The sequence below is a fragment of the Nonomuraea sp. NPDC049607 genome (genome assembly GCF_040675375.1).
Lineage (GTDB): Bacteria > Actinomycetota > Actinomycetes > Streptosporangiales > Streptosporangiaceae > Nonomuraea.
In genome coordinates this window covers 164,285-274,126 of the sequence record NZ_JBFAOV010000011.1, presented here as the reverse complement: position 1 = coordinate 274,126, position 109,842 = coordinate 164,285, and the positions used below count along the sequence as shown (strand labels likewise).

Sequence of the window (109,842 nt, the reverse complement as noted above, 5' to 3'; positions counted from 1 at the left end):
CCCGCTCGTCGCCGAGCAGCCAGTGGAGCTGGGCCTGCCGCGCCCGCACGCCCACGACGTCCTCGGTCGCGCCCACCTCGGTCAGCGCCACGGCGCCCTCTGCGTAGCACTCGCAGGCGCGGGCGAAGTCCCCGCGCATGGCGAGCCGGTCGGCCAGGAACGTCAGCGCGAGGGAGGTGCCCATGCGGTCGCCCAGCGCGCGGAACTCGGCGAGCGCGGTCTCGGTGTCGGCGTCTACGTCGGTCTCGTCGGCGCCGAGCGTGAGCCGGAACCGCCCGCGGGCGAGCCTGGCCTGCGCCCGCACCCACGGATCGGCGTCGGCGATCAGCGGCTCGAACGCGGGCAGGAACGCCGCCGGGCCCTGCAGCGTACGCTCCAGCACCGCGGCGAACCCGAGCAGCGGCTGACGCGACCCGCTGCTCAAGGTCAGCCGGTGGGCCTCCTGGATCCACTCCCGCGCCTGGAACTGGTCGCCGCCGACACCTGAGGTCAGGAACATGGTCACCATGAGGGACGCCATCGCCCGCACCTCGTCGGGCACCTCGCCCTCCAGCGAGGCCGCGGCGACGCTCAGCTCGGCGCCCTCGGCCCGGTGGCCGCCGAGGAACCAGTAGTAGCCGGCGGCTCCGACCAGGCGCATCGCCTCGTGCGCCCACCCCTCGGCGATCGCCCCGCGCAGGGCCGTGATGATGTTGTCGTGCTCGGCGTCGAGCACGAGCAGCCACTCCAGCTGCTCGGCCCGGCGCAGGTGCGGGTCGGCGGTCGCGGCCAGCTCGGTGAAGTAGGCCAGGTGCGCCCGCCGGGCCCGTTCGGTCTCCCCCGCCTCGGCGAGCCGGTGGGCGGCGTACTCCCTGATGGTGTTGAGCAGCCGGTAGCGCGGGGCGCCCTCGTCGTCGGTGATCAGCAGCGACTTCTCGGTCAGCGCGGTGAGCACGTCGAAGACCTGCTCACCGGCGAAGGACTCGTCGCCGCAGACGCGTTCGGCCGCCTCCAGGTTCGCCCCGCCGGAGAACACCGACATCCGGCGCAGCACGCCGCGCTCGGCCTCGCTCAGCAGGTCCCAGCTCCAGTCGACGACCGCGCGCAGCGTCTTGTGCCGGGCGAGCGCCGTACGGCTGCCGCTGGTCAGCAGGCGGAAGCGGTCGTCGAGGCGGCGGGCGAGCTGGTCGACGGACATCGTGCGCAGCCGGGCCGCGGCCAGTTCGATGGCCAGCGGGTTGCCGTCGAGCGCCCGGCAGATGCGCGCCATGGCCGCCAGGGTGGGAGCGTCGGAGCCGATGTCCTTGCGCACCAGGTCAGCGCGGTCGCGCAGCAGCCGCACCGCGGGCGAGGCCCCGGTCTCGGCGGGCGCGGCCCCCTCGGTGGGCAGCGGGAGCGGCTCGACCTGCCACAACACCTCGCCGGTGATGCCGAGCGGCTCGCGGCTCGTGGCCAGGACGCGCAGGCCGCGGCACTCGCCCAGGAGCCGGTCGGCGAAGGCGGCGGCGGCCTCGACGACGTGCTCGCAGTTGTCCAGGATCAGCAGGATCGCGCGGTCGCGGATCGCGGCGATGAGCCGGTCCATCGGGTCGCCGCCCCGCGCGCCGCCGAGCAACCCCTGGTCACGCAGGCCGATCGTGGTGAGGGCGGCCTGCGCCAGCTCGCCGCCGGCCCGGACGGGGGCCAGCTCGACCAGCCAGGCGCCGTCGGGCAGCTCGGCGAGCATCGTACGGGCGGTCTCGGTGGCCAGCCGGGTCTTGCCGGAGCCGCCCGCCCCCGTCAGGGTGACCAGCCGGTATCTGGCGGCCAGACCGGCGACCGCGGCGACGTCGTCGTGCCGGCCGACGAAGCTCGTCAGCTCGGCGCGCAGGTTGGTCCTGCGGTTGTCGGCCCGCTCCCCGAGCTCGCCGCGGAGCAGCGCGGTGTGCAGCGCCGACAGCTCGGCCGACGGGTCGGCGCCCAGCTCCTCGGCCAGCCGCTCGCGGGTGCGCTGGTAGACGGTCAGCGCCTCGTTGCCGCGGCCCGCCTCGGCCAGCGCCCGCATCAGCGCCGCCACGAACCCCTCACGCAGCGGGTACGCGGCCACCAGCCCCGTCAGCTCGGAGACCAGCTCCGCGCCCCGGCCGAGCCGGAGGTCGGCCTCGACCCGGTCGCCGATCGCGTCGACGTGGAGGTCGTCGAGCCGCGTGACCACGGCGTCGAAGGTGTCGCTGTCCTGCATCACGATGTCGGACATGGGGGCGCCACGCCACAGCTCAAGGGCCGAGCGCAGCAGGTCGGCCCGGTCGGCGGGCTCGGCGGAGCGGGCCTGGACGATCAGCTGCTCGAACCGGCACACGTCGACCGCCTCGCGCGGCACGGCCAGCCGGTAGCCGCCGGAGTCGGCCTCGATCACGCCCTCGGGCAGCAACCTGCGCAACCTGGACACCAGCGCCTGAAGGGCGTTGACCTCGTCGGCGGGCGGCCGCGCCCCCCAGATCCAGTCGACCAGCCGCGCACGCGTCACGATCCGGCCGGGCTCCAGGGCGAGGGCGGCGAGCAACGCGCGCAGCCGGACGCCCGGAACCTCGACCGTGGCTCCTTCAGGGTTCCGGACCTCGAACGGCCCAAGCAATCCGACTCGCACACCCGCAATTGTGCCGGAACCACGACAAGCCCCGGCCCACTTCCGCCCCGCCCCGGCCTCCCGGTCGCCATCACCGCAGGTCAGAGGCGTGTCGCGGACCGCTTCCCAGAGGCGGGTCAGCCGTCGGCCTTGCGGCTGAGGTGCTCCCAGGCGCGGTACTCCGCGCCGCGGGCCTCGTCCATCTGCTGGACGAGGTCGTAGGAGCGGCTGCCGACGATCAGCCGGCGCGGCGGCTCGGGCAGGTCCACCAGCTCCATGACGACGGGCGCGGCGTTGGCCGCCGGCGGGCCGGCGTCCTCGCCCCACATGGCGGCCAGCTCGGCCCGCAGCCCGTCGTAGACCGGGTCGGGCTCGGTGGCCGTGGTGCCCAGCGTGAACAGGCCGGTGTCGTAGCCGCCCATCTGCAGGTTGGTGACCTTGACGCCGAACGGCTCGGCCTCCATGGCCAGCGCCTGCGTGATCGAGTCGAGCGCCGACTTGCCCCCCGCGTACAGGCCGACCGCGGCGACGCCACCGCCGGCGGCCATCGACGTCACCTGGAGGATGTGCCCGGACCTCTGGGCGCGCAGGTACGGCAGCACCGCCTGGGTGACCCAGATCGCCCCGAACAGGTTGACGTCGAAGTGGGCCCTGATCTGCTCCTCCGTGGCCTCCTCCAGCATGCCGAACAGCAGGCCGCCGGCGTTGTTGACCACGATGTCGAGCCGGCCGTACGCGGCCGCCGCCTTCTCCACGCCCGCCCGCACCGCCGCGCGGTCGGAGACGTCGAGCGGCAGGCGTACCAGAGCGCCCGGGTACCGGGTCTCCAGCTCGGCCAGCGGCCCGACGTCGCGGGCGGCGGCCACGACCCGGTCGCCCCTGTCCAGGGCGGCCTCCGTGAACGCCCGGCCCAGCCCCCGGGACGCGCCCGTGATGAACCAAACGCGCATGCGCTCTCGCCTCCTCATTCGTTCAAGACGAGACGGTTCGTCTCGCCGTAGGTCCGTCAGTGTGCCATCAAGGGCCACCGTCTTGTCAAGACGAACCGTATCGTCTCGTTGAGGGTGTATGATGACCGGCGTGAAGAAGCCCGATCCCGCGCGCCGCAGCGAGCGCTCCCGGCAGGCGATCCTCCAGGCCGCCAGGGAGCTGGTGTCCGAGGTGGGATACGCCAAGGTCTCCGTCGAGGCGATCGCCGCGCGGGCCGGCGTCGGCAAGCAGACGATCTACCGGTGGTGGCGTTCCAAGGGGGCCGTGGTCTTCGACTCCTTCCTCGCGCTGAGCGAGGGCGACCAGGGTGTGGTGCTGCCCGACACGGGCGACATCGAGGCCGACCTGAAGGCCGTCATGCGGGCCACCGTGGCGGAGTTCGCCGACCCAGGCTTCGAGGCGCCGATCAGGGCGCTCAACCTGGAGATCGTGGGCGACCCCGAGCTGGCCGCCCAATACCGGGAGAAACTGGCCGGCCCGGTCGACGAGGCCAAGAAGGCCCGCCTGCGCAGTGCCCAGCGGGCGGGCCAGATCGCCGCCGACGCCGACCTCGACCTGGCGCTCGAACTGCTCTACGCCCCCCTCTACCAGCGCTGGCTGCTGCGCTCCGGCCCGCTCACCCCGCAGTACGCCGACGCGCTGGTCGACCTGGCGCTCAAGGCGCTGCGGCCCTGAGCCTCACAGGGCCCGCAGCAGGTCGGCCAGGGCTTGGAGCACGGCGTCCCGCCGTTCCTCGTGCAGCCAGCCGTGCCCGGCGTCGTCCAGCACGCGGTGCTCGCCGCGCGGGAAGGAGGCCGCCACTTCGGCGTGCAGGGCGAGTTTGCCGGCGTTGATCTCGCGCAGCACGTCCTCGGGCCAGAGCTGGGACTGGGTGGCGTCCGCCCCCATGGCCGACAGTACGATCACCGGCACGTCGGGGTCCGGCGGCGCGGTCCTGAAGTCCTCGGAGACCTGGTCGTAGAGGTTGCGGCCCTCCAGCCAGCCGGTACGCCAGGCGGAGATGTGATGGTCGACCAGGGCCTCGCGCACGCCGTCCGGCCAGGCGGCCAGCAGCCGGGTGACGGCCGGTCGCGCGGCGTCGAGCTGCTCCGGCGTCGGCTCCGGGAGCGCCTGGTCCTTCATCTGGTCGAGCATCTCGCGCGCCTGTCGCGGCGCGCGGGCGGCCATGTCCTCGTGGAAGGGGTCGAGCAGCAGCAGCGCCGCGACGTCGCCGGGGAAGCGGCGGGCGTGGTGGCGCGCGTAGGCGCCGCCCATGGAGTGACCGGCCAGCACGTACGGGCCGGGCACGCCCGCCGCCGTCAGCGTCTCGCGCAGCTCGTCGGTGACCTCGGCCGCGGTGCGGGGCAGCTCGACCGGCTCGCTCCAGCCGGTGCCCGCCCGGTCGTAGAGCACGCTGGTCGTCAGCTCGGCGACGCGGTCGTGCACGTTGAGGTAGTCCAGGCCGACGGCTCCGGCTCCGGGCAGGAACACCACGGGTGGCCCGCCGGCGCCCGAGCGGTGCACCATGATCCGGCGGCCGGCGACGTCGTACAGGCGGCCCAGTGGCGGGGTGTCCAGGGCGTGGTTGGTCATGGTCTCTTCCTTTCTCAGGTTTGAGAAAGGTAGCAGGTGTGAGATCGTACGTCCATGGACACGGTGGACCTGCTTCTGCACCCCGTACGGCTGCGCATCGTGCACGCCATGTCGGGCGGCCGCACGCTGACCACCTCCGACCTGTGCGACCTGCTGCCCGACGTGTCCAAGGCCACCGTCTACCGGCACGTAGGCCTGCTGGCCGAGAGCGGGCTGCTCGACGTGGAGGGCGAGCAGCGCGTACGCGGGGCCGTCGAGCGCCGGTATCGGCTGCGCCCGGCGCGGGCGGCCGTCGACGCCGAGACCGCCGCCGCGGCCTCCCCGGACGACCACCGCCGCGCCTTCGCCGTGGCCATGGCGACGCTGCTGGCCGAGTTCAACGCCTACCTCGACCGCGACCAGGCCGATCCGGCCGCCGACCTGGTCGGCTACCGCCAGCACGCGATCTGGCTCAGCCCCGACGAGCGCGCGGCCCTGATCGCCGACCTGCGCGCGGCGCTCGTGCCCAGGATCGGCAACCCGCCCGCGCCCGAGCGCACCCGCCACCTGGTCAGCCCGATCCTGTTCCCGGCCGAGGAGCCGCCCGGCTGAGACGGGCCCGACCAAGGGTCCGGCCGTGGAGCCGCCCGGCCGAGGCCGGTCCGGCCGGAGGCCCGGCCGCGCGGGGCTGCGGGGGCCGGAGGGGCGCTTCTATCCTGGGCCGATGCAGATGGAATTCAGCGGCGAGGTGTGGTTCTGGAGAGGGCCCGCGCCCTGGCACTTCGTCACCGTCCCCGACGAGGAATGCCAGGACCTGGCGATGACGGCCGGCTCGGTGAGCTACGGCTGGGGCATGATCCCTGTCACCGCCCAGATCCGCGCGACGCGGTGGCGCACGTCGCTGTTCCCCAAGGACGGCCGCTACCTCGTGCCGGTCAAGGCGGGCGTGCGCACGGCCGAAGGGCTCGCCGTGGGGGACGTGGTGAGCGTCCGCCTGACCGTCGAGCCCTGAGAGCGTCCTGTCAGGTCATCGTCCGCCGGAGGCGATGAAACGTTCGTGGACGGCCCGCTCGCCCAGCCGGTCGAGGGCGGCCAGCCAGCACGCCCCGGCCGTGCCGTCGCGGGCGGTCGTCACCTGCCGCCCGGCCAGCCGGGCCAGGACGGCGGCGCGGACCGGGCCGTCCGTGGTCAGGACGCCGCCCGCCAGCACCAGCGGCCCGTCGCCGGGCAGCCGGGCAGCCGTGGCGGTCAGCCGCCGGGCGGCCTCGGCGACGATGCCGGCCGCGTCCTCGTCCCCGGCGGAGGCCGCCCGCGACACCAGCGGCGCGGCGGCGGCCACGAGCATCCGGTCGGCCTGCGCCAGCCGGACGATGCGGTCGGCCCGCCGCCGCGGCTCACCCGCCACGCCGAAGTGCGCGCTCACCAGCTCCACCAGCGGCCCGAACACCGGGCTCGGGCCCAGCCCGCGACCCAGCCCGCGGTCCTGCGGGCTGTCACGGAGCCTGGCCCGGACGCTGTCACGGACGCTGTCGCGGGTGCAGTCACGGACGCTGTCGCGGGCGCGTTCCTGAGAGCGGTCCAGGGTGTGGACGGCCGCGCGCACCCCCGCCCGGCCGATCCAGAAGCCGCCGCCCTCGTCGCCGAGCAGCCAGCCGAGCCCGTCGGCCACCGCCGTCACCGCCCGGCCGGAGAAGCGGGCCGCCGCGGCCCCCGTCCCGGCCAGCAGCAGCGTGCCGGACGGCGCTGCGGTCCCGGCCGCGTAGGCGACCTCGACGTCGCCCACCATGCGCGGCGGCGTGGCGAGGCCGCACTCGGCCCAGGTCCGGGCCAGCGTCGCGGCGAAGGCGTCGTCCCCGCCCGCGACGCCGGCCACCGAGGCGGCCACCGACCGCGGGTCCAGGCCGTCGAGCGCGCGCCGCAGGGCCTGGCCGACCGCCACGCAGGCCGCCGTGGGCCCGTGCGCGGCGGGGTTGCCGGGGCCGGCGGTGCCATGCCCCAGCCTGGTGCCGTCCGCCGCGTGGACGGCGGCGCGGGTCGTGGTGCCGCCCGCGTCCACGCCGGCGAAGAGCATCACCGGACCAGCCGCGCCGCGCCGGGCGCGAGCGTCAAGGTGGCGCCGCACGCCTGGTAGAAGCCGCTCGCCGGGTCGAACGCCTGCGTGATCCCGTCGAGCGTGACCTCCGTCGACCCGTCGAAGCGGGCGTTGCAGACGAACCGCCGCCCCTCGCCGTAGTGGCCCACCAGGACGTCGCCGGCGTGCTCGACCGACGTCCACCCGGTCAGCTCGGCCGCCACCGGGCGCAACCAGCGGGTGTTGAGGTCGCGCACGATGCCGTAACGCTCGGTCGGCACGCCGTCCCCGCCGATGAGCCCCGGCCGGAAGCCCTCGCCGCGCGCCGGGTCGGGCGTCCAGTAGGTGAAGTACTGGATGCCGGTGTACCCGTAGGCCAGGGCGGTGTTGACCTGCCAGGCCAGCTCGGCGGCCGACGGCTCGCGGTGGCCGTCGTAGGCCAGCGTCTGCACGTGCATCCAGGCGGGCAGCCCGGCCCTGCGGGCGTGCTCCCGTACGGTGGCCAGGTCGGCGAGGTAGCCCTCGTCGAACCCGTCGGCCAGGAACGGGTAACGGTCGAAGGAGAGCACGTCCGGGCGGACCAGCCGGGCGAAGTCCCCCACGTACGCGTCGTAGGGGCCGGTGGCGTGCCCCGGCAGCAGGTTGACGTAGGCGAACGCGCCGGCCGCCCGCACGGCGGCGACCCCGGCCGCCACCCGCGGGAACTGCTCGGCCACCGGCTCGTCCATGAGCCCGACGCCGCGGAAGGAGCGGAACGGGCGGTACTCCTCGACGACCCGGGCGATCAGCGGCGCCGGGTCGACGTCCAGGTCGCGCATGAGGACGTCCACGCGCGGGTCCGAGGCGACCAGCACGCCCAGCCCGGCCTCCTCGGCAAGGGCCAGGGCGTGCCGCAGGATGACCCGGTCGCCGAGGTAGTTGCCGGTGATGACCAGATCGAACCCGGCCTCGGCGATCTCCCGGTAGCGGGCGGCCGTCGTCTCGTGCGGCGGGGGCGGCCAGAAGGCGGCGATCGTCAGGCTCACAGCGCGCCCGTCCTGATCCGGCCGGCGTAGCGGGCCACGAGGGCGTCGTTGTGCGCGTCCGAGCCGGGGATGTTGGCCGACAGGTAGACCGGCGGGACCAGGCCGTCCGCCTGGAGCTCGCCGATCGCCTCGGCCACCATGAGCTGCACGATCAGCGCCGAGGTGATCGAGGAGATGCCGCAGACCGGGCCGTGCTCGGTCGGCAGGACGGCGTCGCCGTACGGGGCCAGGTTGTCGATCACGATGTCGGCCAGCTCGAACAGCCGCTCCCCCGACGGATGGCGCGAGGTGATCGCGGTCGAATGGGCCAGCGAGGTGATCGCGATCAGCGGCAGCCCGCGCTCCTTGACCAGCCGGGCCATCTCCACGGTCGAGCCGTTGCCGCCGGAGTTGGACGCGATCACGAACGCGTCGGCGTCCTCCACCGTGTGCAGGGCCAGGACCTGGCGCGCGGTCAGCGGGTCGCGCTCGGCCAGCGGGTCGAACTCGCCGGGATCGGCCGAGCCCAGCACCACCGGGTCGCGCAGGGTGAGCCGGTTGGTCGGGATCAGCCCGCCCGCGCGTCCGGCCACCTCCAGCGCCACTGCCTCCGAGTGCCCGGTGCCGTAGGCGTGCAGGACGCCCCCGGCGCGCACGGTCGCGGCGATCAGCGTGCCCGCGCGCCTGATGGCGGGCAACTGCTCGGCCGTCAGGCGGTCCAATCGGGAGCGTGCCTCGTCGGCGAAGGCCATCACAAGATCCATCAAAACTGTCCTCAACGGTTCATGCCGGCGGTCAGCCCGGCGACGATCTGGCGCGTGGCCAGGATGAAGAGCACGACCAGGGGGATCGTCGTCATCACCAGGCCGGCGAAGAGCGTGCCCCAGTCGTTCTGGAACTGGCCGAAGAAGTGGGTGAGGCCGACCGGCAGGGTCAGCTTGCTCTCGTCCCGCATCAGGACCAGGGGGTAGAAGAAGTCATTCCAGATCGGCACGAACTGGAAGACCACCACGGTCGCCAGCGCGGGCCGTACCAGCGGCAGCATCACGTGCCAGAAGGTGGCGAACGGCCCCGCGCCGTCCAGGGCGGCGGCCTCGTCCAGCTCGTGCGGGAGCTGGCGGAAGAACGCGGTCAGCACGAAGACGTTGAACGGCACCGACCCGGCCGCGTAGACCAGCACCAGTCCGGCCAGCGAGTCCACCAGGCCCATGCTCTCCAGCAGGTAGAACAGCGGGAGCACGCCCAGGTGGGCGGGCAGCGTCATGCCGGAGACGAAGTAGGCGGCGAACAGCCCGCGCCCCCGGAACTCCCGGCGCCCCAGTGGGTAGGCCGCCAGCAACGAGACCACGGCCCCCAGCAGCACCGAGCAGACCACGACGATCGCCGAGTTCACCACGTACGTGGAGAAGGAGGCGTCCGTCCACGCCTTGGCGTAGTTGCCGAGCCCGCTGGGCCAGCCGAGCGGCTGGTCGAAGATCTCGCTGGTCGGCCGGAGCGAGCTGAGCAGCATGACGAGCAGCGGCGACATGGAGAAGACGGCGTAGCCCCACAGCAGGACCCGGATCGCCAGAGCCCTCATGATGTCCTCCTCGGGACCCGTCCGGGCGGGGTCCTCATCGATTCCTCCTCAGGACCCGTTCGAGCAGGAGCGTCGAGCCGAAGATGAAGGTGAACATGAAGACCGCCAGTGCCGAGGAGGTCCCCAGCGCGTTGACGTCGCCCGAGGCGAAGGCGGTCCGGTAGAACAGCAGGCCGAGCACGTCGGTCGCGCCCGCCGGGGCGCCGTTGGAGCCGCCGAGGGCGTAGACCAGGGCGAAGGTGCCCATGCTGCCGATGAAGCTCAGGATGGTGACGGTGGCCATGGCGGGCCTGAGCAGCGGCAGCGTGACGCGCCAGAACACCTGCCAAGAGCCGGCGCCGTCGGTTCTGGCGGCCTCGGCGTACTCCTGCGGGATGCCGCCGAGCGCGGCGCTGAACAGCAGCATCGGGAAGCCCACCCACTGCCAGGTGGTGATCAGGATGACGGTCGGCAGCGCGGTGCCGGGGTCGCCCAGCCACGGCATCGCCAGGCCCATCGGCTTGAGCAGCGCGTTGACCGGGCCGAAGGCGGGGCTGAGCAGCAGGGTCCACAGGTAGCCGATGACCAGCGGGTTGACCAGGTACGGCAGCGCGAACATGGTCTGCAGGGCCCGCTTGCCGCGCCGTACGCGGAACAGCGCCAGCGCGAAGGCCAGGCCCAGCGTGTTCTGCACCACCATGCTGCCGGCGAAGAGCAGGACGTTGTGCCCCAGAGCCGGCAGGAGCTGGTCCAGGAAGGCGCCTGACAGCAGGTTCGCGTAGTTGCCCAGCCCGACCGGCTGGTCGCGCAGTGTGCCCTTCCAGGAGAAAAAGCTGTAGGTCAGCCCGGTGAACAGCGGATAGACCACGAAGGCCGAGTAGAGGAGGAAGGCGGGGATCAGGAAGACGTACGACGATCCCCGCCGCGTGGCTAGAGCCATGTGGACACGCTCTTGTCGAGTTGCTCGGCGGCCTCCTTGGCGCTGATGCGGCCCAGCAGCATCTCCTGCAGCGCCTTGGAGAACACGGTGGCCGAGGTCGGGTTGCCGTAGGCGAACTCGTTCATGAAGTAGGTGCCGCCGTGCTGGGCGAAGGTGGTGGAGACCTCGCCGAGCAGGGGGTCCTTGGGGGTGACGCCGGGCACGGCGGAGAAGATGCGCAGGGTGTCGGTGAAGAGCTGCCCGTAGTCCTTGGAGGCCAGCCAGGCGGCGAACTTCAGTGCCTCGGCCTTGTGCCTGGTCTTGACGTTGATGCCGTACGAGCCGTCGGTGAAGCCGGGCATGACGCCCTCGCCGTCGGGCACGGGTGGCGTGAAGACGCCCAGGTCGACGCCCTTGGCGTTCTCGCCGAAGAAGTTCAGCTCCCACAGGCCGCCGGGGAACATGGCGGCCTTGCCGGAGGAGAACAGGATCTGCGCGTCGGTGTAGGAGACGCCGGCCATGTCGTCGGGGAAGTACGGCTTGAGCTTGTTGAGCTGGTCGATGCCCTCGACGAAGCGCGGGTCGGCGAACTTCTTGCGCTTGGCCTTGACGTCGGCGAGGAACGTGTCGCCACCCCAGTGGGCGGTGCCGAAGATGGCGGCCACGACCGGCAGCATCCAGTCGTCCTTGCCGCCGAAGGCGAACGGCACGATGCCCTTGGCCTTGAGCTTGTCGGCGGCCGAGATCATCTCGGCGTACGTCTTCGGCGGGGTGAGGCCGTTGTCCGCGAAGATCTTCTTGTTGTAGATCACCTGGAGGGTCTGGACGGCGAACGGCACGCCGTACACCTTGCCGTCCTTGTCGCCCTTGGCGTAGCGCAGGACCTTCTCGTCGTAGGCGGCCAGGCCGGGCACGTCCTTGGTGTCGAGCGGCAGCAGCCGGCCGGCCTCGACCAGCGGTTGCAGGTTGGCGCCCGCGCGCAGCCAGGCCAGGTCGGGGCCGCTGTCGCCGGCCAGGCCGGTGGACAGGATGGTGTCGTACTCGGTGGCCGTGGTGAAGGAGCGGGCGTCGACGTCGATGCCGGGGTTCAGCTTCTCGTACTCGGCGAACATCTTGTCGTAGTTGGCCTCGGGGCCCCAGCCCCAGACCGAGAGGGTGATCTTGCCGGGGTCGGCACTCGTCGTGGCCGAAGGGGCACAGGCGGTGACCGCCATCGCCAAGGCGACAGCGGCGGCGGCAAGGCGCATGGGTGGCTCCTAGCGTGGGGGCAGGCGGTGCTTGCTGACCGCGTGGGTGGCGGCGGTGAGCAACTGGTTGCTGGTCTCGTGGGTGCGCTGGACGACGCCGATGTAGAGGCAGTCCAGGACGAGCATCTGGGTGTGGCGGGCGGCCACCCCACCGGCCCGGAAGGGGGTGTCCTGCGCGGCGGTGGTCAGCACGATGTCGGCCGCCTCGGCCAGCGGGCTGCGGGGGAAGTTGGTGAGCGCGATGGTGGTGGCGCCGCGTTCCCTGGCGATGGCCAGCGGTTCGACGACTTCGGCCGTGGTGCCCGAGTGCGAGATGCCGAGCGCCACGTCCTCGCGGTCGCGGGCGTTGGCGCTGCAGACGGCGCTGTGCACGTCGGTCCACAGCGCGCCGGGCCGGCCGATGGCGTGCAGTCGCAGGTGCAGGTCCATGGCCACGCCCGCGCTGCCGGCGACCGCGAAGAAGTCGATGAACCGGGCTCGCACCAGGGCGTCCACCGCCCGGTCCACGGCCGCCAGGTCGAGCTGGGCCGCCGTCTCCTCCATCGCGCGCATGTCGCTGGACAGGAGGCTGCGCAGCACCAGGCTCGCCGGGTCGTCCGGGGAGAAGGCGATCAGGCCCTGCTCGCGCGGGGTGGCGTCGTTGCGGCCCAGTTCGGCGGCGAGGGCCAGCCTGAGCTCGGGGTAGCCGGCCAGGCCGAGCTGCCGGCAGAAGCGGGTGACGGTGGTGAGCGAGGTTCCGCACCGCTCCGCCAGCTCACCGATGGTCGAGGCGGCCACGGTGGCGGGCTCGGCGAGGATCGTCTCGGCGATGCGCCGGTGGGTGGCCGTGAGGGTGGGCTCGATCCCTCGGATTCTGGCCAGGATCGGTGACATGGGAGGAACCCTCCCGCTTCCCGCAAGTTATGTCAATAGTTCACATTCGACATCCAATGTTAGAAAATTTCCCTCTTGTGTGACTCGTTGGGACTATGTCACTTTCATGGCCATGCGCAACCTCCTCCTGGCGCTGGTGCTCGGGAGCACCAGCCTGCTGCCCGCCCGCGCCGACGCCGTGGACATCCAGTTACTGGCCTTCAACGACTTCCACTCCGGCTTCCCGACCAGCTTCGCCATGACGCCGTCCGGGCCGGTCGAGGCGGGCGGGGCCGAGTACCTGGCCGCCCACATGGACCGCCTCCAGCGCGACAACCCCAACGGCACGCTGCGGCTCTCGGCCGGCGACAACTACTCCTCCAGCACCATGAACGCCACCGCCCTGCACGACGAACCGGGCATGCAGGCCCTCAACCTGATGCGCCTGGACGCCTCCGCCGTCGGCAACCACGAGTTCGACGAGGGCATCGACGAGTTCCGCCGGATGGAGAACGGCGGCTGCCACCCGATCGACGGGTGCGCGCTGCCGAACTTCAAAGGCGCCGAGTTCCCCTACCTGGGCGCCAACATCGTCGACACCACCACCGGCAAGCCCGCACTGACGCCGTACATCGTCAAGGAGGTCAAGGGCGTCAAGGTCGGCATCATCGGCGTCGACTTCAAGAACGCGCTGAACGAGGCCCCCGGCCCCACCAAGCCGCTGGAGGGCCGCGACGAGGCCGAGGCGGTCAACACCTACACGGCCGAGCTCAAGGCCAAGGGCGTGCGGACGATCGTGGTCCTGATCCACCAGGGCGGCGGGCAGACCGGCGGCGGCCTGCCCAACGAGTGCAACAACCTGGCCGGGCCGATCAAGGACATCGTGCAGAAGTTCGACCCCGAGGTCGACGCCGTGATCTCCGGGCACACGCACAACCCGTACAACTGCCTGGTCAACGGCATTCCGGTGACGCAGACGTCCGCCCACACGCGCGAGCTCACCAAGATCGTTCTCACCGTCGACCGGGCCACCGGCAACCCGACCTCCAGCAAGGCCGAGAACGTCACCGTCACCCACGACGTCAAGCCCGACGCCCGGATCGCCGCCCTGCGCCGCAAGACCGACGAGCAGGCGCAGAAGCTGCTGGACCGGCCGGTCGGCCTGCTCGCCCGCGACCTCACCGCCCAGCGCAACGCCGCCGGCGAGTCCACCGTCGGCCACGCCCTGGCCGACGCCCGCCTGTTCGCCACCTCCGCGGCCGAGAACGGCGGCGCCCAGATCGCCGTCCAGCCGCCCTACGGCGGCGGCATCGGCGGCGACCTGATCGTCAACCCCACCGGCAACGAGATGTCGAACCTGGTGACGCACGGCAAGGCCCTGCGCGTGCAGCCGTTCGGCAACATGCTCGTCACCATGACGCTCACCGGCGCCCAGCTCGAACGGCTGCTGGAGCAGCAGTGGTGCGGTCAGGGCACCGCCCGCGTGCTCGGCGTCTCACAGGGCCTCACCTACACCTACGACAACGCCAGGCCCGCCTGCGACAAGATCGACCCGGCCACCGTCAAGCTCAACGGGACCGTCGTCGACCCGGCCGCGAAGTACCGCCTGACCGCCAACTCCTTCATCGCCTCCGGCGGCGACGGTTTCTCGGTGCTGACCGAGGGCACCGAGCGGGTGGAGAAGGTGCGCGACATCGAGGCGTTCGAGTCCTACATCCGGGCCAAGAGCCCGCTGCCCGCTCCCGCCCTGAACCGGGTCACCCGCGTGAACTAGCCGCCTCGGCCCGCCCGGCACAGCTTGTCACACAGGCGGGCGATGCCGTCGGGGTCCTCGGCGAACAGCAGGGCGACCTCCGTCATCGGCGGCTGCCGGCCAGGTCGTCGTACGAACATATGCGTTTGGGTGGAAGGGATGTAACGGGTCGGAACGCCCATGGTCTGAGGCGCCGACGACGGCGCCCCGGACCATGAGGAGGTCACATGCAGCTCTCCATCCCGAGGAGGCTCGGCAGACGATCACGTTCCGTCCTGGTGGCGGCCGTGGCGGCCGTGGCGGTCGCCGCGCTCGTCGTCGCCGCGGGCTGCGCCTTCGGCCTGGCCCTGACCGGCGGCGACCACGGCCTGGCCATCCGCAGGACGGGCTGAACCGGCGGAATTCACGGGCCAGGCGATGACATTTGCATCTGTTCGCCGCCGGCCTCCGGGTGAAGGCTGATGCCTTCGACACCCCCCGGAGGAAGGCGGCGGCCTCGCCCGGCGAGCCGGCCGACCTTCACGAGCCGATCGGAGCCCGACCATGGCCAGACCCGTCGTGTCCGCGACCACGCGCGTCGACGGCTGAGCCGGGACGGGCTCCCCTCATGGCCCTCCCGCTCACCTCGGTGAGGCCCCGGCTGTCCGGCCGCGCCGCCGTCCGGCCCGGCCGCCTACGCTGGTCAGCCGGGGAACGTCGACGGGCGGTGGGCGAAGTGGCGGGATTCTGGCGGTCCGACCGGGTCGTCCGGCTTGCGCCGGTCGCCGCGGTCGTGTGCAGCTCCCTGCTGCCGCTGCTGCAGGTGACGTTGTCGTTCGGCTACGAGGGCAACGGCAGCCGCACCGGGCTGTGGAGCCTGGCCGCGACCGCCGCCTACCTCCCCCTGCACCTGCGCCACGTCTGGTACGCCGCCCACGCGCGCCGTCCGCCGGCCGGCCTGTGGACGTTCGCGGCCATGGCCGTCATCGTGCTCGGCGTGACGCCGCTTGCCGGGAACATGTGGCCGCGGGCGTACGCGGGGCTCGCGGTGTCGGCGGTGCTGGTGCTGCCGGGGCCGTGGTCGTACCTGTTCTTCGTGGGCCTGGTGGCGGTGGCCGCGCCGGTGGCGTCGCTGCTGGACCTGCCGTGGCGGGCGGCGGCGTGGCCGGCGTTCTCGGTGTTGTGCGGCGGCGGGGCGCTGCTGCTGCTCGTCTGGCTCGCCGCGGCGCTGACCCGGCTCCAGGCGGCGAGGGAGGAGCTGGCCCAGCAGGCGGTCGCGCAGGAGCGGCGGCGCATCGACGACGACCTGCGCCGTACGCTCGGCGGCGCGCTGGAGTCGATCGCCGCCCGCGGCGAACGCGCGGCGGCGGCCCTGGCCCCCGACCCCCTGAGACCACCGCCCGACTCCCCCACCCCGCCGCGTGAGACGGGCTCGGCTCCTGACACCGGGCCGGCTCGTGACGCAGGGCTGGCCGAGGAGTTGGGGCGGCTCGCCGACGACTCGAGGCGCACGCTGGCCGAGGCCAGGCGGCGGGTGCGCGGCTACCGGCAGCCGTCGCTGCGCGCCGAGCTGGAGACGGCCGCCACGCTGCTGTCGGCCGCGGGCGTGCCGACCCGCCTTGAGCTGCCCGGACAGGGCGTTCCCGAGACGATCCCGCCGCGCCCACGCGCCGCCCTGCGCGCCACGGTGACCCGCCTCCTGCGCGCCGACGGCGTGCGCGCCTGCACGATCGCCGCCACCGTCGAGGGCGGCCGGGTGCTGCTGGAGGTCCGCGCCGACGACGTGACCGAGACGATCGAGGTGCCGGCATGACCCCGCAGATCCCGCCGTCCTGGGTGCTGCGGCATCCGCACCGGCCGTTCATCGCGCTGCACCTCCCGCTGGCAGCCCAGGTCCCGGTCTACATCGGCATGGGGCTGGAGGGTCCGCCCGGCGACCCCGTGCTGGCGGGCGTGGGCGTCCTGGCGGCCCTGGCGCTCCAGCTCCGGCACAGCCTGGCGGCCTCCCGCGGCGCGCGCCCGGCGGGCTGGCCCTGGACACTGGCGGCGCTCCTGCTGCTGGCGAACCTGCCCCTGTGGTGGCTGGCCACGCAGTGGGAGGCCGTGGCCGTCTTCGCCCTGGCCTCGATCGTCATGCTGCTGCGCGGCCCGGCGCGGGCGGTGGCCGCCGTCGCGCAGGTCCTGCACCCCGCGGCGCTGGAGGTGACGCAGATGGTGCGGGACGGCTCCACCACCGTGCCGCACGCCCTCCTCCTGGCCGTCTACCCCGTGCTCGCCCTCACCGTGTTCGGCGGGGCGCTGGTCGCCGGCGCCCGCCTGGTCCTGCTGCTGGACGAGCTGGAGGCCACCCGGGCCGAGCTGGCCGCTGCGGCAGTCGGCGAGGAACGCGTCCGGGTCTCGCGCGACCTGCACGACCTGCTCGGCCAGAGCCTGTCGGCGATCTCCCTCAAGGGCGACCTGGCGCTGCGGCTGCTCGTCAAGGACGCCGGCGCGGCCCGTGCCGAGATCGAGAGCCTGACGGGCGTGGCCCGCGACGCCCTCAGGGACGTACGCGCGATCACCCGCGACGAGCTGGCCGTGTCGCTGCGCACCGAGATCGACGGCGCGGCGGCCCTGCTCGGCGCGGCCGGCGTCGACACCCGGCTGGACGTGGCCGCGCTGCCGCCCCTGTCCGGCCCCGCCCACGACGCGCTGGCCTGGGCCATCCGCGAGGGCACCACCAACCTGCTGCGCCACAGCGAGGCCGGCACCTGCGCCATCACCGTGGCCCGCGACGGCGGCGCGGTACGGTTGGAGATCGTCAACGACGGAGTGCGCGGCGTCGCGGGCCCGGGTTCGGGGCTCGCCGGGGTCGCCGAACGCGCCCGCGCGGCGTCCGGCTCGTCGTCCACCGCCGTCCACGACGGCCGTTTCCGGTTGTCGGTCGAGGTTCCCGAGGAAGGCCCGTGATCCGCGTACTGATCGCCGAGGACATGCACATGATCCGATCGGCCCTGGTCGCCCTGCTCTCGCTGGAGGACGACATGGAGGTCGTCGCCGAGATCGAGCGCGGCGACGAGGTGCTGGCCGCCGCCCTCCGGGTGCGCCCGGACGTCGCGGTGCTCGACATCGACATGCCGGGACTGGACGGCCTGTCGGCCGCCGAGCAGCTGTCGGAGCGGCTGCCGGGCTGCCGCACGCTCGTGCTCACCGGCCTCAGCCAGCCGGGCAACCTCCTGCGCGCGCTGAAGGTGCACGTGAGGGGGTTCATCGTCAAGGACGCCCCCGCCCAGACCCTGACCGACGGCATCCGGCGCATCGCCCGCGGCGAACGGGTGATCGACCCCGAGCTGGTCGCCGCCGCGCTGGAGACCGGCAGCAGCCCGCTCACCGCCCGGGAGACCGAGGTGCTGCGCGCCGCCGCGTCCGGCATCCGCACCGCGCAGATCGCCACCCAGCTCTCGTTGTCGCAGGCCACCGTGCGCAACTACCTGTCGAACGCGATCAGCAAGGTCGGCGGGCGCAACCGCATCGACGCCATCCGCATCTCCCGCGACGCCGGCTGGCTCTGAGCCGCCAGGGGTGCCTGCGGGGTTCAGACCGCGTAATCCTTGAGCGGGACCGCGTCGTCGGTCTCGTCCGGCATGGGCTCCTCCGACGAGCCGAAGAACCAGCGGGCCGCGGCCCGGCCGTGCCGCTGGTTGCGCTCGACGTACTCGCGCATCCGGTTCTCGTAGGCGGCCAGGCCGGTGACGTGGTCGGGGGCCTCGGCCAGCTCGCCGGCCAGCACGTACGCGCCGATCAGGGCCTGCGAGGTGCCGCGGCCGGAGGTCGGCGCCGCGCAGTAGGCCGCGTCGCCCAGCAGCGTGACCCGGCCGTTCGTCCAGGTGTCCATCACGACCTGGCCCGAGGAGTCGAAGAAGAACTCCTCCGCCTCCCGCATGGCCGCCAGCAGCCGGGGCACCTCCCAGCCCGCTCCGGCGTAGTGCTCGGCCACGAGCCGTTCCTGCTGGGCGCGGTCGCGCCGGTCGTAGGCGAGGCCCTCGGCGGTGAACGACAGGCCGACGCGCAGCTCGCTGTTGCCGTGGGCGGTGAAGGCGAGGGCGCTGCGGCCGGGAGTGTTGTGCATCAGGCCCGCGTCCCGCAGGCCCAGGATGTTGCCGGTGGTGAAGAGCGCGCCGTAGATGCCGAGGTTGCGCACGTAGCGCGACTCGGGGCCGAAGGCGAGCGCGCGCACCTTGGAGTGCAGCCCGTCGGCGCCGACGACCAGGTCGAACGTGCGCGGCGCGGCCTTCTCGAACCGCACCCGGACCTCCGTCGCGTCCTGGTCGAGCGCGGTGATCGTGTCGTCGAACAGGTACTCGGCGAGGTCCCGGGTGGCCTCGTACAGCACGCTCGTGACGTCGGACTTGAGCACCTCCAGTTCGCCGGAGATCGCGGCGGCGGGCAGCACGGCGAGCGCGTCGCCGGCCTCGTCGACCATCGTCATGGCGGTCATCGTGGTCGCGTGCCGGCGCATCTCGGCCAGCAGGCCCATGCGCTCCAGCACGTCCAGCGCCGAGCCGCGGAAGTCGATGGCCGCGCCGCCGCCGCGGGGGGCCGGGGCGCGCTCGACGAGGGTGACCTCGTGGCCGTGACGGTGCAGCCAGTAGGCCAGCGCGGGGCCGGCGACGCTGCCGCCGGAGATCAGGATACGCATTGGAATGTCCTCTTTCGTCGGTGAACGCTCCACACCGTACGCAGATTTGGGCGAACGCGCAAGACGACTGTCTAAGGCGCCCGTGCTAGGCTGCCGGCCATGGGAAATCGGGAAGACCTGCTGGCCGGGGCGCGGCGTTGCCTGGAGGAGAAGGGCTGGGGGCGCACGACCGTCCGCGACATCGCCACGGCGTCCGGCGTGAGCATGGCGGCCATCGGCTACCACTTCGGGTCCCGCGAGGCGCTGCTCAACGCGGCCCTGGTCGCGGCCATGGACGAGTGGGGCCACCAGGTCGGCGCCGCACTGTCGGCCCTGGACGGCGCGGGTGACGCCGACGAGCCGTCCGCCGAGCGCTTCGAGACGATGTGGGCGCAACTGATCGGCTCGATCAACGAGCACCGCACGCTGTGGCTGGCCAACCTGGAGGCGCTGGTCCAGGCGGAGTACTCGCCGGAGCTGCGCGAGCAGCTCGTGGCCGGTCAGCGCGAGGGGCGGCGCGGCATGGCCGCGCAGCTCACCGGCCGGCCGGAGGAGGAGCTCGCCGAGGGCGAGGTGCGCGCCGTCGGCTCGGTGCAGCTCGCGCTGCTGCTGGGCGTGATGGCCCAGTGGCTCAACGACCCGCGGGCCGCCCCCTCGGCCGCCGACGTGCTCGAAGGGCTGCGTGCCATCACCACCCGGTTCGGACTGGCCGGGTAGGGCTGCCGTACGGCGTTCCGGGGTTGGACTTTGCCAAGCATTGAATGACCGTTTAATGTTTTGAACATGCCATCAGGAGGACGGACCTTCGTCGAGGAGAACCGGCGGGCGCAGATCATCGACTGCGCCGTCGAGGCTCTGGCGACGCTGGGCTACCAGCAGGCGTCGATGGCGAAGATCGCCAAGCTCGCCGGCATCACGCCGGGCCTGATCGCGTACTACTTCGGCAGCAAGGACGAGCTGATCGAGGCGGTCGTCGCGCACGCCGCCAAGCTCGCGACCGACCTGATGCTGCCGCGCATCCTGGCGCAGACCTCCGCCACCGACGCACTGCGCGTGTACTTCGAGACGAACCTCGAATTCATGCGCCTGCACCGCAAACCCCTGCTGGCGCTCGTGGAGATCGTCGTCCACGACCGTGACGGGCCCTACGCGGGCCAGCAGGGCAGCGCCATCGCCGACATCGAGAAGCTGCTGGCCTGGGGTCAGCAGACCGGCGAGTTCCGGCGGTTCGAGCTGCGGCCGATGGCGATCGCGATCCGCGGCGCCATCGACGCCGTACCGAGCTACCTGCTGAAGGACCCCGACTACGACGTCAGCGCCCTCGCCGCCGAACTGGCCACCATCTTCACCCTCGCCACCAGGAGAACACCATGACACCGGCGCTGGATATCAGTGGGCTGACCAAGAGATTCGGTGACAAGGTCGCCGTCGACGCGATCGACCTCACCGTCCCCCAGGGTTCCTTCTTCGGACTCGTCGGCCAGAACGGCGCCGGCAAGACCACCACCCTGTCCATGGCCGTCGGCCTGCTGCGTCCCGACGCGGGCGGCGCCCGGATCTTCGGCGAGGACGTCTGGTCGGCTCCGGAGCAGGCCAAGGCCCTGGTCGGCGTGCTGCCCGACGGCATGGCCATGCCCGAACGGCTGACCGGGCGCGAAGTGCTCACCTACCTCGGCCTGCTGCGCGGCCTGCCCAAGGACGAGGTGGCCCGGCGCGCCGACGAGCTGCTGACCGTCCTGGAGCTGGACGGCGCCGAGACGACACTGGTCATCGAGTACTCCACGGGCATGCGCAAGAAGATCGGCCTGGCCACCGCGCTGCTGCACGCCCCCCGGCTGCTCGTGCTGGACGAGCCGTTCGAGGCGGTCGACCCGGTCTCGGCCGCCACGATCAAGCGCATCCTGCGCGGGTTCGTCGCGGGCGGCGGCTCGATCGTGCTGTCCAGCCACGTCATGGCGCTGGTGGAGCAGCTCTGCGACCGGGTCGCGGTGATCGACAAGGGCACGGTGGCGGCGTCCGGCCCCCTGGACGAGGTCCGCGGCGGCCGCTCGCTGGAGGACACCTTCGTCGCCCTCGTCGGCAACGACGACAACGGCGTGAAGGAGCTGTCGTGGCTGTCGCGCTGACCACTCTCACCATGGCCCGGATGAAGGTCGCCATCCTGCGGCACGCCTTCCGGGGCACCCGGGCCCAGACCGCGAGCACGGGCGCCACCCTGGGCTCGCTGCTCGCGGCCGGGACGATCTACCTGGCCTTCACCGACCCCGACCTGCTGGCCGCCGCCTACGCCATCTGGTTGCTGGGCTGGATACTCGGCCCGGTCTTCATGGGCGGCGGCGACGAGACGTTGCGGCCCGAGTACTTCACCATGCTCGGCCTGCCGCCGCGCCGCCTGGCGACCGGGCTGCTGGTGGCGGCCTTCGTCGGCGTCGCGCCGCTGGTCAGCCTGGTCGCGCTGGCCGGCCTGCCGGTCGCGGGCGCGCTGATCGGGCTGCCGAACGCCCTGGTGGCCGTGCCCGCGACGGTGTTGCAACTGGCCGTGTTCGTCCTGCTGTCGAAGCTTGCCGTGGCGGTGGTCGGGCAGGCGCTGCGCACCCGGTCGGGCGCGATCGCCTCGGGCATGCTCAACGGCGCGATCCTGGCGGCGCTCGGGCAGATCTGGATCTTCTTCGTCGCCTTCGGCGAGACCGGCGTGCCCTCCGTCGTCCGGTATCTGCCCTCCGGGTGGGGGCTGCTGGCCGTCCAGGGCGAGTGGTGGGCGCTGGGCGCGCTGGCGCTCCTGACTCTCCTGCTCCTGGGCGCGTGGGCCGTGCTGCTGGGCCGGCGCGCGGGGGCGCGGCAACCCTCCGGGCGGAGCCGGCGCCCGATGACGGCCGCCACCGCCAACGGCGCGATCATCGCCAAGGAGCTGCGCACCTGGTCGCGTGACCTGGTGCGCACCCACCAGCTCACGTTCGCGCTGTCGTACGCCGTCTGCTTCGCCGCCGTCCCGCTGATCGTCGGCTGGAACGGCATGCTGCCGTACGCCGGCCCGATCTTCGTCGTGATGGCCGCCGCCATGGCCGCCAACCAGTACGGCGCCGACGGCACCGCGCTGTGGCTGACCGTGATGACCCCCGGCGCGAGCGACGTGCGCGGCCGGCAGCTCGCCTGGCTCGCGGCGCAGGCGCCGGTGGGGGTCGTGCTGACCGTCGCGTTCACCTCGATCACCGGCGGTCCCTGGCCGCTGGTCCTGGCGCTGCTGGCGGCCCTGCTGGGCGGCGCGGCCGGGCTGGTGCCGCTGATCTCGGTCTACGGGCTCGTCCCCGGCACCGACCCCCACCGCCGCGCGGGCAACCCGCTGCGCACCAGCGAGGACGACAGCGGCCTGACCGGGCTGGCCTACCTGACGCTCGCCCTGGTGCTCGTCACCGGACTGCCCGCGGCGCTGGTCGCGCTGCGGTACGGGTGGGCGGGCGTGGCCGTCGGCGTCCTGACCGGGGCGCTGTGCGCCTGGGGCTTCGGCCTGCTCGCCGAACGCCGCCTGCGCGCCCAGGGCCCCGAGCTGCTGGACCTGATGCGCACCGGCCGCAGGCAGCGGGCGTCCGTGGCGTCCCGCTTCGACCAGCTGTCCACGACGCAGCGCGCGCTCGTCTGGTGGTGCTTCGGCTTCGGCGCCATCCCGCTGGTCCCGCAAGGCATCCTCGCGGCCTTCTTCGTGTCCAGTGACATGCTGCGTCACTCCTGGTTCCTGGCCACCTACATGCCGTCCGGGCTGCGCTACCCGGTCGCCGCCGGGTTCGTCCTGCTCGGCCTGGCGATGTACGGCCTGGGCCTGTGGATCATCAAGCCGCGACCGGCCACCTAGGCTTTGACACCTCCTACGGCTAACCGCTATCTATTGGCTAACCGTTAGGGGGTGAGGCCGTGCAGGACGCGGTGCTGGCGATGCTCGCCAAGGAGCCGTCGCACGGCTACGCCCTGCGCGACCGCCTGCGGCGCAGCCTCGGCCCGCTGGGCGGGTCGATGAACCCCGGCCAGATCTACGTGACCCTGGCCAGGCTGGAGAAGGCCGGGCTCGTCGTCTGCGAACGGGCCGACGGCCTGCCCGAGCGGCCCGACCGCAAGGTCTACGCGCTGACCCCCGACGGCCAGCGGCGGGTGGCCGCCTGGCTGGCCGAGGTGGGCTGGCCGAAACCGGACCTGGCGGAGTTCCATCTCAAGCTCGCCGCCGCCGCGGCGGCCCGGCTCGCCGACCCGGTCGAGCTGGTGGCGGCCCAGCGCCGCGAGCTGCTGCGCCGCCTGCGCGAGGTCCAGCGGGCGGCGCTGGCCGAGCCGCCCGGATCGCCCGCCGGCCTGCTGCTGGAAGGGGTCGTGCTGCGGTTGCAGGCCGACCTGCGCTGGCTCGACGCCTGCGAACGGTCCTGGTCCGGGCGCGACGACGAATTCGAGGGCGCATGAACGCGATACGGGCCCGCGGCCTGGTGAGAACCCACGGTCAAGGGCAGAGCCGGGTCCGCGCGGTGGACGAGGTCGACCTTGAGGTGCCCCAAGGGCAGACGCTGGCGGTGATGGGCCCCAGCGGCTGCGGGAAGTCGACCCTGCTGCACCTGCTGGGCGGCCTGGAACGGCCCACCGGCGGCGAGGTGTGGCTGGCCGGGCGGCGCATCGACACGCTGAGCGAGCGGGCCCTGGCCCGCCTGCGGCGCCGGTCCGTCGGGTTCGTCTTCCAGGCGTTCCACCTGGTGGAGGAGCTGTCGGCGGCCGAGAACGTCGAGCTGCCCGCGTTGCTGGCCGGCCGCTCGCGCCGCCAGGCCAGGCGGCGCGCGGCCCTGCTGCTGGAACGGGTCGGGCTGGCCGCGCGCGCCCGGCACCTGCCCTCGCAGCTGTCCGGCGGCCAGCGGCAGCGGATCGCCGTCGCCCGCGCGCTGGTCAACGAGCCGCTGGTCGTGCTGGCCGACGAGCCCACCGGCAACCTCGACACCGCCGCCACCCTCGACGTGCTGAGGATCTTCGAGGAGCTGCGGGCGGGCGGGCAGACCCTCGTGATCGTCACGCACGACGAGCGGGTGGCGGCCACCGCCGACCGGCTGGTCTCGATGCGCGACGGCATGTTCGTCGACGACACCCACCTGGCCGCCGCCCACCCGCATGGGCTCGGCGGGCTCGGCGGGCTGGTCGGGCTGGAGGGCTGAACGTCATGGGCGCCGTCGTCCTGGTCGCCCGTCTGGTGCTGGCCGACCTGCGCCGGCACCGGGCCCAGGCCCTGATGCTGCTGCTCGCGGTGACCGTGGCCACCGCCACGATGGCCCTGGGCCTGTCCCTGGGCGACGCGAGCCGGTCGATGTACGAGCAGACCCGCGCGGCCACCGCCGGACCGGACGTGGTCGCGCTGTCCGGCGACACGGGTCGCGCGGCGACCTCGGCCCTGGCCGCGCTGGCCGACGACCCCGCCGTGGTCGCCGCCCACGGCCCCTACCGCATCGTCCACGCCGACCTCACCACGCGCGGTTCGACGTCGTCCGGGGTGGTGGTGCACGGCTTCGCCGAGCGGCCCGGCGCGGTCGACCGGCCGCTGGTGACCTCGGGCCGCTGGGTGAGCCCCGGCGGCACCGTCCTGGAACGCGGCTTCGCCACCGCCCTGGGCGTCGGCGTCGGCGACCGCGTCACCATCGCCGGCCGGTCGTACCCGGTCGTCGGGATCGCCGTCACCGCGGCCACCTCGATCTACCCGTGGGCGGCGCAGATCGGCCCCGGCGGCGGACCCAGCGACTCCGGCGGCCTGGCCTGGATGACCCGGTCGGACGCCCGCACGCTGGCCTCCTCCCGGCGGCTCCCGGTGACCACGGCCATCGACCTCAAGCTGCGCGACCCCGCCGCGACCGAGGCGTTCCGCGAGGCCCACCGCGACCCCGACGTCCGGGTCGACTTCCACTCCTGGCAGTTCACGGCCACGCAGGACACCGTCATCCTCAAGGACAGCCGGCCGATCCTGGTGGTCGGGAGCTGGCTGCTCAGCTTCCTGGCCGTCACCGGCGTGGCGGCGCTGGCCGCGGGGCGCGCCGCCGAGCAGACGCGCCGGGCCGGGCTGCTCAAGGCCGTCGGCGCCGGGCCGGGGCTGATCGCCACCGTCCTGCTCACCGAATACCTGGCGCTGGCGCTGGCCGGCGACGCGCTGGGGCTGATGATCGCCCGCCTCGCCGCGCCCGGCCTGGCCAGCCCCACGGCCAGCCGGATCGGCGACGCGGCCGAGCTCGGCGGCGCTCCCGTCGTCACCGCGACCGTCCTCGCCGTGGCGGTGGCGGTGCTGTCCACGCTGCGTCCCACGTTGCGAGCCATGCGGACGGCGACCGTCACGGCGCTGTCCGCGACCGCGCGCCCGCCGCGTCACCGGCCCTGGCTCACCGCGCTGTCGGCGCTGCTGCCCACGCCGCTCCTGCTCGGCCTGCGGCTGACCGCCCGCAGGCCCGGCCGGGCCGTGCTCCAGGCGTGCTCCACCGCCACCACGATGATCGCGGTCGTCGCCCTGCTGACCCTGCACGTCCAGCCCGAGCGGGGCTACGGCCTGGACGGCTCCTCCGTCCTGCCCAACCTGCGCGGCGAGCAGGACCGCCGGCTGATGCTCGCCGTCACCGTCCTGCTGATCGCCCTCGCCGTCGTCAACACCATCACGCTCACCTGGACCACGGCCATGGAGGCCCGCGCCAACCTGGCCGTCGCGCGCACGCTCGGCGCCACCCCCGGGCAGGTCGCCGCGGGGCTGTCCGCCGCCCAGCTCCTGCCCAGCCTGCCCGGCGCCGTCGCCGGCATCCCCCTGGGGCTGGGCCTGCTCTCGCTCTTCGCCGCCGGGAACTCGGTGCCGGCCCCCTCCTCCTGGCTGGTCGGCGCCGCGTTCGCCACCATCCTGGCGACCATGGCGTGCACCGCCCTGCCCGCGCGGCTGGCCGCCCGCCGGCCCGTGGCCCAGGCTCTCAGCGCCGAGACGGCGTGAGGCCACGGGAATCCCGGTGGACGGGTTCCGTGATCTTGGATTAGGGTGGGGCGCATGTCCGGTCCCGAGGCGTCAAGACTCTAGCCACCGATCGTCGGTGGCTTCTCGTGATGTCGAACGGCAGCGCCGTCGCTGAGACCGCGCGCCCTCCCGTCACCGGATCACCTTCGCACGGACCGATTCCTCCCGGGCGTTCCGCCACCGTCGTGGCGTCGAACCCGGGCCTCTCCCCTTCGCGGTAGCGCCCGCGCCCTGCTGTGCCGCCGGCGCGCCGCGTTCCTTCGTGCAGCTCTTGGAGTTCCGCTCGTGCCTTTCGCCATCTACGTTCTCGGGCTGGCCGTGTTCGCCCAGGGAACATCGGAGTTCATGCTGTCCGGGCTGGTCCCGGCCATCGCCGCCGACCTGGGCGTGTCCGTCCCGGCCGCCGGCGCGCTGACGTCCGCGTTCGCCGCGGGCATGGTCGTCGGGGCGCCGCTCATGGCGCTGCTCAGCCTGCGCCGGCCGCGCCGGCAGTCCCTGCTCGTCTTCCTCGTCGCGTTCGTGCTCGTGCACGTCGTGGGCGCGCTCACCGATGACTTCGCCGTGCTGCTGGTCACCCGTGTCCTCGGGGCGCTGGCCAACGCCGGTTTCCTCGCCGTGGGCCTGGCCACGGCGGCCGGCATGGTCGCGCCGGACGCCAAGGGGCGGGCCACGTCCGTCCTGGTCGGCGGGATCACGCTGGCGTGCGTTGCCGGGGTGCCCGCCGGGGCCGTGCTCGGCCAGGCGTTCGGCTGGCGGTCGGCGTTCTGGGCGGTGGCCCTGATCTCGCTGCCGGCCGTCCTCGCCGTCGTGCGGTCGGTGCCGGGCGGCGGGCAGGAGACGGCCCGCCCCCGCGCCCGGCAGGAGCTGCGCGCGCTGCGCGAGCCGCGCCTGGCGGTCGCGCTGACGCTCGGCGCGCTGGTCAACGCCGCCACCTTCTGCACCTTCACCTTCCTGTCGCCGCTGGTCACCGAGGTGAGCGGGTTCTCGGAGGGGTGGGTTCCGGTGCTGCTGGCGCTGTTCGGGCTGGGGTCGTTCGCCGGGGTGACCGCCGCCGGCCGCTTGTCCGACACTCGCCCGGCGCTGGTCCTCGTCGCGGGCGGGCTCGCCCTTCCGGTCGGTTGGGCGCTCTTCGCGTACGCGGCGGGCCATCCGGTCGCGGTGTTCGTGCTCGTCTTCGTCCAGGGGGCGCTGTCCTTCGCGGTCGGCTCGACCCTGATCGCCCGCGTCCTGTATGCGGCGGCCGCAGCGCCCTCGCTCGGCGGTTCCTTCGCCACCGCCGCGCTCAACGTCGGGGCCACCGCCGGCCCGGCCCTCGGCGGCGCGGCCATCGCCGCCGGGCTCGGCTACCGGTCCGCGCTGTGGGTCAGCGCGCTGCTGGTGGTCGCGGCCCTGGCCGTGGCGGCCCTGGCCCACAGGTCGTCCGCGAGCGTCACGCCCCGCTGAGCGAGAGGGGAAGATGGTCCGGCGGCAGTGACGGACGCGGTCGCCGGGTGTGCTCTCGTGGATGCCAGGGCACACCCGGCGATCAGGCCGCTGTTGCATGGCCTGACCGGGCTTCAGGGTGGAATATGCGGAAGGTAGGGTGTGGGCTTGTGACGACGTTTCGGATCAGCGAGGCCGCGGCGCTGCTCGGGGTCAGCTCCGACACCGTCCGCCGGTGGGTCGACGCGGGCCGGCTGGCGGCCGGGCGCGACGAGCACGGCCACCGGCGGGTCGACGGCGCCGATCTGGCGGCCTTCGCCCGTTCGCAGATCGAGGCCGACGGCGAGGGCGGGCGCTCCTCGGCGCGCAACCGCTTCCGCGGGATCGTGACCGAGGTGATCCGCGACGCGGTGATGGCCCAGGTGGAGATCGCCGCCGGGCCGTTCCGGGTGGTGTCGCTGATGAGCCGCCAGGCGGCCGACGAGCTGGGCCTGGAGGTGGGGGTGGTGGCGGTCGCCGTGATCAAGTCCACCAACGTCGTCGTGGAGATCCCCGGCCACGAACGCGTGGCCACTCAGGTGTGAGGAGCCCCCTTGAAGTTCAGGCGTCTTTCCCGATGGGCGATCGCCCTGCCCGTCGCGGTCACGCTGGCGGGCCTGGCCGGCTGCGGCTCCGGCACGCCGGCCACGTCCACCTCCTCGGCCCCCGCGTCGTCGGCGGGCGGCGGAGAGCTGACGGTGTTCGCGGCGGCGTCGCTGACCGGCACGTTCACCGAGCTCGGCAGGAGCTTCGAGAGCGCCCATCCGGGCACGACGGTGAAGTTCAACTTCGGCTCCAGCGCCACCTTGGCCCAGCAGATCGTCCAGGGCGCCCCGGCCGACGTGTTCGCCGCGGCCAGCCCCGCCACCATGAAGACGGTCACCGACGCCTCCCTGGCGGGCGCGCCGACCACCTTCGTCCGCAACAAGTTGCAGATCGCGGTGCCGGCCGACAACCCGGCCAAGGTCGACGAGCTGAAGGACCTGGCCGACCCTGAGGTGAAGGTGGCGCTCTGCGCCGAGCAGGTGCCGTGCGGCGCCGCCGCCGTCAAGGCGCTCGGCGCGGCCGGCCTCACGGTCAAGCCGGTGACCCTGGAGCAGGACGTCAAGGCCACGCTCACCAAGGTGCAGCTGGGCGAGGTGGACGCCGCCCTGGTCTACCGGACCGACGTGATCGCCTCCGGCGGCAAGGTGACCGGCATCGACTTCCCCGAGGCCGGCCAGGCGATCAACGACTACCCGATCGCCGCCCTGACCAAGGCGCCGGCCGCCGACCTGGCCAAGCAGTTCGTCGACCTGGTGCTGTCCCCGCAGGGCAAGGACGTGCTGACCAAGGCCGGTTTCGAGGCCCCGTGACCTCTTCGTCCGGACGGCCCGTGGCGGACCCGCATGGCAAGCCCGCCACCGGCCGCGAGATCGCCGGGCGGGCGCCGTGGATGCTGGTCGTGCCCGCGCTGGCGGGGCTGGCGTTCCTGGTGCTGCCGCTGGCCGGGCTGCTGATCCGGGCCCCCTGGTCCACGCTGCTCCAGCGGCTGGCCGAGCCGCAGGTGCTGGAGGCGCTGCGGCTCTCGCTGGTCTGCGCCACCGTCGCCACGGCCTTCTGCCTGCTGCTCGGCGTGCCGCTGGCCTGGTTGCTGGGCCGGGTGTCGTTCCCGGGGCGGCGGCTGGTGCGCGCGCTGGTCACCGTGCCGCTGGTGCTGCCGCCGGTGGTCGGCGGGGTGGCGCTGCTGCTGGTGCTGGGCCGGCGCGGCCTGGCCGGGCAGTGGCTGGAGTCCGCCTTCGGCATCTCGCTGCCGTTCACGACGGCGGGGGTGATCGTGGCCGAGGCGTTCGTCGCGATGCCCTTCCTGGTGATCAGCGTGGAGGGCGCCCTGCGCGGCGCCGACCAGCGTTTCGAGGAGGCCGCCGCGACGCTCGGCGCCTCCCGCTGGACGGTGTTCCGGCGGGTGACGCTGCCCATGGTCATGCCGGGCGTGGTGGCCGGGGCCGTGTTGTGCTGGGCGCGGGCGCTGGGCGAGTTCGGGGCGACGATCACGTTCGCCGGCAACTTCCCCGGCACGACCCGGACGATGCCGCTGGCCGTCTACCTGGCGCTGGAGACCGAGCCGGAGGCGGCGATCGTGCTCAGCCTGGTGCTGCTGGCCGTCTCGGTGGTCATCCTGGCGAGCCTGCGCGACCGGTGGGTGAGCACGCCATGACCCTCGACGCCCATCTGGTCGTCACCCGGCCCGCCTTCACCCTCGACGTCGCGTTGCGGGTCGCCGCCGGGGAGGTGGTGGCGCTGCTCGGCCCCAATGGCGCGGGCAAGACCACCGCCCTGCGCGCCCTGGCCGGGCTCACCCCGATGACCGCCGGGCACATCGGCCTGCGCGGCGCGCCGCTGCACACGCTGCCCGCCGAGGACCGTCCGATCGGCATGGTCTTCCAGGACTACCTGCTCTTCCCGCACCTGTCGGCGCTCGACAACGTCGCCTTCGGGCCGCGCTGCCAGGGCGTGCCCAAGGCCGAGGCCCGCCGGATCGCCGCCGCCCTGCTGGAGCGCGTCGGCCTGGCCGCCCACGCCGCCGCCAGGCCCCGGCGGCTGTCGGGCGGCCAGGCGCAGCGGGTCGCGCTCGCCCGCGCGCTGGCCGTACGGCCCGAGCTGCTGCTGCTGGACGAGCCCCTGGCCGCGCTCGACGCCCACACCCGGCTGGAGATCCGCTCCCAGCTCCGCCGCCACCTGGCCGACTTCGACGGCGCGACCGTGCTGGTCACCCACGACCCCCTCGACGCGATGGTGCTGGCCGACCGGCTGATCGTCATCGAGGGCGGCGCGGTCGTCCAGGAGGGCTCGCCGGCCGAGGTCGCCCGCCATCCGCGCACCGACTACGTGGCCCGCCTGGTCGGGCTCAACCTGTATCGCGGCGTGGCCGACGGCGCCGGGGTCAAGGTCGGCGAGGTGCTGCTGCACGCGTCCGAGGAGCTGGACGGGCCCGCGTTCGTGGCGTTCCCGCCCGCCGCCGTGGCGCTGTACCGCAGCCGTCCCGACGGCAGCCCGCGCAATCTCTGGCAGGCCCGGATCGAGGGTCTCGAACGGCACGGCGACAACGTGCGCGTGCACCTCGACGGCCCCCTCACCGCCTTCGCCGACATCACCCCCGCCGCCGTCGCCGACCTCGACCTGACCCCCGGCCAGCGGATCTGGGCCTCGGTCAAGGCCACCGAGACGCACGCCTACCCCGCATGAGCGAGCTCCCGCCGTACGTCGGGCTACGCACGGTGCTCCCATAGTCGGTCGTCCACGCAGACCCTGATGCCGGTGACGCCGCTGACGTGCCGGCCGCCGCACCGGTCGCCCGGCATCACCAGGTGCGGCCCCTGGTCGTCGAGGGGCCGGCAGTCCATGCCGACGGCCAGCATCGCCGGCGTGTTGCCGAACTCGGGGTCGAGTTCGCCCCACGACAACACCGCGCGGTGGCCGTCGCGGCCCAGCACCGAGACCAGGAAGCGCAGCCGGCTCTTGCGCTCGTCGGGGTCGAACAGCGGCCCGGCCGCCTGGAGCACGTCGATGAGAAGCGGCCCGGCGAAGTAGTGGCGCCGCGGTCCGGAGCTGCGGCACTCGAAGCTGACGGTGGTCTCGCGCTGCGGCATCGACCGGAGAGCGGTCATGCTCAGCCGGGCCGGCAGGCGCACCTCGCCGGTCAACAGGACCTCACTACGCGTCTCCAGCGACGTGGGCTCCACCGCCCGCCTCCTGTCCGAAAGGTCCGACTGTCCGGGCCATGCCCGCCGCGGCCCGGACGCACACTTACCTGCGAGGCCAAAACCCTGTAGCCCTCGCAGATGCCATGCCGGATGACCGAAAGTCCTTGTTTCCTCAGGCGTCGTGCCCGTCCGGCGACGGCTCGGCGTAGGTGATCTCCTCGACGGCGGCCACGTCGGCGAAGCCCGCGATCGTCAGGACGGGTTCGAGCAGCGGGTTGGCGACCAGCCGGATCCGCGGGGCGTGCGTGAACAGGACGCTCAGGCCCGCGCTGTCCAGATACTCCACCCCGCGCAGGTCGACGAGCACCATGCTCTCGCCGGTCCTGATCAGCGCCTCCTCCAGGGCCCCGGCGTTGCTCATGTCGATCTCACCGGTGGCGGCGACGACCAGCGTGCCGTCGGGACGCGTCGAGGCCGCCAGGGTCAGAGGGGTGGTCATGAGCTGATCCTCGCATGCATGTCGACGGTGGTGCCGGCCGCGCCGGAGTTGATGGTGACCTCGTTCATCAGGGCGCGCATGAGCGCCACCCCCCGGCCCCGATGCAGGCTCGCCTCGGGCTCCGGAGGCTTCCAGCGGCCGGAGTCGGCGACGATGAGGCGCAGGTCGCCGGGGGTCGCGACGGCCCGCAGGCGGATCGTCGCGCCGGGGGCGTCGCGGTGGCCGTGCTCGATCGCGTTGGCGCACGCCTCCCCCGCCGCCACCAGCACGTTCTGCACCTGCGAAGGGGCGAGCTGGCAGCGGGCCAGCCACTCCCGCAGGGCCGAGCGGACGGGGGCGAGCTGGCTGGACTCGGCGGGGAAGTCCACCTCCAGCGGGGCGGGCTGGCGGTAGAGCAGCAGCGCGACGTCGTCGTTGAAGCCGCCGTCGGGGGCGAGGGAGGACATGACGGCGCCGGCCAGCTCCTCCAGCGGGGTGGACCGCCCGACCTGGACGGCGGTGCTGGCCTCGCCGATGCCGTCGGTCAGCGGACGCCGCCGCCGCTCGACCAGCCCGTCGGTGTAGAGCAGGAGCGTGGACCGGGGCGGCATGGTGCAGCCGGCCTCCGTGCGCCCGCGCGCGGACCGTACGGCCAGCGGGGTCGAACGGCCGCCCTCCAGCAGCGCGGTCGTGCCGTCGGCGTGGGCCAGGATGCCGGGGGGATGCCCGGCGCTGGCGTAGACGAGGTCGCCGGTGGCGGCGTCCAGGACGCCGCAGAAGACGGTGGTGCACCTGGCGCCCGGGATGAGGGCGGCGAACCGGTCGAGCGCGGTGAGCACCTGGGCGGGCCCGGCGTCCTGGAGCAGCAGGGCCCGGCAGGCGCTGCGCAGCTGTCCCATGACGGCCGCGGCCCCCAGCCCGCGCCCCACGCAGTCGCCGACGACGATCCCGATGCGCTCCTCGGACAGCGGCACGATGTCGTACCAGTCGCCGCCGACCTCCAGCGGGCGGGTGGCCGGCTCGTAGCGCACGGCGAAGCCGCTGGGCAGCCGGGACGGCCCGAGGATGGCGCGCTGGAGCGCCACGGCCGCCTCCCGCTGCTGGTCGAGGTGGTGCACCCGGTGCAGGCCTTGGCCCAGGTGTCCGGCCAGCAGCGCCAGCAGGGTCTGGTCCTCGTGGGTGAACGGCCGGTTCTGGCCCAGGTCGATCCAGACGGCCAGCAGGCCCTTGGGATGTTCCAGCGTGATGCCGGCGCCGTCGGCCTCGGAGGCGACCGCCCGCAGGGGCGGCTGCCCGCGCAGGCCCGCGAGCCGGGCGCGCACCTGCTCCGGCAGGTCCCGCCAGCCGGGGCCGGACGGTGCGGCGACCGGGTCGCGGGCGCCGTCCTCGTCCCAGACGACGGCCGTGACCTGGCGGGCGTGCCAGACCTCCTGGAGCGCGTCCAGCCCGCCGGCCAGGGCGTCGTTCAGGTTGTCGGCCTGCGAGACCCGCAGGCTGAGCGCGGCCAGCGCGCTCTCGCGCTGCACGAGGTAGTGCTCGGCGGTCACGTCGCGCATGGTGCCCACGACGCGGCGGCGGCGGGTGTCGGGGTCGGTGACCGCGTTGAACGTGACGGCGACCCACACCTGGTGCCCGTCGCGGTGGGTGAGGGGGATGACCGCGCTGCCCCTGCCGTCGCCGACGAGCCGGTCGAACACCGCGGCGACCTGGGCGTGGGCCTGCGGGGCGCTCTCCTCCTCCGGCCACCACGGGTGCCGGGGCGTGTAGGGCAGACCCCCGGGGCCGTAGCCGAGGATGTCGGTGAACGCGGAGTTGATCTCGATCACCGCGCCGTCCGCGTCGGTGACGAAGAACGCCTCCTGCAAGGAGTCGATCATGGCGTTGCGCCAGCGGGTGTGGTGGTTGCGCAACCGCGCCAGCTCCACGTTGGCCCGCGCCCGCGCCAGCAGCTCGGCGGCCGAGAACGGCTTGACCAGGTAGTCGTCCGCGCCCGCCTCCAGGCCCTCGATCGAGGCCTCCTGCCCGGCACGGGCCGACAGCAGCAGCACGGGCACCCCCGCGGTGCGCGGATCGGCCCGCAGCGCCGCGACCAGGGCCAGGCCGTCCAGGCGCGGCATCATCACGTCGCTGACCACGAGGTCGGGCTCGTCGGCGTGCACGGCGTCCAGCGCCTGGAGTCCGTCGCCGACGGCGGTGACCTGGTAACCGGCGCCCTTGAGCAGCCGGACGAGGTACTCGCGCATGTCCCTGTTGTCGTCGGCGATCAGCACCCGGGCCGGCGTGCCGTCGCTCAGCCCCGGCGGGCCGCCGCCGTCCGCCGAGACGTCGGAGGAGGACGTCCCGGCGGCGGTGTCGTCCTCGGGCAGCCAGCGCAGCGCCTCCTGCACGAACGGCTCGGCGCCGGCCGAGACCGCGTCCGCCGGGCGGGCCGGGATCAGGCTGCCGGGCGGAAGATGGCCGGCGCCGAACGGCAGCCGGATGGTGAAGGTCGTGCCCTCGTCCTCGGCGCTCTCGGCGGTGATGGTGCCGCCGTGCAGGCCGACCAGCTCCTGGACGAGGGCCAGCCCGATGCCGCTGCCCTCGTTGGAGCGCGAGCGGGCGCTCTCGATCCGGTGGAACCGTTCGAACAGGCGCGGCAGCTCCTCGGCCGGGACGCCGATGCCCGTGTCGGAGACGGTCACCACGGCCCCGCCGTCCCGCACGCCCACCCGGACGGCGATCGAGCCCTCGAAGGTGAACTTCAGCGCGTTGCTGAGCAGGTTGAGCACGACCTTCTCCCACATGGTCCGGTCGACGTAGACCGGCTCGTCCAGCGGCGGGCAGTCCACCTCGAACGACAGACCGGCCTTGTCGACCGCCGAGCGGAAGACGCTGGCCAGGTCGGCGGTCACCACCGCCAGGTCGACCGGCTCGTAGCGGGCCTGCATGCGGCCGGCCTCGATCCGGGAGAAGTCGAGCAGCGTGTTGACCAGCCGGCCCAGCCGCAGGGCGTTGCGGTGGACGACCTCCAGGTCCTGGCGCACCTCGGGAGCCGCGCCGGTCAGCGTGTTCCGCAACTCCTGCACCGGGCCCATGATCAGGGTGAGCGGCGTGCGGAACTCGTGGCTGATGTTGGAGAAGAAGACGGTCTTGGCCCGGTCGAGCTCGGCCAGCTCCTCGGCCCGCCGCTGCTGCGCCTGGTAGCTGCGGGCCGAGGAGATGCCGGTGGCGACGTGCCCGGCGGCCAGCTCGATGAACCCGCGGTAGGCGTCGTCCAGGGAGCGATAGCGGTTGAGCGCGGCCACCAGGAACCCGTACGGCATGCCGCCCTGTTGCAGCAGCGGCACCACCAGCGCCCGCGTGGGCGGCTCCGGCCAGTTCCCCGGCGGCAGCGCGGTGTACGGGGCCGCGTCGAGCGCCACGAGCGCCGCCTCGCCGCGGGCCGGGGCCTGCGCCGGCCACACCGCCTCAGGGTCGCCGGGCGTGACGGTGTCCGGGGCGGCCGGATGCCCGGCGGGCAGCCCCGTCGCCCCGGCCAGCCGCGCCCGGCCGTCGCCGTCGAACAGGTAGGTCAGGGTGAAGGGGAGGTCCTGGAGGTTGCGGCCGAGCTGGCGGCAGGCGAAGGTCAGCATCTCCTGCTCGGTGCGCACCACGCTGGGGTCGGAGCCGAGGTCGCGCAGGGTGGCCATGCGGCGTTCGCCGATGACCCGCTCGGTCTCCTCGCTGACCACGCAGAGCATGCCGACCACCGAGCCGTTGTCGTCGCGCAGCGGGCTGTAGGAGAAGGTGTGGTACGTCTCCTCCGGGTAGCCGGCCCGCTCCAGGAACAGCAGCAGCGCCTCGTCCCAGGTGGCCTTCCCGGTGGACAGGACGGCGTCGATCCGCGGGCCGATGTCCTCCCAGATCTCCGCCCACACCACGCCGGCCGGCCGGCCCAGCGCCCATGGGTACTTCTGGCCCAGCGTGTCGCGGCGGTAGGCGGCGTTGCAGAAGAACGTCAGCTCCGGCCCCCACGCCATCCACATGGAGAACCGGGACGACAGCAGGATGCTCACCGCGGTCTTGAGGCTCTGCGGCCACTGCTCCGGGCGGCCCAGCGGGGTCGCCTCCCAGTCGACCTCGGCCAGGTCGCGGCCGACCTCGTCGTCCACGGTGAAGATCCCGGCCCCGGCCGCCGGTCCCGGCTCACCGTGGTGGTCGCCTGTCATCCGGGTCCCCCTTCGGTTCGACTGCGAGTGCGCCACGTGCTCTGCCCGCGATGGCGCCTTCGATGCGGTGGACCGGCAGGTCAGGCGTCACCTCGACCGTAGGTAGAATAGGCCAGACCACTCCGGGGGTCGGGCCTCCGCCCCTGCTCGGCGCATGCGCCGGCGGAGCGAGCGGAAGGAGCCGGACGTCAGCGCCGCTGTGCTCGCCCTGTCCGTCCCCGCCCGCTCGACGGGCGTCTCTCCCGAGGAGCCCCAGTGCAGCACGACCACGGTCTGAGCATCGCCACCCGGCCGCCCTCCGGCCGCATCCGCATCCTGGAGGTGGCCGGCGACCTCGACCACCACACCTCCCCCCGCCTGCGCGAGGCCCTCGACGAGCTCGGCCTCGCGCCGGGCGACGGCCTGGTGATCGAGATGTCGGGGCTGCGGTTCTGCGACTCCACCGGCATCTCCGTGCTGGTCGGCGCGCACCAGCGGGCCCAGGAGGCGGACGCCGGCCTGACGCTGGCCGGGCTCAGCGCCGACATCGAGCACGCGTTCAAGATCATGGGGTTGACCCGCCTGCTCTCCTTCCACGAGAACGCCGACCAGGCCATCGCCGCCCTGCGGTGAGGCGAAGGCGTCAGCTGGTCGCCCGCCAGGTGAGCGAGAGCCCGGTGGCGGCGCGTTCGGTCCGGATCTCCATCATGGTGCCCAGGATGGTGGCATGGTCGGACACGACAGGAACGCCGTCCGGCAGGTAGGTGATCCGGGTGCTGACCAGCACGGCACTGCCTTCGGGCTCGTGCAGGCGGCGCGCGGCGGCCGGGTCGAGCAGTCCGGGCCGGACCACCTCCGACGCCCGCGCGACCGCCACCCCGGCGTCGGCGAGCGCGGTGTAGAGGGAGACGGCGGTGAAGTCGCGGTCGCGGATCTGGTCGGCCATCGGCCTGCGCACCCAGGACACCTGGTGGACGGCGGGACGCCCGGCGAACTCCCGGACCCGCTCCAGCCGCAGGGCCGTCTCGCCGGGCGGCAGCCGCAGCTCGGCGGCGATCCGGTCGGGAGCCCGGCGCATCGCCCGCCCGGCCACCACGGTACGCACGTCATGACCCTGTTCCCGCAGGTCGTCGGCCAGGCTGCGGAGCGAGCCGAGCTGGTAGGCCAGGTGCGGCGGAGCCACGTACGTGCCCTTGCCGGGCCGCTGCACGATCAGCCGCTCGTCGCTGAGCTCGCGCAACGCCTGGCGCAGCGTCATGAGAGTGACCCCGTACGAGGCGCTCAGCTCCCGTTGCGGAGGAAGCGCCTGGCCGGGGGCGTAATGGCCCGACCGGATCTTCGCGGCGAGGTCGGCGGCGATGGCGCGGTATCTCGCCTCGTGCCCGGCATCGGGGGTCATCGTGGTGCGTCACTCCTGGTCGAGGGCCCTCCGCAGGGTCGCGAGGAAGGCCCGCAGGTCGTCCGGCCCCGCTCCGTCGAGCACCCGCCGCATGACCGCGGCGCCGACCACCACTCCGTCGGCGTGCCGGCCGGCCTCCCGCGCCTGGTCAGGCGTGGAAATGCCAAATCCTAGCAAGATCGGCCGGTCGGTGTGGCGTCTGAGCCGCGCGGTGAGCTCGGCCGCCGAGCCGGCCAGGGTGGCCCGCTCGCCGGTGGTGCCCATCACCGACACCGCGTAGACGAATCCGCGGCTGCGGCGCGCGATCTCGGCCAGCCTCGGCTCCGGCGTCGCCGGGGAGGCCAGCAGGACCAGGTCGACCCCGGCGGCGGCGGCCACGTCGGCCAGCTCGTCGGCCTCGTGCACCGGCAGGTCGGGCACGATCAGGCCGTCGACGCCGGCCCGGCGCAGCGCCGCGCAGAACGCCTCGGGACCGTCGTGCAGCACCAGGTTGTAGTAGGTGCTGGCGACCAGCGGCACGCCCAGGTCCCGGACCTCGGCCAGGTCGGCGAGGATCCGGCGGGTGCTCGCCCCCCGGGCCAGCGCCGTCTCGCTCGCCTGCTGGACGGTGACGCCGTCGAGCGTGGGGTCGGAGAAGGGCAGGCCGACCTCGACGGCGTCCGCGCCGGCTGCGGCGAACGCCCGCAGGTACTGCGTCCAGCCGGGCGTGACGCCCCCGGTGACGTACGGCATGAGCAGGGCGCGGCCGGTGTCGCGGCGGGCACGCAGGTGGCGTTCGACCGCGCCGGGGGTCAGGATGTCCGTCACAGCAGCTCCTTCAGGGTGGAGATGTCCTTGTCGCCCCGGCCGGACAGCGTCATCAGCACGGTCGACCCCGCGGGCAGTTCGCCGCCGGCCTCGCGGATCACCCAGGCCAGGGCGTGCGCCGATTCCAGCGCCGGGACGATGCCCTCGGTGCGCGCCAGCCGCAGCGCCGCGGCGACGGCCTCCTCGTCGGTCACCGTCACGTACCGGGCCCGGCCTAGCTCGCGCAGGTGGGCGTGCTCCGGGCCGACGCCCGGGTAGTCGAGCCCGGCGGCGATGGAGTGCGCCTCGACGATCTGCCCGTCCTCGTCCTGGAGGAACAGCGAGCGGCAGCCGTGCAGGACGCCGAGACTGCCGAGGGTGGCCCCGGCGCCGCCCTCCGCCTCGACGCCGACGAAGCGCGCCGGGGTGTCGGCGAATCCGGCGAACGTGCCGGCCGCGTTGGAGCCGCCGCCGACGCACGCGACGACGTGGTCCGGCACGCCGGTCCGCAGCTCGGCGGCGAACTGCGCGCGGGCCTCGTCACCGATGACCCGCTGGAACTCCCTGACCATCCACGGGTAGGGGTCGGGCCCGATGACCGAGCCGACGCAGTAGTGGGAGTCGCCGGTGGCGCCGACCCAGTGGCGCATGGCCTCGCTGGTGGCGTCCTTGAGCGTGCGGCTGCCGGTGCTGACGGGGACCACCTCGGCGCCCAGCATGCGCATGCGGAAGACGTTCAGGCTCTGCCGTTCGATGTCGCGTTCGCCCATGAAGACGGTGGCCTCCAGGCCGAGCAGCGCGGCGGCGGTCGCGGTGGCCACCCCGTGCTGGCCCGCCCCCGTCTCGGCGATGAGCCTGCGCCGTCCCATCCGCTGGGCGAGCAGGGCCTGGCCCAGCACATTGTTGATCTTGTGGGAGCCGGTGTGGGTGAGGTCCTCGCGCTTGAGGAGGAGTCGCACGCCCAGCTCCTGCGACAGCCGGCGGGCCGGGGTCAGCGGGGTCGGCCGTCCGGCGTGCAGGGCGAGCAGTTCGGCCAGGGCGCCTCGGAAGCCGGGATCGGCCCACGCCTCCCGGAACGCCTCGTCCACCTCGCGGCACGCCTCCACCAGGGACTCCGGGGCGTACCGGCCGCCGTACTCGCCGAACCGGCCCCGGGCGCCGGGCTCGCCCATCAGGCCGTCCGCCGGGACGGGCGCACGCCATGGCGACAGATTGGGCATCACACTCACCTCGTTCTATAACTCTTGGAAGAGTTCTATAACAGTGAGTGTGACATGGGCGGGGTGCGCCGCGCCACCCCGGCCCCGCCCGCCAAGGCGTCGGGTCACGCCGGGCGGGCGGCGTCGAGGAGGCGGGCGCCGAGGTCGCGGACGTGCGCGACGAGCTCCGGCGGTTCGTGCACCTCGAACGGGACGCCGAGCTGCCCCACCCACATCACCAGCTCGTCCAGGGAGTTCGAGCCGGCGGACAGCACGCAGGAGCCGTCGTCGGCCGGCTCGATCACCGCCATGGTCGGCGGCATCCGGGCGGCGACGACGTCGGCCGGAGCCCGCACCGTGAACCGCCCCCGGTAACGGTAGGGATCGACGGAGATCCGCTCGGAGACGTAACGGGCGAGGTCGGGGCCGGGCGGCTCGCGGGGCGTGAAGCGCGGCCCGTTCGGGGTGCGCAGCCGCATCCGGTCGACGCGGAAGGTGCGCCAGTCGCCCCGGCCGGTGTCCCAGGCCACCAGGTACCAGCGGCGACCGGAGTTGACCAGCCGGTACGGCTCCGCGCCCCGGCGATCCCGCGCGCCGTCGTGGGAGCGGTAGTCGAACCGCAGGCTCTCCCGGTGGCGGACCGCCGCGGCGATCGCCGTGAGCACGCCCGGGTCCACGGCCTCCGCCGCCCCCGTCAGCGGGACCGTGACCGAGCGCAGGTCGCCGACGCGACTCCGGAGCCGGGACGGAAGCACCTGTTCGAGCTTGGCCAAAGCGCGCACCGACGTCTCCTGGATCCCCGTCACGCCGGAGACCGCCGCCGTGCCGAGCCCGATGGCGACCGCCACCGCCTCGTCGTCGTCGAGCAGCAGCGGCGGGAGCCCCGCCCCGGCGCCGAGCCGGTAGCCGGCCGTGCCCGGGGTGGCCTCCACGACGTAGCCGAGCTCGCGCAGCCGGTCGACGTCGCGGCGGATCGTACGGTGCGAGACGCCGAGCCGTTCGGCCAGCTCACCGCCCGACCACTCCCTGGGGGCCTGCAACAGCGACAACAAGCGCAACAATCGTGCCGACGTCTCCAGCATGCCGTCCATGCTAGGACCAGAACTGTCCTAACCGGCCCCTAACGTGCAGGACATGAACGACGACCCGCGCATTCACCCCTTCCGCATCGACGTCCCGCAGGCCGAGCTCGACGACCTGCGCGCCCGCCTGGCGGCGACCCGCTGGCCGGACGAGCTGCCCGGCGTGGGCTGGTCCTACGGCGTCCCGGTCGGGCATGCCAGGAAGCTGGCCGAGTACTGGCGCACCACGTACGACTGGCGGGCCGCCGAGGAGCGGCTGAACGCCTTCGACCAGTTCACCACCCACATCGACGGCCAGAACGTGCACTTCCTGCACGTCCGCTCGCCCGAGCCCGGCGCGCTGCCGTTGATCGTCACGCACGGCTGGCCGGGCTCGGTCGCCGAGTTCATGGACGTCATCGGCCCGCTCGCCGACCCGGCGGCGCACGGCGGCGACCCGTCCGACGCCTTCCACGTCGTCGTCCCGTCGATCCCCGGGTTCGGCTTCTCCGGCCCCACCACCGAGACCGGCTGGGACCTGGAACGGGTCGCGCGGGCCTGGGCGGTGCTGATGGACCGGCTCGGCTACCACCGCTACGGCGCGCAGGGCGGCGACAGCGGCTCGGTGATCTCGCCGATGCTCGGCCGCGCCGCGCCAGGGAACGTCGTCGGCGTGCACGTCAACGGCGCGCTCGGATTCCCTTCCGGCGACCCGGCCGAGTTCCAGGGGCTCACCCCTGACGAGCTCGCCCGTCTGGGCCAGTACCAGGACCAGGACCGGGCCGGTTACGCCATCCTCCAGGCGACCCGGCCGCAGACCCTCGCGTTCGGCCTGCACGACTCCCCCGCCGCCCAGCTGGCGTGGATCGTGGAGAAGTTCAAGGAATGGACCGACCCCGCCCGCGAGCTGCCCGAGGACGCGGTCGACCTCGACCAGATGCTCACCGACGTGAGCATCTACTGGTTCACCCGAACCGCCGCCTCCGCCGCCCGCCTGTACAAGGAGGGGCAGAAGGGCTGGGGCGCGGTGGCCGAGTACTCCGGGCTGCCGCACGGCGTCGCCGTCTTCCCTGGGGACGCCGGAGTGCGGCGGATCGCCGAGCGCGAGCACAACGTGGTGCACTGGTCGCAGTTCGACCGGGGCGGCCACTTCGCCGCGATGGAGGCCCCCGACCTGCTCGTCGAGGACGTCAGGACCTTCTTCCGCCCCCTCCGCTGACCTCGGCGGACGGCGTCACCGCAGGCGCTGGGCGGCGGCCGCGCGGATGGCCACGGCGTACGGCTCGTCGGCCGCCCGGGTCGAGAGCGGCAGGTCCGAGAAGGGGATGAGCGCCGGATGGCCGGGATCGCGGGTGCTCATCCACGCCGACCAGGCATCGTGGACGTCCTCGGCGCTCACCTGCTCGCCCTTGGCCCGCAGCAGCACCGCGTACAGGACGAACAGCTCGGCGGCGTCGTCCGGCGGCGCGGCCTCGGCGGGCAGCAGGCTGCGGATCAGGCGCGCGTCGGCGTCCAGATAGTTCATGCCAAGAGTCTGCCTGCCAGCAGGAGCAGATGCAGCATCACGAACAGGCCGGGCACGATCCGCTCGGTGCTGCCCAGGTCGGCGTAGCGTCCGCGCCACGGCCCCGTACGGCTGGCCAGCAGCGCCTGCCACTCCTTCCCGAACGGCTGCACGGGAAGCTGCAGCTCGATCTCGTTGATGACGGCGAACTTGGCCCGGTTGAGATCGCGGTAGCTGCGCAACTGCACCCACCACGTGCCCGACAGCACCACCCCGACCAGCGCGAACACCATCGAGACCGGCAGCGATCGCGCGCCGGTGAACAGCGACAACGCCGAGACCGACAGCAACGCGCTCTGGATGGACAGGAAGAAGGCGTTGGCCAGGGTGCGCCGGGCCGAGACCCGGTCGGCCATCTCCACCGCGAGCTTGTAGAGCTCGATCACCGGAGCCAGGTCGTCGCCGGGGGCGGACGGCGTGGACAGCTCGGCACGCGGGGCGGTCACCATCGATCACCTCAGTCGTTTCTGCGCATGGGACAGGATGTGGTACGTGGCTCTGTGGCCGCCGACCGGGACCTGGCCGATCAGCAGGGTCCTGGTGCCGTGGCCGGCGTTGGGCGAGCCCGGCGCCATCCTCGACCACGCGTGCCTGACGTGCGTGGTCAGGTAGCCGGTGTCGCTGCCGGTGTCGGCCAGGACGACGACGCGGTGGACGGGGTAACGGTCGATGACGCGCTGCAGCTCGTAGCCGGTGCCGATGTTCTCCTTCTGGAAGCCCGACAGGTCGATGACGACGAGGTCGGCCAGATCCAGGAGGGTGTCGACGGCGCGTTTCCAGTAGGCGCCGTGGCACAGGAAGGCGGACATGGGATATCCGCCCTTGAAGTCCCAGACGGGCAGGGCTCTGCCGCCGACGTCCCTGATGAGGTGGAACCCGCGCCGCAGCGGCTCGAAGGAGCGCGCGTCGAGTTCGCGCCGCATGCGCTGGTCGGAGGCGACGAACAGGTTCCCGAGCGTCCCGGCGCGGCGCATCCGCACCAGGTCGGACCGGCGCACGGAGGCGGCACTGCGCAGCAGGTGCACATACCCCCAGCGGCGGAAGGCCCCCTTGACGAAGTCGCGCATCCGCAGCTCGTTCTCGAACAGCCGGAAGTAGGCGATGTTCAGCGGCGGCAGGCCGAAGACGTTGCGGGTGGCGCTGACCTTGGGCAGGCCGAAGATGACGTCGCCGGGCGGCGCGTAGTTGGTGATCCTCAGCTCGGGGACGACCGGCGCGCGGTAGCGGGACAAGGCGGCGGTGGCGGGCGGCATCAGCTCGGCGAACGCCGGGTCCTGCGAGAGCTTGCGCACCTGCCAGGCCAGCAGCCGCCGCCGCGTGACGTCGACGCCCACCACGATCAGCACGACCAGCCCCACCCCGGTGGCCACGGAGGCGAACAGGGTCGCGTCCTCCTCGCGCTGTCCCATCCGCTCGGGCGTGAGCAGGATGCCCAGTCCCACCATCGCCAGCGGGATGGCCACCCACGCCAGGACCAGCCCCAGGACGTTGCCCAGCGTGGCCCGGCCCGGTCTCGACCTCCGCAGAGCGGCGCCGTGCTCGGCCGAGGGCGGCAGCAGCAGCGCCTTGACCGGATCGCGTGCCTGCCGTCGCTGCGACAGCGCGATCCGCAGGCGGGCCACCCGCACGACCAGCGCGACGGTGAACAGCGCGCAGGCCAGGCCGGCGCCGGCGGACAGCAGGGGGAACAGGGCGGAGTCGCGGGGAATCTCCACGTAGACGTTCAGCTCGGGGCCCCAGCCGCTCCTGTAGGCGTGGGCCAGCGAGGCCACGCCTCCGGTGCAGAGGCCGCCGAGCAGGTTGCCGCGCGCCGCTTCGGCCTCGGCCGCGGGGTCGAGCCGGTACCGCATGATCCACCTCCGTTCCCACAGAGTGTGACCACCCAGGAGCCCCTGCGCCTGAGTAGCCCCTACTCAGGCGCAGCGGTGAATCGGAGTCCCTGCGGTACGGCCGCCTTGGTCTCCGGCCGCATGGCCCAAGTGTCGTGCGGCTGAGATCCGTCGGCAACATCGAATTCGGCGCCCCGCCCCTCGGGGGCGGGCTCAGTCGACGATCACCTTCTCGGCCAGCTCCCGGATGACGCGGGCCACCTCGGCCGGCTTCTTGAGGTCGGCCCCGTGATCACATCCGGACAGCACCACCCGCTCGGCGCGCGGCATCACGCGCTGGATGGCGTCCAGCCGCTCGGCCAGGTGCGCCGGGCTGAGCTCGCCGCCGAGCAGGACCGTGGGGACCTCGATCGCGGCGTAGGCGTCGAGGCGCACGCCCAGCCGGTCCATCGCCTCCAGGTCGTCGAGCTGCCTGGGGATCAGACGGCGGTAGTACGGGATGAGGGCCGTGATCGCGCCGCCGAGCCACGCCTGCCGGCCCGGCAGGCCGATGGTGCCCCGCAGGAAGACCGTCAACGCCTTGCCCGGCCTGCCCGACGCCATCGCCGCGCGAGCCCGCCGGAGCACCACGCCGCCCTCCCCCGACAGCGGCGGCCCGATCACCGCGGGCGGCTCGAAGATCACAGCACCGGCGAACGAGGACGGCGAGGCCACCAGGGCCTCCAGCGCGACCACCGCGCCGGAGGAGTGGCCGTAGAGAACCACCGGCCCCCCGGCGGACCGTACGAGCGCCAGCAGGTCCTCGACCTCCTGCTCCACCTGGACGGGCGCGCCGCGCTCCGGCCGGTACTGCAGGCGGTCCGGTCGCAGCACCCGGTAGCGGCCGGACAGGAGCGCGGCCACCTTCCCGCATCGCCTCCCGTCGGACAGCCCCGGATGGACCATCACGATCGGCGGCCCCTGCCCCTCGTCGTGAACACCCACCGCGCCTCCTCACTTAGCATTGCTAAGGACGTCACTTAGCAACGCTAAGCTACGCGCATGCCCGACGACAAGAGGCCCGGCCTGACCAAGCAGACACTGATCGACACCGCACTTCGCCTGCTGGACGAGGTGGGGCTGGAAGGGCTCACGGTGCGGCGGCTCGCCGCGGAGCTCGGCGTCCGGTCCCCCGCGCTGTACTGGCACATCCGCACCAAGCAGGAACTGCTCGACGGGATGGCCGACGCGATCTGCCGGGCTCCGGGCATGGGGCCGCCCCGTGACGACGAGTCCTGGCAGGACTGGCTCCTGCGCCGCGCGCGGGCGTACCGCGCCACGCTGCTGGCCCGGCGCGACGGCGCACGCGTGGTCGCCCACGCCCGCTCACTGAGCCCTGAGACCGTGGCCCTGTTCGATCAGGAGCTGACGGCCATGGTCGAACGCGGCTTCACACCGGCCCTGGCGCTGCACACGATCGCCTCCCTGACTTACTACGTGAACGGATTCGTCCTCCAGGAGCAGGCTGCGGCGCCGACGCCGGGGTCCCGGGAGCAGGCGCCGGCCATGCTGCTGGCCGCCCTGCGCGAGGGCGGCGGGCCGGTCGGCGAGAAGGCGTTCGAACACGGCCTGCGCGTGCTCATCGACGGGACGTCCGCCGCGCTGTCCCCCGCTCCCGGCACCGGCCGGCAAGGCAACCGCACGCCCGGAAGCACTGGCGGGGCGTCGCCACGTCCCCTCACTCCGTAGCTCAGAGGCTCTGACGGACGTGGTTCGCCGCCTCGGTTCGGTGGCGGACGCCGATCAGGGCCAGCCGTTCCCGCCTGCGGCCGAGCCCACCACCCGTCTCGATCTCGAATCCCGGGTCCTGTTCGATCCGTGATCGGCTGCCGGTCAGCTGTGATGCACTGCCGCGTGGTAGGTGTCGAGGACGACCGCGGCCTCAGGTTCCGGGTCAGCGCGGGCCCGGCGGAGGACGTCGCCGGCCGCGGTGGGCAGGGTGATGTGGTCGGTAGCGGTTAGCGGTCACCGGTGACGGGGACGTATCGGACTTGGGTGATGGCTTGGCGGTTACTGTGCGGGCTTGTGCCGGTCTGCCGTGACGGGCCGGAACCGGGGATGGGGGCTCCCATCCCGTGTGGCAGGCCCGCCGCTGCGGCGGCTGTCGGACAGGAAGGGGCATCATGCGGATGCGGTGGGACGCGTTCTTGGCCGCGACCCAGGAGCGCGGCGAATACCCCTCGCGGGAGGAGGCGGAGCAGGCATCCCGCGTCGTCCTGGCCCTGCTGGGCGCGCACCTGGTGGGCGAGGTGCGCAATGAGCTGGCCGCCTGGCTCCCCGAGACGCTGGCGCAGGTCCTGCTCAACCCTCTGCCGGCCTACGAACCGCTGACGCCCGAGCGGTTCGTCCGGGCGACCGCGGCCTGGATCGAGGGTTCCACGGAGAAGACCGCGACGTGGGACGTCAGCGCCGTGCTCAGCGTCGTGGCCGACACCGCGGGCGAGGACCTGATGAAGCGGATCCTGCTGCAGCTCCCGCCCGGCTACGACCTGCTGTTCGGCCGCCCACAGCCAATCTGACGACCAGCCCCTCCGCGGAGGGGGGCCGGCGCAGCGGGCGGCGCCGGGCGGAGCTTGGGCCCCGCTCCAGGCGCCCGCGCCTCGAGACTGATCTTCCGCACCCCGTGCAGACGCACCGGTGACGCGCCCTTTCTGCGGGCACGCCCAGGGAGCGAGCCCGCAGCATCCAGCCTGATCAACAAACGGAGCGGCTCCCGTGCTGCCCGCTTCCTCCGCCTTCCTGCCGGACGGACCCGCCGTCGGACGGACTGCCTTCATCCCTGACTCCACGAGACCGTTGGTGATGCTGCCGTTTGCCTGCTTCGAGCTGGGGTTATCTGCATTCTTGACAACCCGGGCCTGCAGATTCTTATAATCCGAACGAGAGGTTCCCTCATAGGGAAGGGACAGGAAGCCCGGGCCGGGAAGGCGGCTCGGGGGTCTTCGGAGGTGACGATGATGCTGCTGACGTCGATCGACCCGTTCGTGCAGGAGTTCGAGCGTCAGTTCGACCGGCTGGCCCGCGAGGCCGCCGCGCAGAGCGGCGGCGCGGTCATGCCGATGGACGGGATCCGCCGCGCCGACGATGTGGTGCTGCGCTTCGATCTGCCCGGCATCGACCCCGATTCCATCGAAGTGACCGTCGACCGCGGGGTGCTGTCGGTGTCGGCGCGCCGCGAGGAGGAATACGGCGAGGACGAGCGAGTGTTCGTCCGCGAACGGGTGATGGGTACGTTCACCCGCCGCGTCTACCTGTCCGAGCACCTGGACGCCGACGCGATCGACGCCGCCTACTCCAACGGCGTGCTGGTCGTGCGCATCCCGGTGCTCGAGCGCGCCAAGCCGCGCAAGGTGGCCATCCACCATGGCGGCGACATTCACAAGGCGATCAAGCGCTGACCACCCAGGGGGACCACACTCCGCAGGAGCGTCCGAACGCTACGGCGGGCGCGAACCGCCCCCGGCGGCACAGAGCACAAGCGCCGGGGCGGGTGCGCGCCCGCCGGCATCACCACTCCCGGGAGAAGGGAGCCCCCCTGGATGAGCTTTTCCCTCGATGACGAGTACGCGCCCCTGTTCACCGTCGGCCAGGTCGCGGCGATGCTTCAGGTGCAGCAGGCCTTCCTGCGCCGTATCGACGACCAGCAGCTGGTGTCCCCGCAGCGCTCCACCGGCGGGCAACGCCGCTACAGCCGCCGCGAGATCAACCGCATCCAGCAAGTGGTCGTCATGAAGGACCAGGGCATGACCCTGCCCGCCATCCGCCTCATCCTGGAGTTGCAGCATGAGCTCGCCCAGGTCACCCGCGAGCGGGACGAGCTGGCCCGCCGCCTGGCCAACCTGCAGCCGGACCCGAACACCTGACGCGCCCCACGCCACCTGCCGCACCCGCCGGCAAGCCCGTCGCGATCCCCACGGTCGAGGCTGACCCGGCCGAACCTCTCTCCGCGGCCCGTCTCTGCCGTGTTCCGGTGGCACCCGCACGCAGTCTCCACCGGCACCGACGAGGAGCCCTGGATCTGCCCCGAGCGAGGGCATCCGGGTGCCGTGTCACCTGTGCTCACTCCCTGGGCTCCCCGGTTCACGGCGCATGGTCGGACACGGGCTCGGGGGGCTGGGCGGGTCCCTGCGCCCGCAGTTCGGCGGCGACCGCTCGTTCCCGGAGGCGGGCGGCCTCCGCGCGTGCCGCCTCCAGCTCGGCCCGCACGTCCGCCAGCCGTACACGTTCCAGCCGCAACTCCGCCAGCAGCTGATCGCGTTCCTTGACCGCCGCCGTGGCCCGCGCCTTCTCCCGCGCGTGCTGCTTGCGCTCCTTGGCCAGCGCCGTGGCGGCGTCCTGCTCGGCCGCCGCCAGCTTCAGGGCCAGCTCGCCCGCCTCGGTCGCGGCCTGGGCGGCCTCCCGCAGCGCGACCGCCCCGTCCCGCTCGGCCTCGGCGGCGGCGCGTTCGGCGCGTTCGGCCCGCGCCACGGCTCGCTCCCGCTCCTGCGCGGCCGCCTCCTCCCGGGCCCGGGCCGCGATCACCGCACGCTCGGCCAGCTCGCGCGCCCGCCCGGCCGCCGCCGTCTCCTCGCGGGCGTGATCTCTCTCCTCCCGCGCCCGGTCGGCCTCCGCCCCCGCCTGTACGGCCTGCGCCCGCGCCTCCCCGGCCCGCTCCTCGGCCGCCTCCACCTGCTCGGCCAGCTCCTGAACGACCTGATCCCTGGTCTGCTCGGTCAGCTCCGCCTGGCGCGAGGTCTCCTTCACCCGCCGTTCGGCCTGCTCGGCCCGCCGGATCGCCTTCTCGGCGGTCTGCAACGCCTGGCGTTCGGTGCTGGCCGCCTCGCGCAACGCGGCCAGGGCCTGCTCGCGGGCGCGTTCGGCGTCCTGGAGGGCCGTCTCACGCTCGTTCTCGGCCTCCTCCAGCCGCTCTCGCATCTCGGCGGTCTGCCGGCGGGCGTGCTCGGTGGCCTCGCGGGCGAGGCGTACCTGCTCGAAGGCCTGTTCGCGTTCGGTGCGGGCGATCGCCACACGTGTGTGGGCCTCGGCCTGGACGGCGCTGAGCTTGGCCTCGACCCCGGCCGGGCTCAGCTCGTCGGCCAGGGCCTTGGCCAGCGGCTCGATGGCCGCGACGAGGCCGCTCTCCATCCTGTCGTACAACTGCTCGGCCCTGGCCAGCGCGCCTTCCAGCCCCGGGGTCGCCCGCCGCAGCTCGCGCTCCCGCTTGGCCGCCGCCTGGCATCCCTTCTCCGGACAGTACGACTTGGGCCGCCCTCTGCCCGGCCGCTGCTCGACGGGAGCTCCACAATGCTTGCAAGGCGTCACCACGCCGACCTCCGCAGTCACGGCGACACCCTAACATTTTCTAATTTCTGGAAATTCAAATACGGAAATTGACTGTGAGCGTGCACTGGCAAGGTGAAGGGGTGTCCGTACGGCGTCCCGCGCCGTCCAGACCCCCGGCGCCGCAGGTCAACGCCGTGGCTCTGGACGCCTGCCGGGCATGCGCCCCACATCCGGCCGACCACTCAGACGTACGGTGCCTCCGGCGTGTCGTCGTCGCCGCGCCAGGAGTTGATGACCAGCGGACAGGAACAGCGGACCGTACGTGCCGCCGTCCGGCAGTCGGAGCAGACGAGGCAGCAGGTGGACGGTGCCGCTCTACTCGGCGTGCTCGATCGCGGCTTTCGGGAGGGCGAGCATCACGAGCGCCGTGATCAGGTACAGCGCGGCGGAGACGACCAGGACGATGCCGAACGCGTGACTGTAGTCGGGCAGCGCCGGTGCTCCGGTGGCCGAACCGGTGACGGAGGCGAAGAAGATCGTGCCGAGCACGGCGATGCCGACGGCGCCGCCTACCTGGTTGACGGTGGAGAGCACCCCGCCCGCGGCGCCCGCGTTGCGTCCGGGGACGCCGGCGAGGACGACGTTGACGAGAATGGGTGCGGCGAGCCCGAGCCCGAGGCCGCCGACGAAGAGTGCGAGGGCGAGGAGCCAGTATCCGGGATCGTCGCCGTCCTTGACGATGAACCACAGGACGAGCTGAGACGCCGCGATGGTGAGCGAGCCGATGATCAGGAGCGTTCTGCCCGCCCTGGCGGCGAGAGCGACGCCGAGCCCGGACGTGATGATGGAGCCGAGCGCGTACGGGAGGATCACCAGGCCGGTCTCCCATGCGGTTCGGCCGGTTCCCTCCTGGAGGTAGACCGAGAGGGTGAGAAAGTACGACCCGATGCCGCCGAAGAAGAGCACCGAAGCGCCCAGGCCCACTGCGAAGGCGCGGATTCTCAGCAGAGCCGGGTCAAAGACAGGTTCCTTTCCGACGAGTCGGCGCTCGTGGACGAGGAAGATCGCTAGCAGGCCGGTTCCAGCCGCGAGGAGCACGTAGCCGGCCCAGGTCCGTCCCCATGTCTCGGTCTGGATGATCGGCAGCAGCAGGAGAAGGATGCCCGCGGCCGCGAGCAGCGCGCCCATGAGATCCAGGCGCGCGGTCGAGGCGGAGCGGGACTCCGGCAGGACCTTCGCGCCGATGACGAGCGCCAGGACCGAGACGGGCACGTTGATCCAGAAGATCGTGCGCCAGCCCAGGCCGAACAGGTTGATGTCGACGAGCAGCCCGCCCAGGAGCGGGCCGGCCACCGAGGCGAGACCCTGGACCGCTCCGTAGGCGCCGAACGCCTTGGCGCGCTCGGCCGGCGCGAACGATGCCCGGATGATCCCGAACACCTGCGGGACGAGGATCCCGGCGGTCAGTCCCTGCCCGGCCCGCATGCCGATGAGCATGCCCGGATCGACGGCCAGCGCGCACAGCGCCGAGGTGACCATGAACCCGGCCAGCCCGATCATGAACAGCCGTTTGCGTCCGTACTGATCGCCGAGCCGTCCGCCGGTGATCAGGCCCGCGCCCAGGGTGAGGGTGTAGGCGGCGATCGTCCACTGGATCTGAGCGTCGCCGGCGCCCAGATCTTGCGCTACCGCCGGTGCAGCGACGGTGACGATCGTGGCGTCGAGAAGGTCCATGAAGGAGCCGAAGAGCACCACCAGCAGCGCCGCGGTCGCGCCGGCGCCGACGATGGGTGTCGGAGAAGCCTCCGTGACGGGGGTGCCCTTTCGAGGGCTCGGTGAAGCGGTCATGGCGGCCACCATCGTCGGCATAGTTGCCATCGAGTGACCGCTACCGGTGAGAGAATCGGCGAATCATGGCTGCTACCTCCGCGCGGGCGCTCAAGCTGCTGTCGATCTTCGGGATCGGCGCGACCCTGACCGCCGAGGAGCTCGCCACCCGGCTCGGAGCGTCGGTACGAACCGTACGTCGCGACATCGATACGCTCCGGGAACTCGGGTACGAGATCGAGGCCGTCCGCGGCGCGGGGGGAGGGTATCGGCTCGGTCGCGCCACCCGCTTGCCGCCGGTCGTCTTCGATGAGGATCAGGCCGTCGCCGCGGCCGTCGCGCTCCAGACCGTGCCGGCGGTCCTGTCCGGCATCCGCGAGAACGCGGCGCGTGCTCTGGCCACGCTGCGCCAGGCGATGCCCGCGCGTAGCCGCCTGCACGCCGAGGCGTTCACCATCTCCTCGGCCCGCAACTACTGGGAGTTCCCCGCGCCGCCGATCGACGCCGAGATCGTCCGTGCCGTCGGCGGCGCGATCAACCGGCGGCACCTTGTTCGCGTGGACTACACCGGTGACGGCGAACCCGTCACGCTGAAGCTGGAGCCGCACGATCTCGTGGTGTGGGCCGGACGCTGGTATCTGGTCGCCTTCGACCCCGATGCGGGCCGATGGCGCGCGATGCGCGTCGATCGCATCACGGCACACATGCCCACGCACACGCCCTTCGGCCGACGTGACATCCCGCACGGCGATCCCGTCGCCTTCGTCATGACCGCACACGACCGCGGAGACGCCGCCGCCGAGTGGCCGTGCCGCGGCTCAGCCGTCCTCGCCCTGCCCGCCTCCACCGTCGCCCGGTTCGCCCCCGGCGGATCAACCGTCGAGTACGCCACCGAAACCACGTGCCGGCTCACACTTGGCGCATGGTCATGGCCAGGGCTGGCAGGACTGCTCCTCACCTTCGACGCCGACCTCACCGACATCGAACCTGCCGAACTCAGGCAGGCCCTGCACTCCCTGCGCACCCGGATCAGCAAGGGACTCCGGCCCGGCCGACCTCACCGGTGACCTGACGCCGGCCCTCTCTCTGACAGGGCCGGCGGAGGGACCGGCGGGCGTACGGGTTACGACAGGTGGGCGTAGATGGTCCAGTCCGCGCCGGAGCAGGTGCCGCGGAAGGTCGGCTCCTGGTAGGGGCCGGCATCGACCGCATCGTCGCTTCGTCGGCTTCTACGAACTGCATGTTTCCCTCCTCATGTGGTTGCACTCATTCATCCGTATGAGCCCAGACGACGAGCCGACGTGACAGGGGGGCAACGCCATTCGGAAAGTCGACCTCCCGTGCCCACGACGTCGCAGCTCACCTGCCCCCTTGAGGACAGGTGAGCCGGTCTATCGGTTCGACGGGTCAAGCCTGCTCCCGGCGTTCGGAAGGGACGTGGAACCGCTTGGGAACGCCCCGCGCGTAGGATGTTGCACGTCATGGTCTTGATCCGGGTTTTGGGCTCTTTCGGCGCCGAGGTCAACGGCGAGCCCGTCCCCCTGGGAGGCCCGCGGCAGCGCGGCGTCCTGGCCCTCCTGGTCGCGGCGCGCGGACAGGTCGTGTCGGTCGACCGGATGATCGAGGACCTCTGGCGCGGTGAGCCGCCGTCCCGTGCGCTGCTCTCCCTCCAGGCGTACGTCTCCAACCTGCGCCGGCTGCTGGAACCCGGCCGCCCGCCCCGAACCCCGGCCCGCCTCCTGGTGAGCGCCGCCCCCGGCTACGCGCTGCGGCTGCCGCCGGAGTCGGTGGACGCCTGGCGTTTCGAGGACCTGCTCGACGAGGCCCGCACGCTCACCGAGCCTCGGGCCGCCCGCGCCCGGCTGGCCGAGGCGTTGGGCCTGTGGCAGGGACCCGCGTTCGCCGAGGTCGCCGACGAGCCGTGGGCCGCCGCCGAGACCGCCCGCCTGAACGAGCTGCGCCTGGTCGCCCGCGAGCTCCACGTCGCGGCGGGCCTGCGGGCGGGCGACCCCGTCTCGGTGGTCCCCGAGGCCGAGCGGCTCACCCGCGACGAACCCCTGCGTGAAGAGGGCTGGCGGCTGCACGCCCTGGCGCTGTGGAGCAGCGCCCGCCAGGCCGACGCCCTGGCGACGCTCCGCCGCGCGCGCGCCACCTTCGCCGACGAACTCGGTCTCGACCCCGGCCCCGACCTGGTCGCCCTGGAAGAGGCGATCCTCGCCCAGCGCATCGACATCCTCCGCACGGCCGTCCCCCCACTCCCGGCCCCCAAGCCTCCGCACGCCGAGCCCCCGCACCGCGCCGCCTCTTTCGTGGGGCGGGAGGGCGAGCTTGCCGCGCTGGTCTCGGCCGCCGGGGAGGCCGCCGCCGACGGGGCGCGCGTCGCTCTTGTCACCGGGGAGGCGGGGCTGGGCAAGTCGACGCTCCTGGAGCACCTCGGCGCGCGGTTGGAGCGCGACGGCTGGCTCGTCGCCGCCGGGCGGTGTCCGGAGGTCGACGGCGCGCCGCCCGCGTGGGCGTGGGTCGAGGCGCTGCGGGCGGTCGCCGCGACCGTTCCTCCGGGGGAGTTCACGGAAGACCTGGCGCCGCTGCTGTCCGACTCCATGCCGGTGGACGGCGACGCCGCCGCCGGGCGCTTCCGGCTGCGCCGGGCCGTGTGGGGCTGGCTCGCGGCGGCCGCCGCGCAACGGCCGGTCGCCGTCGTGCTGGACGACCTGCACTGGGCGGACACGACCACGCTGGGGCTGCTCGGCGGTGGCGTCGGCGTGCGGGCACCGATCCTGGTCGTCGCCGCGTACCGCCAGGACGAGAGCGAGCACCTCACCGAGACGCTGGGTGCGCTCGCCCGCACCGCGCCGCTGCGCCTCGCGCTGCCCGGGCTCGACGGCGCAGCGGTGGCCGAGCTCGTACGGGCCGAGAGCGAGGCCGACGACGCGACGGTGGCGGGGATCGCCGAGCGCACCGGCGGCAACCCGTTCTACGTGCGGGAGAGCGCGCGGCTGCTGAACGGCGAGGGTGCGCTGGTCGCGCTCTCCGAGGTCCCCGAGGGCGTACGGGACGTGCTGCGGCGCCGGCTGGCCAGGCTCCCCGAGAGCGGCGTGTCCGTCCTGCGGCTGGCGGCGGTGGCCGGCCGGGAAAGCTCGGTGGACGTGCTCGTGCAGGCCGCCGACACCGACGCGGACGGCGTGCTGGACGCGCTGGACGCGGGCGTCGTCGCCGGGTTGCTCGACGAGCCGGGGCCGGGGCGCGTCCGGTTCGTTCACGCGCTGGTCAGGGACACACTGGTCGCCGACGTCAGCCGGTTGCGGGCCGCCAGGATGCACGCCAGGATCGCCGCCGCGCTGGAGGGCACCGGCGACGTCGCGGCGCTCGCCCATCACTATGCGCGAGCGGGATCGCCGAAGGCCGTCGGCTACTGCGTGCGGGCCGCCGAGCTGGCCGAGGCGCGCTACGCCCACGACGTGGCCGCCGCTCTCCTCACCGACGCGGTCGCCAACTCCAGCGATCCGGACGAGCGCGTCGGCCTGCTCGGCAGGCTGCTGCGCGCGCAGATCAGGGCCGGGGCCGTCGCCGCGGCCAGGGACACGCGCGAGCAGGCCGTGGAGTACGCCGAGTCGATCGGCCGCGACGACCTCATGATCGCCGCGTTCACCGCCTGGACCGAGCCCACCCCCTGGCAGGCCCGCACGTACGGCACGGTCGACCGTCCCGTCGTCGGCCGCCTCAGCCGCCTGCTCAAGCGGACCGACCTCGCCCCCGACGTGCGGTCCCGGCTGCTCGTCGCGTACGCCAACGAGCTGGTGGGCGAGGACGGTCCGACCGTCCTGGCGGCGGCACGGGAGGCACTCGACCTCACCGCCGATCCCCGCCTCCGGGCCGCGGCGCTCCTGATCCTGGCCGGCGAGACCAGGCGGGAGGAGTACGCCCGCGAGCTGGTGGAGATCGGCGTCGAGCACGACCTGCCCGTCTACCGGGTGACCGGGCTGTTCGACCAGGCCGCGAACGCCGCCGCGGCCAACGACCCCGCGACCATGCGCCGCGTGACCGGGGAGGCGCTCGACCTCGCCCGCGCCTACCGGATGCCGGAGGCGATCAGCGCCGCCGAGATCGCGCTGGCGACCCTGGACCTCGTCGAGGGCCGGTTCACCGACGCCGAGCGCCTCTACGCCGAGGCCACCGCACACATGGAACGCGCCGGATCGGTGCACGCCGGTTTCCGCGGCCTCGCACTGGCGGTGATCCGGCTGAACGACGGCACGCTCGGCGACCACCTGGACGACGTGCGCGCTCTGCACGAGGCGCTCGGCCCGATGGTCGCCGACCTGCTCGCGCTCGCCCTCCTCGCCGCCGGCCGCGGCGACGAGGCACGCACGTCACCGGGCCCGATCCGGCCCGACTTCTTCTTCACGTTCCTGACGAGCCTGCGCGCGATGGCGACCGTCGCACTGAACGACCGCGACGCCGCCGCGGAGATCTACGCGGACCTGCTCCCCCACCGCGACGGTCCCCCGGCCGGTGTGGAGAGCCTGTCGCTGGCCCTGCGCCCGGTCGCCCACACCCTCGGCGAGCTCGCCCTCCTCCTCGGCCGGGCCGACGAGGCCGCCGCCCACTTCGCCCGGGCCGCCGCCATCGCGGATCAGTGGAACGCCCCCCACTGGTCCGCCGACGCCCGAAAGCGCGCCGATCTTGCCCTCGGCCTCCATGTCATGTGAGGTCGATCACAAAGTGTCACAGGTATAGGGGGCGTTCCGTCTTAGAGCGCATGACGAACACGGAACGCACCACCGCCCTGATCACCGGCGCCAACAAGGGCCTCGGCCTGGAAGCCGCTCGCCGCCTCGGCGCGCTCGGCTGGACGATCTTCCTCGGCTCCCGCGACGAAGGCCGCGGAAAGGCCGCCGCCGCCCGGCTGGCCGACGCCGGCATCGACGTGATCATGGTCCCCCTGGACGTGACCTCCGACGCGTCGGTGACCGAGGCCGCCCGGCTCGTCGGCGAGCACACCGGCCACCTGGACGTGCTGATCAACAACGCCGGCGCGCCGGGGAACGCCGTCCCGCCCGCGGACGCCACGGCCGACGAGATCCACGCCGTCTACGACACCAACGTCTACGGCCCGATCAGGGTCACCCACGCCTTCCTGCCCCTGCTCCAGGCCGCCGAGCACCCGCGGGTGGTGATGGTGTCCAGCGCCGCCGGCTCCTTCGCCGTCGTCACGGACCCGGACCAGCCCGTCTCGAAGATGCACGAGCTCGCCTACAGCTCCTCGAAGGCGGCCCTGAACATGATCACCGTCCGGTACGCCCAGGCGCTCCCCCGCATCCGGTTCAACGCCGTCACCCCCGGCGAGACCGCCAACCACACGTTCGCCGCCACCGACATGAACCACCACACCGGCCGGCTCACGGTCACCGAGGGCACCGACTCGATCGTCGAGCTCGCGACCGCCGGCTCCGACGGCCCGACCGGCGTCTTCGTCGACCGTCTCGGCCCGATCGCGTGGTGACCGGCGTGCGCCAGCGGACCCGCCCTCCGCACGAGGAGGTTCCGGCGTGCGACTACCGTATGGAGGCGTCCCCGAACGAGAAGGCCGAGAAGATGAGCCGCGGCACACCGGCAGGCGAGGCGCGGGAACCGGACGTGACCGGCTACCGTCCGCTGCTGTTCTCCATCGCCTACGGGATGACCGGGTCCGTGGGCGACGCCGAGGACATCGTGCAGGACGCGTTCCTCGGCCTGACCAGGGCGCGCAACGTGGGCACCGAGGTCACCGAACCCAAGGCGTACCTGACGACCGCGGTGACGCGGCTGGGCATCGAGGTGAACTGCCGGCAGATCCTCACCCGCGCCAGGCAGCGCATCGCCACCGGCAGGCAGGCGCGCGACGGCGCCCGCCCCCTGGCGCGGCGGGCGGAGGGCGAGGAACTCGCCCGCAGGTTCTTCGCCGCGGCCGACGGCGGCGACCTGGACGCGCTGCTCGGCCTGCTCGCGCCCGACGTGGTCCTGCACGGGGACGGCGGCGGCAAGGCGCAGGCGATGGCCAGACCGGCGGCCGGGGCGTCGCGCGTCGTGAAGATGCTGGTCGCGGGGCTGCGCCGGGTCCGCGCGCTCGGCGTCTCGGCGCGGATCGCCTGGATCAACGGCCGCCCGGGCGCGGTCATGTACGACGCCGAGGGACGGGTGGCGGGCGTGGTCGAGCTGGACGTCGCCGACGGAGTCGTCCAGGCGATCCACTCGGTGGTCAACCCCGACAAGCTCGCCCACCTCGGCCCGGTCTCCGACGTCGCCCGCCTGCCGAAGAAGTGAACCGAGTCAGGAGACGGCGGCGGTGTAGCGGCGGGCCAGCCGGGTGAAGGCGTCATTGAGCTCGGCGGGGCCGACGACCTCGATGTCGGCGTCGAACCTGCCGAGCGCGGCCGCCAGTCCCAGCCACGACCACGACCCCATGACGAGCCGGCAGGCGTGCCGAGGTCTTCTGCATGTTCTCCAAGGTGCCGCAAATAGAGGCCACAAACTGACCGCTTCCTTTGCCAGCATGGGCGGCGCAGCCGGGAGCCGGACGGCCCCCGGCGACCACGAGCCGAACCGGCGAGGAGCCGGCCATGTCCGCCAATGTTGTGATCCACGGGCGCGAGCGTCGTGCGGCCGCTCGGGCCCGCGCAGTGGGTGCCGCTGCACGGCATGGTGAAGGACCGGTTCGGGGTGACCCGGATCGTCGAGCACGGCGCGTCCTGAACCAGAGGGAAGAAGAGATGACCGTTCTGAGCACCAGGGCGCTCAACCGCGCCACGCTCGCCCGGCAGCTGCTGCTCGACCGCGCCGCCCTGCCGGTCGCCGACGCCGTCGCGCACCTGTGCGGCCTGCAGGCGCAGGAGCCGCAGGAGCCCTTCACCGGGCTCTGGTCGCGGTTGCGCGCCTTCGATCCGGCGGCGTTGTCGGACCTGCTGACCGGCCGGGGCGTGGTGCGCACCCACCTGATGCGCCGCACGGTCCACCTGGTCACCGCCGCCGACGTCCTGGCCTGGCGGGGCCGCCACGACGCGATGTTGCGCCAGCGGGTGCTCGGCGTCTACCGCCGCGAGCTCGCCGGGGTCGACCTCGACGAGCTCGCGGCGGCGGGACGGGCGGTGCTGGCCGACGGCGAGCCGCGCTCGATGTCGCAGCTGGCGCGGGCGGTGGCCGGCCGCTGGCCCGCGCCGGGGCCGCGGGCGCTGGGCGAGATGCTGGTCGCCGCGCTGGTCCCGATGGCTCAACTCCCGCCGCGCGGGCTTTGGCGGAAGCGGGCGGCCGTACGCAACCTGCCGCTGTCGTCCTGGCTGGGCCGCGAGGCCGACCCGCCGTCCGCCGACGGCTCCGACCCCGTGGGCCAGGCGCTCGTACGGCGTTACCTGGCGGCGTACGGCCCCGCGGCCACGGCCGACCTGCGCGCCTGGTCCGGCCTGGCGGGCCTGCCGGCGGCCGTGGCCGCGGTACGCGAGGAACTGGTCGCCTTCCGGGACGAGCGCGGCCGGGAACTGCTGGACCTGCCCGGCGCGCCGCGCCCCGACCCCGGCACGTCCGCCCCGGTGCGGTTCCTGCCGGCCTTCGACAACGCGATCCTCGGCTACGACGACCGCGGCCGGATCATCGACGACGTCCACCGCGGCCTGTCGGTCGCCGGCGCCCGGGTGGTGCTGGTCGACGGCCGGGTCTCGGCCACCTGGACCGTCGAGGACGACACCGTGCTCGTCACCCCGCTGCGCGGCCTCTCCACCGCCGAGCGGGCCGCAGTGGCCGAGGAGGGAGGGGCGCTGGCGTCGTTCCTGTCCGACGGCGGCAGCGACCGCATGCGGCTGGTCCCGTCCTGAGGCGGCCGGGTCGATTACGCGCCTGCCGACAAGGCTGATTAGATCCTCATAGGGTCAGCCATATCGACACCGCGTAATGGGAGGAGCCGACACCGTGAACGTGCCCGAACCCGATGCCGGGCCGCGCCCGCCGCAGGACGAGCGTCCCCGCCGGCTGGGCGACCTGACCCACGCGGGCGCGTACGTCGTGGACGACCGGGGCCGGATCGTCGAGGTCTCCCCGCGTACCGAGGAGCTGCTGCGCCGGCCCGCCGCCGAACTGCTCGGCGGCGACGCCCACGACCTGCTGCACCGCGGCCCGCGCGGCGAGACGTTGCCGCGCAGCCGGTGCGCGATGCGGCGTCCCCTCATCGCCGGCGGCACCTCCCAGGGCGAGCGGGAGTGGCTGGAACGCGGCGACGGCTCCCTGCTGCCGGCGTCCTGGCTGGTCACCCCGTGCGAGCTCGGCGGCGGCAGGGTCGGGGCGCTGGTGCTCTTCCACGACGCCGAGGAGCCCGGCGCGCACGCGCGGGAGCCGGGGCACGAGACGTCGATGTCCGAGCTCGACCGGCTGGCGCTGCTGGCGGAGACCACCACGACGCTCGCCGCCAGCCTCGACGTGGACGAGACGCTGCGCCAGCTCGTCCGCCTGGTGGTGCCGCTGCTCGCGGACTGGGTGGTGGTGGACCTGCTCACCGAGCACGGCGGCGTGACGCGCGCCGCCGTCGTCCACCATGAGGACGGCGTCCTGGTGCACCACGAGGATCTGGAGGGGCCGATGCCCGCCGTGCCTGAGGAGTCGCCGATGCCGCTGTCGCGGGCGTTGCGCGGGGTCACGGCGACGCTGGCCGGGCCGGAGACGTACCAGGTCGCGCCCGACTCCGGCATCGCCGTCTTCCAGCAGGAGCTGTTCCGCAGGACCGGCATGCACTCGGCGGGCATCGCGCCCATCCGCGGCGTGCGCGACGTGGTCGGGGCGCTGACCCTGGGCCGCGCCGAGCGGGCCGGCGCGTTCACCACCGCCGACCTGCTGCTGGTCGAGGACATCGCCCGCCGCGCCGGCCTCGCCCTGGACAACGCCCGCCTGTACGAGCGGCAGCGCCGGGTCGCCGAGACCATGCAGCGCCACCTGCTGCCCCGGCTGCCGTCGGTGCCCGGCCTGGAGATGAGCGCCCTGTACGTGCCCGCCCCCCGCGCCTCGCAGGTCGGCGGCGACTGGTACGACGCCTTCACCATGCCCGACGGCGCCACCGCCCTGGTGATCGGCGACGTGGTGGGCCACGACCTGGAGGCCGCCGCCGGGATGGCCCAGGTCTGCAACATGCTGCGCGCCTACGCCGGCGCCGAGCGCGACCTGCCCAGCACGATCCTCGACCGCCTCGACCGCGCGGTGGTGCGCATGGCGCAGGCCACCATGGCCACCGTCGTCCTGGCCCGGCTGGAGCACGCCGAGGACGGCCGCTGGCTGCTGAGCTGGAGCAACGCGGGCCATCCGCCGCCGCTGCTGGTCGAGCGCGACGGCCGGACCCGCTTCCTGGAGGACGCCCAGGGCCTGCTGCTGGGCACCGGCCTCCGCGGCGATCGCACCGACGCGGTCGTCGAGCTGCCGCCGGAGTCCACCCTCGTGCTCTACACCGACGGGCTGATCGAGTCGCCCAGGCATTCCCTGGACGAGGGGCTGGCCCGCCTGAGCCGGTACGCCGCGGCCCACACCCACCGGCCGCTGAACGCGCTCGGCGACCTGCTGCTGAAGCGCGTACGGCCCGACGACAACGACGACGACGTCGCCATGCTGACCCTGCGCGTGCCGCCCAGGGTCACGACCGTCCGCGCCGCGCGCCAGGGCACACGTCGCGGTAGGGCACGTCCTTGAGGTACTGCCGCCACTCCTCCTCGCCCATCGTGCGGCCCGCGCGCTCGCACACCAGGCGGGCCACGGACTCGGCGCCGACGGGGATCCGGATGATCGTCCCCGAGGTGTTGCCCGAGACGTACAGGGTCCGGTCGTCGGCGCTGAAGGCGAGCCGGTCGAGGATGCCGATGGGGAAGGAGCCGATGCGCTCGCGCGAGCCGACGTCCCAGACCTGGACGGTGTACACGTCGTCGAACGTCTCCCCGATGGACCTGCTGATCAGCGCGAGCAGCGAGCCGTCGTGGCTGAACAGCACGGTCTCGACCTGCGCGCGGGCGGCCACGCGCAGCGCGGGCGGCAGTTCGGCCCCCTTGGCGACGTCCCACAGCTCGACCGTGGCCGAGCCGAGGGCGAGCACCTGGGCGGTGGGGCTGAGCGCGATCGCCGGGCCCGACCGGTTGAAGCCGGGGCCGACGGCCTTGCCGGTGCGCAGGTCGTAGGTCTTGCCGCTGCTGGTCACGACCGCTGTGCCGTCGCGCGTGGACATGATGGTGCCCGTGCCGGTGCTCAGCGGGTGCCGGGCGAGCACCCGGCCGGTGCCGGTGTCGAGGACGACCAGTTCGTTGAGCGCGTCCCGCTCGCTCAGCTCCTTCAGCGACAGCACCAGCCGGCCGCCGTCGGGGGTGAACGCCTTTGACACCACGCTCTGCGTGCGCGGCACGGGGTGCCGCCACAGGCGGCGGGCGGTGGCGACGTCCCAGAGGCCGGTCGAGGAGTCCTGGCCGTCGGCGGCCAGCCGTGCGCCCGCCGGGTCGAACAACTGCCCGGCGACGCCCGCGCTGCCGGCCATCGGGACGCCGAGCCGGCGGCCGTCCCACACGCGCACCGGTCCGGCGTCCTTGGTGGCGGCGGCCAGGCGGCCGTCCTGGCTGAAGGCGTCCAGTTCGTAGCCCTGCGGCAGCCGGGACGAGGGCAGGCGGGAGGTCAGGTCGGCGGTGATGGTCGAGTTGTCGAGAAGGTAGCGGACGGTGTGACCGTCGGCCTCCAGCCAGACGTCCTCCGGCTCGCCCTCCGCCCGGTAGAGGGCCAGCTCGTCGCCGTCGTCGGCGTCGAGCAGGTGCAGGGTGCGGCCCTCGACGGCGATCATCCGGCGTCCGTCGGGGCTGAGCCGCAGCCGCCCGTTCAGCGTGTCGTCCAGGGCCGACTCCTGCCAGAAGGGCCGGTCGGTGTCGGGCACCTTCCTGCCGGTGGCCAGGTCGAAGGCCGAGACGTCGCCGTTCGCGCACAGCAGCCGCCTGCTGTCCGGCGTGAACGCCACCACCGGCCCGCACGCCTTGGGCAGGCGGGTGTCCACGGTGAGGCCGGGCAGGCGGATCACCTTCAGCCCGCCCTGGTTGGGCCCGACGCCCGCGACGTACGCCCCCGAGGGTGCGATCACCGGGGCCACGTCCGCCTCCAGCTCGGGGGTGTAGGACGCGCCGGTCCTGGTGTCCCACAGGAACTCCAGGGTGTTCTCGCGCATCACCGCGGCCAGGTTCTCGTTCCCGTCGAAGGTGACGTGCACGCTCGGGCTGCCCTCGCCGACGCGGTGCTCGCGCAGCTTGGCGCCGGTCATGGTGTCCCAGGCGTAGGCCGTGTCCCTGCTGACGACCACCAGCGTGCGCCCGCTCGGGCTGAGTGCCGCCGCCGACGGCAGCGCGTCGAGGCCGTCCGGCCACCGCCAGAACGCGGTCTGCCGCTCGGAGGGCACGTCGTAGACCCGCACGCCGTCCTCGCCGGCGATGGCCCGGACCCGCCCGCCGGCCGCCGACGCCGCGGCGGGGCGGCCCTTGGCGCCGGGGTCGCGGAAGACCGCGCTCTCCGGCATCGTCAGCGAGGACGTCAGGCTGCGCCGTGTGCCGGGGCCGGGGGCCAGCCGCCAGCCGGCCACGCTGAGCAGCATCGCCCTGGCCGGGTCGGTCGTGCGCAGCCGGTCGGCCTCGGCGGCGGCCTGCCGTCCGACCGCCTGGTCGCGCTGCGTCTCCGCCAGGCGGCTCTGCTCGCTCACCTGCCTGCCGCGCAGCACGGCGAGGCCGCCCGCCGCCAGCGCCACCACCAGCAGCCCGGCCAGCGCCGCCGTGGTCAGCCGCCGGCGGCGCACCCGCCGCCTGGTCAGGCCGGTGCCCGCGGCCAGGAAGTCACGTTCGAGCGGGGTCAGCGTGATGTGCCTGCGGCCGGTGGCGGCCCAGGTCAGCGCCTGGTCGAGGCGGCTGCCCTGGAGCAGGTCGCCGTCCTTGCGGCCGTTGTCGGCCCACTGGCGGGCGGCGCCGCTGAGCTGGCCGAGCACGGCGAGGCCGTCGCGGTCGCCGTCCACCCACACGCGCAGCCGCGGCCAGGCGCGCAGCAGCGCGGGACGCGACAGCGCCACCGCCTCGTCCTTCTGCGTCACCAGGTAGGAGAACACCTGGAGGATGTGCTCGATGGCCCGGGTCTCCCGTTCGGAGCGGCCGGCGAGCAGGTCCTCCTTCATCGCCCAGCGCACGGCCTCGTGCCCGTCGTCGGTGACCGTCACCAGGCGCAGGAACACCTCGGCGGCCAGCTCGCGCTCCTCGGGGGCGAGCGCGCCGTAGGCGTCCTCGGCGATCGTGCCGAGGGCCGGGTCGGCCTGCTCGGGCACGTGCACGCCCCTGGCGGCGCGGCTGCCCGCCGTCAGCAGCCCGCGGGTGTCGGCGGCGTTGCCGCTGACCAGGGCGAGCAGCAGGTCGCGGGCGGTGGGGCGGGCCGCCGGGTCCTTCTCCAGCGCGGCCGACACCAGCGAGGCCAGCCGGGGCGGCAGCCCGCTCAGGTCGGGCTGCGCCGACAGCACCCGGTGCATGACCCCGCCGAGGTTGTCGGCGCGGAACGGGTCCGCGCCGGTGGCGGCGAACACGATGATGGCGCCCCAGGCGAACACGTCGGCGGGCGCGCCCGCCCGCTGCCCGGTGAACACCTCCGGCGCCATGTACGTGGGCGTGCCGGCCACCTCGCCGGTCCTGGTCAGCGACATGTCCATGGTGCGCGCGATGCCGAAGTCGATCACTCGGGGGCCGTCGGTGCCCAGCAGCACGTTGTCCGGCTTGAGGTCCCGGTGGATCACGCCCGCGTCGTGCACGGCGGTCAGGGCGGTGGCGATCGCCGTGGCCAGCCGGTGCAGGTCGTCCCCGGCGAACCGGCGTCCCTGCTCGACCGCGCGGCGCAGGCTGGGGCCCGGCACGTACTCGCTGACGATGTACGGCCTGCTGCCCGACAGGTCGCAGTCGAGCACCCGCGCCGTGCAGAACGACGCCACCCGGCTCGCCGCCGCCGCCTCCTTGGCGAACCGCTCGCGGCTGACCGGGCTGTCGGCCATGTGCAGGACCTTGAGCGCGACCCGGCGGCCTTCGGGGTCGTAGGCGTCGTACACCACGCCCTGGCCGCCGGAGCCGAGCCGTCCGGCCAGCCAGTATTGCCCGATACGCTGCGGTTCCCCGCCGTTCGACGCTTCCACGGCGTGTTAGATGCCCCTTCCGGTGTCAAAGTTCCGCTCATGCAGGTAGGCGTCCAGCGCGGCGGCGCCGGTGAGCATGGCCAGGCCCCTGGACGTGAGCCGGTCGCGCCAGTCGCGGAGCGTCGCCTGAAGGGGCTCGGGGCCGCCCGCCGTGCGCACCTGGTCCAGCACCTGGCGGATCTGCTCCAGCCCGTAGCCGCCGCGCCGGAGCTGGTGGGCCAGCAGCACGTCGCGGACGTCGGCGGAGGTGTAGACGCGGTAGCCGGTGCGCGGGTCGCGCCGGGGCACGGTCAGCCCCGCGCGCTCCCACTTGCGCAACGTCGCCGGCTTGATGCGCAGGCGGCGGGCCAGCGGGCCGATGAACGTGACGCCCGGTTCCAGCTCGCGCGGCGGCGCCAGGTCGCGCAGCGCGCGTTCGACGGCCTCCAGCGTGCGCCGGTCCTCGGCGAGCTGGGCGTGGCCGTCGTCGATCAGGCGCAGCGCCTCCTCGACGCCGCCGCCGTTGACGGCCCGCATGATCGCCGTCGCGGTCGCGTGCCCGTGGGCGGGGATCAACTCCAGGAACGTCCGCAGCGCCGCCGCGTGGCGCGGGGTGTAGACGCGGTAGCCGTGCGGGGAGCGCTTGGACGTCGGCAGGATCTCCGCGTCCTCGTAGTTGCGCACGGCCTGCGTGGACAGCCCGTGCCCCCGCGCCAGATCGATGGGCCGCATCTTGAAGGTAAGCCTTCCCGAACGCCTGCAGTTCGGCCGAAAGCTTACACGACGAGTTCAACGATACGGTTGAAGCCATGACGACCCCGATCCGGGACGCCGCCCAGCCGTTCTCCGGCGGCGCCCTGACCGCGCTGTTGCCCCCCGGCGTCCGCGTCCTCGGTCTCGGCGAGCCCACCCATGGCGTGGAAGCCTTCCTTGAGCTGCGCAACGAGCTCTTCCGTCATCTCGTCGAGCACGAGGGTTACCGGTCGATCGCCATCGAGAGCGACTGCCTGGCCGGCCTGGCCGCCGACGCGTACGTCACCGGCGGCGCGGGCACCCTCGACGAGGCGATGAGCCGCGGTTTCAGCCACGGGTTCGGCGCCTCGGCCGCCAACCGCGAGCTCCTGCGCTGGATGCGCGCCCGCAACGAGCGGCGTCCGCCGCGGGAACACCTGCGCTTCGACGGCTTCGACGCCCCCGTGGAGATCACCGGCCCGGCCGCCCCACGCCCGGCCCTGACCGCCCTGTACGACCACCTCGCCCCCCACCTCGACCTGCCCCTGCCCCTCGACGCCCTCGACGCGCTGCTCGGCCCCGACGAACGCTGGACCGACCCGGCCGCCCTCACCGACCCCTCCCGGTCGATCGGCGGCACGCCGGAGGTCAAGGAACTGCGCCTGATCGCCGACGACCTGGGCGTGCTGCTGACCGCGCACGCCCCCCGTCTGGCGGCCGTCACGTCCGAGGGCGACCGTTGGCGGGCCGGCCTGTACGCCCGCACCGCCTCCGGGCTGCTGCGCTACCACGCCGCCATGGCCGACCCCTCGCCCGCCCGCCTCGGCACGCTCATGAGCCTGCGCGACACGATGATGGCCGGCAACCTCGACGCGATCGTCCGGCGCGAGGACCGCCGGGGCCCGACCCTCGTGTTCGCCCACAACCGACACCTGCAGCGCGACGAGAGCCGGCTGTGGTTCGCGGGCGAGCCGCTGCGATGGTGGAGCGCGGGCGCCGTCCTCGCCGCCGATCTCGGCGACCGGTACGCCTTCGCCGCCGCCGGGTTCGGCTCCCGGGGCACCGACGTGCCAGCGCCCGGCACCCTCGAAGGCATCCTGTCGGCCCTGCCCGAGGACCGCGTCGTCGTGGACCCCCGCCGCCTGGCCGGGGCGCTCGACGGCACGCCGGCGCCCCGCGTCCCGGCGGACCACACCTACCTGTCCCTCGACCCCGCCACCGTCCACCAGGCGGACGCGATCGTCTTCCTCAAGGAGATCTGAGCTCAGCCGCCCTTCGCGACGGCCGTCCCGAGGTCCGCCGGGCGGGCGATGAGCCGGTGGGAGCGGGCCAGGTCGGCGATCCGCTGGAGCTCCGCGAGGTCCAGCTCGGCGGGGAAGGAGCCGATCTCGGCTTGTGCCGCCGCCGCCCCGGTGATCTTCGTGTAGCTGGGCAGCGCGTCGCGTACCTGCCGGGGGTCGGTCGCGATCAGGTGTTGCGCCTTGGTCAGCGCGCGCCGGAAGGCCGCCAGCGTGCGGGGGTTCTCCCTGATCCACCGGTCGGTGGCCGAAATGCCGGCGGTGTACAGGTTCGCGAACCCGCGGGTCATCGGGTCCTCCACGATCCGCGCGCGCCCGGTCTCACGGCCGACAGTGACGTACGGCTCCACCAGCAGCGCGGCGTCGACCTGTCCCTTGTCCATGGCGAGGAGCATCTCGGGGTAGGGCTTCTCGACCAGCAGGAAGTCCCGGGACGTGAGCCCGGCTCGCTTCAGCGCGGCCTCCAGCGCCAATGGCCCGAGCCCCGCGAGGTTCGGGATCGCGATCTTCTTCCTCCTGAGGTCGGCCACGGTCCGGGTCCTCGACCTGGGGTGCACGGCGATCGCGAAGCTCCCGGGCGCGGCCCGGTGCAGGCCGGAGACGATCCGGAGAGACTTGCCGCCCTCGTTCATCTTGAAGAGCGAGGCGTAGTCGGTCTGCGCCAGGTCCAGCCTGCCCAGGTCGAGCTCCGGAGCCGCCGCGGCGGCCCCGGAGACGATCTGCGGGACGACCGTCAGCCCCTCCTCCCTGAAGTAGCCCTGACCCAGCGCGACGAACACCGGCGCCGACTCCACACTCGCCACCACGCCGACCTTGACGACGGACCGCTCGGGCGGCTGGGCCGGGCGCACGGCGGCGCGCGGCTCGCCGGGCAGCGCCCGCACGACGACGGTGGCGGCGAGCACGACGACGACCACCACCACGGCAGCGGCCAGGGCCATGACGTTGCGCCGCCTGCGGTGATGAGCCTCGAACGCCCTGGCCGCCAGGTCGCGCTCCGGCATGTCCTCCGCGATGCGGCCGAGCTGATCTCCGAGCCAGGTCATCGGCGTGCCCCCTCACTGTGGGCCGGGTCGTCCAGGACGGGCAGTCTGGGCCCCAGCTCGGGGGCCAGCGTCCGCAGGCGGGCCAGCGCGTGGTGCGCCTGGCTCTTGACGGTGCCGACCGAGCAACCCAGCAGGTCGGCGACCTCACGCTCGGTCCGGTCCTCGTAGAAGCGCAGGACGAGCACGGCGCGCTGCTTGGGCGTCAGCCGCATGAGCGCCTGGCGCAGCACGATCCGCAGCACGGCGGAGTCATCGCTCACGTACGCGCGGTCGGGCGGCTCGGCGCTCGGCACCTCGTCCGAGCTGCGGCGACGTCGCCACGAGATGTACTGGTTCACCATCATCTTGCGCGCGTAGGCGTCAAGATTGCCGACGTGGCGTAACCTCGACCACCGCCCGATCATCCGGACGAACACGCTCTGGAGGAGGTCCTCCGCGAGGTGGACCTCTCCGGTGAGCAGGTAGGCCAGGCGCGTCAACGGGCGTTGGTGAGCATCAACGAACGCCCGGAAGGCGGTGTCGCGATCCAACGTCTCTCCTTAGGCTCGATGCCCTCCAGACGCTGTGGGCGTGGCGAAAGGTTGGCACCCGTGAGAAGCGTGTGACGGGCCTCTGCCGCCGCGGTTCATTTATCGGCATTTAATAAATGATGTCGTCAAGGCGCATTCTTCTCGCACGGCGGCGCGCGATACACGCTCGTTAAAGTCGGGGTAACGTCAGGCTCCACGGATTCCCCGACAAGAGGACGAGCTGATGAACTGCGGTCACTGCGACAGCCCCAACCTCGCCGATTCCCAGGTCTGCGCGAATTGTGGCCGCCATTTCCAGCGCGATCGCCCGGCCGCGACAGAGGTGACGCGATATCTCTGCATCGCCATGCTGCTCGATGCGAAAGTGCGTAATTCCACCATTCGTTCCATTCTTCATGACCGGTTCCGGGCCGTCGCCCAGTCCCCCGGCGTCGACCTGGCCACGATGCTCAAATACGGCCTGATGGCCCAAAGACGCCAACGCGTGCGCGATACCGTGCTGGCCGTGCTCGCCCTGGCCACGCTGGCCCTGCTGTCCAGCTCGCTCGTCCTGCTCCCGCTCTTCCTGGCCTGGCTCGTCGTCTTCGTGGAGCTCTACGACGCCTACGAGTCGGTCATCCTGACCAAGCTGACCCGCGACTCCTTCGACCCGGCCGAGGCGCCGCTGCCCAGCTCGCCCGCGCTGCGCGACCACCTGGTCGACATCGCCGACCGTGGCGCCGGAAACGTCACGGTGTTCGCCGACTACTCCCCCTTCGTCGGCTACGGCAGCAGGATCAACAACTGGTCGTTCACCATGAACGTCGCCAAGGCCAGGCCCGGCGAGACCGTCGTGCCCTTCGCCGTCGGCGAGCTCTACGACCGGGTGGCGGCCGAGATCGCCGCCCTCGGCCTGCCCGGTCTCACCGTCGGCGACAAGCTCTTCGTCAACGGCCTCGACCTGCGCTACGAGACCGACCCCGAGCTCCAGGCGGCCGTGCTGCCCGACGCCCTGCTGCCGCCCGTGCCCACGGTGAGCGAGCGGTTCATCCACGAGCTGCGCGACAACCCCCGCACGAGGGCCCGCCCCTACCTTACGGTCAGCGTGACCGGCTGGGAGGGCGAGGTGGTCATCTCGATCTTCCTCCGGTTCGTGCTGCTCGCCGAGAAGGGGATGATGTTCACCGAGGCCGGCTACTCGCTGCTGCCGCCGCTGCGGGAGTCGTACCGCGAGGTCGACCGGCTGGTCAACTGCGCGCCGTCGGAGCGGATGGCCCGGATGGCGCTCTCGGCGCTGGGGCGCACCTTCGCGGGGCTGGTGCTGGCCCTGCCCAACACCCTCGCCGCGGTGTCGGAGCCCAGGAGGCGCAGGCGGCAGCAGAAGGCGAGCATCAAGGCCATCCGCGGCCACACCTTCAACTACGGGGCGGCCTACAACCCGCGCGAGCACGCCACCGACCACCTCTACCACCGCTACTTCCAGCAGCTCGACAAGGAGATGTACGTCAAGGCCGCCGAGCAGCGGATCATGGACGCCGTCGCCGACTTCCTGGAGGAGCACAACGTCGACGTGAGCGACCTGCGCGACCGCCAGACGACCATCCTGAACAACGGCATCTTCGTCACCGGTCAGGCCCAGGTCACCGGCAACAGCATGGCGGTCGGCACGGGCGCGGTCGCGCGCGTCGAGAGCCGCATCCGGCAGGGCCTCGGCCAGGCCGCCGCGGCGGCACAGCGGAACGCGGGATGAACGACCACGGCGTCCGCGCGTTCAGCGTGTGTCGCGGATGCCCAGGATGTAGGAGGCGGTGAGCGCCACGGCGCGGTCGTCGTCGTGTGACAGGTCCGCGAGGGCACGTGAGGCGGTCGCTCCCGGAATGTCGGCGAGCGCCTGCGTCAGCCGCAGGCGCGCGGACGGGTCGGCGGAGCTGCGGGCGAGGCGGTCCACCAGCCCGGCGGCGATCGGGTCCGCCGCGCCCGGACGGCCCGCCAGCCTGCTCAGGGCGTCGGCCGCGTCGACGTCGTTGGTGCCCTCGACGACCATGTCGATGAGCGCCGGGATCGCGTCGGGCACCCCGCGTGCCCCGAGAGCCAGGGCCGCGGGCCGGCGGACCACGACGTCGGGGTCGGTCAGGGCGTCCCGCAGCAGCTCGGTCGCCCGGTCGTCCGGGAGCTCGGCGATCGACCGGACGGCGCGGGCGCGCACCTCGGCCGCCGGTGCGCGCAGGCCCTCCGCCAGCAGCGCCGAGGCGTCGTCGCCCGATCGCGCCAGGGCCCATCGCAGCGCTCCGGCGACGTTCGGGTCGCTCTCGCTCAGCGCCGCCTCGACCAGCGCCTCCACCGGCACCGGAACCTCGTCGGCCGAGGCCAGGGCCGCGCTCTGGCGGCTGCCGGCGTTCTTCGACCCCAGCGCGTGCAGGAGGGCGACGATCTGGAGCACGTCCTCCCAGCCGGCGGGTTCGGCGGCGTCGATCCGGCGCAGCCGGGTGAGCAGCTCCGTCTCGGCCGCGATGCGTTCCCGCGTCCGGCGGATGAGGTCGTCCACGAGGGCCGAGGGAGTGAAGCCGGGATCGTCGAGCGCCCGCCCGACGTCGCGCAGCGACAGCCCCAGCGAGCGCAGGCTCTCGATGTGGAAGATCCGCCGGATGTCCTCGCCGGAGTACTCGCGGTAGCCGGCGCCGCTACGGCCCGTCGGGTGTACCAGGCCGAGGGCGTCGTAGTGCCGGAGCATGCGGGCGCTCACCCCGGACCGCCTGGCCACGTCGCCGATCAGCACAGCCCATCATCCCTCCTGGCCGCCGGCGCCGAGTGCCACGACGCGCTTCGCCTCCTCGATCGCGAACTCGAATCCGGCCTCCGGGTCACGCAGCAGCCGTTCCGTGGCTCCGGCGTGCGTGCGCACGCCGGGGTCGGGGGCGGTCATCGCGGCGCGCAACGCCGGCTCGATCACCTCACCGAGCGCGACCAGCGCCCGGCTCAGGCTCAGCTGCGTCTCACGCCGGCCGCGCCCGAGCTGTGTCGACAATACTGCGGCCAGCGCCGGCTTCTCCTCCTCGGGGACGAGCACGACCGCGGTCCGCCAGGCGCTGCGCGCCACCTCGTCGTCGGCGTCGGTCAGCAGCTCCCGGGTGATCGACGGCCACGCACCCCGGTCGCCGATCTTGGACAGCGTGTGCAACGCCTGACTCCGTGCCTGCGCGCGCTCCGACCGCAGTTCGCCGAGCAGCCTCGGGACCGTCAGCGCCGCCGGATGGCGGGTGAGCGCCCAGGTGAGCATGTCGCGCACGTGGAACTCCGGCTCGACGGCGCAGCGCTCGACGAGCTTGCCGACGTAGCGCGGGTCGGGCGTCGTGCCGACCCCCAGGGCGGCCCGCAGCCGTACCGACGGGTCCTCGTCGGCCAGCCCCTCGAAGGCGCGGGACACGTCCGCATCCTGTTCCTGCCTGGTCATCGCGACCACCTCCTCGGCGACCAGTGAAGACCTTGTCACAGTGTCAAGGTCAAGCGGGCTCACCTGTCCGGTCAGTCGCGCGGCGCGGTGACGGCCGGCTGCCGCTCGGGCTCCACGCGCATCGGGCGTTCGTGGAACCCGCCCCCCGCGCTCCGGACGATCACGCCGCTCTCCGGTCCGTGCTCCAGGACGTGCCGGTCCTGGAGGCCCAGGCCCAGGCAGAGCCGGTGGGTCAGCCAGAAGGCGACGACCGGGCCGACGATGACGGCGTACCTGAAGAAGACGGTCACGGCCTCCACCGAGAGCTGGAACTGGTGGGCGAGCTGGTCGTTGGCCGCGGCGGCCCACAGCAGCCCGTAGAAGGCGACCCCGGCGGCGGCGACGGCGGTCTTCACGGGCGCCTCGCGCGGCCGGTCCAGCACGGCCGGGCCGGTCCGTTCGGCGGCCAGGCGGCTCGTGCTCTTGGGCCGGCCGAGCGCGTCCCGCCGGTGGAGACGCCGCAGGACGACCTGCTCGCCCAGCGGGTAGCCGGCCAGGACGGTGAAGAACACCCCGGGCACCACCAGCGTGGGCACCAGGACGGCGAGGCTGAGCGTGTACCCCCCGATCGTCAGCTCCCAGCCCGGCATGATCCGCAGGGCGCCGTCGAGGAAGCCCATGTACCAGTCGGGCACCGATCCGGCCGAGATCTGGCCGGGGCCGGCGGGGCCGTACAGCCATATGGGGGCGATCTGGAAGGTCAGGCCGAGGATGACGAGCACCCCGATGGTCGCGCCCGCCATCAGCGGGCGGACGCCCGCGCGGGCCGGCGCGGGCGCGGCGAACCGCGAGTGCCCGTGCCGCCGCACCAGCCATTCGCGGGCGGCCAGCAATGCGACCATGACCAGCGGGATCACCAGCACGTGCGCCCAGTACAGGGTGGGGATGATGGCGTTGCCGGGGAAGTCGGCGCCGAAGAGCAGTCGCGTGGCGTACGACCCCACGAAGGGGACGGCCAGCAGGACCGACCGGATCAGCCACACGCTGCCGCCGGAGAGCATGTCGTCGGGCAGGATGTTGCCGGTCTCCCCCGCGGCCATCCCCAGCGCCAGCAGCGTCACCCAGATCAGCCACTGCCGCACGCGCGGCCGGCGGAAGGCGCCGGTCACGAACATCCGCAGCAGCTGCAGCGCGACCGCCGCCACGAACACCAGCGCCGACCAGTGGTGCACCTGCCGGACGAAGAGCCCGCCGCGCACCTCCAGGCTCAGCCGCATGGCCGAGTCGAACGCCCTGCTGACCGGGACGCCGCTGAGCGGCGTGTAGACGCCCTGGTAGAGCACCGGGGACATGTCCGGGTCGAAGAACACCATGAGGAACAGCCCGGTCACCACCAGGACGGCGAAAGACCAGATCGCCACCTCGGCGAACATGAACGACCAATGACCGAGCCCCGACGACAGACGTTTCCGTACCGGTGAGCGCATCGGACCCTCCTCGTTTTCGTCTCGCCTTCAAGACGGGATACGCGGGCGAGACGTGACGCCGGGGAGGGGTGAGTTACGTCATAGACCTCATCCCTTCACCGCTCCGCCGAGCAGCCCGGAGACGAACTGCTTCTGGAAGACGAAGAAGATGAGCATGAGCGGCAGCGTGGCCAGCAGCGCGCCCAGCATCAGGCCCGAGTAGTCGACGCGGGTCAGCCCGGTGAGGTGGCTGAGCGCGACCGGCAGGACGTACTTCTCCTCGCTGGTGAGCATGAGCAGGGGCCAGATGAAGGAGTTCCACTGGCTCATGAAGGTGAAGATGACCAGCGCGCCGAGCTGGGGCCGGACCACGGGCAGCACGATCCCGTAGAAGATGCGCAGGTCTCCCGCCCCGTCCAGGCGGCCGCTCTCGATGAGCTGGTCGGGGAAGTCGAGGAAGGCCTGGCGCATGAGGAAGATGCCGAACGAGTTCGCCAGGAACGGGACGACGATCGACTCGTAGGAGTCGACCCAGCCGATGCTGGCCATCATCTGGAACAGCGGCACCAGCAGCACCTGGAACGGGATCATCATCGTCGCCAGGATCACCGCGAGCAGCAGGCCGCGCCCGCGGAAGCGGTACTTGGCCAGGCCGTACCCGCCCATTGCGCTGACCAGGACGGACAGCGCGGTGTAGACGACGGCCGTGCCGAGGCTGTTGAGCACCACGCGGGAGAAGCCGATGGTCTCCTCCAGCGACCTCAGGTTGTCCAGCAGGGCGTCGCCGGGCAGGAACGGGGGCGGGCTGCGGAACAGCTCCCTCGTGTCGTGCGTGGAGGCGACGAACATCCAGTAGAACGGCGCGATGCTGATCACCGCGCCGGCCGCCATGAACAGCCAGAGCAGCAGGCGTTTCATGACTTCTCCTTCCCGAACCACCTGAACTGGGCGTAGGAGAGCACCCCGATGAGCAGCACCACCACCCACGCCATCGCCGCCGCGTATCCGAAGTCGAACTGCTTGAAGCCGACCTGGTAGAGCAGCAGGATCGGCGACGTGGTCGCGTCGTCGGGGCCGCCGTCGGTGAGCAGCTTGTTCTCGTCGAACAGTTGGAGCGTGCCGATCGTGGAGGTGATCGAGCAGAACAGGATCACCGGCTTGAGCTGCGGCACGATCACGCTGACGAAGGACCGGAACGGCCCGGCCCCGTCGATCGAGGCGGCCTCGTACTGCTCCTTGCCGATGGCCTGGAGCCCCGCCAGCAGGATGATCATGTTGTAGCCCGTCCACCGCCAGGTGATGGACGCGATCAGTGCCACCCGGGCCCAGGCCGGGTCGTCCAGCCAGGCGATCTCGGCGCCGAGCAACTGGTTGACCATGCCTCCGTCGGTGCGCAGCAGCACCCGGAAGACCACCGCATAGGCCACCAGCGTCGTCACGGCGGGCAGGAAGTACGCGATCCGCAGCGTGGCACGGAAGCGCAGCCACGACTGGTTGAGCACATACGCCAGCGCCAGGGCCAGCCCGATCATGATCGGCACCTGGACGACCAGGATCAGCCCGACGTTGACCAGGGACTGCAGGAACCTGTCGTCGTGCAGGAGGCGCTGGTAGTTCTCCAGGCCCGCCCATTCCGTCAGGCCGTCCTCGGTGCGCTGGAGGCTCTGCAGCAGGCTGGCCCCGAGCGGGTAGGCGAAGAAGAGCGCCAGCAGCGCGGCGGCGGGTCCCGCGAAGATCCAGGGGACCAGACGGCGCCGAAGGATCATGCGATCTCCCGCTTCGTGGCGGACGCGATCTGCTCGGCCGCCTCGTCGAGCACGGCCTTGGGGTCCTTGCCGCCCACCACCGCACGCTGCAGCAGCTTCTTCAGCAGCTCGCTGGCCTCGGCGTCGTCGTCGCTGGACTCCACGGCCGGGATGTTCCGCACCTGGTCGGCGAAGATCTTGTTGACCGGCTGCCCGTCGAAGTACTCGACCGGCTCGGAGAAGTACGGGTCGGCCAGCGCGGGCAGGTAGGCCGGGAAGAGCGACTCCTGCTTCATCATCGACAGCTGGCTGTCCTTGTTCGCCGTGACGAACTCGACGAACGCCCATGCCGCCTGCTGGTTCTTCGTCTGGCCCGTGACCGCCAGCATGGAACCGCCGTTGGCCGAGGTGCGCACCCCGCCCGGCTCGAACGCGGGCAGCGGGATCACGCCGAACTTGCCCTTGAGCTCCGGCATCTCCGACACCAGCGTGCCGGTCCACCAGACGGCGGTGGGCGCGACGGCCGCCTTGCCCTCCTTGGTGGCGGTGACCCGGCCGTCCCAGCCCTGCTCGTTCTGGAGCAGGCCCTTCTCGTTCAACGTCTTGATCACCGTCAGCGCCTTGACGGCGGCGGGCGTGTTGACCGCGACCTTGCCGTCCACGAACCTGCCCTGCTTCTGCTGCTGCAACAAGGTGGTGAACAACGGCTCGCTGTTGCCCAGGTCGGAGACCATGAGCTTCTTGCCGGTCTTGGCCTTCAGCGTCTCGCCGGCCTTGATCAGGTCGTCCCAGGTCTGGATGTCGTCGGCCTTGATCCCGGCCTGCTCGAAGTAGTCACGCCGGTAGAACAGGCCGACGGGCGCGGAGTCCCACGGCAGCGCGAACAGCTTGCCGCCCTCGCCGGAGGCCGTCTGCCACTTGGCCGGGTCGAAGTCGGCCTTGAGCTTGCCGGCGACCGGGCCGAGGTCGGCCAGCCCGTTGGGGAAGTTCTTGGCGTAGCCGGCGACCCGCTCGTCCTCCAGGTGCACGACGTCGGGCAGGCCCGTGCCCGACTGCATGCCGACCGTGACCTTCTCGTAGATGTTGTCGTAGCCGACGTCGATCACGTCGACCTTCACCTTCGGGTGCAGCTTGGTGAACTCGGGCGCCAGGCGCTTGAGCGCGGTCGCTCCGACGTCGAACGACCACACCTTGACCTCGCCGGACAACTCGGCGGAGGTGGAGGCGGCAATCGTGGGGGCCGGCTTCTTGGCCGTGCCGGTGCCGCCGGTGGCGCATCCGGCGGCGAGAAGACCGGTGGCCAGCAGCCCGGCCGCGATTGTGTGGATCTTCACGGTGACCTCTTGCATCTGTAACATGTCACACTCTGAATACTGAGTGCTGAGTAACGTACGCTGAATACGCTTGATGCACCAGAGGTGAAATCGAACCGTTCCCGATGGATGCGGCCCGGCGTCCGCGATGGCGGGAATCCGGTTGCCTTCCGCACCCGAGGTTCGCGATGATCGGCCGGCATGGGGAACGTGCTGCTGACCGGGGCCACCGGAGGCATCGGGCAGGCCCTGGTCGCCGCCCTCGGCGAGGCCGGGCACCGGGTGATCGCCGTCGGGCGCGACGTCGGGCGGCTGGAGGTCCGCGGGATCGAGGCCGACCTGGCCGACCCCGCGTCGCTGGCCCCCGCGGTCGAGGCGCTGGCGGAGGAACTGACGGAGATCCGCGCGGTAATCCACTGCGCGGGGATCTCCCCCGTCGAGGCGGTCGCCGAGTCCGGCCCCGACACCTGGCGGCGCACCATGGCGGTGAACGTGGCCTCCGCCGCCGAGCTCGTCCGGCTCACGCTGCCCGCGCTGCGGCGCTCCAAGGGTCACGTGATCTTCGTGAACGCCTCCCCCGGGCTGACCGGCGTCCCGCGCTGGTCGGCGTTCGTGGCCAGCAAGGCGGCGCTGCGCGAACTGGCCGACTCGCTGCGGGAGGAGGAGGCCGTGCACGGGGTCCGGGTCACGACGGTCTTTCCGGCGGCGACGGCGACCGACCTGCTGGGCGAGGTCAGGGCCGCCTTCGGGCGCCCGTACGACCCCGAAGTGTGCATCCGGCCGGGGTCGCTGGCCGCGATGGTCGTCTGGGCGCTGAACGCGCCGCCCGACTCCTACGCGTGCGAGCTGTCGGTGGTGCCGGGCTGAAGCCCGCTCAGCCGGTCTGGGCCCGCTCGTGGGGCGGGACGTCCAGCTCGACCACGATGTGGGGTGACAGCGCCCGCAGGAAGTCGGCCGCGTCGAAGATCTTCCCCGCCGAGGCGACCCCGGCGGCCCTGGTCCGGCCGGTGAGGACGCGCTGGACGGCCTCCACCGCGAGCGGCGCGGTGACGGCGTAGATGTCCTGGCCTCGAGCCACCGCCCGCCGTTCCTCGGCTCCCGAGCGCACGACCACGTCCACCACGAACGGCTGCGCCGACCATCCGGACTCGTCGGCCGCGACCGGGGCCGGGGTGTCGGGGCTCGCCACGTCCGCGGCCGCCTCGACGGTCATGTACGTGCGCACCTCGGGAACGTCCAGGTGGCTCGGGACGGTCACGATGTCGGCCATCGAGAACTCCGCGACGACGTCGCGCGTCCCGGTCGGCTCGGGGAAGGACCACTTCTCGGCCGGCGCCCGGTCGTCGCGGTACTCCAGCCGTCCGCCGGCGTGGCGGACGCGCCGCCCGCCGCGCCGCTCCCGGGAGACCCGGCCCGCGACGCGGGTGCCGGTCGTGGGGTGCCAGCTGTCCAGGCCGTAGGCCACGTGCACCTGGTCCGCGCCGGTCCAGTCGCCCATCGCCGCCGTGACCAGCAGGTCGCCCAGGCCGCCGTAGAAGGCCATCGCGGGGACGATCACCGCTCCCGAAGCCCCGGCGCGTTCGGCGAACAGCTCGAAGGTGTCGACGTTGGCCTCGATCTCGGCGGCGACGTCCACGTACGGGATGCCGGCGCGCAGGGCCGCCTCGATCACGGGGGCGGCCGTGACGGCGAAGGGGCCGGCGCAGTTGATCACCGCTGCCACGCCGTCCAGCGCGCGGTCCAGCGACGCGGGATCGTCCGCCGACGCCTGCCTGACCTCCGCTCCCGGGGTCGACTCCGCCAGCGTCCTGAGCGCGTCCCCGTTCCGGCCCGCCAGGACGGGGACCAGCCCGCGCCGCAGCAACTCCGCCACCACGAAGCGGCCCGTGTGCCCGTACGCGCCGTAGACCGCCACCGTGATCTGGTTCATGTCCGCATCAGTCATGTGGACATCCTGGCGATCCCCGGCGGTTCCGCACGAGCGTCCGGAACGACATGATGCGTACAATTCCGGACGTGAGTACGGTCGCGATAGCCGTCGCCGACGGGATCCTGCATTTCGAGCTGGCCCTGGCCTACGAGCTGTTCAGCTCGCCCCCGCCCGTCCCCGTCGATCGGTGGTACGAGCCGGTGATCTGCGGGGCGGGCCCCGTGCGGGCCGACGGGCGGTTCCTGCTCGAACCCGACGCCGGGCTCGACCTGCTCGTACGGGCCGACACCGTGATCGTCCCCGGCTGGGCCGAGGTGGACGTCGAGCCGCCGGCCGACCTCGTCGCGGCCGTACGCGCGGCGCACGGGGCGGGCGCGCGGGTCGCCTCGCTCTGCACGGGCGCCTTCGTCCTGGCCGCGGCCGGCCTGCTGGACGGGCGGCGGGCCACCACCCACTGGGCCCACACCGACACGCTGGCCGCCCGCCACCCCCTGATCGAGGTCGATCCGGACGTGCTCTACGTGGACGAGGGCAGCGTGCTCACCGCCGCGGGCAAGGCCGCCGCCCTGGACCTGTGCCTGCACCTGGTCCGCCGCGACCACGGCTCGGCGGTCGCCAACACGATCGCGCGCCGCCTGGTCGTGGCGCCGCACCGGCCCGGCGGCCAGGCCCAGTTCGTCGCCACGCCCGTACCCGAGCCGCACGGCCACCCCCTCAGTGACCTGCTCGCCTGGACGGGCCGGCACCTGGACCGGCCCCTGACGGTGGAGGACCTGGCCCGCCGGGCGAACATGAGCTCGCGTCACCTCGGCCGCCACTTCAGGTCGATGACCGGCACCACCCCGCTGCAGTGGCTGCTGACCCAGCGGATCCGCCGCGCCCAGGAGCTCCTGGAGACCACCGACGACAGCGTGGACGCCATCGCCGAGGCCACCGGCATGGGCACCGCGGCCACGCTGCGCCGGCACTTCAACCGCACGGTCGGCGTGCCTCCGGACGCCTACCGCCGCACCTTCCGCGCCCGCCGGACGACGCCGGGTCAGCGGTCGGCGGGGTGGAAGTCGTAGGGCTTGGAGTCGTACACGTAGTAGACGCAGTCGGCGCCCGGGGCGCACTTGCCCCAGTGCTCCGCCTTCGACGGGTAGTACAGGTAGTCGCCCGCGCCGATCCGGTAGGTCTCGTGGCCCTTCACGTTCCAGAGCATGACGCCCGAGACGCCGACGACGTGCTCGGGGCTGGTGTGCCAGTGCGGGTCGAAGGGGGTGCCGGCCTTGAGGGTGAACATGGCCTCCGAAGGGCCGGTCTTCGGGTCGCCCTTCAGCTGGACGTACGTGCAGCCCTTGAGCCCTTCGCAGGGCGTGCCCGTCTCCTTGTGGGAGTGGTGGACGACCTTGCCGGGGGCCGAGTCGGCGTACGAGCTGGGGGCGCCGAGCACCATGAGGGCCAGCGCGCCGGCGGTGATCACTTTTTTGAGCATGTCGATCTCCCATTAAGTGGACCGTGGTCCGAATGTGTCCGCAAGCTATCGGACTGTGGTCCGCTTCGTCAAGCGATCCTCCGGCGCGTGCCAGACTCCTGGTCATGGCGGATGCGACCGGGCCGGGCGGCGGCGACGACGGGCCGGTGCGCGTGGGCGTCCTCGGTCCCCTCACGCTGGTCACCGCCGACGGCCCGGCGCCGGTCGGCGGCGCGCGGCTGCGGGTGCTGCTGGCCAGGCTGGCTCTTGACGCCGGGCGTGCCGTCCGGCCGGAGACCCTGGCCGAGGCGCTGTGGGACGAGGCGCCGCCGGAGGCCCCCTCGCACGCGCTGCAGTCGCTGGTGTCCCGGCTCCGGCGCGTCCTGGGGCACCCGGGGCTGGTCACCTCAGGTCCGGCCGGGTACCGGCTGGCCGTCGAGCCGGACGCCGTCGACGCCGTGCGGTTCGAGCGGCTGGCTCGGGCGGGGCGGCGTTCGTCCGCGCGGTCCCGGCCCGCCGAGGCGGCCGCCACCCTGCGGGAGGCCCTGAGCCTTTGGCGCGGTCCGGCGCTGGCCGACGTGCGGGCGGCGCCGTTCGCCGCCGCCGAGGCCGAACGGCTCGAACGTGCCCGGCTGGCCGCCCTGGAGGACCGCGTCGAGGCCGACCTGACGCTGGGCGCCGACCTCGACCTGGTCGCCGAGCTGGAGTCGCTGGCCGCCGCGCACCCGTTGCGCGAGCGCCTGCACGCCCAGCTCATCCGGGCCCTCGCCCTCAACGGCCGGGGCGCCGAGGCGCTGGCCGCCTACCAGCGCATCCGCGGCCTGCTCGCCGACGACTTCGGCGGCGACCCCGGACCGCATCTCCAGGCGGCCCACCTGGCCGTCCTACGCGGCGACCTCCCCGGCCCCCACCGGCCGCCGGGGCCGTTCGGGGCATCCGCGGCGTCCGGGCCCTCCGGGACGTCGGGGCTCTCCGGGGCGTCGGGGGTGTCGCTTGCTCGGCCGTCGCGTGGGAACCTCGATGTTCCGCTCACCAGCTTCGTGGGCCGTGACCAGGATGTGCGCCGCGTGATCGGCCTGCTCGGCCGCGCCCGGCTGGTCACGCTGGTCGGCCCTGGAGGCGCGGGCAAGACCCGGCTGGCCAACACGGTCGGCCGGCGGCTCACGCCGTCCGGTGGGGTGTGGTTCGTCCCGCTGGCCGCGATCGGCCCGGATGACGTCCCCCGCGTGCTGCTCGACCTGCTCCGGGCGCGCGAGGAGGGCGCGCCCCCGCGCGGGGCGCCGCTGGACCACCTGGCCGAGATCCTCGCGGACGACGACCTGGTCCTGGTGCTGGACAACTGCGAGCACGTGGTCGAGGCCGTCGCCACGCTGTGCGAGCCCCTGCTCGGCCGCTGCCCCCGGCTGCGGGTGCTGGTCACCAGCCGCGAACCCCTGCGCATCGGCGGCGAGACCTTGCACCAGGTGCTCCCGCTCGACCTGCCCGAACCGGGCGCGACGCCGGACCAGGCCCGGTCCAGCGCGGCCGTCCGGCTCTTCCACGACCGCGCCGCCGCCGTACGGCCCGGCTTCGCCCTGGACGGCGGCCCGCTGGCGGCGACCGTCGAGATCTGCCGCCGCCTCGACGGCCTGCCGCTGGCGATCGAGCTGGCCGCCGCCCGGCTGCGCGCCCTGCCGGTCGAGGCGGTCGCGGCCCGGCTGGACGACCGGTTCCGGCTGCTCACCGGCGGCAGCCGTACGGCGCTGCCGCGCCACCGCACCCTGGCCGCCGCCGTCGCCTGGAGCTGGGACCTGCTCGACCCCGGCGAACGGGCCCTGCTGGAACGCCTGTCGGTCGTCCGCGGCAGCTTCACCGAGGACACGGCGGAGGCGATCGGCACCGCCGGCACGATCGGCGACGCGAAGGCCCCCGGCGACGCTGGGGCGGTCAGCGGTGCGGGGGACGTGCCGGAGCTGTTGGCGGCGTTGGTCGACAAGTCGCTGCTGCACCCGGCCGACTCCACCGACCCGGCCGAGCCGCGTTACCGCCTGCTGGAGACCATCCGCGAGTACGGCCTCGACCGGCTGGCCCGGCGCGCCGAGGTCGCCGCCGCGCGAGACCGGCACGCCAGGTTCTTCCTGCGGCTGGCCGAGACCGCCGACCCGTCCCTGCGCACGTCGGACCAGCTTCGCCCGCTCGCCCGCCTGTCCGCCGAACGGGACGACCTGGCGGCCGCCATCCGCTGGACGGCCGAATCCGGCGACGCCGAGCGGGCCGTCCGGTTCGGCGTCGCTCTGAGCTGGTTCTGGCTCCTGCGGGACTTCCCGCCGGAGTCGCTCGATCTGCTCGGCCGGGTGCTCCAGGTCGCCGGACCGGCCGATCGGCAGGCCCGCGCGCTGGTCGCCGCCGCCCACGCGATGGCCACCACCGAGGCCGCCGTCCCGGAGGAGGCGGACGCCGCCTTCGACCGGATCAGGACGGCCCTGGCCCAGGTCGCCCCCGGGGCCCATCCCATCGTCGAGATGGCCCGTCTGGCGCTCGGCATAGCCGCCAAAGGCGACCACGTCGTACCGGAAGACGGAACGGATCGGTGGAGCCGGTCGCTGGCGCTGCTGGTCGGGGGCGTGCTGGCCATGAACACCGGCCACCTCGACGAGGCGAGGGACGCGCTGGCCCGCGCGCTGGACGGCTTCGAGGAACTCGGCGAGCGGTGGGGCCTGGCGATGACGCTGAGCGCCCTCGGCTCGGCACTGATCCGGTCCGGCGAACCCGCCACCGCCCCCGCCCTGGCCGAACGCGCCACCCGGTACTTCCGCGAACTCGGCATGCCCGAGCACACCATGGAGAACGAGGTGGCCGCCGCGCTGCACCGGGCCGAGTCCGGCGACGTGGACGGCGGCCGGCGGCGCCTGACCGGCCTCCTGGACCAGGCCGGGCGGAGCGGGTCGGCGGAGTCGCACACCCAGGTGCGCCTGGGCCTGGCCCGGCTGGAGCTGGCCGCCGGACGACCGGCCACGGCCCGCGAACACGCCCTGGCCGGGCTGGCCGCCGCCCCGCCCGGCCGTTCCACCACGCCACCTCTGACCGCGCTGCTGCTGGGCGTACTGGCTCAGGCGGACCTCGCGGAGGGATTGCCCGACCGCGCGGCCCGCCGGCTCGACCATCCGGCGGTGCGCCTGACGCTGACCTGGCACACGCCGGTCGCGGCCGCGACCGCGGTCGTGGCCGCCGCGATCGAGCTGTGCCGCGATCGCCCGGAACGGGCGGGACGGCTGCTCGGGGCCGCCACCGTGCTGGGCGGCTGGACCGGCACCGGCGCCGCCGACGCGCGACGGCTCGCCCGGCAGGCAGAAGCCGCGCTGGGCGCCGACGGGTTCGCCGCCGCGCACGCGGACGGTGCGGCGTCGTCGCGGGCCGGAGCCGAGGGGCTGGTGACGGCGGTCTTCGCCGCGCCGCTCAGCTAGCGCCGGGTACGGGCTTGCCGAACATCGTGCAGGTCACGGCCATCTGGAGCGCCTGGGCGGCCTTGGCCAGCTTCGGGTCGCCCCCGAACTCGGCCCAGTACTCCGCGCTGATGAGGACGGTCGCCGTGCGCTTGCCGGTTCGGTCGGTGAGGTTGGTGGTCAGGTAGCCGGGCATGCCGCCGTCGTGGCCCCAGAACGTGCCGCACGGATGGGCGCCGGTCTGGATGCCCAGCCCGTAGCCGGGACCGTCCGGTTCGCGCGGGTCCATCGGCACGGTGGTGCGGAGCTGGGCGAGCTGGGCGGCGGGCAGCAGTTCGCCGGACATGAGCGCGGCGTGGAAGCGGGACCAGTCGCGCGTGGTGGACACCACCGCCCCCGCCGGGCCGCCCCACCCGGGGTCGTGGCCGGAGACGTCCACGTGGCCGTCGTGGCGCGGCCCGGCGAGCCGCCGGAACGCGGCGGGCACCGCGGACGGCAGGTGGGCGGCGTCCGGCTCGTAACCGCGGGCGTGGGGGCCGCGCCAGGCGGGGCCGGTGGCGTAATAGGTGTGATCGAGGCCGAGCGGCCGGGCGATCCGGTCTCTGAGCAGGTCGGCCAGGCTCGTCCCGGTGACCTTCTCCAGGACGGCGCCGAGCGCGGCGTAGCCGGTGTTGCTGTAGGACCACTTCGCGCCGGGCGCGAACAGCGGAGCGTGTCGCACCCCCACGGCCAGCAGTTTCTCCGGGGTCCACCGCCGCCGGTCCCTGCCGAGCATCGAGGCCCGGAGCGCCGGGTCGTCGGTGTAGTCGTACAGGCCGCTGGTGTGGTTGAGCAGCATGCGCAGCGTGATCGTCCCGCCGCCGGGCACCTTGCCGGGCAGCCACTTGTCCACCGGGTCGGTCAGGGCGAGCCGGCCCTCGCCGACGAGTCGCAGCACGAGCACGGCGACCATGGTCTTGGTGTTGGACCCCATGCGGAACTCGTCCCCCGCCTTGAGCACGTGGTCGCGTGCGGTCCAGGCGGCCTGCTCGGCGATCTCGACGGGCCGGCCGCGGCCGTCGTCGACCCGTACGATCACGCCGGGCGCCCCGGCCGCCACCACGTCCCGCGCCAGGCGCGACAGCAGGGCCCGCGGGTCGTCCCCGGCCGGCCTGGCCGTCGCGGCGGCCGGGAAGAGCGCGGCGACGGCCAGGCTCCCGACCGGCACCGCGGCCGTGAACGCGCGCAGCCACCGTGGCCGCGCCGCACGACGGGACGGGACATCACATGGGTACATGAACCGGTTCCTCCTGAGCTGGGTGACGCGAACGCCTCCACCCTCCGGCCCCTCGCTCACAAACCGCACACATCCCGCTGTCAGCCGCCGCCCGCCGATGAGTTCCGGCCGCGGGCGAGGTCTTTCTCACGGAACGACAGCAAGGAGTGGTCCGTGTGGATCTGTACAGCGTGGTGTGCGTACGCGACCGGGTGGCGGCGCAGAAGTGGTACGAGGCGTTCTTCGGCCGTCCGGCGGACGAGATCGTCGGCGAGGAGCACCTGTGGCAGGTCGGCGAGAACGCGTGGGTGGTCGTCGACGACCGGCACATGCGGGCCGCGCGCGTGGGCGGCACCATGATCACGTTCGGCGTGTCCGGCCTCGACGACATCCTGGCCCGGCTGGCCGAGCACGGCATCGAGCACGGGCCCGTGGAGACGTACGGCAACGGCGTGCGCCACGTGGACGTCCTCGACCCGGACGGCAACAGCCTCTCGCTCGCCGAGGCCCCGCCACGATGATCCCGTTAGGCTCGGGACGTGTTCGACTCCGCCGACTTCGATCTGGCGCCCTACGCCGGCCTCGACACCTCGGCGTACGTGCGGCACACGTACAACAGCTGGGACGACGCCGGCTGGCGGTCACTGCTGGTGCAGACGTTCCGGCACGCGCCCGAGGCCGACCACCTCCCCTTGCCCGCCGTGTCCGACCTGCATCTCGTGCTCTGCGTGGCGGGGAGCGCCGACCTGCGGATACGGTCCGGCGGCCGGCCGGTCCGGCGGCGCTGGGTCCCGGGGCGGCTGGAGCTCATGGTCCCCGGCCGCGCCGGGTCGATCGGCTACCGGGCGGGGGCCGGGCTGAGCACCGTCCAGGTGCACGTCCCGGCGGGGGCCGTCCGGCGGGCCGCCGACGCGCTGGGCGGTCGCGAACCCGACTTCGAGGCGTCGGCCGCCGCGCTGGCGGCCGGTGACCCGGTCGTCGAGCAGCTGCTGCGCGCGCTGCCGGGCCGCGCCGGAGCGGGCGACCTGTACGCGGAGTCCGCCGCCGCCTTCCTCGTGACGCACCTGCTGACCCAGGGCCGGGCCGAACGCCTGCCCGGCCCCGAGCACGCGGCCGTCCGGGCGGGCGTCGCCATCATGACCGAGCGGCTGGCCGAGCCGTTGACGCTGGCCGTCATCGCGGCCGAGGTGCATCTCAGCGTGTACCACTTCGTCCGGGTCTTTCGGGAGGGGACCGGCCTGACGCCCCACCGGTACCTGACCCGGCTGCGCATCGAGGAGGCGCGGCGGCTGCTGTCGTCCACGTCCCTCAGCGTCGAGCAGATCGCCGGGCGGTGCGGGTTCGCCAGTCCGGGCGCGCTGTCGGCGGCCTTCCTGCGGCAGACCGGCGTACGGCCGTCGGCGTACCGCAAGCACTGATCGCCCGCCGGCGTGCCGCGCGCCTGCCCCCGGACCGCAAGAACCGATCGATCGTCGGCAATCGCGCGCATGGCCCCCGGACGCGGCCGGTCCCTACGTTGGGGCTCATGCCGTACTCCTTCGCCGTGACCGCGCGCTCGCAGGCCGCGCCCGACGCCGTCTTCGCGGCGCTCACCCACGCCGCCACCTGGCCGTCATGGTCGCCGATCGACTCCGCCGACGTCGAGGGCGGCGATCCGGCGGCACGGCAGCGGGCCGGGGACACCCGGGTCTTCCGCACCGGGCGCAACGTCTCCCGGGAGCGGATCGTCGAGCTCGTCCCCGACCGGCGGTTCGTCTACGACAACCTGGGCGGCCCGTTCCGCTCCTACCGCGGGACGATCGAGCTCGCCCCGACCGCCGGCGTCGGCGGCACCGACATCACCTGGTCCGCCGTCTTCGAGCCGAAGCTGCCGCTGTCGGGGGGTTTCTGGCGCTGGTACCTGACCCGCTTCCTGCGGGGCATGGCCGACGGCCTCGCCACGTACGCCGCCCGCACGACGAGCTGAGATTCCATGTTTGCCGAGGCTGATCCGGGAAGAGTGGGTGGGCAACGTACTCTAGATCATCAGGAGGAAACGCCTTGTCTCAGGACATGTGGAGCTACGGTTCCGACGTCTACGGCGACAAGACTCTGGACGTGGTCGGCTTCGACGTCGAGGCCACCGACGGCTCGATCGGGTCGGTGGACGAGACGAGCCACACCGTCGGCGACAGCTACCTGGTGGTCGACACCGGCCCGTGGATCTTCGGCAAGAAGGTCGTGCTGCCGGCCGGCACCGTCACGCGGATCGACCCGCAGGAACGCAAGGTCCACCTCGCGCGGACCAAGCAGGAGATCAAGGACTCGCCGAAGTTCGACGAGGACGCCACATACAACGACGACGCCCACCGCGACGAGGTGGGCGCGTACTACAACCGCTTCAACGGCACTATCTGACCCCCGGCGACCCGGGTGACCCGTTCGGGGCCGCCCGCCGGACGCGACACGCACCGCGGAGGCTGCCAAGGCCCCACAACCTCCGCACCCGGCGGGCCCCCGAAGGGCCGCAGCACCCATGGTCGGCAATCCCCCGCCCGCGACGTGGGCGGGGCGGCCGCGGTTACTCCTCCCACTCCTTCACCTGCACCTCGTGGTCGGCCTTCGCCGACGTGTACCCGGCGTTGCCCGCCCACTCGACGGTGTACGTGTAAAGCCCCGCCTCGGTCGGCGTGTGGGTGAAGCTGTACGTCCCGTCCTTTCGGGCGCCCACGCCCGGAAGGGCGATGGTCACCGTGCCGTTCGCGTTGGTCAGGGTCCGCTTGACCGTGAGCGGGTACCCCCACCCGGAGGCCGGAGGCTTGGGCAGCAGCACTCCGCTGATCGTCACCGGGACGCCGACGAGCCACTCCTCAGGCCCGGTCGCCGTCAGCGACGAGATGTTCTTGACTGTCAGCGTCACCGACGTCGTGCTCCAGCGGGCGTCGTCGTCGCCGTTCCAGAGCACGGTGTACGTGTGCGCTCCGCCCGCCGCCGGGGTGTCGGTGAGAGTGAAGGAGCCGTCCGGGGCGGTCGTCACGCTGTCGAGCGTCTCGGTGGTCCCGCCGGGCAGGCGGTGGGTCACCGTGAGCGGTTGCGCGCCGGGCGACGCGCCGCTGGGCACTTCGAGCGTGCCGGCGAGTGTGAGCGGCTGGTTCACCACCGCGTCGGAGGCGGACGTCAGTGTCAGCTTGGAGGCCGGGAAGGTGATGTCCTCCATCCGCCACAGGTACAGCTCGCCGGAGGACGCGGTCACCACGGCGAAGGCGTCCGTGCCCGAGAACGCGACCTCGTTCGTCCTGTCGGCGATCGTGCCGTCGAGGCCGTGGACCGTCTCCCCCGTCGCCGCGTCGTACAGCACGACGTCGGAGCCGTCGGCGCCGCCGACCGCCACGTGGGCCCCGTCAGGACTGGTCGCGACGGACGTGGGGAAGCCCTCCGAGGCCGTCGCACCCGCGTAGGTGCGGGTCTTCTCCAGGCTGTCGGCGTCCCACCGGTAGGTCCGGCGCGAGGGCGAGGAGACCGCGAGCACGTCCGCTCCATCCGCGGTGACGGCGACATCCGCCAGGCCCTCGATGTCGTGCGTGAAACCGTCGATCTCGCCGCGCAAGGCAGGGGTACTGCTCACGTCGTAGACGAACAGGCTGGACGTGCTCGTGTGAGTCTCGCCCACCACCAGCGTGCCGCCGCCGGCCGCGACCAGCGGAGCACCGGAGAAGTCGGAGGTGACCGCGGTCGGCTGCGGTGTCGCCGCACTCAGATCGAGTCCGACGACGCCGCCGTCGCCGCTCTCGCAGCCGTAGCCCACCCACAGCTGGTCACCGGAGCGCGCCAGGTGGGTCGGGCACGGGTATGCCGCGAGGTCGATGCTCCGGGTGATCTGCAGGGTGGCGGTGTCGATCTCGGCGACCTTCCCGGACTCGGTCAGAGCCACGTACAGGTGGGCTCCGTCCTGTGCCGTCGCCAGCCCCGAGGCGTCGGTCAGCCCGCCGACCTCGCCCAGGAGCTCACCGTCGGTGCCGGCGGCGACGAGCTTCTCGCCGTTCGTGACAAAGACCTTGCCGCTGCCGACGGCCAGGTCCCCGGACTTGTGGACGTAGTCCACACCCAGGCCGGTCGTGGTGTCGGCGGCCGTGGCGGCCGGGCTTGCCGCGACGAGGAGCGCGGCCGCCGTGGCCAGTGCCGAGGCGAGCCCCGCTGATCGGAGGGCGAGACGTGACGCGGTGGAACAGGAAGGTGCCAGGGGTAACGGACGCACAGGGGATCTCCGCTCGGCGAGAACGATCTCAGCCTCCTGATCAAGCCAGAAGACAGCGCATCAGGTCAAGATCAACCTACGGACGAGAGTGCCATCCGCGCCGCGGACCGTCGGCGAACGCGGCCGTGTCTCTCCGTAAGCCCGGCGAACGGGGCCGGGGTCACGGGGTGGTCTGGTGGGTCAGGATGTGGAGGGCGTCGGCGGAGGGTGGGTCGGACGGGGTGTAGATCTCGACCCGGTGGTCCGGGCTGTCGGGCTGGAGCCAGACCTGGTAGTCCACGCTGACGGCGCCGACCGTGGGATGCCGCAGGCGCATCGTGCCCACCGTGCAGTCGGCGACCTCGCCCACCGCCCACAACGTCGCGAACTCGTCGCTGCGCATCGTGAGCTCCCCGATCAGCTCGGCCAGGCGGGCGTCCGTAGGGAAGCGGCCCGCGGTGAGCCTGAGGTAGGCGACGTGGATGCGGGCGAGTTCGTCCCAGTTGCGGTGCAGGTCGCGGAAGAGCGGGTCCAGGAAGAACATCCTCGGCATGGACGGGCGGTTCTCCGGATCCCAAGGCGCCTCGAACGGCAGGTGCTCGCCCATCAGCGCGTGACCCGTACGGTTCCACGCCAGGACGTCCCCACGCCGGCCGAGCACGACCGCCGGCGTCGTCTCCTTCAGCGACTCCAGAAGCGCGAGCACCCGCGGATGAGGCTCCTCGCGGGGCGGCCGGGACAGCCGGGCGCGGGAGGGCTGCCGGGCGAGGTTGTGCAGGTGGACGGTCTCGATCCGGTCGAGCCGCAACACCCGCGCGAGGGCGTCGAGCACCTGCTCGGAGGCGGTCTCCGCGAGCCCCTGCTCCAGACGCGTGTAGTACCCGGCGCTCACCCCGGCGAGCTGCGCCAGCTCCTCACGCCGCAACCCGGGAACCCGGCGGGCCGTCCCGAAGGTACGCAGCCCGATCGCGGCGGGCGTGACCCGGTCACGACGGCTCTTCAGAAACGTTCCGAGACTCTCCACACCGTCGAGCCTAGGCCGACCGGTCGGGTCCGTGGGTACACCTGCTGGGTGCACCCACGCCAGGGGGATGGTTGCCGGGCGCGTCCTGCCCGAGTGTCGGCCCCATGTCTCGACAGCACACGCACACTCCTCCGGGCCTGCGGGCCTGGCTCGGCCTCCTGGTGATCCTTGGGCCCGTCCTGCTGGTCTCCATGGACGGCTCGATCCTGTTCCTGGCGATGCCCCGGATCAGCCAGGCCCTCACGCCGACCGCCGACCAGGCCCTGTGGACCCTCGACATCTACGGCTTCGCGGTCGGTTCGCTGCTCATCACGTTCGGCAACCTCGGCGACCGGTACGGGCGGCTGCGGCTGCTCCTGATCGGCGCCGCCGTGTTCGGTGTCGGCTCCACGGCGGCGGCGTTCGCGCCCAGCGCCGAGCTCCTGATCGCGGCCCGCGCGCTGATGGGGGTGGCGGGCGCGACCCTGCTGCCGTCGGCGCTGGCCGTGCTGAGCGAGCTGTTCGCCGACCCGCGGCGACGGGCGCAGGCCATCGGCATCTTCGCCGCGGCGTTCGCGGCCGGGTTCGCCGTCGGGCCGATCGCGGGCGGCGTCCTGCTGGAACGGTTCTGGTGGGGGGCGGTCTTCCTGATCAACCTGCCCGTCATCGCGCTGTTCCTGATCTTCGCGCCGGTCCTGCTCCGCGAGGTGCGCACGACGCGCGCCGGCCGCGTGGACGTGCCCAGCGTCGTGACCTCGGCGGCCGGTCTCCTGCTCACGATCTACGCACTCAAGAACGCCGCCGCGGAAGGTCCGTCGATCGTCCCGGTGCTCGCGGGGGCGGCCGGGGTGGGGCTGCTGGTGTGGTTCGGCCGCAGGCAGCGGAGCCTTCCGCACCCGTTGATCGAGTTCTCGCTGTTCCGCGACCGGGTGTTCACGGTGGCGATCATCACGGGGCTGCTGCCGCTGGCGGCGTGGTCGGCGACGGCGTACCTGTCGGGTGTCTACCTGCAGTCGGTGCTCGGTCTGCCGGTGCTGCACGCGGCGCTGCTCGCGCTGCCCGGCGCGGTGGTGCTCACCGTCACCTGCGTCGTCACCCCCTTCGTGGTGGAACGCGTCGGCAAGCGGGCCGCGCTCGCCGTCTGCCACTTCTCCATCGCCGCGGGGCTGCTGGTCCTGCTCCCCACGGCCGTCACGGGCGGGGTCGGCTGGTACGTCGCCTCGACCGTCGTCGCGGGCGTCGGCTACGGGATCTCGTTCAGTGTCGTGGCCGACACCGCCGTCGGGGCCGTGCCGCCGGAACGGGCCGGGGCGGCGGGGGCGCTGGCCGAGACCAGCAACGAGATCGGCAACGCGCTCGGCATCGCGCTCCTCGGCTCGCTCGCCGCCCTGGTCTTCCGGCTCCAGGGGCCGGACCTGGCCCCCACGCTGGACGGGACCCTCCAGCTCCCCGCCCTCGTGCCGGCGGCGGTCACGCAGGCCAAGACGGCCTTCGTCACGGGGTTGCACGTCGCGGCGGCGGTGGCCGGCGTCCTGCACGTGGTGCTCGGCGTCGTCGCCCTCCGGCCGGCGCAGGCGCGGAACGGCCTGCGTCCGGTCGGGCCGGGGCTGTGAGGGGGCGCGTTCACCTGTCCGTCAGGAAGGCGAGGGCGTCAGGGGCGAAGCGCTTGTCGGTGAAGGTGCCGCTGTGGGTCCGTCCGGGGTAGACGGTCAGCCGGGCGCCGGGGATGCCGTCGACCGTCTCCCGGGCCAGGTCGAGCGGGTAGACGAGGTCGTCGGCGCCCTGGATCAGCAGGGTGGCCGCCTTGATGTCGTGCAGGCGTCCGCGCAGGTCGAAGCCGTCCTCGGCGTTGAGCACGGTGACGGCGTCGGTGCGGTCGGCGCGGCCGCCGTCCGAGAGCCAGAGCAGGCCCTTGAGCAGGACGCGGCCGAGCGCCGATTCGGTGACGATCTCGGCCAGCGCCGGGCTCGGCCGCCTGCCCTGGCGGGCGCGTTCGATGTAGCCGCGCTGGGCCCGCCTGCCGGCCGGGCCGAGGGTGCCCGCCGTGCCCGCCAGGACGAGGCGGTCGACCAGGCCGGGATGGTCGGCGGCGAGTTGCAGGGCGATGGATCCGCCGGTGGACAGGGCCAGCACGTCCACCGAGCCCTCGAACGTGGTCCTGATCGCCTGGGCGAAGATCGCGGCGAGGTCGGCCATGGTCGTGGTCGGCGGCAGCCCCGGCGGGCGGTTGACGACGTACACGGTGAAGTGAGAGGTGAACGGCCGCACCATGCGCATCGTGGACCAGCGCGTCAGGCCCGTCGGGTTGGCCGCTTCGGGGGTGTAGATCAGGACGATCAGGGGCGGTCCTTCGCCGGCCGACAGATACGGCAGGTCGTTCAGCATGGGGAAATCCATATCCGTGTGAACTATTTGGATTTTTGTTCACAGGATACGGCAACGCGTCGACGGCCGTTGATCGGCCGGCCGATGGGCTACAGTCGTCCGCCATGGCCGAATCCTCCTACCTCACCACGACCGCCGACGCCTACGACGCCGTCGCCGAGCTGTACGCCGATCTCGCCCGGGACTCGCTCGCCCGCCTGCCGCTGGATCGCGCGATGATCTCCGTGTTCGCCGAGCTCGTACGGGCCACAGGACCCCGGCCCGTCGTCGAGGCCGGCTGCGGCCCCGGCTACATGACGGCCCACCTGCGTGACCTCGGCCTCGACGCCTTCGGCATCGACCTGTCCCCCGCGCTGCTCGACATCGCCCGAAGGGACTTCCCCGGCCTGCGTTTCGAGCTCGGCTCGATGGACACCCTCGACGTGGCCGACGGCGAGCTGGGCGGCCTGGTGTCCTGGTACTCCATGATCCACGTCCCGCCGGCGGAGCTGCCGGCGTACTTCGCCGAGTTCCGCCGGGTGCTGGCCCCCGGCGGCCACCTCCTGCTCGGCTTCTTCGAGGCCGAGGGCGATCCGGTGACGGAGTTCGACCACAAGGTCACGCCGGCCTACCGGTGGCCGATCGACGACCTGGCCGATCTGGCCCGCAAGGAGGAGTTCGTCGAGGTGGGACGGATGCTGCGCGAGCCCCTGGAGGACGAACGCTTCCGTCGTGGCCATCTCCTGATGCGCGCCGCGACCCCCGCCGCCGCAGACTAGACGCACGGGCCCGCGGGCACCCCCGCCGACGACTGTTCGAGCTGAACCGGCCCACCCACGGTGGACGCCCGTCAGGGGGCCGACGTGGGGTGGGCGTAGAGGTTTCCGTTGGAGGCGCCGAGGTAGACGAAGCCGTCGGCCACGACAGGGACGGTCTCGACGGCGCCGCCGGTGCGGAACCTCGATCGCACGGCGCCGGTGGCGGGGTCGAGCGTGTACACGGTTCCGTCGCCGCCGGAGACGTGGACGGCGCCGCCCGCCGCCACGGGGCCGGTCCCGCAGCCGCCGGGCAGCGGGAGCCGCCGGCGTGGCCGGCCCCTGTCGAGCGCGTACAGCGTGCAATCGCGGCCGACGGTGTGGACGAGGCCGTCCGACACGGCGACGCTCCAGTGGTACATGGGCCGGTCGCCTCTGGCCTCGAAGCTCCACAGGCGCTCGCCGGTGGCGGCGTCCAGTGCGTGCGTGGTGCCCCGGTCGTCGCCCAGGTAGACGGTCCCGCCGGTCACCACCGGAGGGGCGGAGACGGGGCCGGGGATCCGGGACCTCCATCGGACCTCGCCCGAGGCGACGTCCACGGCGTTCACGTCGCCGCTGCCGCTCACCACGTAGACGGTCGCGCCCGACCGTCGCAGCAGGACGCGGTCGTGTCCCCCGCCGAGCCGCCACCGCCGTTCCACGGTTCCGGTGGCGGGGGTCAGGGCGTACATCACGCCGTGGTCGTCGCCGGTGAGGACGACGTCACCGGCCGACACGGGCTTGGGGGCCAGCAGGTCGCCCGCGGGTTCGAAGCTCCACAGCCGCCTGCCCGAGGCGGCGTCGAGCGCCACGAGTTCGGCCTTCGAGGACCAGGCGGGATGCCGGGTCCACAGGTAGAGGCGGCCCGCCGCGACCACGAGACCGACGGGATCGCCGATCCTGCGGCTCCAGCGGGGGCGGCCGGTCGCCGCGTCCAGCGCCACCAGGCTGCCCGTGCGGGAGGCCGCGTACACGGTGCCGTGCGCGACCACGTGGTCCTCCCCCACGGGCCCGCCCGTCTGACGGCGCCAGCGCACCGCGCCGGTGGCGGCGTCCAGCGCGGACACCGTGCCGTCGGCGCTGGACGCGTAGACGACGCCGCCCGTCACCACCGGTTCGGTACGGATGGCCGCGTCCGTCGGAAAGCTCCACCCGCGTTCGCCCACCGGGACGGGGGCACGGACGCCCGGCCGGTACCGGGCCAGCAGACGGTCGCGCAGCACCGGCGACAACAACCGCACCGCCTGCCGGGACGACGAGGTCAGCCGGACGACGGCCGGCCCCACGTTGACGAGCGTCGCGCCGTAGAAGCCGTCCGTCGCGTCCACCGTGTAGGACAGGAAGCCCGGGGCCTCGGTGGTGGGGTCGACAGGGTTGGCCGCTCTGACGGTGGCGGACTCGGCGGCGTACAGCCTGCGCGCGCTCTCCTCCGACGGCGCCACCCACTCCACCGACAGCGAGACGACGGCGCCGTCGTCGGCCCGCGGTATCCAGTCGCAGCGCGCCGTGCCGTCCGTCGCCGGGGCCGGGCGGTAGCCGTCCGCGTACGCCGCCAGGTCGCGCCCGGTCAGCAGGCCGCAGGCGTCCGGCCAGGCGGTCTGCGGGCGTACCGTCCCGTGGACCGGCCGGTACGCCGTCAGCCGCCCGTCTCCCGGGACGTCGCTGAACACGAAGGCCAGGCCCTGGCTCGTCCCGGCGAAGGAGACCAGGCCGGCGGGCAGGTCGATCGGCAGGCCGCCGGGCTCTCCGGTGACGGGGTCCACGGAGACCAGGTAGGCGGGCAGCGGCCAGGATCGCGGGGCGGGCCGCATGGTGGCGGGGCCGGCGTACAGGGGCGCGGCCCGGCGGCCGGGCGGGCTGACCCTGACGGCCTGGGAGCGGCTGGACAGCAGGCGGCCGTCGGGGCCGAGGAAGAAGTCGTCGTCGGCCGCCCTGGCCCGCACGTACCCTTCGGCGTTGGCCGTGAGCTCGATCGACGGGCCGCCGCCCTTCGTCGTGGCGGACGACGACGGCAGCGGGCGCGTCCGTCCCTGCCGCAGGGTGCGCGGATCCATCGAGGACAGCCGCAGTTCGCCGTCCCGGCAGTGGCTGAGCAGCCACACCGAGCGGGCCGTCGCGGCGCCGGTCAGCCGGCAGCCCGGCGGGTAGGCGGAACGGGCCGTGGCCGTGCCGGTCCGCGCGTCGAGGGCCAGGATCTGGAGGGGTTCGTCCGGCTGCTCGAACACCACGATGCCGTGTTCGGTCGCCAGGATCCGCGGGCCGCGGTAGTGGCCGGCCTCGTCCAGCCGGGGCTGACGCAGGGCGACGATGATCGGGCGCCGCCACAGGGGCGCGCCCGTGGCCAGGTCGTGGCCGTACAGGGTCTGCTCGGGGGCGTCCGGTTCGCCTCTGGCGACGACGAGCGTGCCGCCCGCGAGCCAGACGCCGGTGACGGACGAGGGCCGAGCCGGACCGGCGGGGACGGTGAGCCGGAGCACCCCCGTTCGCGGGTCGTGGATCCGTACGTCGCCCTGCCGCGTCGCCACGGCGACCGCCCGATCTGACACGGCGTGACTGCGGGCCTCCTGGGCCATGACGCCGTGCCCGGCCTCGACGGGCACCGACCACACCGCCCGCCACTCGACGGGGACGCGACCGGCCCCGGTCACGTCGGCCCCGGCCGAGCAGGTGGCCAGGATGACCACCAGCAGCGTCGCCGCCGACCGGTATCCGCCCGCGGTCAGCACTGCCCGGCCTTGGCGAGCTTCCGCTCGATCGCGCACGCCTCGCCCCTGGAGATCGGCCGCCAGCCGCCGAGCGGGGAGGTGGTGTAGTAGGCGCGGTAGGTGTCGGAGGTGCCGGTCACCCGGAACGGCGTACGGTCCGGCCCCTGGATCGTGAGCTGCTCGGTCCGGTCCCCCGCGAGCACAGTGACCAGCAGGTCGAAGGCGTAGTAGGCGGCAGTGCCGGTGACCGTCATGGAGAGCGTGACTCGTTCGTCCTGCTTGAGGTCGATCTGCTTCTTCCTGAAGTAGGAGGTGTCCGGGTCTTCGGGGGTGGTGAAGCGGGGGGCGGGCTGGTCGAGGTCGGCGGCGAGCTCGACAGCAGGGGACTCTCCGGCGGGGGTGTACACGAACAGCGCGCCGTCCGAGATCGGCCTGCGGTCGAGGACGCGCGGCCGGACGTCGACGATGCGCAGGCTGCTGCGGTTGCCGACGAGGACGACGGTGACCTCCGCGCTCTCCAGCGGGGCCCAGTCGTGGCTCGCCATGACGGTGTCGCGCCGCGAGCCGGACGCGCCGCCCAGCAGGACGGCCCGGTCGGCGGGGTCGGTCACCGGCTCCCGCAGGGTGGTGTCCTGGGCGGCGTACTCGACGGCCACGTAGCCGACCTTGACGGGGGGCTCGCCGCTGATGCTGCCGACGGTGTCGGAGCCGCGCGCGTTGAACCAGGCGGTGAACACGACCCCGATCGCCGCGACGATCACGGCGCTGAGGATGCCCGCCAGCCACGTCCGCACGGCCTTCCACTTTCCGGCCTCCTCCGTAGGGACGGGGGTGGCACGCTTTTTCTGGCGCGCTCTGGCCATGGGCGTCCCCTTCATCGGCGGAGTGCGGCAGCTGATGTATAGCTGATGGGACGGCTGCTCAACCGCCCTGTCGGCGAATTCCGCATCGAATTTCCAAGCGCGTGGTATGTGACTAATAGCCGTATATTTCGCGAAAAGTCGATCTTTTTTCAGGCTGTGATCGCGTGAGAACAGGTCCTAGGCTGGCCGGGGTGACGGGAGCGGCGGCGGGCGCGCGGACGCAGGAGCAGATGCGGCAGCGGAACCTGAGCGAGGTGCTGCGACGCGTCCACAAGGACGGCGCGGTGTCGCGGGCCGCGCTCGGCCGCGGGATGGGCCTCAACCGCAGCACCATCATGGACCTGACCGCAGAGCTCACCGCCGCCGGGCTCGTCCGCGAAGGGGTTCCCGCCGGGCGTGGCCGCGCGGGGCGGCCGTCCATCGTCGTCATGCCCGAGCGGGGGACGGTGTACGGGCTCGCCTTCGACGTGGCCGTGGACCGGCTGCTCGCCGCCCGTGTCGGGCTCGGCGGCCAGGTCCTCGACCGCCGCGAGGCCGTCCGCGCCCGTGCCGGGGCCGACCTGGAGGACGTCGTCCGAGTCCTCGCCGCCTTCGGCCGCGAACTGGTCGCCGGGGCCGATCCCGGCGCGTCGTGCGTGGGGGTCGGCGCTTCGTACTGCGGGTTGATCAGGCGTGCCGACGGCACCGTCCGGTACGGGCCGCACCTCGGCTGGGTGGACCAGGCGTTCGGCCCGGAACTCGCCGCCGGGCTCGGCCTCGGGCTTCCCGTCGAGGTGGGCAACGAGGCGCACCTGGGCGCGGTCGCCGAGCACGTACGCGGCGCGGGACGCGACGTCGACAACCTCATCTACCTGCACGGGGACGTCGGTGTCGGCGGCGGGATCATCGTCGGCGGCGAACTCCTGGACGGCGACTCGGGCTACGGCTGCGAACTCGGGCACATGCTGGTCAACCCGTTCGACGGGCGGCCCTGTCTGTGCGGGTCGCGCGGCTGCCTGGAGGCCGAGGTGGGGGAAGAGGCGCTGCTGGACTACGCGCGACGCTCCGACGGCCTCATCGGACGCGACGGCATCCGGGCCGTCGTCACCCTGGCCGGGACCGGTGACGCCCGGGCGCGGGACGCCCTGGACCGCGTCGGCGACTGGCTCGGCGTCGGCGTCGTCAACCTCATCAACCTGTTCAACCCGGCGCTCGTGGTCTTCGGCGGCATGCTCCGCGACGTCTACCCGGGCGCCGCGCCACGCGTCCGCGCCCGGATCGACGCGCATGTCCTGCCGGTGTCACGTGAACGCGTCCGCCTGGCCGTGACGGCCCTGGGTGACGACACCACGCTCGCCGGCGCCGCCGAACTCGCCTTCGCCGGCCTCCTGGACGACCCCCTCAACACCCTGGCCACCCGACGTGGGCCGGCGATTTGAGTTCACCCATAGGCGAACCTCTAGCGTCGTCGCCATGACGGAGAACATCACCGACGCCCGCCTCCGGATCGCCGTGGTGATCGGCAGCGTGCGCACGCCCAGAATGGCCGACCCGCTCGCCGCGTGGCTGGAGCGCGAGCTCACCACGATCGACTGGCTCGACCTCGACCTGATCGACCTGGCCGCGGTCTCGCTGCCGATGCACGAGCTGCAGCCCGGCGGAGCGGCCGCGTCCCCGATCGGCGGCACCCTCGCGAACGCCGACGGATTCGTCTTCCTCGTCCCGGAGTACAACCACAGCTTCCCCGCGCCGGTGAAGAACGCGATCGACTGGCACTTCACCGAGTGGGCCTACAAGCCGGTCGCGTTCGTCGGGTACGGCGCCTCCGGCGGCATCAGGGCCGTGGAGCAGCTGCGCGCGGTCTTCCCCGAACTGCGGGCCACCACGGTCCGCGAGTCGGTGCTGCTCCCGATGCCATGGGAGAACCTGGACGCCGACGGCCGTTTCGTCCCTCCGCCGGGCTCGGCGCAGGCGCTGCACCTGATGATGGGCGAGCTGCGTACGTGGGCGCGGGCGCTGCGTCCCATCAGGGTCCCCGACCTGGCCGGCCGACGGTGAACGAGCCGACCGGCGCCGACCACGCCGGCTTGGAGGCGGGCGCGGCCTCGCTCACGGTCGGGCAGGTGGCCGAGGCCGCCGGGGTGACGCCCAACGCCGTCCGCTTCTACGAGCGCTACGGCGTGATCAGCGGCCACCGCACCAGCGGCAACGCCCGCCGGTTCACCGTCGACGCGGTCTGCCGGATCAGGCTCGCCCTCGCCGCCCAGCGCGTCGGCATCACCCTCAAGGAGAGCGCCGACATCCTCGCCGGCATCCCGCCGCTCTCCCGCGATCTCGACCAGTGGGTCGCCGCGGGCGAGGAACTCGTCCGGATCGGCCGCGCCCGCATCGACGCGCTGCAGACGACCGTGAACGACCTGGCCACCCTGGGTTTCCTCCAGAACACCCCTTGATCCACCGGCCCCGGCGGCCGAGTTCACCGCCTCGCACGCTGCCGGCAGGTGACTCGTCCCCGGCCGAGAGAAGGACATATCATGCGCAACCTCCATGGCAAGACCGCGCTCGTCACCGGCGCGAGCAGGGGAATCGGCCGCGCCATCGCCCGGCGTCTGGCCGGTGACGGCGCGCGCGTCGCCGTCCACTACGGCGGCAACGAGCAGGCCGCCGCGGAAACCGTCGCCGCGATCGAGGCGGCCGGCGGGCAGGCGTTCGCCCTGCGGGCCGAACTGGGCACGCCCGGCGACGCCGAACGTCTGTGGGGCGCCTTCGACGCCCGCGCCGACCGGCTGGACATCCTGGTCAACAACGCCGGCGTGCTCAACGACGAGCCGGGCATCGAGCACGTCACCAGGCAGCAGTTCGAGCGGATCTTCGCGATCAACGCCACCGCCCCCTTCTTCGTCACCCAGCACGCCCTGCCCCGGCTGCGCGACGGCGGCCGGATCATCAACATCTCCACGATGCTGACCCGCGGCTCGGCGATGCCGCAGTCCATCAGCTACGCCATGTCCAAGGGCGCGCTCGACGTGCTCACCTCGACGCTGGCCAAGCAGCTCGGCCCACGCGCGATCACCGTCAACACCGTGGCTCCCGGCGTCATCGACACCGACATGCATCAGGGCAGGCTCGTCGGGGAGGCGCTGGCCTGGCTGTCGTCGCTGTCCCCCATGGGCCGCGTGGGCACCCCCGCGGACGTGGCCGACGCGGTCGCGTTCCTGGCCGGCGACGACAGCCGCTGGGTGACCGGCCACTGGCTGGACGCCTCGGGCGGCACCCTGCTCTGACGGCACCCTAGCCGAGCAGCCGGAGAACCCTCTCGGCCTGGGTCTCCAGGGCGCCCGCCGGGTTGTGCGGCGTCGCCGGGCCACCGGGACCGAGCTGGAGGAACCAGCCCAGCGCGATCAGGCGGCGGAAGTCCCTGACCCGCTCGGCCTCCCGCGGGGCGAGGCCGACCCGGGACAGCAGCCGCCGCGCGTCCAAGGCGCCGTCGAGGTGGGAGATGTGCTCGCACAGCTCGCCGAGCTCGAAGGCACGGTCGTTGCGGCCGGAGTCCTCCCAGTCGACGATCCGGACGCGACGCTCGTGCTCGTCCCACAGGTAGTTCGCGAGGTTGCCGTCAGCCGGCCCCAGAACGGGCGCCGGAGACCCGGCCAGGAGCCTGTCGGGGGCCGCGGAGGCCAGCCAGGCGACACCCGCACGGTACGCCTCCCGCACCACGGGCTCTTCGCCCAGGTCACGCCGCCTGCCGGCCCAGGCGCGAGCCTTGGTGACGGCCGCGGCGGGCCCCCAGGGGGCGGGCTCGACCGCGTCCACCACCCGGCGCGGGACCCGGTGCAGCCGGTCGAGGGCGGTCGCCATCGCCTGGATCTGCTCGTCGGTGATGTCCTCGCCGCGCAGGACGCGGCCGGGCAGCCGGGTCATCACGATCATCGGCGGATCGGCGTCGAGCGCGGCCTCCACAGGGGTGGGCGCGAGGCCGGGGGCGTGCTCGGCGAGCAGGGTGAGGGCTGTCCACTCCCGGTGCGGTTCTCCTCGTCCCCACGAGGCGTACCGCTTGGTCACGACGTCGTCGTGGAACTCCAGGTCGTGGGTGCATCGGCCCGTCATACGCCCGCGTCGCCCCTTACGGTGGCACCTCGCGCGGCGGCCGGGCGCAGCCGCGACAATGGGAACATTATGGACAATTTCCTCTCCTCATCCATGAGCGGTCGCGCGCGGGCGCGCGAGCTGGGCGTCGTCGTCGGCGACATGCCGACCGGGCCGTTGAACGCGATCACCGATGTCGAAGGCGTCCTGGTGGGTCACGCCACCCTCGACGACGGCGCCGAGCTGCACACCGGGGTCACCGCCATCGTTCCCCGGCAGCTGACCGCCGAACGGCGCGGGCTGCCCGCGGCCGTGTACGCCGGCAACGGGTACGGCAAGCTGGTCGGCTCGACCCAGATCGACGAACTGGGCGTGCTGGAGTCGCCGGTCGTCCTGACCGCCACGCTGTCGGCGTTCCGGGCGGCGGACGCGCTGGTCACCTATCTGATGGACGGCAACCCGGAGGGGATCTCCTTCAACCCGGTCGTGGGCGAGACCAACGACGGCTTCCTGTCCGACATCCGGCGCCGCCCGATCACCGAACGGCACGTGCTCGACGCGCTGGAAGGGGCGTCCGGCGGGCTGCCGGCGGAGGGCTGCGTGGGGGCGGGCACCGGGACGACGGCGCTGGGCTTCAAGGCGGGCATCGGCACCTCGTCCCGGCGGCCGGTGGTGGACGGCGTTCCGGTCACGGTCGGAGCGCTCGTCCAGTCCAACTTCGGTGGCGTGCTGACCGTGCGGGGCGTCCCGATGCCGGTCGAGGAACTCGTCCCGGGGGCGGCGAACGAGGAGCCGGTCGGCAACTCCTGCATGATCGTGGTGGCCACCGACGCGCCGCTCGACGCCCGTCAGCTGGCCCGCCTGGCCCGGCGGGCGATCTTCGCGATGGGCCGCGTGGGGGCGTCGTACTCCCACGGGAGCGGCGACTACGCCATCGCCTTCACCACCGCGTCACCGCAGGTCCCGGCCCTGCCCGACGCCAGGCTGAACCCGGTGTTCGCCGCGGTCATGGACTCGGTCGAGGAGGCGCTGCTCAACTCCCTGTTCGCCGCGACGACCACGACCGGCGTGCGCGGCCGCACCAGCCATGCCGTCCCGTACGACCGGCTGCTGGAGCCGGCGCCCGGAGAGCCGGTCGGGTAGCCGTTCGGCGGTCAGGACGGCTGGAGCTCGTCGAAGAGGGCGAGGGCTTCGGCGGGGTCCGGGCTCACCAGGCGTTCCAGACCGGCCGCGGTGATCTTCGCGTATTTGGCGGCCCGTGCCCACATCTGCTGCTCGAAGGCGCGGACGGCCTCGTCCGGGTCGCCGGGGTTTGCGGCGACGGCCTCGGCGAGCTCGGCGCCTTCCAGCATCGCGAGGTTCGCGCCCAGGCCCAGCGGGGGCATCAGGTGGGCGGCGTCGCCCAGCAGCGTCACCCCGGGTACGTGGTCCCAGGTGTGGGCCACGGGCATGACGTAGAGGGGGCGGCGGGTGAACGTGGTGCCGTGGCGGAGGAGATCGAGGACGGGAGCGGCCCACCCGTCGAACAGGGCCAGCAGGCTCGACCGCACGGCCTCGGCATCGGCATCGGCCGGGTCCGCCGCGTCCAGTGGTGCGCGGAACTGGGCGTAGACCTTGACGTGGCCGCCGCTGTTGCGCTGGGCGACGACGGCGCGGTTCACGCCGTACACGGCCAAGGAACCGTCGCCGATCAGGCGGGCGAGGTCGGGGTGGCGGGCGTCGACGTCGTCCAGGGAGGTCTCGACGGAGGTGACACCGGTGTAGCGCGGCGTCGCGGACGAGAGCGCCGCGCGGACCCGGGACCAGGCGCCGTCCGCGCCCACCACGAGGTCGAACGCCTCCTGCCGCCCGTCCGCGGAGCGGACCAGCACGCCGTCCCGGGTGCCGGGCACCACCTCGGTGACACCCCGCCCCCATTGGACGTCCAGAGGGCCGAGCAGCAGGTCACGGAGTTGCCCGCGGTCGATCTCGGGATTGGCCCGCTCATCCGGACGGGGTCGCCAGTCACGCAGGACGGTCCCGTCCGTGTCCAGGATGCGCATGGCCTGTCCCTCCGGACGGGACAGCGTCCGGAATCCCGCCAGCAGCCCCGCCTTGTCCAGCGCGCGCTGGCCCATCCCTTCGTGCAGGTCCAGCGTGCCGCCCGGAGACCGGGCGCCAGGGGACGAATCGCGTTCGAGGACGGTGACGGGATGGCCATGGCGGTGCAGGACGCGGGCGAAGGTGAGGCCGGCGGGGCCGCCTCCCACTACAGCGATACGATGTCTCATGTCGATACACTGTATTTCCTCGATACACCGTATCGCAACACTACGATGTATCCATGACTGTGTGGGACCGTCCGGAGCCGCCGACCCGCCCCGCGCCGCTCGACCGGGAGCGCATCGTCGCCGCCGCCGTCGCGCTGGCCGACGAGGGCGGGCTGGAGGCGGTGTCGTTGCGCAAGGTCGCCGCCCGGCTCGACGTCGGCCCGATGCGCCTGTACGGCTACCTGTCCACCAAGGAGGAGCTGTTCGACCTCATGGTGGACGAGGTCTACGCCGAGATCCTCCCCGAGGAGCCGCCCGGTGACTGGCGGGAGGCGCTGCGCGGCCACGCCGACCGCATCAGACGGGCCGCCCTCCGGCACGAATGGCTGGCCGACCTGCTCGGCGGACGTCCGAGCCTGGGCCCCAACGCCCTCGCCGCGACAGAGGGCATGCTGTCCGCCCTCGACGGCGTCGCCGACCTCGACACCGTCATGCGGGCCGTGGAGACGGTCAGCGCGTACACCACCGGCGCGATCAGGCGCGAGGTCGCGGGCCTGCGGGCCGAGCGCGCCACGGGCCTGTCCAAGCTCGACTGGCAGCGCGCCCGCGGCCCGCACGTGAGCAGGATGCTGGCCACGGGCCGCTTCCCCTCGCTGGCCAGGCTCGTGCACGACGGCACGGAGGTGGACGCCGATGAGTCCTTCGCGACCGGCCTGGACTGGGTCCTCGACGCCGTGGCCGCCAAGTTCGGCCTCTAGGATGGTCGCCGCCGGACGCGCACGGCAGGACGACGATCGCCTGCGGGCGCTGTTCGACGCGGCCCGGGACGTCTTCGGCGCCCCGGAGGCGGCCGAGGCGTCCGCGAGGCTCCGGCAGTGCGCCGCCGTCTGCGAGGACTACGCCGACCGCGTCTTCACCGCCCTCCACGAACCGCCACCCGCGACGGACCACGACGCGGCGGCGCCCGAGACGTCCCGGGCGACCCCGCGTGAGGCACTGGGGGGCAGGCGATGACGCCTTCGGTGTCGGCCGTGTCGGGGCGGCGGATGTGGCCGTTGTACGCCGCCGGGTTCACCACGGCGTTCGGCGCGCACGGCATCGCCGCCAACCTCGGCGGGTTCTCCGGCGACGCGGTCACCTCGCTGCTCGTCCTCGGCGCGCTGCTGGCCCTGTACGACGGCGCCGAGGTGCTGCTCAAGCCGCTGTTCGGCAGCCTCGCCGACCGGATCGGCGCCCGTCCGGTGCTGCTGGGCGGCCTGGTGGCCTTCGCGATCGCCTCCGCCCTGTACGTCGTCGCCGACAGCCCCGGCTGGTTGTGGGCCGCCCGCCTGGGCCAGGGCGCGGCGGCCTCGGCGTTCTCACCGTCGGCCTCGGCGCTGGTGGCCAGGCTCAACCCCGCCGCCAAGCTCGGCCGGGCCTTCGGCGGCTACGGCTTCTGGAAGTCGATCGGCTACACCCTGGGCCCGCTGCTGGGCGGCGTGCTGGTGTGGGCCGGCGGCCTGCGGCTGCTGTTCGCGGTCCTGACAGTGCTGGGCCTGGCGGTCGCCGTGTGGGCCGCGCTGGCCGTGCCCACCGTGCCGCCGCTGCCCAAGGCCCGCCAGACGGTGCTGGACCTGGCGCGGCGCCTGGCCGACCCGGCGTTCCTCGTCCCGACCGCGGCCCTGGCCGGGGCCACCGCCGCGCTGTCGGTCGGCGTGGGGTTCCTGCCCGTGTCCGGCAGGGTCGCCGGTCTCGGCACGGTCGCGACCGGCGCCGCGGTGTCCGTCCTGGCGGCGTGCGCGGCGGTCGTGCAGCCCAGGGCCGGGCGGGCCCTCGACGCGGGGCGGCTGGGGACCCGTACCGGCATGCTGGCCGGGCTGCTGGTCACCGCGGCCGGGCTGGCCTGCGCGATGCTGCCCGGTCTGACCGGGATCCTGTCGGCGGCCGTACTGATCGGGGCGGGGACCGGGCTCATCACCCCGCTCGGGTTCGCCGCCCTCGCCGCCCGCACCCCCGCCGAACGCATGGGCCAGACGATGGGCGCCGCCGAACTCGGCCGGGAACTGGGCGACGCGGGCGGCCCGCTGCTCGTGGCCGGCGTCGCCACCCTCGCCTCGCTCACCTACGGCTACGCCGCCCTCGCGATCCTGCTCGCCGTCGGCCCGCTCATCGCCCTCACCCTCCGCCGCTCCCCCACCACCTGACCGCCCCCAAGCCCGGCCGGCCACAAGGGCCATGTGACAGCGGCGTGACAGGCGTCGTTCCGGGGGTGTTAGGCGCCGGTCCCTATAACCGTTGGCATGTCGATCACCGACCTCCTCCGGCGGGAATGGGCCGCGTTCCGCCGCCCCGGCCGCCTGACCGCCCTGACCGTCGCCGCCCTGGCCGTCATCGGGCTGGGCCTGATGTCCGCGTTCGCCGGACGTTCCTCCTGCGACGGCCCCTGCCCCGCCGCCCCCGTCGCCGCCGACGGCTCCACCGTCAGCGACACGTTCTGGTTCCTGCACCGCGGTCTGGGGCGCGAGGGCAGCATCACGGTCCGGATGACGTCCATGACCGGGACGATCACCTATCCCCCGCCGAACCACGACCAGCTCGTGGCCGGGCTGGTGCCCTGGGCGAAGGCCGGGATCATCGTCAAGGACGGCCTGCGTCAGGGCTCCCGATATGCGGCCCTCGCCATGACCGGCGCCCACGGCGTGCGCTTCCAGTACGACTACAAGCACGACCGGGCGGGAAGCCCCGACCGGCTCCCGCGCTGGCTGCGCCTGACCCGCTCGGGCGACACCGTCACCGGCGCCGAGTCCGCCGACGGCCGGCAATGGCACACCGTGGGCACGGCGACGCTGGCCGGACTGCCGGAAACCGTGCAGGTCGGCCTCTTCGCCACCTCGCCCGGAGACCTCACGCTCCGCGAGAGCGGCCTCGGCGGCGCGATCGAGGAGTCCCGGTTCACCCAGGCCGTCGGCGTCTTCGACCAGGTCGCCGTCGAGGGCGGTCACGACGGCGCCTGGGCCAGTGATCCCGTGGGCGAGATGAACCACACCGACTGGGAGAAGTACCACAATCCCTCCGGAGCCGTGCAGAAGGGCGGGATCATCACGGTCAGCGGCACCGGCGACATCGGCCCGCTCAACGAGGAGGCGCCGCGCGTCGCCGAGAACCTGCTGGCCGGGCTGGTGATCGCGCTCGTCGTCGTGCTCGTGGTGGCCGCCCGCCACGGCTCCCGTACGGCCGGTGGGGCGGGTGCGCGGCGGACGGTCGCCGCCCGCGCGGCCGTCGTCGGGGCGGCGGCCTTCGTGACCGGACTGGTCGCCGCCGGCGTCGTCCTGCCGGTGGGCGTCGCGATCCTGAGCGGGAACGGCACGCCGGCACAGCCACTGTCCGGACTCACCGGCGCGCGGGTGATCGTCGGCGTCGCGCTGGTGCTCGCGCTCTGCGCCGTCCTCGCGTTCGGGCTCGGCGTGCGGCTGCGGCGGGGCTGGGCGGCGATCGTCGTCGCGCTCGCGCTGGTCGCGCTGCCGTACGGCGTGACGGCGGTTCCGCTGCTGCCCGACGCCGTCTCCGGCTGGCTGCTCCGGCTGACCCCGGCGGCGGGCTTCGCCGTGCTCCAGACGCGGGCGGAGTATCCGCAGGTGACCGCCCACTACGCGCCCTCGGCGGGGTACTTCCCGCTGCCCGGATGGGCCGGGCTCGCCGTCCTGGCCGCGTACGCGGCGTTCGCGGCGTGGCAGGCGCTGCGAGGCACGGCGACCGGTGAGGCCGCGCCGGGACGGACCACCCGGCCCGGCTCTGGCATCATCGGCGGGTGATCCCCATGACGACCGACCGGCTTCTCCTGCGTCTGCCGGACGACGACGACCTCGCCCCCTTCGCCGCCATGAACGCCGACCCCGAGGTCATGCGGTACATCGGCGACGGTTCCGTCCAGCCCCCGGACTCAGCCGCGGCGGGGATCGCGCGCGCCCACCGCGAATGGCACGAACGCGGCTACGGCCTGCTCGCGGTCGTCGTGCGCGAGACCGGACGGACGGCCGGCTGGGTCACGCTGACGGTGCCCGCGTTCCTCCCCGAGGTCCTGCCCGCCGTGGAGATCGGCTGGCGGCTCGGCCGGCAGCACTGGGGGAACGGCTACGCCACCGAGGCGGCCGGGCGGCTGCTGGGGTTCGGGTTCGCCGAATGCGGCCTCGACCGGATCGTCAGCATCCGTCACGTGGACAACCAGCGGTCCCGCCGGGTGATGGACAAGCTGGGCCTGCGGTTCGCGTTCGAGACGGTCGTCCCCGCGCACGGCCGGCCGGTCGCCGTGCACGAGATCACCCACGCCTGCCGTACAGATGGAGGACCAGGGGCGCGCACACCGCGGTGACGACGGCGGTCGCGACGAGCGACCAGGTGACCGCCCCCGCGGCGCCCGCGGTGTGGTTCATCAGCCCCCTGGCCGCGGCCGCGACGTGGCTGAGCGGGTTGACCTCGACGAAGGCCCGCAGCCGGCCGGGCATGGTGGCGGGCTGGACGAAGATGTTGCTGGCGAACGAGAGCGGCATCAGCACGACGTTCGCGACGCTGATGACCACCGCCTGGTCGGGCACGAGCAGGGCGACCGCCGCCCACAGCAGTGACAGGGACAGCCCGAACGCCACGACCAGCGCCACCGCCGCCGCCACCCCCGTCACGCCGCCTTCGGGCCGGTAGCCCATGACCAGCCCGAGCACCACCACCACGCCGGACGCGATCCTCGAAGCGGCCCGCGCCGCCCTCGGCACCGCCCCGCCCGCCGACGCGCTGGCCGGGTTCCTCGACGCCGGCTGGCAGTTCCTGCGCCGCCATCCCCTGCTGCTCGACCTCACCGTGTCCCGCGTCCACCGTCCCGCGAACGACGACCCCCACGACGTCGTGCCGCCGCGCCTCGAACGGCTCATCCGGCGGGGCCAGCACACCGGCGACTTCGACGGGTCGCCCCCCGCCGCCTGGCTGGCCGCCGCCGTCATCGGGCTCCAGCACGCCGCCGCCGAGGAGATCGCCGACGGCCGCCTCACCGCCCCGGAGGCGGCGGCCCTGTGCCTGGCCAGCGCCCTGCGCCTGCGCGGCGGCGGCGACCGGCCGTGATCCGCTAGGGCCCAGGCGGCCAGGCGACGTCGTCCACGGCGAGGAACGGCGAGAGCGCGACCGAGGCCGGCGTCACCCCCGCGAAGGTCATCACGTCCCTGTGCAGGTGCGACTGGTCGGCGTAGCCGCTCTCGGCCGCCACGTCGGCGGCGCGTTCACCGGCGGCGAGCCGGTGGGCCGCCCGGTCGAAGCGGATCAGCCGGGCCACCCGCTTCGGGGTGAGGCCGACCTGGGCGCGGAACCGGGACCAGAGGCGCTTGCGGCTCCAGCCGGCCTCGACGGCGAGCCGTTCGACGGGCACCCGGCCCCCGCTCGCCGCCATCCGCCGCCAGGAGAAGGCGACCTCCGGATCGGCGGCGCGGCCCGCGTCGGCGCGCCTGGCCAGCGCGTCCTCCGCGATCGCGAACCGGTCCTCCCACGACCCGGCGGCCCGCAACCGCTCCTGGAGGCGTACGGACTCCCGCCCCCAGAGGTCGTCCAGCGAGACCACCGTGCCGCCCAGCTCCGCGGACGCGCCCAGGACGGCGTGCGCGACCATCGGCGACAACCGGATCTGGAGGCATTCCATCCGGCTGGTCAGGCCGCATCCCCGTACCTGATGAGGCGCGAGACCGGCGACGACGCGTCCGAGCTGCCGCGAGCCGCGGTCGTCCTCGATGACGAACGGCTCGTCGCCGAGGTCGAGGAGCAGAGTGACCGCGGGGTGCGGGACGAGGGCGAGGTCGCGGAACTCGTTGTCCCGGTCGCTGAACCCCGCCATCATGACCCCGGGCAGGCGGCCGGGCCGCGACGGGACGGTGATCTTCCATCGAGGCACATGGGCGCGAACCCGCTCGGCTGACCGCACACCGACATGCTACGAGCCTCCGACACCGGACGGCGTGCTCGCGAGCGGGATTGACCTCAAGTGTGCCTGAGGTTGCATAGTCGGCCGCATGGAGAGCTTTGAGATCGGTGTGATCCTGCCCGGCGTCGGCGAGCAGCGCAGAAGGGGCCTCGACCTGCGGGAGGCCGCCCGGCACGCGGAGGACGCCGGGTTGGACGGCGTCTGGCACGGCGATCACCTGGCCATCGGCGGGCCGACCCTGGACGCGTCGATCGCGCTGGCCACCGCCGCCGCCGTCACGTCGAGGATCAGGATCGGCGCAAGCGTGTTCGTCCCGGGGATCCGGCCGCTGGCCTGGGCGGCCAAGCAGGTCGCGAGCCTGCAGCACGTGTCCGGCGGCAGGCTGGTGCTGGGCGTCGGCTCGGGCGGCGGGCCGGGGCAGTGGGCTGCCGCCGGGGTGGCGTTCGGGCGGCGTGGGCGCCGTACGGACACCGCGCTGGAACTGCTCCCCGACCTGCTGGCCGGGAAGGAGACCCGGCTGCCGGACGAGCCGGGACAACCGCCGGTCACGCTGACCCCGGCCGTGGCCATGCCGCCCGTGTGGGTCGGCAACGCGTCGGAGGCGGCGATCCGGCGGGCTGCGCGGCTGGGCGACGGCTGGTTCCCCTCGCTGATCTCCCCACGGGAGGTCGCCGAGGGAAGGGGACGGCTGGCCGGGCTGGCCGGGCAGGCAGGCCGTCCCGTTCCGGTCGTCGTCATCGGTTGCGCCGCCGCGCTGGGAGCCGGGCCCGACGTCCCGTCCCGGGCGCAGCTGGCATCCGGGATCAGCGCCGGCTACGGCCGTCCGCTTGAGGACGTCCTGCCGATCCCCCTCACCGGCCACCCCGAGGAGGCCGCCGGACGACTGAACGACTACCGCGAGGCCGGGGCGAGCCACGCGGTCGTCGGGATCTCGGGCGGCGACTGGCGGAGACAGGTGGACCTCCTGGCGCAGGTGCGAACCCTCCTGCACGGGTGACGTCCGGACGAACCGCGCCGTGGCGTCATGGGCCGGCCCGCGCGCAGGGCCTCGACCAGCTCGGCGGGCGCGCAGGGCGAGGGTCGAGAGCGCGGCCACGCAGTACTCGCAACCGCTGACCACGCCGGCCGTGATCAGCACCACCTGCCTGGCCGCCTCGGGCGTGTCGCTCTCGCCGTAGGTGCGGAAACCGCTCATCATCTCTCCTCGGTAGTGGAGAAACCGTCAAGTACGGCGCGTACGCCCGCCAGCAGGGTGCCCGCCTGGGCGCCGGCCCGTGAGCGCAGGTTGACCGCGTACGCCTGCAGGGGCAGCGCCTCGGCGGCCGCCTCCCGGTCCAGGCCGGGCCGGAGCTGGCCCTTGGTGCGCGCGGCCTCCAGTGCGGTGCGCATCGCCGCCCACAGCGCGTCGTGGTGGCGGTCGAGAATCTCCCGGATCTCCGGCAGCACGCCGCCCGCCGTGGCGTGGGTGTTGGTGACCAGACAGCCCCAGCGGGCGTGGCTCGCCGCCGCACCGGGCGGCCACCAGCCGCTCGAAGAACGCGTGGACGGCCGGCACGCCGCGGGCGTCGGCGGCCAGGGCGTCGAACACCGGCCGCGACTGCCGTTCCAGGTAGCGGCCCAGCGCGGCGGCCTGCAACTGGGCCTTGCGGCCGAAGGTCGCGTACAGGCTGGAGCGGCTGAGTCCGGTCGCCTGGACGACCTCGGCGATGCCGGTGACCTCGGCCCCGCGCTGCCAGAACAGGGCCATCACAAGGCTCCGGCACAACCTCACCCGATGGCGTACTCGGTGAAGTGGCCGCAGGCGGTGAAGCCGAGGCGGCGGTAGACGGGCTCGCCGTCGGCGGACGCCTGCAGCACCGCGGTCTCGTAGCCCGCGTCGCGGGCGGTGTGCAGGGCGGCCAGGGTGATGGCGCCGCCGTAGCCTCGGCGACGTGCGGTGGCGAGAGTGGCGATGTTGTAGATCCCGGCGACGCCCGCGTA

105 protein-coding genes and 1 pseudogene (1 of these 106 running past the window's edge) are annotated in these 109,842 nt (G+C 73.3%); 56 read left to right on the top strand and 50 right to left on the bottom strand.

Going from position 1 to position 109,842, the window contains the following annotated elements:
- Both AB0J97_RS23630 and AB0J97_RS23625 read right to left on the bottom strand, forming a co-directional pair.
- Window positions 1-2,605, bottom strand: a 2,605-nt coding sequence (locus AB0J97_RS23630) for a BTAD domain-containing putative transcriptional regulator (protein ID WP_364091950.1), incomplete at its 3' end; no start/stop codon positions are given.
- A gap of 116 nt (window positions 2,606-2,721) precedes the next feature.
- A complete protein-coding gene (locus AB0J97_RS23625) occupies window positions 2,722-3,534 on the bottom strand; it encodes an SDR family NAD(P)-dependent oxidoreductase (protein ID WP_364091948.1) in 813 nt (270 codons plus the stop codon).
- Between the two features lie 121 nt (window positions 3,535-3,655).
- On the opposite strand from AB0J97_RS23625, the gene AB0J97_RS23620 reads away from it, so the two are divergent.
- The gene (locus AB0J97_RS23620; protein WP_364091972.1) at window positions 3,656-4,249 is read left to right on the top strand and encodes a TetR/AcrR family transcriptional regulator; all 594 of its coding nucleotides are present in this window, start codon (window positions 3,656-3,658) and stop codon (window positions 4,247-4,249) included.
- 3 nt (window positions 4,250-4,252) lie between these two features.
- Here AB0J97_RS23620 and AB0J97_RS23615 read toward each other — a convergent pair whose 3' ends face one another.
- Entirely contained in the window at window positions 4,253-5,146 is an 894-nt protein-coding gene (locus AB0J97_RS23615; RefSeq protein WP_364091946.1) for an alpha/beta hydrolase, read from the bottom strand.
- A gap of 54 nt (window positions 5,147-5,200) precedes the next feature.
- On the opposite strand from AB0J97_RS23615, the gene AB0J97_RS23610 reads away from it, so the two are divergent.
- Together AB0J97_RS23610 and AB0J97_RS23605 are read left to right on the top strand one after the other, a co-directional pair.
- A complete protein-coding gene (locus AB0J97_RS23610) occupies window positions 5,201-5,737 on the top strand; it encodes a helix-turn-helix domain-containing protein (RefSeq protein ID WP_364091944.1) in 537 nt (178 codons plus the stop codon).
- A 112-nt stretch (window positions 5,738-5,849) separates the two neighbouring features.
- A complete protein-coding gene (locus AB0J97_RS23605; RefSeq protein ID WP_357699609.1) occupies window positions 5,850-6,137 on the top strand; it encodes a DUF1905 domain-containing protein in 288 nt (95 codons plus the stop codon).
- Window positions 6,138-6,152: 15 nt separating this feature from the next.
- Here AB0J97_RS23605 and AB0J97_RS23600 read toward each other — a convergent pair whose 3' ends face one another.
- From AB0J97_RS23600 to AB0J97_RS23570, 7 genes are read right to left on the bottom strand one after another with little or no spacing between them, the layout of a single operon-like run.
- Window positions 6,153-7,196, bottom strand: coding sequence for a BadF/BadG/BcrA/BcrD ATPase family protein (locus AB0J97_RS23600; RefSeq protein WP_364091942.1), 1,044 nt, complete (start codon window positions 7,194-7,196; stop codon window positions 6,153-6,155).
- Window positions 7,196-8,221 carry a hypothetical protein gene (locus AB0J97_RS23595; protein WP_364091940.1) on the bottom strand — a complete coding sequence of 342 codons (1,026 nt, stop codon included), beginning with the start codon at window positions 8,219-8,221 and terminating at the stop codon, window positions 7,196-7,198. The genes AB0J97_RS23600 and AB0J97_RS23595 overlap by 1 nt, the downstream gene beginning before the upstream one ends.
- Window positions 8,218-8,964, bottom strand: a complete 747-nt coding sequence (locus AB0J97_RS23590; protein WP_357699603.1) for an SIS domain-containing protein — start codon at window positions 8,962-8,964, stop codon at window positions 8,218-8,220. The genes AB0J97_RS23595 and AB0J97_RS23590 overlap by 4 nt, the downstream gene beginning before the upstream one ends.
- Window positions 8,965-8,975: 11 nt before the next feature.
- On the bottom strand, window positions 8,976-9,779 hold the full coding sequence (locus tag AB0J97_RS23585) for a carbohydrate ABC transporter permease (RefSeq protein WP_364091938.1): 804 nt from the start codon (window positions 9,777-9,779) through the stop codon (window positions 8,976-8,978).
- 34 nt (window positions 9,780-9,813) lie between these two features.
- A complete protein-coding gene (locus AB0J97_RS23580) occupies window positions 9,814-10,698 on the bottom strand; it encodes a sugar ABC transporter permease (protein WP_357699599.1) in 885 nt (294 codons plus the stop codon).
- Window positions 10,689-11,924 carry an extracellular solute-binding protein gene (locus AB0J97_RS23575; RefSeq protein WP_357699597.1) on the bottom strand — a complete coding sequence of 412 codons (1,236 nt, stop codon included), beginning with the start codon at window positions 11,922-11,924 and terminating at the stop codon, window positions 10,689-10,691. The genes AB0J97_RS23580 and AB0J97_RS23575 overlap by 10 nt, the downstream gene beginning before the upstream one ends.
- Window positions 11,925-11,933: 9 nt before the next feature.
- The gene (locus tag AB0J97_RS23570) at window positions 11,934-12,797 is read right to left on the bottom strand and encodes a MurR/RpiR family transcriptional regulator (RefSeq protein ID WP_364091935.1); all 864 of its coding nucleotides are present in this window, start codon (window positions 12,795-12,797) and stop codon (window positions 11,934-11,936) included.
- A 112-nt stretch (window positions 12,798-12,909) separates the two neighbouring features.
- Here AB0J97_RS23570 and AB0J97_RS23565 point away from each other — a divergent pair, with 112 nt between their 5' ends.
- The 5 genes from AB0J97_RS23565 (at window position 12,910) to AB0J97_RS23545 (ending at window position 18,059) form a co-directional block, all read left to right on the top strand.
- Window positions 12,910-14,550 carry a bifunctional metallophosphatase/5'-nucleotidase gene (locus tag AB0J97_RS23565; RefSeq protein ID WP_364091933.1) on the top strand — a complete coding sequence of 547 codons (1,641 nt, stop codon included), beginning with the start codon at window positions 12,910-12,912 and terminating at the stop codon, window positions 14,548-14,550.
- A gap of 206 nt (window positions 14,551-14,756) precedes the next feature.
- On the top strand, window positions 14,757-14,921 hold the full coding sequence (locus AB0J97_RS23560; protein ID WP_364091931.1) for a hypothetical protein: 165 nt from the start codon (window positions 14,757-14,759) through the stop codon (window positions 14,919-14,921).
- A gap of 323 nt (window positions 14,922-15,244) precedes the next feature.
- Entirely contained in the window at window positions 15,245-16,321 is a 1,077-nt protein-coding gene (locus tag AB0J97_RS23555; RefSeq protein WP_364091929.1) for a hypothetical protein, read from the top strand.
- Window positions 16,318-17,457, top strand: coding sequence for a histidine kinase (locus AB0J97_RS23550; protein WP_364091927.1), 1,140 nt, complete (start codon window positions 16,318-16,320; stop codon window positions 17,455-17,457). Before AB0J97_RS23555 ends, AB0J97_RS23550 begins: the two co-directional genes overlap by 4 nt.
- The gene (locus AB0J97_RS23545) at window positions 17,454-18,059 is read left to right on the top strand and encodes a response regulator transcription factor (RefSeq protein ID WP_364091925.1); all 606 of its coding nucleotides are present in this window, start codon (window positions 17,454-17,456) and stop codon (window positions 18,057-18,059) included. Before AB0J97_RS23550 ends, AB0J97_RS23545 begins: the two co-directional genes overlap by 4 nt.
- Window positions 18,060-18,082: 23 nt before the next feature.
- Here AB0J97_RS23545 and AB0J97_RS23540 read toward each other — a convergent pair whose 3' ends face one another.
- Complete coding sequence (locus AB0J97_RS23540) at window positions 18,083-19,186, bottom strand: FAD-dependent monooxygenase (protein ID WP_364091923.1); 1,104 nt, start codon at window positions 19,184-19,186, stop codon at window positions 18,083-18,085.
- A 99-nt stretch (window positions 19,187-19,285) separates the two neighbouring features.
- Between AB0J97_RS23540 and AB0J97_RS23535 the strand changes: the two genes are divergently transcribed.
- From AB0J97_RS23535 to AB0J97_RS23480, 12 genes are all read left to right on the top strand, one after another.
- Entirely contained in the window at window positions 19,286-19,882 is a 597-nt protein-coding gene (locus tag AB0J97_RS23535; RefSeq protein WP_364091921.1) for a helix-turn-helix domain-containing protein, read from the top strand.
- A 66-nt stretch (window positions 19,883-19,948) separates the two neighbouring features.
- The gene (locus AB0J97_RS23530) at window positions 19,949-20,539 is read left to right on the top strand and encodes a TetR/AcrR family transcriptional regulator (RefSeq protein ID WP_357699579.1); all 591 of its coding nucleotides are present in this window, start codon (window positions 19,949-19,951) and stop codon (window positions 20,537-20,539) included.
- Window positions 20,536-21,291 carry an ABC transporter ATP-binding protein gene (locus AB0J97_RS23525; RefSeq protein ID WP_364091919.1) on the top strand — a complete coding sequence of 252 codons (756 nt, stop codon included), beginning with the start codon at window positions 20,536-20,538 and terminating at the stop codon, window positions 21,289-21,291. Before AB0J97_RS23530 ends, AB0J97_RS23525 begins: the two co-directional genes overlap by 4 nt.
- A complete protein-coding gene (locus AB0J97_RS23520; protein WP_364091917.1) occupies window positions 21,276-23,012 on the top strand; it encodes a hypothetical protein in 1,737 nt (578 codons plus the stop codon). Before AB0J97_RS23525 ends, AB0J97_RS23520 begins: the two co-directional genes overlap by 16 nt.
- A 59-nt stretch (window positions 23,013-23,071) precedes the next feature.
- Window positions 23,072-23,605 (top strand): PadR family transcriptional regulator, encoded by a 534-nt coding sequence (locus AB0J97_RS23515; RefSeq protein ID WP_357699573.1) that lies wholly within the window; start codon window positions 23,072-23,074, stop codon window positions 23,603-23,605.
- On the top strand, window positions 23,602-24,339 hold the full coding sequence (locus tag AB0J97_RS23510; RefSeq protein WP_364091915.1) for an ABC transporter ATP-binding protein: 738 nt from the start codon (window positions 23,602-23,604) through the stop codon (window positions 24,337-24,339). Before AB0J97_RS23515 ends, AB0J97_RS23510 begins: the two co-directional genes overlap by 4 nt.
- Window positions 24,340-24,344: 5 nt before the next feature.
- Complete coding sequence (locus tag AB0J97_RS23505) at window positions 24,345-26,135, top strand: FtsX-like permease family protein (RefSeq protein WP_364091913.1); 1,791 nt, start codon at window positions 24,345-24,347, stop codon at window positions 26,133-26,135.
- A 306-nt stretch (window positions 26,136-26,441) separates the two neighbouring features.
- Complete coding sequence (locus AB0J97_RS23500; RefSeq protein ID WP_364091910.1) at window positions 26,442-27,599, top strand: Cmx/CmrA family chloramphenicol efflux MFS transporter; 1,158 nt, start codon at window positions 26,442-26,444, stop codon at window positions 27,597-27,599.
- A 149-nt stretch (window positions 27,600-27,748) separates the two neighbouring features.
- The gene (locus tag AB0J97_RS23495) at window positions 27,749-28,162 is read left to right on the top strand and encodes a helix-turn-helix transcriptional regulator (RefSeq protein ID WP_357699565.1); all 414 of its coding nucleotides are present in this window, start codon (window positions 27,749-27,751) and stop codon (window positions 28,160-28,162) included.
- Window positions 28,163-28,171: 9 nt separating this feature from the next.
- On the top strand, window positions 28,172-28,972 hold the full coding sequence (gene modA / locus AB0J97_RS23490; RefSeq protein WP_364091908.1) for a molybdate ABC transporter substrate-binding protein: 801 nt from the start codon (window positions 28,172-28,174) through the stop codon (window positions 28,970-28,972).
- A gap of 80 nt (window positions 28,973-29,052) precedes the next feature.
- Window positions 29,053-29,814 (top strand): ABC transporter permease, encoded by a 762-nt coding sequence (locus AB0J97_RS23485; protein ID WP_364091970.1) that lies wholly within the window; start codon window positions 29,053-29,055, stop codon window positions 29,812-29,814.
- Window positions 29,811-30,842 (top strand): ABC transporter ATP-binding protein, encoded by a 1,032-nt coding sequence (locus tag AB0J97_RS23480; RefSeq protein WP_364091906.1) that lies wholly within the window; start codon window positions 29,811-29,813, stop codon window positions 30,840-30,842. Before AB0J97_RS23485 ends, AB0J97_RS23480 begins: the two co-directional genes overlap by 4 nt.
- Before the next feature lie 23 nt (window positions 30,843-30,865).
- Here AB0J97_RS23480 and AB0J97_RS23475 read toward each other — a convergent pair whose 3' ends face one another.
- The 3 genes from AB0J97_RS23475 to AB0J97_RS23465 all read right to left on the bottom strand — a co-directional run bounded on the left by AB0J97_RS23475 (window position 30,866) and on the right by AB0J97_RS23465 (window position 35,965).
- Window positions 30,866-31,339, bottom strand: coding sequence for a hypothetical protein (locus tag AB0J97_RS23475; protein WP_364091904.1), 474 nt, complete (start codon window positions 31,337-31,339; stop codon window positions 30,866-30,868).
- A 133-nt stretch (window positions 31,340-31,472) separates the two neighbouring features.
- On the bottom strand, window positions 31,473-31,799 hold the full coding sequence (locus AB0J97_RS23470; RefSeq protein WP_364091902.1) for an STAS domain-containing protein: 327 nt from the start codon (window positions 31,797-31,799) through the stop codon (window positions 31,473-31,475).
- A complete protein-coding gene (locus tag AB0J97_RS23465) occupies window positions 31,796-35,965 on the bottom strand; it encodes a SpoIIE family protein phosphatase (RefSeq protein ID WP_364091900.1) in 4,170 nt (1,389 codons plus the stop codon). The genes AB0J97_RS23470 and AB0J97_RS23465 overlap by 4 nt, the downstream gene beginning before the upstream one ends.
- Window positions 35,966-36,119: 154 nt before the next feature.
- On the opposite strand from AB0J97_RS23465, the gene AB0J97_RS23460 reads away from it, so the two are divergent.
- Window positions 36,120-36,242 (top strand): hypothetical protein, encoded by a 123-nt coding sequence (locus AB0J97_RS23460; protein ID WP_357699553.1) that lies wholly within the window; start codon window positions 36,120-36,122, stop codon window positions 36,240-36,242.
- The gene (locus AB0J97_RS23455; protein ID WP_364091897.1) at window positions 36,221-36,577 is read left to right on the top strand and encodes an STAS domain-containing protein; all 357 of its coding nucleotides are present in this window, start codon (window positions 36,221-36,223) and stop codon (window positions 36,575-36,577) included. The genes AB0J97_RS23460 and AB0J97_RS23455 overlap by 22 nt, the downstream gene beginning before the upstream one ends.
- A gap of 10 nt (window positions 36,578-36,587) precedes the next feature.
- Here the strand turns inward: AB0J97_RS23455 and AB0J97_RS23450 are convergent, their stop codons facing one another.
- The 4 genes from AB0J97_RS23450 to AB0J97_RS23435 all read right to left on the bottom strand — a co-directional run bounded on the left by AB0J97_RS23450 (window position 36,588) and on the right by AB0J97_RS23435 (window position 40,410).
- Window positions 36,588-37,343 carry a GntR family transcriptional regulator gene (locus AB0J97_RS23450; RefSeq protein WP_357699549.1) on the bottom strand — a complete coding sequence of 252 codons (756 nt, stop codon included), beginning with the start codon at window positions 37,341-37,343 and terminating at the stop codon, window positions 36,588-36,590.
- Window positions 37,344-37,352: 9 nt separating this feature from the next.
- A complete protein-coding gene (gene trpA / locus AB0J97_RS23445) occupies window positions 37,353-38,150 on the bottom strand; it encodes a tryptophan synthase subunit alpha (protein ID WP_364091895.1) in 798 nt (265 codons plus the stop codon).
- Window positions 38,147-39,349 (bottom strand): tryptophan synthase subunit beta, encoded by a 1,203-nt coding sequence (trpB, locus tag AB0J97_RS23440; RefSeq protein ID WP_364091893.1) that lies wholly within the window; start codon window positions 39,347-39,349, stop codon window positions 38,147-38,149. Before trpB ends, trpA begins: the two co-directional genes overlap by 4 nt.
- A gap of 104 nt (window positions 39,350-39,453) precedes the next feature.
- Window positions 39,454-40,410 (bottom strand): transcriptional regulator, encoded by a 957-nt coding sequence (locus tag AB0J97_RS23435; protein WP_364091891.1) that lies wholly within the window; start codon window positions 40,408-40,410, stop codon window positions 39,454-39,456.
- A 52-nt stretch (window positions 40,411-40,462) separates the two neighbouring features.
- On the opposite strand from AB0J97_RS23435, the gene AB0J97_RS23430 reads away from it, so the two are divergent.
- Window positions 40,463-41,608: an epoxide hydrolase family protein gene (locus tag AB0J97_RS23430; RefSeq protein ID WP_364091889.1), complete on the top strand. Its 1,146-nt coding sequence runs from the start codon at window positions 40,463-40,465 to the stop codon at window positions 41,606-41,608.
- A gap of 15 nt (window positions 41,609-41,623) precedes the next feature.
- On the opposite strand, the gene AB0J97_RS23425 is transcribed toward AB0J97_RS23430, so the two are convergent.
- The 4 genes from AB0J97_RS23425 to AB0J97_RS23410 all read right to left on the bottom strand — a co-directional run bounded on the left by AB0J97_RS23425 (window position 41,624) and on the right by AB0J97_RS23410 (window position 44,766).
- Window positions 41,624-41,914, bottom strand: a complete 291-nt coding sequence (locus AB0J97_RS23425; RefSeq protein ID WP_364091887.1) for a hypothetical protein — start codon at window positions 41,912-41,914, stop codon at window positions 41,624-41,626.
- Window positions 41,911-42,402 carry a hypothetical protein gene (locus AB0J97_RS23420; RefSeq protein WP_357699537.1) on the bottom strand — a complete coding sequence of 164 codons (492 nt, stop codon included), beginning with the start codon at window positions 42,400-42,402 and terminating at the stop codon, window positions 41,911-41,913. Before AB0J97_RS23420 ends, AB0J97_RS23425 begins: the two co-directional genes overlap by 4 nt.
- A gap of 3 nt (window positions 42,403-42,405) precedes the next feature.
- Window positions 42,406-43,803, bottom strand: a complete 1,398-nt coding sequence (locus tag AB0J97_RS23415; RefSeq protein ID WP_364091885.1) for a hypothetical protein — start codon at window positions 43,801-43,803, stop codon at window positions 42,406-42,408.
- Window positions 43,804-43,995: 192 nt separating this feature from the next.
- Complete coding sequence (locus AB0J97_RS23410; protein WP_364091883.1) at window positions 43,996-44,766, bottom strand: alpha/beta hydrolase; 771 nt, start codon at window positions 44,764-44,766, stop codon at window positions 43,996-43,998.
- Window positions 44,767-44,823: 57 nt separating this feature from the next.
- Between AB0J97_RS23410 and AB0J97_RS23405 the strand changes: the two genes are divergently transcribed.
- The 4 genes from AB0J97_RS23405 to AB0J97_RS23390 all read left to right on the top strand — a co-directional run bounded on the left by AB0J97_RS23405 (window position 44,824) and on the right by AB0J97_RS23390 (window position 47,684).
- On the top strand, window positions 44,824-45,510 hold the full coding sequence (locus AB0J97_RS23405) for a TetR/AcrR family transcriptional regulator C-terminal domain-containing protein (RefSeq protein ID WP_364091881.1): 687 nt from the start codon (window positions 44,824-44,826) through the stop codon (window positions 45,508-45,510).
- A gap of 434 nt (window positions 45,511-45,944) precedes the next feature.
- Window positions 45,945-46,340 (top strand): DUF2267 domain-containing protein, encoded by a 396-nt coding sequence (locus AB0J97_RS23400; protein ID WP_364091879.1) that lies wholly within the window; start codon window positions 45,945-45,947, stop codon window positions 46,338-46,340.
- Between the two features lie 435 nt (window positions 46,341-46,775).
- Entirely contained in the window at window positions 46,776-47,219 is a 444-nt protein-coding gene (locus AB0J97_RS23395) for an Hsp20/alpha crystallin family protein (RefSeq protein WP_357699524.1), read from the top strand.
- Between the two features lie 141 nt (window positions 47,220-47,360).
- Entirely contained in the window at window positions 47,361-47,684 is a 324-nt protein-coding gene (locus AB0J97_RS23390) for a MerR family transcriptional regulator (RefSeq protein ID WP_357699522.1), read from the top strand.
- A 217-nt stretch (window positions 47,685-47,901) separates the two neighbouring features.
- On the opposite strand, the gene AB0J97_RS23385 is transcribed toward AB0J97_RS23390, so the two are convergent.
- Entirely contained in the window at window positions 47,902-49,143 is a 1,242-nt protein-coding gene (locus AB0J97_RS23385) for a hypothetical protein (RefSeq protein ID WP_364091877.1), read from the bottom strand.
- A gap of 315 nt (window positions 49,144-49,458) precedes the next feature.
- Window positions 49,459-50,931, bottom strand: a complete 1,473-nt coding sequence (locus tag AB0J97_RS23380; protein ID WP_364091875.1) for an MFS transporter — start codon at window positions 50,929-50,931, stop codon at window positions 49,459-49,461.
- 65 nt (window positions 50,932-50,996) lie between these two features.
- Between AB0J97_RS23380 and AB0J97_RS23375 the strand changes: the two genes are divergently transcribed.
- The 4 genes from AB0J97_RS23375 (at window position 50,997) to AB0J97_RS23360 (ending at window position 57,213) form a co-directional block, all read left to right on the top strand.
- Window positions 50,997-51,977, top strand: a complete 981-nt coding sequence (locus AB0J97_RS23375) for a WYL domain-containing protein (RefSeq protein ID WP_364091873.1) — start codon at window positions 50,997-50,999, stop codon at window positions 51,975-51,977.
- A gap of 414 nt (window positions 51,978-52,391) precedes the next feature.
- On the top strand, window positions 52,392-55,619 hold the full coding sequence (locus AB0J97_RS23370; RefSeq protein WP_364091871.1) for a BTAD domain-containing putative transcriptional regulator: 3,228 nt from the start codon (window positions 52,392-52,394) through the stop codon (window positions 55,617-55,619).
- A gap of 50 nt (window positions 55,620-55,669) precedes the next feature.
- Window positions 55,670-56,413, top strand: a complete 744-nt coding sequence (locus AB0J97_RS23365) for an SDR family NAD(P)-dependent oxidoreductase (RefSeq protein WP_357699515.1) — start codon at window positions 55,670-55,672, stop codon at window positions 56,411-56,413.
- 5 nt (window positions 56,414-56,418) lie between these two features.
- Window positions 56,419-57,213 carry a sigma factor gene (locus tag AB0J97_RS23360; protein WP_364091869.1) on the top strand — a complete coding sequence of 265 codons (795 nt, stop codon included), beginning with the start codon at window positions 56,419-56,421 and terminating at the stop codon, window positions 57,211-57,213.
- Window positions 57,214-57,219: 6 nt separating this feature from the next.
- On the opposite strand, the gene AB0J97_RS23355 is transcribed toward AB0J97_RS23360, so the two are convergent.
- Window positions 57,220-57,354, bottom strand: coding sequence for a hypothetical protein (locus tag AB0J97_RS23355; RefSeq protein WP_364091867.1), 135 nt, complete (start codon window positions 57,352-57,354; stop codon window positions 57,220-57,222).
- A gap of 305 nt (window positions 57,355-57,659) precedes the next feature.
- On the opposite strand from AB0J97_RS23355, the gene AB0J97_RS23350 reads away from it, so the two are divergent.
- Both AB0J97_RS23350 and AB0J97_RS23345 read left to right on the top strand, forming a co-directional pair.
- Complete coding sequence (locus tag AB0J97_RS23350; RefSeq protein ID WP_364091865.1) at window positions 57,660-58,754, top strand: winged helix DNA-binding domain-containing protein; 1,095 nt, start codon at window positions 57,660-57,662, stop codon at window positions 58,752-58,754.
- A 94-nt stretch (window positions 58,755-58,848) separates the two neighbouring features.
- A complete protein-coding gene (locus AB0J97_RS23345; RefSeq protein ID WP_364091863.1) occupies window positions 58,849-60,606 on the top strand; it encodes a SpoIIE family protein phosphatase in 1,758 nt (585 codons plus the stop codon).
- On the opposite strand, the gene AB0J97_RS23340 is transcribed toward AB0J97_RS23345, so the two are convergent.
- Together AB0J97_RS23340 and AB0J97_RS23335 are read right to left on the bottom strand one after the other, a co-directional pair.
- Window positions 60,551-64,090 carry a serine/threonine-protein kinase gene (locus tag AB0J97_RS23340; protein ID WP_364091861.1) on the bottom strand — a complete coding sequence of 1,180 codons (3,540 nt, stop codon included), beginning with the start codon at window positions 64,088-64,090 and terminating at the stop codon, window positions 60,551-60,553. The two genes, AB0J97_RS23345 and AB0J97_RS23340, sit on opposite strands and share 56 nt — an antisense overlap.
- Window positions 64,091-64,096: 6 nt before the next feature.
- Window positions 64,097-64,801, bottom strand: a complete 705-nt coding sequence (locus AB0J97_RS23335) for a TioE family transcriptional regulator (protein WP_364091859.1) — start codon at window positions 64,799-64,801, stop codon at window positions 64,097-64,099.
- 77 nt (window positions 64,802-64,878) lie between these two features.
- Here AB0J97_RS23335 and AB0J97_RS23330 point away from each other — a divergent pair, with 77 nt between their 5' ends.
- On the top strand, window positions 64,879-66,063 hold the full coding sequence (locus AB0J97_RS23330) for an erythromycin esterase family protein (RefSeq protein WP_364091857.1): 1,185 nt from the start codon (window positions 64,879-64,881) through the stop codon (window positions 66,061-66,063).
- Between the two features lie 2 nt (window positions 66,064-66,065).
- Here AB0J97_RS23330 and AB0J97_RS23325 read toward each other — a convergent pair whose 3' ends face one another.
- Entirely contained in the window at window positions 66,066-67,145 is a 1,080-nt protein-coding gene (locus AB0J97_RS23325; RefSeq protein ID WP_364091855.1) for an ABC transporter substrate-binding protein, read from the bottom strand.
- Window positions 67,142-67,675, bottom strand: a complete 534-nt coding sequence (locus AB0J97_RS23320) for a SigE family RNA polymerase sigma factor (RefSeq protein ID WP_364091853.1) — start codon at window positions 67,673-67,675, stop codon at window positions 67,142-67,144. The genes AB0J97_RS23325 and AB0J97_RS23320 overlap by 4 nt, the downstream gene beginning before the upstream one ends.
- 484 nt (window positions 67,676-68,159) lie before the next feature.
- Between AB0J97_RS23320 and AB0J97_RS23315 the strand changes: the two genes are divergently transcribed.
- A complete protein-coding gene (locus AB0J97_RS23315; RefSeq protein WP_364091851.1) occupies window positions 68,160-69,404 on the top strand; it encodes a hypothetical protein in 1,245 nt (414 codons plus the stop codon).
- 21 nt (window positions 69,405-69,425) lie between these two features.
- On the opposite strand, the gene AB0J97_RS23310 is transcribed toward AB0J97_RS23315, so the two are convergent.
- From AB0J97_RS23310 to AB0J97_RS23285, 6 genes are all read right to left on the bottom strand, one after another.
- The gene (locus AB0J97_RS23310) at window positions 69,426-70,430 is read right to left on the bottom strand and encodes a HEAT repeat domain-containing protein (RefSeq protein ID WP_364091849.1); all 1,005 of its coding nucleotides are present in this window, start codon (window positions 70,428-70,430) and stop codon (window positions 69,426-69,428) included.
- Between the two features lie 6 nt (window positions 70,431-70,436).
- Complete coding sequence (locus AB0J97_RS23305) at window positions 70,437-71,105, bottom strand: HEAT repeat domain-containing protein (protein ID WP_364091968.1); 669 nt, start codon at window positions 71,103-71,105, stop codon at window positions 70,437-70,439.
- Between the two features lie 71 nt (window positions 71,106-71,176).
- The gene (locus tag AB0J97_RS23300) at window positions 71,177-72,571 is read right to left on the bottom strand and encodes a cytochrome b N-terminal domain-containing protein (RefSeq protein ID WP_364091847.1); all 1,395 of its coding nucleotides are present in this window, start codon (window positions 72,569-72,571) and stop codon (window positions 71,177-71,179) included.
- 87 nt (window positions 72,572-72,658) lie between these two features.
- Window positions 72,659-73,468 carry a carbohydrate ABC transporter permease gene (locus AB0J97_RS23295; protein ID WP_357699491.1) on the bottom strand — a complete coding sequence of 270 codons (810 nt, stop codon included), beginning with the start codon at window positions 73,466-73,468 and terminating at the stop codon, window positions 72,659-72,661.
- Window positions 73,465-74,316 (bottom strand): sugar ABC transporter permease, encoded by an 852-nt coding sequence (locus AB0J97_RS23290; protein WP_357699489.1) that lies wholly within the window; start codon window positions 74,314-74,316, stop codon window positions 73,465-73,467. The genes AB0J97_RS23295 and AB0J97_RS23290 overlap by 4 nt, the downstream gene beginning before the upstream one ends.
- Entirely contained in the window at window positions 74,313-75,629 is a 1,317-nt protein-coding gene (locus tag AB0J97_RS23285; RefSeq protein WP_357699487.1) for a sugar ABC transporter substrate-binding protein, read from the bottom strand. The genes AB0J97_RS23290 and AB0J97_RS23285 overlap by 4 nt, the downstream gene beginning before the upstream one ends.
- 180 nt (window positions 75,630-75,809) lie before the next feature.
- Between AB0J97_RS23285 and AB0J97_RS23280 the strand changes: the two genes are divergently transcribed.
- A complete protein-coding gene (locus AB0J97_RS23280; protein WP_364091843.1) occupies window positions 75,810-76,475 on the top strand; it encodes an SDR family NAD(P)-dependent oxidoreductase in 666 nt (221 codons plus the stop codon).
- A gap of 7 nt (window positions 76,476-76,482) precedes the next feature.
- Here the strand turns inward: AB0J97_RS23280 and AB0J97_RS23275 are convergent, their stop codons facing one another.
- Window positions 76,483-77,553 carry a saccharopine dehydrogenase NADP-binding domain-containing protein gene (locus tag AB0J97_RS23275; protein ID WP_364091841.1) on the bottom strand — a complete coding sequence of 357 codons (1,071 nt, stop codon included), beginning with the start codon at window positions 77,551-77,553 and terminating at the stop codon, window positions 76,483-76,485.
- A gap of 71 nt (window positions 77,554-77,624) precedes the next feature.
- On the opposite strand from AB0J97_RS23275, the gene AB0J97_RS23270 reads away from it, so the two are divergent.
- Window positions 77,625-78,605 carry a helix-turn-helix domain-containing protein gene (locus tag AB0J97_RS23270; RefSeq protein WP_364091839.1) on the top strand — a complete coding sequence of 327 codons (981 nt, stop codon included), beginning with the start codon at window positions 77,625-77,627 and terminating at the stop codon, window positions 78,603-78,605.
- Here the strand turns inward: AB0J97_RS23270 and AB0J97_RS23265 are convergent.
- On the bottom strand, window positions 78,578-79,015 hold the full coding sequence (locus AB0J97_RS23265) for a cupin domain-containing protein (protein ID WP_364091837.1): 438 nt from the start codon (window positions 79,013-79,015) through the stop codon (window positions 78,578-78,580). The genes AB0J97_RS23270 and AB0J97_RS23265 overlap by 28 nt on opposite strands.
- Window positions 79,016-79,119: 104 nt before the next feature.
- Here AB0J97_RS23265 and AB0J97_RS23260 point away from each other — a divergent pair, with 104 nt between their 5' ends.
- Window positions 79,120-82,437, top strand: coding sequence for a BTAD domain-containing putative transcriptional regulator (locus tag AB0J97_RS23260; protein ID WP_364091835.1), 3,318 nt, complete (start codon window positions 79,120-79,122; stop codon window positions 82,435-82,437).
- On the opposite strand, the gene AB0J97_RS23255 is transcribed toward AB0J97_RS23260, so the two are convergent.
- Entirely contained in the window at window positions 82,430-83,692 is a 1,263-nt protein-coding gene (locus AB0J97_RS23255) for a serine hydrolase domain-containing protein (RefSeq protein WP_364091833.1), read from the bottom strand. The two genes, AB0J97_RS23260 and AB0J97_RS23255, sit on opposite strands and share 8 nt — an antisense overlap.
- Before the next feature lie 155 nt (window positions 83,693-83,847).
- On the opposite strand from AB0J97_RS23255, the gene AB0J97_RS23250 reads away from it, so the two are divergent.
- The 4 genes from AB0J97_RS23250 to AB0J97_RS23235 all read left to right on the top strand — a co-directional run bounded on the left by AB0J97_RS23250 (window position 83,848) and on the right by AB0J97_RS23235 (window position 86,068).
- Window positions 83,848-84,192, top strand: coding sequence for a VOC family protein (locus AB0J97_RS23250; protein ID WP_364091831.1), 345 nt, complete (start codon window positions 83,848-83,850; stop codon window positions 84,190-84,192).
- 18 nt (window positions 84,193-84,210) lie between these two features.
- Complete coding sequence (locus AB0J97_RS23245; RefSeq protein WP_364091829.1) at window positions 84,211-85,089, top strand: AraC family transcriptional regulator; 879 nt, start codon at window positions 84,211-84,213, stop codon at window positions 85,087-85,089.
- Window positions 85,090-85,196: 107 nt separating this feature from the next.
- The gene (locus tag AB0J97_RS23240) at window positions 85,197-85,637 is read left to right on the top strand and encodes an SRPBCC family protein (RefSeq protein ID WP_364091827.1); all 441 of its coding nucleotides are present in this window, start codon (window positions 85,197-85,199) and stop codon (window positions 85,635-85,637) included.
- A gap of 74 nt (window positions 85,638-85,711) precedes the next feature.
- Window positions 85,712-86,068, top strand: coding sequence for a PRC-barrel domain containing protein (locus AB0J97_RS23235; protein ID WP_364091825.1), 357 nt, complete (start codon window positions 85,712-85,714; stop codon window positions 86,066-86,068).
- A 163-nt stretch (window positions 86,069-86,231) separates the two neighbouring features.
- On the opposite strand, the gene AB0J97_RS23230 is transcribed toward AB0J97_RS23235, so the two are convergent.
- Entirely contained in the window at window positions 86,232-87,905 is a 1,674-nt protein-coding gene (locus tag AB0J97_RS23230; RefSeq protein WP_364091823.1) for a hypothetical protein, read from the bottom strand.
- A 160-nt stretch (window positions 87,906-88,065) separates the two neighbouring features.
- Window positions 88,066-88,908, bottom strand: a complete 843-nt coding sequence (locus AB0J97_RS23225) for a helix-turn-helix transcriptional regulator (RefSeq protein ID WP_364091821.1) — start codon at window positions 88,906-88,908, stop codon at window positions 88,066-88,068.
- A 104-nt stretch (window positions 88,909-89,012) separates the two neighbouring features.
- Between AB0J97_RS23225 and AB0J97_RS23220 the strand changes: the two genes are divergently transcribed.
- Window positions 89,013-90,500, top strand: coding sequence for an MFS transporter (locus AB0J97_RS23220; protein WP_364091819.1), 1,488 nt, complete (start codon window positions 89,013-89,015; stop codon window positions 90,498-90,500).
- A 10-nt stretch (window positions 90,501-90,510) separates the two neighbouring features.
- Here the strand turns inward: AB0J97_RS23220 and AB0J97_RS23215 are convergent, their stop codons facing one another.
- Window positions 90,511-91,272 (bottom strand): alpha/beta hydrolase, encoded by a 762-nt coding sequence (locus tag AB0J97_RS23215; protein ID WP_364091817.1) that lies wholly within the window; start codon window positions 91,270-91,272, stop codon window positions 90,511-90,513.
- Between the two features lie 104 nt (window positions 91,273-91,376).
- On the opposite strand from AB0J97_RS23215, the gene AB0J97_RS23210 reads away from it, so the two are divergent.
- A complete protein-coding gene (locus tag AB0J97_RS23210) occupies window positions 91,377-92,030 on the top strand; it encodes a class I SAM-dependent methyltransferase (protein WP_364091815.1) in 654 nt (217 codons plus the stop codon).
- A gap of 71 nt (window positions 92,031-92,101) precedes the next feature.
- Here AB0J97_RS23210 and AB0J97_RS23205 read toward each other — a convergent pair whose 3' ends face one another.
- Both AB0J97_RS23205 and AB0J97_RS23200 read right to left on the bottom strand, forming a co-directional pair.
- Window positions 92,102-94,771 carry a PQQ-binding-like beta-propeller repeat protein gene (locus tag AB0J97_RS23205; protein WP_364091813.1) on the bottom strand — a complete coding sequence of 890 codons (2,670 nt, stop codon included), beginning with the start codon at window positions 94,769-94,771 and terminating at the stop codon, window positions 92,102-92,104.
- Window positions 94,765-95,613 (bottom strand): hypothetical protein, encoded by an 849-nt coding sequence (locus AB0J97_RS23200; protein ID WP_364091811.1) that lies wholly within the window; start codon window positions 95,611-95,613, stop codon window positions 94,765-94,767. Before AB0J97_RS23200 ends, AB0J97_RS23205 begins: the two co-directional genes overlap by 7 nt.
- Before the next feature lie 230 nt (window positions 95,614-95,843).
- Here AB0J97_RS23200 and AB0J97_RS23195 point away from each other — a divergent pair, with 230 nt between their 5' ends.
- The 4 genes from AB0J97_RS23195 to AB0J97_RS23180 all read left to right on the top strand — a co-directional run bounded on the left by AB0J97_RS23195 (window position 95,844) and on the right by AB0J97_RS23180 (window position 98,876).
- Window positions 95,844-97,031, top strand: coding sequence for an ROK family protein (locus AB0J97_RS23195; RefSeq protein ID WP_364091966.1), 1,188 nt, complete (start codon window positions 95,844-95,846; stop codon window positions 97,029-97,031).
- 34 nt (window positions 97,032-97,065) lie between these two features.
- On the top strand, window positions 97,066-97,650 hold the full coding sequence (locus tag AB0J97_RS23190; protein WP_364091809.1) for an NAD(P)H-dependent oxidoreductase: 585 nt from the start codon (window positions 97,066-97,068) through the stop codon (window positions 97,648-97,650).
- Entirely contained in the window at window positions 97,647-98,045 is a 399-nt protein-coding gene (locus tag AB0J97_RS23185; RefSeq protein ID WP_357708906.1) for a MerR family transcriptional regulator, read from the top strand. Before AB0J97_RS23190 ends, AB0J97_RS23185 begins: the two co-directional genes overlap by 4 nt.
- An 81-nt stretch (window positions 98,046-98,126) precedes the next feature.
- Entirely contained in the window at window positions 98,127-98,876 is a 750-nt protein-coding gene (locus AB0J97_RS23180; RefSeq protein WP_357708909.1) for an SDR family oxidoreductase, read from the top strand.
- A gap of 7 nt (window positions 98,877-98,883) precedes the next feature.
- On the opposite strand, the gene AB0J97_RS23175 is transcribed toward AB0J97_RS23180, so the two are convergent.
- Window positions 98,884-99,699, bottom strand: a complete 816-nt coding sequence (locus AB0J97_RS23175) for an aminoglycoside phosphotransferase family protein (protein ID WP_364091805.1) — start codon at window positions 99,697-99,699, stop codon at window positions 98,884-98,886.
- A gap of 93 nt (window positions 99,700-99,792) precedes the next feature.
- Here AB0J97_RS23175 and AB0J97_RS23170 point away from each other — a divergent pair, with 93 nt between their 5' ends.
- Window positions 99,793-100,821, top strand: coding sequence for a P1 family peptidase (locus tag AB0J97_RS23170; RefSeq protein WP_364091803.1), 1,029 nt, complete (start codon window positions 99,793-99,795; stop codon window positions 100,819-100,821).
- A gap of 11 nt (window positions 100,822-100,832) precedes the next feature.
- On the opposite strand, the gene AB0J97_RS23165 is transcribed toward AB0J97_RS23170, so the two are convergent.
- The gene (locus AB0J97_RS23165) at window positions 100,833-101,948 is read right to left on the bottom strand and encodes an NAD(P)/FAD-dependent oxidoreductase (RefSeq protein ID WP_364091801.1); all 1,116 of its coding nucleotides are present in this window, start codon (window positions 101,946-101,948) and stop codon (window positions 100,833-100,835) included.
- Between the two features lie 53 nt (window positions 101,949-102,001).
- Here AB0J97_RS23165 and AB0J97_RS23160 point away from each other — a divergent pair, with 53 nt between their 5' ends.
- The 5 genes from AB0J97_RS23160 to AB0J97_RS23140 all read left to right on the top strand — a co-directional run bounded on the left by AB0J97_RS23160 (window position 102,002) and on the right by AB0J97_RS23140 (window position 106,275).
- Window positions 102,002-102,685, top strand: coding sequence for a TetR/AcrR family transcriptional regulator (locus tag AB0J97_RS23160; protein WP_364091799.1), 684 nt, complete (start codon window positions 102,002-102,004; stop codon window positions 102,683-102,685).
- 1 nt (window position 102,686) lies between these two features.
- A complete protein-coding gene (locus tag AB0J97_RS23155) occupies window positions 102,687-102,941 on the top strand; it encodes a Chromate resistance protein ChrB (RefSeq protein WP_364091797.1) in 255 nt (84 codons plus the stop codon).
- Window positions 102,938-104,110: an MFS transporter gene (locus AB0J97_RS23150; RefSeq protein WP_364091795.1), complete on the top strand. Its 1,173-nt coding sequence runs from the start codon at window positions 102,938-102,940 to the stop codon at window positions 104,108-104,110. Before AB0J97_RS23155 ends, AB0J97_RS23150 begins: the two co-directional genes overlap by 4 nt.
- Window positions 104,111-104,206: 96 nt before the next feature.
- The gene (locus AB0J97_RS23145; RefSeq protein ID WP_364091793.1) at window positions 104,207-105,718 is read left to right on the top strand and encodes a hypothetical protein; all 1,512 of its coding nucleotides are present in this window, start codon (window positions 104,207-104,209) and stop codon (window positions 105,716-105,718) included.
- Window positions 105,719-105,723: 5 nt separating this feature from the next.
- Window positions 105,724-106,275: a GNAT family N-acetyltransferase gene (locus AB0J97_RS23140; protein ID WP_357709005.1), complete on the top strand. Its 552-nt coding sequence runs from the start codon at window positions 105,724-105,726 to the stop codon at window positions 106,273-106,275.
- Here AB0J97_RS23140 and AB0J97_RS23135 read toward each other — a convergent pair.
- Window positions 106,223-106,630, bottom strand: coding sequence for an ABC transporter permease (locus AB0J97_RS23135; RefSeq protein WP_364091791.1), 408 nt, complete (start codon window positions 106,628-106,630; stop codon window positions 106,223-106,225). The genes AB0J97_RS23140 and AB0J97_RS23135 overlap by 53 nt on opposite strands.
- Here AB0J97_RS23135 and AB0J97_RS23130 point away from each other — a divergent pair.
- Window positions 106,605-107,015, top strand: coding sequence for a hypothetical protein (locus AB0J97_RS23130; protein WP_364091789.1), 411 nt, complete (start codon window positions 106,605-106,607; stop codon window positions 107,013-107,015). The genes AB0J97_RS23135 and AB0J97_RS23130 overlap by 26 nt on opposite strands.
- A 4-nt stretch (window positions 107,016-107,019) precedes the next feature.
- Here the strand turns inward: AB0J97_RS23130 and AB0J97_RS23125 are convergent, their stop codons facing one another.
- Window positions 107,020-107,862 carry a helix-turn-helix domain-containing protein gene (locus AB0J97_RS23125; protein ID WP_364091787.1) on the bottom strand — a complete coding sequence of 281 codons (843 nt, stop codon included), beginning with the start codon at window positions 107,860-107,862 and terminating at the stop codon, window positions 107,020-107,022.
- Between the two features lie 88 nt (window positions 107,863-107,950).
- Here AB0J97_RS23125 and AB0J97_RS23120 point away from each other — a divergent pair, with 88 nt between their 5' ends.
- Window positions 107,951-108,859 carry an LLM class flavin-dependent oxidoreductase gene (locus AB0J97_RS23120; RefSeq protein ID WP_364091785.1) on the top strand — a complete coding sequence of 303 codons (909 nt, stop codon included), beginning with the start codon at window positions 107,951-107,953 and terminating at the stop codon, window positions 108,857-108,859.
- A 197-nt stretch (window positions 108,860-109,056) separates the two neighbouring features.
- Here AB0J97_RS23120 and AB0J97_RS23115 read toward each other — a convergent pair whose 3' ends face one another.
- The 3 genes and pseudogenes from AB0J97_RS23115 to AB0J97_RS23105 all read right to left on the bottom strand — a co-directional run.
- Window positions 109,057-109,308 carry a hypothetical protein gene (locus AB0J97_RS23115; RefSeq protein WP_364091974.1) on the bottom strand — a complete coding sequence of 84 codons (252 nt, stop codon included), beginning with the start codon at window positions 109,306-109,308 and terminating at the stop codon, window positions 109,057-109,059.
- A 190-nt stretch (window positions 109,309-109,498) separates the two neighbouring features.
- Window positions 109,499-109,609 (bottom strand): annotated as a pseudogene (locus tag AB0J97_RS23110) (TetR family transcriptional regulator); the annotation flags it as partial.
- Between the two features lie 20 nt (window positions 109,610-109,629).
- Window positions 109,630-109,842: the 3' end of a GNAT family N-acetyltransferase gene (locus AB0J97_RS23105; protein WP_364091783.1), read on the bottom strand. It continues 594 nt past the right edge of the window; only the last 213 of its 807 coding nucleotides appear in the window; its start codon lies off the right edge, out of view; the stop codon is at window positions 109,630-109,632.

Excerpts from the sequence above, each read along its gene's own strand:
- AB0J97_RS23305 (WP_364091968.1), bottom strand. The coding sequence starts at position 71,105 with ATGACCAGGCAGGAACAGGATGCGGACGTGTCCCGCGCCTTCGAGGGG.
- AB0J97_RS23380 (WP_364091875.1), bottom strand. The coding sequence starts at position 50,931 with ATGACCGCTTCACCGAGCCCTCGAAAGGGCACCCCCGTCACGGAGGCT.
- AB0J97_RS23580 (WP_357699599.1), bottom strand. The coding sequence starts at position 10,698 with ATGGCTCTAGCCACGCGGCGGGGATCGTCGTACGTCTTCCTGATCCCC.
- AB0J97_RS23155 (WP_364091797.1), top strand. The coding sequence starts at position 102,687 with ATGGTCGCCGCCGGACGCGCACGGCAGGACGACGATCGCCTGCGGGCG.
- AB0J97_RS23300 (WP_364091847.1), bottom strand. The coding sequence starts at position 72,571 with ATGCGCTCACCGGTACGGAAACGTCTGTCGTCGGGGCTCGGTCATTGG.
- AB0J97_RS23265 (WP_364091837.1), bottom strand. The coding sequence starts at position 79,015 with ATGCTCAAAAAAGTGATCACCGCCGGCGCGCTGGCCCTCATGGTGCTC.
- AB0J97_RS23210 (WP_364091815.1), top strand. The coding sequence starts at position 91,377 with ATGGCCGAATCCTCCTACCTCACCACGACCGCCGACGCCTACGACGCC.
- AB0J97_RS23590 (WP_357699603.1), bottom strand. The coding sequence starts at position 8,964 with ATGGATCTTGTGATGGCCTTCGCCGACGAGGCACGCTCCCGATTGGAC.
- AB0J97_RS23560 (WP_364091931.1), top strand. The coding sequence starts at position 14,757 with ATGCAGCTCTCCATCCCGAGGAGGCTCGGCAGACGATCACGTTCCGTC.
- AB0J97_RS23350 (WP_364091865.1), top strand. The coding sequence starts at position 57,660 with ATGACCGTTCTGAGCACCAGGGCGCTCAACCGCGCCACGCTCGCCCGG.
- AB0J97_RS23170 (WP_364091803.1), top strand. The coding sequence starts at position 99,793 with ATGAGCGGTCGCGCGCGGGCGCGCGAGCTGGGCGTCGTCGTCGGCGAC.
- AB0J97_RS23530 (WP_357699579.1), top strand. The coding sequence starts at position 19,949 with ATGCCATCAGGAGGACGGACCTTCGTCGAGGAGAACCGGCGGGCGCAG.
- AB0J97_RS23145 (WP_364091793.1), top strand. The coding sequence starts at position 104,207 with ATGTCGATCACCGACCTCCTCCGGCGGGAATGGGCCGCGTTCCGCCGC.
- AB0J97_RS23355 (WP_364091867.1), bottom strand. The coding sequence starts at position 57,354 with ATGGGGTCGTGGTCGTGGCTGGGACTGGCGGCCGCGCTCGGCAGGTTC.
- AB0J97_RS23550 (WP_364091927.1), top strand. The coding sequence starts at position 16,318 with ATGACCCCGCAGATCCCGCCGTCCTGGGTGCTGCGGCATCCGCACCGG.
- AB0J97_RS23190 (WP_364091809.1), top strand. The coding sequence starts at position 97,066 with ATGACGGAGAACATCACCGACGCCCGCCTCCGGATCGCCGTGGTGATC.
- AB0J97_RS23335 (WP_364091859.1), bottom strand. The coding sequence starts at position 64,801 with ATGCGGCCCATCGATCTGGCGCGGGGGCACGGGCTGTCCACGCAGGCC.
- AB0J97_RS23400 (WP_364091879.1), top strand. The coding sequence starts at position 45,945 with ATGCGGATGCGGTGGGACGCGTTCTTGGCCGCGACCCAGGAGCGCGGC.
- AB0J97_RS23615 (WP_364091946.1), bottom strand. The coding sequence starts at position 5,146 with ATGACCAACCACGCCCTGGACACCCCGCCACTGGGCCGCCTGTACGAC.
- AB0J97_RS23375 (WP_364091873.1), top strand. The coding sequence starts at position 50,997 with ATGGCTGCTACCTCCGCGCGGGCGCTCAAGCTGCTGTCGATCTTCGGG.
- AB0J97_RS23480 (WP_364091906.1), top strand. The coding sequence starts at position 29,811 with ATGACCCTCGACGCCCATCTGGTCGTCACCCGGCCCGCCTTCACCCTC.
- AB0J97_RS23575 (WP_357699597.1), bottom strand. The coding sequence starts at position 11,924 with ATGCGCCTTGCCGCCGCCGCTGTCGCCTTGGCGATGGCGGTCACCGCC.
- AB0J97_RS23150 (WP_364091795.1), top strand. The coding sequence starts at position 102,938 with ATGACGCCTTCGGTGTCGGCCGTGTCGGGGCGGCGGATGTGGCCGTTG.
- AB0J97_RS23330 (WP_364091857.1), top strand. The coding sequence starts at position 64,879 with ATGACGACCCCGATCCGGGACGCCGCCCAGCCGTTCTCCGGCGGCGCC.
- AB0J97_RS23165 (WP_364091801.1), bottom strand. The coding sequence starts at position 101,948 with ATGAGACATCGTATCGCTGTAGTGGGAGGCGGCCCCGCCGGCCTCACC.
- AB0J97_RS23255 (WP_364091833.1), bottom strand. The coding sequence starts at position 83,692 with ATGTACCCATGTGATGTCCCGTCCCGTCGTGCGGCGCGGCCACGGTGG.
- AB0J97_RS23395 (WP_357699524.1), top strand. The coding sequence starts at position 46,776 with ATGATGCTGCTGACGTCGATCGACCCGTTCGTGCAGGAGTTCGAGCGT.
- AB0J97_RS23420 (WP_357699537.1), bottom strand. The coding sequence starts at position 42,402 with ATGGTGACCGCCCCGCGTGCCGAGCTGTCCACGCCGTCCGCCCCCGGC.
- AB0J97_RS23465 (WP_364091900.1), bottom strand. The coding sequence starts at position 35,965 with ATGACAGGCGACCACCACGGTGAGCCGGGACCGGCGGCCGGGGCCGGG.
- AB0J97_RS23175 (WP_364091805.1), bottom strand. The coding sequence starts at position 99,699 with ATGACGGGCCGATGCACCCACGACCTGGAGTTCCACGACGACGTCGTG.
- AB0J97_RS23535 (WP_364091921.1), top strand. The coding sequence starts at position 19,286 with ATGGGAAATCGGGAAGACCTGCTGGCCGGGGCGCGGCGTTGCCTGGAG.
- AB0J97_RS23160 (WP_364091799.1), top strand. The coding sequence starts at position 102,002 with ATGACTGTGTGGGACCGTCCGGAGCCGCCGACCCGCCCCGCGCCGCTC.
- AB0J97_RS23625 (WP_364091948.1), bottom strand. The coding sequence starts at position 3,534 with ATGCGCGTTTGGTTCATCACGGGCGCGTCCCGGGGGCTGGGCCGGGCG.
- AB0J97_RS23540 (WP_364091923.1), bottom strand. The coding sequence starts at position 19,186 with ATGCGTATCCTGATCTCCGGCGGCAGCGTCGCCGGCCCCGCGCTGGCC.
- AB0J97_RS23365 (WP_357699515.1), top strand. The coding sequence starts at position 55,670 with ATGACGAACACGGAACGCACCACCGCCCTGATCACCGGCGCCAACAAG.
- AB0J97_RS23260 (WP_364091835.1), top strand. The coding sequence starts at position 79,120 with ATGGCGGATGCGACCGGGCCGGGCGGCGGCGACGACGGGCCGGTGCGC.
- AB0J97_RS23460 (WP_357699553.1), top strand. The coding sequence starts at position 36,120 with ATGCGCCGGCGGAGCGAGCGGAAGGAGCCGGACGTCAGCGCCGCTGTG.
- AB0J97_RS23240 (WP_364091827.1), top strand. The coding sequence starts at position 85,197 with ATGCCGTACTCCTTCGCCGTGACCGCGCGCTCGCAGGCCGCGCCCGAC.
- AB0J97_RS23200 (WP_364091811.1), bottom strand. The coding sequence starts at position 95,613 with ATGGCCAGAGCGCGCCAGAAAAAGCGTGCCACCCCCGTCCCTACGGAG.
- AB0J97_RS23620 (WP_364091972.1), top strand. The coding sequence starts at position 3,656 with ATGACCGGCGTGAAGAAGCCCGATCCCGCGCGCCGCAGCGAGCGCTCC.
- AB0J97_RS23505 (WP_364091913.1), top strand. The coding sequence starts at position 24,345 with ATGGGCGCCGTCGTCCTGGTCGCCCGTCTGGTGCTGGCCGACCTGCGC.
- AB0J97_RS23470 (WP_364091902.1), bottom strand. The coding sequence starts at position 31,799 with ATGACCACCCCTCTGACCCTGGCGGCCTCGACGCGTCCCGACGGCACG.
- trpB (WP_364091893.1), bottom strand. The coding sequence starts at position 39,349 with ATGCCCAATCTGTCGCCATGGCGTGCGCCCGTCCCGGCGGACGGCCTG.
- AB0J97_RS23295 (WP_357699491.1), bottom strand. The coding sequence starts at position 73,468 with ATGAAACGCCTGCTGCTCTGGCTGTTCATGGCGGCCGGCGCGGTGATC.
- AB0J97_RS23430 (WP_364091889.1), top strand. The coding sequence starts at position 40,463 with ATGAACGACGACCCGCGCATTCACCCCTTCCGCATCGACGTCCCGCAG.
- AB0J97_RS23120 (WP_364091785.1), top strand. The coding sequence starts at position 107,951 with ATGGAGAGCTTTGAGATCGGTGTGATCCTGCCCGGCGTCGGCGAGCAG.
- AB0J97_RS23290 (WP_357699489.1), bottom strand. The coding sequence starts at position 74,316 with ATGATCCTTCGGCGCCGTCTGGTCCCCTGGATCTTCGCGGGACCCGCC.
- AB0J97_RS23140 (WP_357709005.1), top strand. The coding sequence starts at position 105,724 with ATGACGACCGACCGGCTTCTCCTGCGTCTGCCGGACGACGACGACCTC.
- AB0J97_RS23390 (WP_357699522.1), top strand. The coding sequence starts at position 47,361 with ATGAGCTTTTCCCTCGATGACGAGTACGCGCCCCTGTTCACCGTCGGC.
- AB0J97_RS23425 (WP_364091887.1), bottom strand. The coding sequence starts at position 41,914 with ATGAACTATCTGGACGCCGACGCGCGCCTGATCCGCAGCCTGCTGCCC.
- AB0J97_RS23585 (WP_364091938.1), bottom strand. The coding sequence starts at position 9,779 with ATGAGGGCTCTGGCGATCCGGGTCCTGCTGTGGGGCTACGCCGTCTTC.
- AB0J97_RS23195 (WP_364091966.1), top strand. The coding sequence starts at position 95,844 with ATGCGGCAGCGGAACCTGAGCGAGGTGCTGCGACGCGTCCACAAGGAC.
- AB0J97_RS23325 (WP_364091855.1), bottom strand. The coding sequence starts at position 67,145 with ATGACCTGGCTCGGAGATCAGCTCGGCCGCATCGCGGAGGACATGCCG.
- AB0J97_RS23130 (WP_364091789.1), top strand. The coding sequence starts at position 106,605 with ATGACCAGCCCGAGCACCACCACCACGCCGGACGCGATCCTCGAAGCG.
- AB0J97_RS23180 (WP_357708909.1), top strand. The coding sequence starts at position 98,127 with ATGCGCAACCTCCATGGCAAGACCGCGCTCGTCACCGGCGCGAGCAGG.
- AB0J97_RS23525 (WP_364091919.1), top strand. The coding sequence starts at position 20,536 with ATGACACCGGCGCTGGATATCAGTGGGCTGACCAAGAGATTCGGTGAC.
- AB0J97_RS23565 (WP_364091933.1), top strand. The coding sequence starts at position 12,910 with ATGCGCAACCTCCTCCTGGCGCTGGTGCTCGGGAGCACCAGCCTGCTG.
- AB0J97_RS23370 (WP_364091871.1), top strand. The coding sequence starts at position 52,392 with ATGGTCTTGATCCGGGTTTTGGGCTCTTTCGGCGCCGAGGTCAACGGC.
- AB0J97_RS23570 (WP_364091935.1), bottom strand. The coding sequence starts at position 12,797 with ATGTCACCGATCCTGGCCAGAATCCGAGGGATCGAGCCCACCCTCACG.
- AB0J97_RS23610 (WP_364091944.1), top strand. The coding sequence starts at position 5,201 with ATGGACACGGTGGACCTGCTTCTGCACCCCGTACGGCTGCGCATCGTG.
- AB0J97_RS23485 (WP_364091970.1), top strand. The coding sequence starts at position 29,053 with ATGCTGGTCGTGCCCGCGCTGGCGGGGCTGGCGTTCCTGGTGCTGCCG.
- AB0J97_RS23415 (WP_364091885.1), bottom strand. The coding sequence starts at position 43,803 with ATGCGGTACCGGCTCGACCCCGCGGCCGAGGCCGAAGCGGCGCGCGGC.
- AB0J97_RS23450 (WP_357699549.1), bottom strand. The coding sequence starts at position 37,343 with ATGACCCCCGATGCCGGGCACGAGGCGAGATACCGCGCCATCGCCGCC.
- AB0J97_RS23220 (WP_364091819.1), top strand. The coding sequence starts at position 89,013 with ATGTCTCGACAGCACACGCACACTCCTCCGGGCCTGCGGGCCTGGCTC.
- AB0J97_RS23605 (WP_357699609.1), top strand. The coding sequence starts at position 5,850 with ATGCAGATGGAATTCAGCGGCGAGGTGTGGTTCTGGAGAGGGCCCGCG.
- AB0J97_RS23280 (WP_364091843.1), top strand. The coding sequence starts at position 75,810 with ATGGGGAACGTGCTGCTGACCGGGGCCACCGGAGGCATCGGGCAGGCC.
- AB0J97_RS23275 (WP_364091841.1), bottom strand. The coding sequence starts at position 77,553 with ATGACTGATGCGGACATGAACCAGATCACGGTGGCGGTCTACGGCGCG.
- AB0J97_RS23435 (WP_364091891.1), bottom strand. The coding sequence starts at position 40,410 with ATGCTGGAGACGTCGGCACGATTGTTGCGCTTGTTGTCGCTGTTGCAG.
- AB0J97_RS23510 (WP_364091915.1), top strand. The coding sequence starts at position 23,602 with ATGAACGCGATACGGGCCCGCGGCCTGGTGAGAACCCACGGTCAAGGG.
- AB0J97_RS23215 (WP_364091817.1), bottom strand. The coding sequence starts at position 91,272 with ATGCTGAACGACCTGCCGTATCTGTCGGCCGGCGAAGGACCGCCCCTG.
- AB0J97_RS23405 (WP_364091881.1), top strand. The coding sequence starts at position 44,824 with ATGCCCGACGACAAGAGGCCCGGCCTGACCAAGCAGACACTGATCGAC.
- AB0J97_RS23600 (WP_364091942.1), bottom strand. The coding sequence starts at position 7,196 with ATGCTCTTCGCCGGCGTGGACGCGGGCGGCACCACGACCCGCGCCGCC.